The 113052-nt window shown below is 72.9% G+C and carries 101 protein-coding genes and 4 pseudogenes (2 of these 105 running past the window's edge); 56 read left to right on the forward strand and 49 right to left on the reverse strand.

The window, feature by feature from the left end:
- Both AB0N04_RS10690 and AB0N04_RS10695 read right to left on the reverse strand, forming a co-directional pair.
- Nucleotides 1-243, reverse strand: the start of a protein-coding gene (locus AB0N04_RS10690; RefSeq protein ID WP_360220090.1) for a non-oxidative hydroxyarylic acid decarboxylases subunit B. 363 nt of this gene lie to the left of the window's left edge; only the first 243 of its 606 coding nucleotides appear in the window; it begins with the start codon at nt 241-243; its stop codon lies beyond the left edge, outside the window.
- 99 nt (nt 244-342) lie between these two features.
- Nucleotides 343-1566: an alpha/beta fold hydrolase gene (locus tag AB0N04_RS10695; protein WP_360220087.1), complete on the reverse strand. Its 1224-nt coding sequence runs from the start codon at nt 1564-1566 to the stop codon at nt 343-345.
- 237 nt (nt 1567-1803) lie between these two features.
- On the opposite strand from AB0N04_RS10695, the gene AB0N04_RS10700 reads away from it, so the two are divergent.
- The gene (locus tag AB0N04_RS10700) at nt 1804-2310 is read left to right on the forward strand and encodes a DUF664 domain-containing protein (protein WP_360220084.1); all 507 of its coding nucleotides are present in this window, start codon (nt 1804-1806) and stop codon (nt 2308-2310) included.
- A 245-nt stretch (nt 2311-2555) separates the two neighbouring features.
- On the opposite strand, the gene AB0N04_RS10705 is transcribed toward AB0N04_RS10700, so the two are convergent.
- The 3 genes from AB0N04_RS10705 to AB0N04_RS10715 form a co-directional block, all read right to left on the reverse strand.
- The gene (locus AB0N04_RS10705) at nt 2556-3380 is read right to left on the reverse strand and encodes a glycoside hydrolase family protein (protein ID WP_360215299.1); all 825 of its coding nucleotides are present in this window, start codon (nt 3378-3380) and stop codon (nt 2556-2558) included.
- Nucleotides 3381-3448: 68 nt separating this feature from the next.
- A complete protein-coding gene (locus tag AB0N04_RS10710) occupies nt 3449-4243 on the reverse strand; it encodes a thaumatin family protein (RefSeq protein ID WP_360215302.1) in 795 nt (264 codons plus the stop codon).
- A gap of 16 nt (nt 4244-4259) precedes the next feature.
- On the reverse strand, nt 4260-5066 hold the full coding sequence (locus tag AB0N04_RS10715) for a chitinase (RefSeq protein WP_360215305.1): 807 nt from the start codon (nt 5064-5066) through the stop codon (nt 4260-4262).
- Nucleotides 5067-5305: 239 nt separating this feature from the next.
- Between AB0N04_RS10715 and AB0N04_RS10720 the strand changes: the two genes are divergently transcribed.
- The 3 genes from AB0N04_RS10720 to AB0N04_RS10730 all read left to right on the forward strand — a co-directional run bounded on the left by AB0N04_RS10720 (nt 5306) and on the right by AB0N04_RS10730 (nt 11957).
- Nucleotides 5306-8218 (forward strand): AAA family ATPase, encoded by a 2913-nt coding sequence (locus AB0N04_RS10720; RefSeq protein WP_360215308.1) that lies wholly within the window; start codon nt 5306-5308, stop codon nt 8216-8218.
- Nucleotides 8219-8640: 422 nt separating this feature from the next.
- Nucleotides 8641-10323, forward strand: a complete 1683-nt coding sequence (locus tag AB0N04_RS10725; RefSeq protein ID WP_360215311.1) for a hypothetical protein — start codon at nt 8641-8643, stop codon at nt 10321-10323.
- A 128-nt stretch (nt 10324-10451) separates the two neighbouring features.
- On the forward strand, nt 10452-11957 hold the full coding sequence (locus AB0N04_RS10730) for a transglycosylase family protein (RefSeq protein WP_360215314.1): 1506 nt from the start codon (nt 10452-10454) through the stop codon (nt 11955-11957).
- Between the two features lie 329 nt (nt 11958-12286).
- On the opposite strand, the gene AB0N04_RS10735 is transcribed toward AB0N04_RS10730, so the two are convergent.
- Complete coding sequence (locus AB0N04_RS10735; protein ID WP_360215317.1) at nt 12287-12784, reverse strand: phosphoribosyltransferase; 498 nt, start codon at nt 12782-12784, stop codon at nt 12287-12289.
- A gap of 271 nt (nt 12785-13055) precedes the next feature.
- On the reverse strand, nt 13056-13445 hold the full coding sequence (locus AB0N04_RS10740) for a transglycosylase SLT domain-containing protein (RefSeq protein ID WP_360215320.1): 390 nt from the start codon (nt 13443-13445) through the stop codon (nt 13056-13058).
- A gap of 714 nt (nt 13446-14159) precedes the next feature.
- Between AB0N04_RS10740 and AB0N04_RS10745 the strand changes: the two genes are divergently transcribed.
- The 4 genes from AB0N04_RS10745 to AB0N04_RS10760 all read left to right on the forward strand — a co-directional run bounded on the left by AB0N04_RS10745 (nt 14160) and on the right by AB0N04_RS10760 (nt 17945).
- The gene (locus AB0N04_RS10745; RefSeq protein ID WP_360215323.1) at nt 14160-14738 is read left to right on the forward strand and encodes a helix-turn-helix domain-containing protein; all 579 of its coding nucleotides are present in this window, start codon (nt 14160-14162) and stop codon (nt 14736-14738) included.
- A gap of 164 nt (nt 14739-14902) precedes the next feature.
- A complete protein-coding gene (locus AB0N04_RS10750; RefSeq protein ID WP_360215326.1) occupies nt 14903-15778 on the forward strand; it encodes an SDR family NAD(P)-dependent oxidoreductase in 876 nt (291 codons plus the stop codon).
- A gap of 146 nt (nt 15779-15924) precedes the next feature.
- Complete coding sequence (locus tag AB0N04_RS10755) at nt 15925-16329, forward strand: nuclear transport factor 2 family protein (protein ID WP_360215329.1); 405 nt, start codon at nt 15925-15927, stop codon at nt 16327-16329.
- Nucleotides 16330-16439: 110 nt separating this feature from the next.
- Complete coding sequence (locus AB0N04_RS10760) at nt 16440-17945, forward strand: FAD-dependent monooxygenase (RefSeq protein WP_360215332.1); 1506 nt, start codon at nt 16440-16442, stop codon at nt 17943-17945.
- A gap of 102 nt (nt 17946-18047) precedes the next feature.
- Here the strand turns inward: AB0N04_RS10760 and AB0N04_RS10765 are convergent, their stop codons facing one another.
- Nucleotides 18048-18626: a helix-turn-helix domain-containing protein gene (locus AB0N04_RS10765; protein WP_360215335.1), complete on the reverse strand. Its 579-nt coding sequence runs from the start codon at nt 18624-18626 to the stop codon at nt 18048-18050.
- A gap of 105 nt (nt 18627-18731) precedes the next feature.
- Here AB0N04_RS10765 and AB0N04_RS10770 point away from each other — a divergent pair, with 105 nt between their 5' ends.
- From AB0N04_RS10770 to AB0N04_RS10800, 7 genes are all read left to right on the forward strand, one after another.
- On the forward strand, nt 18732-19613 hold the full coding sequence (locus AB0N04_RS10770; RefSeq protein ID WP_360215338.1) for an SDR family oxidoreductase: 882 nt from the start codon (nt 18732-18734) through the stop codon (nt 19611-19613).
- A gap of 66 nt (nt 19614-19679) precedes the next feature.
- Nucleotides 19680-20531, forward strand: coding sequence for an NAD(P)H-binding protein (locus AB0N04_RS10775; RefSeq protein WP_360215341.1), 852 nt, complete (start codon nt 19680-19682; stop codon nt 20529-20531).
- Between the two features lie 128 nt (nt 20532-20659).
- Entirely contained in the window at nt 20660-21169 is a 510-nt protein-coding gene (locus AB0N04_RS10780) for a protease inhibitor I9 family protein (protein ID WP_360215344.1), read from the forward strand.
- A gap of 140 nt (nt 21170-21309) precedes the next feature.
- Entirely contained in the window at nt 21310-21843 is a 534-nt protein-coding gene (locus AB0N04_RS10785; RefSeq protein ID WP_360215347.1) for a hypothetical protein, read from the forward strand.
- A gap of 256 nt (nt 21844-22099) precedes the next feature.
- Nucleotides 22100-22513, forward strand: coding sequence for a DUF2690 domain-containing protein (locus AB0N04_RS10790; RefSeq protein ID WP_360215350.1), 414 nt, complete (start codon nt 22100-22102; stop codon nt 22511-22513).
- 614 nt (nt 22514-23127) lie between these two features.
- Nucleotides 23128-23769: a polysaccharide deacetylase family protein gene (locus tag AB0N04_RS10795; protein ID WP_363363985.1), complete on the forward strand. Its 642-nt coding sequence runs from the start codon at nt 23128-23130 to the stop codon at nt 23767-23769.
- Between the two features lie 55 nt (nt 23770-23824).
- On the forward strand, nt 23825-24952 hold the full coding sequence (locus tag AB0N04_RS10800; RefSeq protein WP_360215356.1) for a glycosyltransferase: 1128 nt from the start codon (nt 23825-23827) through the stop codon (nt 24950-24952).
- Nucleotides 24953-25750: 798 nt separating this feature from the next.
- On the opposite strand, the gene AB0N04_RS10805 is transcribed toward AB0N04_RS10800, so the two are convergent.
- From AB0N04_RS10805 to AB0N04_RS10825, 5 genes and pseudogenes are all read right to left on the reverse strand, one after another.
- Nucleotides 25751-26620 (reverse strand): IS5 family transposase, encoded by an 870-nt coding sequence (locus AB0N04_RS10805; protein ID WP_360215463.1) that lies wholly within the window; start codon nt 26618-26620, stop codon nt 25751-25753.
- 247 nt (nt 26621-26867) lie between these two features.
- A pseudogene (locus AB0N04_RS10810) lies at nt 26868-27680 on the reverse strand (IS5 family transposase).
- 216 nt (nt 27681-27896) lie between these two features.
- A complete protein-coding gene (locus AB0N04_RS10815; RefSeq protein WP_360215359.1) occupies nt 27897-30959 on the reverse strand; it encodes a hypothetical protein in 3063 nt (1020 codons plus the stop codon).
- 587 nt (nt 30960-31546) lie between these two features.
- Nucleotides 31547-32014: a hypothetical protein gene (locus tag AB0N04_RS10820; RefSeq protein WP_360215362.1), complete on the reverse strand. Its 468-nt coding sequence runs from the start codon at nt 32012-32014 to the stop codon at nt 31547-31549.
- 419 nt (nt 32015-32433) lie between these two features.
- Complete coding sequence (locus AB0N04_RS10825; protein ID WP_360215365.1) at nt 32434-33033, reverse strand: ABATE domain-containing protein; 600 nt, start codon at nt 33031-33033, stop codon at nt 32434-32436.
- A gap of 132 nt (nt 33034-33165) precedes the next feature.
- Here AB0N04_RS10825 and AB0N04_RS10830 point away from each other — a divergent pair, with 132 nt between their 5' ends.
- Nucleotides 33166-34233, forward strand: a complete 1068-nt coding sequence (locus AB0N04_RS10830; protein ID WP_360215368.1) for an alcohol dehydrogenase catalytic domain-containing protein — start codon at nt 33166-33168, stop codon at nt 34231-34233.
- Between the two features lie 66 nt (nt 34234-34299).
- The gene (locus tag AB0N04_RS10835; RefSeq protein ID WP_360215371.1) at nt 34300-35280 is read left to right on the forward strand and encodes an alpha/beta hydrolase; all 981 of its coding nucleotides are present in this window, start codon (nt 34300-34302) and stop codon (nt 35278-35280) included.
- Nucleotides 35281-35389: 109 nt separating this feature from the next.
- On the opposite strand, the gene AB0N04_RS10840 is transcribed toward AB0N04_RS10835, so the two are convergent.
- Together AB0N04_RS10840 and AB0N04_RS10845 are read right to left on the reverse strand one after the other, a co-directional pair.
- Nucleotides 35390-36139, reverse strand: a complete 750-nt coding sequence (locus AB0N04_RS10840) for a M48 family metallopeptidase (RefSeq protein WP_360215374.1) — start codon at nt 36137-36139, stop codon at nt 35390-35392.
- A gap of 160 nt (nt 36140-36299) precedes the next feature.
- Nucleotides 36300-37202: a LysR family transcriptional regulator gene (locus AB0N04_RS10845; protein WP_360215377.1), complete on the reverse strand. Its 903-nt coding sequence runs from the start codon at nt 37200-37202 to the stop codon at nt 36300-36302.
- 190 nt (nt 37203-37392) lie between these two features.
- Here AB0N04_RS10845 and AB0N04_RS10850 point away from each other — a divergent pair, with 190 nt between their 5' ends.
- The 4 genes from AB0N04_RS10850 to AB0N04_RS10865 all read left to right on the forward strand — a co-directional run bounded on the left by AB0N04_RS10850 (nt 37393) and on the right by AB0N04_RS10865 (nt 40843).
- Nucleotides 37393-37686 (forward strand): DUF1330 domain-containing protein, encoded by a 294-nt coding sequence (locus AB0N04_RS10850; protein WP_360215380.1) that lies wholly within the window; start codon nt 37393-37395, stop codon nt 37684-37686.
- 875 nt (nt 37687-38561) lie between these two features.
- Complete coding sequence (locus AB0N04_RS10855; RefSeq protein WP_363363992.1) at nt 38562-39263, forward strand: helix-turn-helix transcriptional regulator; 702 nt, start codon at nt 38562-38564, stop codon at nt 39261-39263.
- A gap of 280 nt (nt 39264-39543) precedes the next feature.
- Nucleotides 39544-39927 (forward strand): peptidase inhibitor family I36 protein, encoded by a 384-nt coding sequence (locus tag AB0N04_RS10860; protein WP_360215386.1) that lies wholly within the window; start codon nt 39544-39546, stop codon nt 39925-39927.
- A 7-nt stretch (nt 39928-39934) separates the two neighbouring features.
- Nucleotides 39935-40843: a hypothetical protein gene (locus AB0N04_RS10865; protein ID WP_360215389.1), complete on the forward strand. Its 909-nt coding sequence runs from the start codon at nt 39935-39937 to the stop codon at nt 40841-40843.
- 213 nt (nt 40844-41056) lie between these two features.
- Here AB0N04_RS10865 and AB0N04_RS10870 read toward each other — a convergent pair whose 3' ends face one another.
- Both AB0N04_RS10870 and AB0N04_RS10875 read right to left on the reverse strand, forming a co-directional pair.
- Nucleotides 41057-41626 carry a hypothetical protein gene (locus AB0N04_RS10870; protein WP_360215392.1) on the reverse strand — a complete coding sequence of 190 codons (570 nt, stop codon included), beginning with the start codon at nt 41624-41626 and terminating at the stop codon, nt 41057-41059.
- Nucleotides 41627-41771: 145 nt separating this feature from the next.
- Nucleotides 41772-42755, reverse strand: coding sequence for a hypothetical protein (locus tag AB0N04_RS10875; protein WP_360215395.1), 984 nt, complete (start codon nt 42753-42755; stop codon nt 41772-41774).
- A 292-nt stretch (nt 42756-43047) separates the two neighbouring features.
- Here AB0N04_RS10875 and AB0N04_RS10880 point away from each other — a divergent pair, with 292 nt between their 5' ends.
- Nucleotides 43048-43509: a hypothetical protein gene (locus tag AB0N04_RS10880; RefSeq protein ID WP_360215398.1), complete on the forward strand. Its 462-nt coding sequence runs from the start codon at nt 43048-43050 to the stop codon at nt 43507-43509.
- A 193-nt stretch (nt 43510-43702) separates the two neighbouring features.
- Here AB0N04_RS10880 and AB0N04_RS10885 read toward each other — a convergent pair whose 3' ends face one another.
- Nucleotides 43703-44119 carry a hypothetical protein gene (locus AB0N04_RS10885; RefSeq protein ID WP_360215401.1) on the reverse strand — a complete coding sequence of 139 codons (417 nt, stop codon included), beginning with the start codon at nt 44117-44119 and terminating at the stop codon, nt 43703-43705.
- Between the two features lie 526 nt (nt 44120-44645).
- Between AB0N04_RS10885 and AB0N04_RS10890 the strand changes: the two genes are divergently transcribed.
- Both AB0N04_RS10890 and AB0N04_RS10895 read left to right on the forward strand, forming a co-directional pair.
- The gene (locus AB0N04_RS10890; RefSeq protein WP_354644735.1) at nt 44646-45080 is read left to right on the forward strand and encodes an Hsp20/alpha crystallin family protein; all 435 of its coding nucleotides are present in this window, start codon (nt 44646-44648) and stop codon (nt 45078-45080) included.
- Between the two features lie 264 nt (nt 45081-45344).
- The gene (locus AB0N04_RS10895) at nt 45345-45743 is read left to right on the forward strand and encodes a DUF2267 domain-containing protein (protein ID WP_360215404.1); all 399 of its coding nucleotides are present in this window, start codon (nt 45345-45347) and stop codon (nt 45741-45743) included.
- Nucleotides 45744-45982: 239 nt separating this feature from the next.
- On the opposite strand, the gene AB0N04_RS10900 is transcribed toward AB0N04_RS10895, so the two are convergent.
- Nucleotides 45983-46633 carry a hypothetical protein gene (locus tag AB0N04_RS10900; protein ID WP_360215407.1) on the reverse strand — a complete coding sequence of 217 codons (651 nt, stop codon included), beginning with the start codon at nt 46631-46633 and terminating at the stop codon, nt 45983-45985.
- Nucleotides 46634-46820: 187 nt separating this feature from the next.
- Between AB0N04_RS10900 and AB0N04_RS10905 the strand changes: the two genes are divergently transcribed.
- The 5 genes from AB0N04_RS10905 (at nt 46821) to AB0N04_RS10925 (ending at nt 50956) form a co-directional block, all read left to right on the forward strand.
- Nucleotides 46821-47111, forward strand: coding sequence for a hypothetical protein (locus tag AB0N04_RS10905; RefSeq protein ID WP_360215466.1), 291 nt, complete (start codon nt 46821-46823; stop codon nt 47109-47111).
- Nucleotides 47112-47266: 155 nt separating this feature from the next.
- Nucleotides 47267-49339 (forward strand): SpoIIE family protein phosphatase, encoded by a 2073-nt coding sequence (locus AB0N04_RS10910; RefSeq protein WP_360215409.1) that lies wholly within the window; start codon nt 47267-47269, stop codon nt 49337-49339.
- A gap of 150 nt (nt 49340-49489) precedes the next feature.
- Nucleotides 49490-49996: a hypothetical protein gene (locus tag AB0N04_RS10915; RefSeq protein ID WP_360215412.1), complete on the forward strand. Its 507-nt coding sequence runs from the start codon at nt 49490-49492 to the stop codon at nt 49994-49996.
- Between the two features lie 201 nt (nt 49997-50197).
- Complete coding sequence (locus AB0N04_RS10920; protein ID WP_360215415.1) at nt 50198-50770, forward strand: GNAT family N-acetyltransferase; 573 nt, start codon at nt 50198-50200, stop codon at nt 50768-50770.
- Between the two features lie 48 nt (nt 50771-50818).
- Nucleotides 50819-50956 (forward strand): hypothetical protein, encoded by a 138-nt coding sequence (locus tag AB0N04_RS10925; protein WP_360215418.1) that lies wholly within the window; start codon nt 50819-50821, stop codon nt 50954-50956.
- Between the two features lie 287 nt (nt 50957-51243).
- On the opposite strand, the gene AB0N04_RS10930 is transcribed toward AB0N04_RS10925, so the two are convergent.
- Nucleotides 51244-52092: a YihY/virulence factor BrkB family protein gene (locus AB0N04_RS10930; RefSeq protein ID WP_360215421.1), complete on the reverse strand. Its 849-nt coding sequence runs from the start codon at nt 52090-52092 to the stop codon at nt 51244-51246.
- 1190 nt (nt 52093-53282) lie between these two features.
- On the opposite strand from AB0N04_RS10930, the gene AB0N04_RS10935 reads away from it, so the two are divergent.
- Complete coding sequence (locus AB0N04_RS10935) at nt 53283-53513, forward strand: DUF6296 family protein (RefSeq protein ID WP_360215469.1); 231 nt, start codon at nt 53283-53285, stop codon at nt 53511-53513.
- 389 nt (nt 53514-53902) lie between these two features.
- Here the strand turns inward: AB0N04_RS10935 and AB0N04_RS10940 are convergent, their stop codons facing one another.
- Complete coding sequence (locus tag AB0N04_RS10940) at nt 53903-55000, reverse strand: glutamate--cysteine ligase (protein WP_360215424.1); 1098 nt, start codon at nt 54998-55000, stop codon at nt 53903-53905.
- A gap of 594 nt (nt 55001-55594) precedes the next feature.
- On the opposite strand from AB0N04_RS10940, the pseudogene AB0N04_RS10945 reads away from it, so the two are divergent.
- The 3 genes and pseudogenes from AB0N04_RS10945 to AB0N04_RS10955 all read left to right on the forward strand — a co-directional run.
- Nucleotides 55595-56701, forward strand: a pseudogene (locus AB0N04_RS10945) (molybdopterin cofactor-binding domain-containing protein); the annotation flags it as partial.
- Nucleotides 56702-56863: 162 nt separating this feature from the next.
- Complete coding sequence (locus tag AB0N04_RS10950) at nt 56864-57655, forward strand: ABC transporter ATP-binding protein (RefSeq protein ID WP_360215427.1); 792 nt, start codon at nt 56864-56866, stop codon at nt 57653-57655.
- Complete coding sequence (locus AB0N04_RS10955) at nt 57649-60054, forward strand: FtsX-like permease family protein (protein WP_360215431.1); 2406 nt, start codon at nt 57649-57651, stop codon at nt 60052-60054. Before AB0N04_RS10950 ends, AB0N04_RS10955 begins: the two co-directional genes overlap by 7 nt.
- Nucleotides 60055-60307: 253 nt before the next feature.
- Here AB0N04_RS10955 and AB0N04_RS10960 read toward each other — a convergent pair whose 3' ends face one another.
- On the reverse strand, nt 60308-61372 hold the full coding sequence (locus AB0N04_RS10960; protein ID WP_360215434.1) for an aldo/keto reductase: 1065 nt from the start codon (nt 61370-61372) through the stop codon (nt 60308-60310).
- Nucleotides 61373-61499: 127 nt separating this feature from the next.
- On the opposite strand from AB0N04_RS10960, the gene AB0N04_RS10965 reads away from it, so the two are divergent.
- On the forward strand, nt 61500-62336 hold the full coding sequence (locus tag AB0N04_RS10965) for a helix-turn-helix transcriptional regulator (RefSeq protein ID WP_360215437.1): 837 nt from the start codon (nt 61500-61502) through the stop codon (nt 62334-62336).
- A 277-nt stretch (nt 62337-62613) separates the two neighbouring features.
- On the opposite strand, the gene AB0N04_RS10970 is transcribed toward AB0N04_RS10965, so the two are convergent.
- Genes AB0N04_RS10970 through AB0N04_RS10980 form a run of 3 tightly spaced genes read right to left on the reverse strand, consistent with a single transcriptional unit; the run spans nt 62614 to nt 64415 of the window.
- A complete protein-coding gene (locus AB0N04_RS10970; RefSeq protein ID WP_360215440.1) occupies nt 62614-62928 on the reverse strand; it encodes a hypothetical protein in 315 nt (104 codons plus the stop codon).
- The gene (locus AB0N04_RS10975; protein ID WP_360215443.1) at nt 62925-63911 is read right to left on the reverse strand and encodes a protein kinase; all 987 of its coding nucleotides are present in this window, start codon (nt 63909-63911) and stop codon (nt 62925-62927) included. The genes AB0N04_RS10970 and AB0N04_RS10975 overlap by 4 nt, the downstream gene beginning before the upstream one ends.
- A 36-nt stretch (nt 63912-63947) precedes the next feature.
- Nucleotides 63948-64415 (reverse strand): hypothetical protein, encoded by a 468-nt coding sequence (locus AB0N04_RS10980; protein ID WP_360215446.1) that lies wholly within the window; start codon nt 64413-64415, stop codon nt 63948-63950.
- 578 nt (nt 64416-64993) lie between these two features.
- Here AB0N04_RS10980 and AB0N04_RS10985 point away from each other — a divergent pair.
- The 4 genes from AB0N04_RS10985 (at nt 64994) to AB0N04_RS11000 (ending at nt 67908) form a co-directional block, all read left to right on the forward strand.
- On the forward strand, nt 64994-65818 hold the full coding sequence (locus AB0N04_RS10985) for an inositol monophosphatase family protein (RefSeq protein WP_360215471.1): 825 nt from the start codon (nt 64994-64996) through the stop codon (nt 65816-65818).
- Between the two features lie 95 nt (nt 65819-65913).
- Entirely contained in the window at nt 65914-66510 is a 597-nt protein-coding gene (locus tag AB0N04_RS10990; RefSeq protein ID WP_360215449.1) for an NAD(P)-binding domain-containing protein, read from the forward strand.
- Between the two features lie 242 nt (nt 66511-66752).
- Nucleotides 66753-67136: a hypothetical protein gene (locus AB0N04_RS10995; protein ID WP_360215452.1), complete on the forward strand. Its 384-nt coding sequence runs from the start codon at nt 66753-66755 to the stop codon at nt 67134-67136.
- 211 nt (nt 67137-67347) lie between these two features.
- Nucleotides 67348-67908, forward strand: a complete 561-nt coding sequence (locus AB0N04_RS11000; RefSeq protein ID WP_360215454.1) for a GNAT family protein — start codon at nt 67348-67350, stop codon at nt 67906-67908.
- 15 nt (nt 67909-67923) lie between these two features.
- On the opposite strand, the gene AB0N04_RS11005 is transcribed toward AB0N04_RS11000, so the two are convergent.
- From AB0N04_RS11005 to AB0N04_RS11025, 5 genes are all read right to left on the reverse strand, one after another.
- Nucleotides 67924-68742, reverse strand: coding sequence for a glycine betaine ABC transporter substrate-binding protein (locus AB0N04_RS11005; RefSeq protein WP_360215457.1), 819 nt, complete (start codon nt 68740-68742; stop codon nt 67924-67926).
- A gap of 656 nt (nt 68743-69398) precedes the next feature.
- Nucleotides 69399-69818: a hypothetical protein gene (locus tag AB0N04_RS11010; RefSeq protein WP_360215460.1), complete on the reverse strand. Its 420-nt coding sequence runs from the start codon at nt 69816-69818 to the stop codon at nt 69399-69401.
- Between the two features lie 801 nt (nt 69819-70619).
- The gene (locus AB0N04_RS11015) at nt 70620-71915 is read right to left on the reverse strand and encodes a hypothetical protein (protein ID WP_363364004.1); all 1296 of its coding nucleotides are present in this window, start codon (nt 71913-71915) and stop codon (nt 70620-70622) included.
- A 460-nt stretch (nt 71916-72375) separates the two neighbouring features.
- The gene (locus AB0N04_RS11020) at nt 72376-73740 is read right to left on the reverse strand and encodes a hypothetical protein (RefSeq protein ID WP_360213489.1); all 1365 of its coding nucleotides are present in this window, start codon (nt 73738-73740) and stop codon (nt 72376-72378) included.
- Complete coding sequence (locus AB0N04_RS11025; protein ID WP_360213487.1) at nt 73730-74500, reverse strand: hypothetical protein; 771 nt, start codon at nt 74498-74500, stop codon at nt 73730-73732. The genes AB0N04_RS11020 and AB0N04_RS11025 overlap by 11 nt, the downstream gene beginning before the upstream one ends.
- Nucleotides 74501-74529: 29 nt before the next feature.
- Between AB0N04_RS11025 and AB0N04_RS11030 the strand changes: the two genes are divergently transcribed.
- On the forward strand, nt 74530-75408 hold the full coding sequence (locus AB0N04_RS11030; RefSeq protein ID WP_360213485.1) for a glycosyltransferase family 2 protein: 879 nt from the start codon (nt 74530-74532) through the stop codon (nt 75406-75408).
- Nucleotides 75409-75431: 23 nt separating this feature from the next.
- Here AB0N04_RS11030 and AB0N04_RS11035 read toward each other — a convergent pair whose 3' ends face one another.
- From AB0N04_RS11035 to AB0N04_RS11050, 4 genes and pseudogenes are all read right to left on the reverse strand, one after another.
- Nucleotides 75432-76595 (reverse strand): DegT/DnrJ/EryC1/StrS family aminotransferase, encoded by a 1164-nt coding sequence (locus AB0N04_RS11035; protein WP_360213483.1) that lies wholly within the window; start codon nt 76593-76595, stop codon nt 75432-75434.
- The gene (locus tag AB0N04_RS11040) at nt 76592-77647 is read right to left on the reverse strand and encodes an NAD(P)-dependent oxidoreductase (protein WP_360213497.1); all 1056 of its coding nucleotides are present in this window, start codon (nt 77645-77647) and stop codon (nt 76592-76594) included. Before AB0N04_RS11040 ends, AB0N04_RS11035 begins: the two co-directional genes overlap by 4 nt.
- A 17-nt stretch (nt 77648-77664) precedes the next feature.
- Nucleotides 77665-78234, reverse strand: a complete 570-nt coding sequence (locus AB0N04_RS11045) for an NAD-dependent epimerase/dehydratase family protein (protein WP_360213481.1) — start codon at nt 78232-78234, stop codon at nt 77665-77667.
- Nucleotides 78235-78349: 115 nt separating this feature from the next.
- Nucleotides 78350-78724, reverse strand: a pseudogene (locus AB0N04_RS11050) (NAD-dependent epimerase/dehydratase family protein); the annotation flags it as partial.
- A gap of 127 nt (nt 78725-78851) precedes the next feature.
- Here AB0N04_RS11050 and AB0N04_RS11055 point away from each other — a divergent pair.
- Nucleotides 78852-80213, forward strand: coding sequence for a tetratricopeptide repeat protein (locus AB0N04_RS11055; protein WP_360213479.1), 1362 nt, complete (start codon nt 78852-78854; stop codon nt 80211-80213).
- A 361-nt stretch (nt 80214-80574) separates the two neighbouring features.
- Here the strand turns inward: AB0N04_RS11055 and AB0N04_RS11060 are convergent, their stop codons facing one another.
- On the reverse strand, nt 80575-81555 hold the full coding sequence (locus tag AB0N04_RS11060) for a YafY family protein (RefSeq protein ID WP_360213477.1): 981 nt from the start codon (nt 81553-81555) through the stop codon (nt 80575-80577).
- A gap of 56 nt (nt 81556-81611) precedes the next feature.
- Between AB0N04_RS11060 and AB0N04_RS11065 the strand changes: the two genes are divergently transcribed.
- Together AB0N04_RS11065 and AB0N04_RS11070 are read left to right on the forward strand one after the other, a co-directional pair.
- Nucleotides 81612-82058 carry a hypothetical protein gene (locus tag AB0N04_RS11065; RefSeq protein WP_360213475.1) on the forward strand — a complete coding sequence of 149 codons (447 nt, stop codon included), beginning with the start codon at nt 81612-81614 and terminating at the stop codon, nt 82056-82058.
- A complete protein-coding gene (locus AB0N04_RS11070) occupies nt 82055-82597 on the forward strand; it encodes an NIPSNAP family protein (RefSeq protein ID WP_360213473.1) in 543 nt (180 codons plus the stop codon). The genes AB0N04_RS11065 and AB0N04_RS11070 overlap by 4 nt, the downstream gene beginning before the upstream one ends.
- Before the next feature lie 15 nt (nt 82598-82612).
- Here AB0N04_RS11070 and AB0N04_RS11075 read toward each other — a convergent pair.
- The 6 genes and pseudogenes from AB0N04_RS11075 to AB0N04_RS11100 all read right to left on the reverse strand — a co-directional run.
- Nucleotides 82613-82768: pseudogene (locus AB0N04_RS11075) on the reverse strand (IS5/IS1182 family transposase); the annotation flags it as partial.
- A gap of 351 nt (nt 82769-83119) precedes the next feature.
- Nucleotides 83120-83668, reverse strand: a complete 549-nt coding sequence (locus AB0N04_RS11080) for an RICIN domain-containing protein (protein WP_360213471.1) — start codon at nt 83666-83668, stop codon at nt 83120-83122.
- A gap of 281 nt (nt 83669-83949) precedes the next feature.
- Nucleotides 83950-84567 (reverse strand): hypothetical protein, encoded by a 618-nt coding sequence (locus AB0N04_RS11085; RefSeq protein ID WP_360213469.1) that lies wholly within the window; start codon nt 84565-84567, stop codon nt 83950-83952.
- 117 nt (nt 84568-84684) lie between these two features.
- Nucleotides 84685-85710, reverse strand: a complete 1026-nt coding sequence (locus AB0N04_RS11090; protein ID WP_360213467.1) for a helix-turn-helix domain-containing protein — start codon at nt 85708-85710, stop codon at nt 84685-84687.
- Between the two features lie 234 nt (nt 85711-85944).
- On the reverse strand, nt 85945-86583 hold the full coding sequence (locus AB0N04_RS11095; RefSeq protein WP_360213465.1) for an NAD(P)H-binding protein: 639 nt from the start codon (nt 86581-86583) through the stop codon (nt 85945-85947).
- Nucleotides 86584-86680: 97 nt separating this feature from the next.
- Entirely contained in the window at nt 86681-87634 is a 954-nt protein-coding gene (locus AB0N04_RS11100) for an EamA family transporter (protein ID WP_360213463.1), read from the reverse strand.
- Between the two features lie 98 nt (nt 87635-87732).
- Between AB0N04_RS11100 and AB0N04_RS11105 the strand changes: the two genes are divergently transcribed.
- The 4 genes from AB0N04_RS11105 (at nt 87733) to AB0N04_RS11120 (ending at nt 92432) form a co-directional block, all read left to right on the forward strand.
- Nucleotides 87733-88248: a MarR family transcriptional regulator gene (locus AB0N04_RS11105; RefSeq protein ID WP_360213461.1), complete on the forward strand. Its 516-nt coding sequence runs from the start codon at nt 87733-87735 to the stop codon at nt 88246-88248.
- Nucleotides 88249-88707: 459 nt separating this feature from the next.
- Complete coding sequence (locus AB0N04_RS11110) at nt 88708-89505, forward strand: NAD(P)-dependent oxidoreductase (RefSeq protein ID WP_360213459.1); 798 nt, start codon at nt 88708-88710, stop codon at nt 89503-89505.
- A 424-nt stretch (nt 89506-89929) separates the two neighbouring features.
- Entirely contained in the window at nt 89930-90625 is a 696-nt protein-coding gene (locus tag AB0N04_RS11115; RefSeq protein WP_360213457.1) for a hypothetical protein, read from the forward strand.
- Nucleotides 90626-91052: 427 nt separating this feature from the next.
- Nucleotides 91053-92432: an erythromycin esterase family protein gene (locus AB0N04_RS11120; protein ID WP_360213455.1), complete on the forward strand. Its 1380-nt coding sequence runs from the start codon at nt 91053-91055 to the stop codon at nt 92430-92432.
- A gap of 442 nt (nt 92433-92874) precedes the next feature.
- On the opposite strand, the gene AB0N04_RS11125 is transcribed toward AB0N04_RS11120, so the two are convergent.
- Nucleotides 92875-93570, reverse strand: coding sequence for an SDR family NAD(P)-dependent oxidoreductase (locus AB0N04_RS11125; protein ID WP_360213453.1), 696 nt, complete (start codon nt 93568-93570; stop codon nt 92875-92877).
- 102 nt (nt 93571-93672) lie between these two features.
- Here AB0N04_RS11125 and AB0N04_RS11130 point away from each other — a divergent pair, with 102 nt between their 5' ends.
- The 3 genes from AB0N04_RS11130 (at nt 93673) to AB0N04_RS11140 (ending at nt 96436) form a co-directional block, all read left to right on the forward strand.
- Nucleotides 93673-94551 carry a helix-turn-helix transcriptional regulator gene (locus AB0N04_RS11130; RefSeq protein ID WP_360213451.1) on the forward strand — a complete coding sequence of 293 codons (879 nt, stop codon included), beginning with the start codon at nt 93673-93675 and terminating at the stop codon, nt 94549-94551.
- Nucleotides 94552-94712: 161 nt separating this feature from the next.
- Nucleotides 94713-95132, forward strand: a complete 420-nt coding sequence (locus AB0N04_RS11135; RefSeq protein ID WP_360213449.1) for a YciI family protein — start codon at nt 94713-94715, stop codon at nt 95130-95132.
- A complete protein-coding gene (locus AB0N04_RS11140; RefSeq protein ID WP_360213447.1) occupies nt 95105-96436 on the forward strand; it encodes a DUF6596 domain-containing protein in 1332 nt (443 codons plus the stop codon). The genes AB0N04_RS11135 and AB0N04_RS11140 overlap by 28 nt, the downstream gene beginning before the upstream one ends.
- 151 nt (nt 96437-96587) lie before the next feature.
- Here AB0N04_RS11140 and AB0N04_RS11145 read toward each other — a convergent pair whose 3' ends face one another.
- Both AB0N04_RS11145 and AB0N04_RS11150 read right to left on the reverse strand, forming a co-directional pair.
- Nucleotides 96588-98054: an alpha/beta hydrolase gene (locus AB0N04_RS11145; protein WP_360213445.1), complete on the reverse strand. Its 1467-nt coding sequence runs from the start codon at nt 98052-98054 to the stop codon at nt 96588-96590.
- Nucleotides 98055-98374: 320 nt separating this feature from the next.
- Nucleotides 98375-98752, reverse strand: coding sequence for a nuclear transport factor 2 family protein (locus AB0N04_RS11150; RefSeq protein WP_360213443.1), 378 nt, complete (start codon nt 98750-98752; stop codon nt 98375-98377).
- A gap of 559 nt (nt 98753-99311) precedes the next feature.
- Between AB0N04_RS11150 and AB0N04_RS11155 the strand changes: the two genes are divergently transcribed.
- Complete coding sequence (locus tag AB0N04_RS11155; RefSeq protein WP_360213441.1) at nt 99312-100487, forward strand: macrolide family glycosyltransferase; 1176 nt, start codon at nt 99312-99314, stop codon at nt 100485-100487.
- Nucleotides 100488-100764: 277 nt separating this feature from the next.
- Here AB0N04_RS11155 and AB0N04_RS11160 read toward each other — a convergent pair whose 3' ends face one another.
- A complete protein-coding gene (locus AB0N04_RS11160; protein ID WP_360213439.1) occupies nt 100765-101346 on the reverse strand; it encodes a TetR/AcrR family transcriptional regulator in 582 nt (193 codons plus the stop codon).
- A gap of 240 nt (nt 101347-101586) precedes the next feature.
- Here AB0N04_RS11160 and AB0N04_RS11165 point away from each other — a divergent pair, with 240 nt between their 5' ends.
- Nucleotides 101587-102117, forward strand: a complete 531-nt coding sequence (locus tag AB0N04_RS11165; protein WP_360213437.1) for a peptidoglycan-binding protein — start codon at nt 101587-101589, stop codon at nt 102115-102117.
- Between the two features lie 225 nt (nt 102118-102342).
- Here AB0N04_RS11165 and AB0N04_RS11170 read toward each other — a convergent pair whose 3' ends face one another.
- The gene (locus tag AB0N04_RS11170) at nt 102343-103164 is read right to left on the reverse strand and encodes a sterol carrier family protein (protein ID WP_360213435.1); all 822 of its coding nucleotides are present in this window, start codon (nt 103162-103164) and stop codon (nt 102343-102345) included.
- A gap of 375 nt (nt 103165-103539) precedes the next feature.
- Between AB0N04_RS11170 and AB0N04_RS11175 the strand changes: the two genes are divergently transcribed.
- Genes AB0N04_RS11175 through AB0N04_RS11185 form a run of 3 tightly spaced genes read left to right on the forward strand, consistent with a single transcriptional unit; the run spans nt 103540 to nt 107230 of the window.
- Nucleotides 103540-104916, forward strand: a complete 1377-nt coding sequence (locus tag AB0N04_RS11175) for a discoidin domain-containing protein (RefSeq protein WP_360213433.1) — start codon at nt 103540-103542, stop codon at nt 104914-104916.
- A 2-nt stretch (nt 104917-104918) separates the two neighbouring features.
- Nucleotides 104919-106259 (forward strand): MFS transporter, encoded by a 1341-nt coding sequence (locus AB0N04_RS11180; protein WP_360213495.1) that lies wholly within the window; start codon nt 104919-104921, stop codon nt 106257-106259.
- Entirely contained in the window at nt 106256-107230 is a 975-nt protein-coding gene (locus AB0N04_RS11185; RefSeq protein WP_360213431.1) for a hypothetical protein, read from the forward strand. The genes AB0N04_RS11180 and AB0N04_RS11185 overlap by 4 nt, the downstream gene beginning before the upstream one ends.
- 346 nt (nt 107231-107576) lie before the next feature.
- Here the strand turns inward: AB0N04_RS11185 and AB0N04_RS11190 are convergent, their stop codons facing one another.
- On the reverse strand, nt 107577-108536 hold the full coding sequence (locus AB0N04_RS11190; RefSeq protein ID WP_360213429.1) for a helix-turn-helix domain-containing protein: 960 nt from the start codon (nt 108534-108536) through the stop codon (nt 107577-107579).
- Between the two features lie 135 nt (nt 108537-108671).
- On the opposite strand from AB0N04_RS11190, the gene AB0N04_RS11195 reads away from it, so the two are divergent.
- Both AB0N04_RS11195 and AB0N04_RS11200 read left to right on the forward strand, forming a co-directional pair.
- The gene (locus AB0N04_RS11195; RefSeq protein WP_360213427.1) at nt 108672-109628 is read left to right on the forward strand and encodes a proline dehydrogenase family protein; all 957 of its coding nucleotides are present in this window, start codon (nt 108672-108674) and stop codon (nt 109626-109628) included.
- Nucleotides 109629-109926: 298 nt separating this feature from the next.
- Nucleotides 109927-111201 (forward strand): M23 family metallopeptidase, encoded by a 1275-nt coding sequence (locus AB0N04_RS11200; RefSeq protein ID WP_360213425.1) that lies wholly within the window; start codon nt 109927-109929, stop codon nt 111199-111201.
- A gap of 650 nt (nt 111202-111851) precedes the next feature.
- Here the strand turns inward: AB0N04_RS11200 and AB0N04_RS11205 are convergent.
- Both AB0N04_RS11205 and AB0N04_RS11210 read right to left on the reverse strand, forming a co-directional pair.
- Nucleotides 111852-112295, reverse strand: a complete 444-nt coding sequence (locus tag AB0N04_RS11205; protein WP_360213423.1) for a GNAT family N-acetyltransferase — start codon at nt 112293-112295, stop codon at nt 111852-111854.
- A 277-nt stretch (nt 112296-112572) separates the two neighbouring features.
- A protein-coding gene (locus tag AB0N04_RS11210) for a hypothetical protein (protein ID WP_360213421.1) crosses the window boundary here: on the reverse strand, nt 112573-113052 show its 3' end. The gene runs 3207 nt beyond the window's last position; 480 of the gene's 3687 nt are visible here — the last part of the coding sequence; its start codon lies beyond the right edge, outside the window; the stop codon is at nt 112573-112575.

Consider the following 113052-nt stretch of genomic DNA (forward strand, 5'->3'; position numbering starts at 1 on the left):
CATCCCGTCGGCGGGGAACGAGCCGGAGGCGATGGAGGCCCCCTGGTCGTCCGGGGAGTGGACGACGTCGGCCAGCGCGGCGACGTCGCGGGAGCTCATCCCGGTCTCCAGTTCGAGGGTGGCCCGTGCCCAGCGCGTCAGCACCAGGTGCGTCTCCACCTCGGGGTGCCGGTGCAGTTCCTGGAGGAGCCGGACTCCCAGGACGGAGCCGGTCGCCCCTGTCATTCCTACGATCAGCCGCACGTGTGTCTCCTGGTGCTTCCTCGGTCAATGGGTCTGCAGCCGATGGACGGTCCGCGGGCCGGGCCCGTGGGCCCGGCGCGGTGTCGGACGGTCAGGTCCTCAGGCGGTGGTCGTACCGAGGGTGTCGTCGAGCCAGTCGTAGATGCGGGTTTGGGTGAGGCGCATGGCGCCGGGGTGGCAGTGGGCGCCGGCGCCTTCGTCGTTGGTGAAGTGCATGAGGGTCTTGGGGCAGGTGAGGTGGTGGTAGAGCTGTTCGGGCTGGCCGTGGAAGAACATGTCGTCTTCGGCGTCGCAGACGAGGGTGGGGCACTGGATGCGTTCGGCGATGCCGTTGGCGAGGGTGTAGTCGAGGTAGGAGGCGTTGAAGGCGCGGGGGGTGTCGACGCCCATGACGTACATGCCGTGGTTGATGGCCCAGCGGGCGATGGGGTCGGTGGCCATGAGGTGGTCGAGGGCGGCGTCGAGTTCGGGGGCGGTGTCGGCGCGCAGGAGGTGTTCGGCTTCTTCGCGGGTGCCGGGGATGTTGCGGGTGGTGGTCTGGCCGAGGTCGTAGAGGCCGTCGACGGTGATGAGGGCGGCGAGGCGGTGTTCGAAGGCGGCGGCGCGGGGGGCGAGGATGCCGCCCATGCTGATGCCGAGCAGGGCGATGCGGTCGTTGTCGACGTCGGGCAGGGTCTGGGCGTAGTCGACGACGGGGGTGATGACGTTCTCCCAGTCGGGGCGGAAGGGCAGGTTCTGGTGGTGGCGGGGGCCGGGCATGCCGGGGCCGTCGAAGGTCAGGACGGTGTAGCCGCGCTCGACGCCGGCCATGGCGCCGAAGTAGTGGAGTTCCTCGGCGGTGCCGTCGAAGCCGTTGTGCATGATGAGGGTGGGGCGGGGGGTGGCGGTGTCGTCGACGCGGTAGAGGTAGCCGGGCAGGGTGGTGTCCTCGTAGGGGATCTGGACGGGTTCGATGATCGGGGTGAAGAGGGCGGCGGCGGAGCGGAAGGTGTCGACGCTGCGGTCGTAGGCGTGGTCGTGGCGGGGGTCGCAGGGGTGGCCGTGGAGGAAGAACTCGGCGGAGCGGTAGTAGTTGGAGGCGCGCAGGAAGCCGTCGCGGGCGCTGACCCGGTGGCCGGCGGCCAGGGACTCCTCGGCCTGGCCGGCGACGCGGTCGGCGGTGGCCATCCACTCGGTGTACCAGCTGCCGTAGTCGCCCTCGGTGATGCGGTCGGCGGTGGAGACGACCTCGCCGAAGTCCGCGCCGCCGTAGGCGATGTGGCTCATCGAGCGCAGGGTCTCGTACCAGAACTGGATGTTGTTCGGGAACAGCAGCTGCTTCATCGTCCGCACTCTCCTCGGAATCCGTAAGCACCGATCTGTGCTTACGGGAAGGACTGTAGACCCTTCGGGCGGCGCGAAGCAAGCATCTGTGCTTAGCGGTGGAAGTGTGGTGGGGTCGGGGTGGTGGAACGCCGGGTGGCCGGCGGCCCGGGGGCGGGACACAATCGGCGGGGCGGTGCGGCTCGCCGTGCCGCCGACAAGGACGGCCTACTCGACCGGGAGACGACGGTGACCGGTGTGACCAGCGCGGAGCTTCTCGTGGACGCGTTCGAGCGGATCCGTGCCACGGTCGCCGACGTCGTCGAGGGTCTGACTCCCGACCAGCTGGCGTTCCGGGTGCAGGACTCGGCCAACTCGATCGCCTGGCTGGTCTGGCACCTCACCCGGGTGCAGGACGACCACGTCGCCGACGCGGCCGACCGCGAACAGGTGTGGACCGCCGAGGGCTGGGCGGAGCGGTTCGCCCTGCCCTTCGCCGCGTCGGCCACCGGTTACGGGCACCGGCCCGCGCAGGTCGCCCAGGTCACCGCCACCGCCGACCTGCTGTCGGGCTACCACGACGCCGTCCACGCGCGGACCACGGAGTACGTGCGAGGCCTCGACAACCGCTCCCTCGCCCGGATCGTCGACGAGTCGTGGCAGCCACCGGTCACCCTCGGGGTGCGTCTGATCAGCGTGATCGCCGACGACCTGCAGCACGTCGGCCAGGCGGCCTTCGTGCGCGGTCTGCTGACCGGGCGCTGACGGCGGCCCGCCCGCGTCCGGGTGGCAGGGGCTTCACCACGCGCGGAGCGCACGGGGAACATCCCCGTGCGCTCCGCGCGCGTCCCGCAGGGCGGGCCGTCAGGCCGCAGGAGCCTGGTCCGGCGCCACCCGCATCAGGTTCGGGTCGGAAGCCGGCTGCGGCACGGCCTTCAGGCCCCTTGATCGCCCGCGACCGCGGGCGGTGCGGGTCGGATCGACCCGCACCGCCCGGGCGGGGTCCGTGCTCAGCCGGCCGCGCGGTAGGCCGCGCCCACCTTGTTGGGCGTCGCCCGGTTGTAGAGGCCGCTGCCGCCGCGGTCCGCGGAGAGGGTGAACCAGGCGTAGCGTTCGACGAAGGGCAGGCCCTGGAGCATGGCGGTCGACTTCGTGACGAACGCGGCCTGCTGGTCCTGCGTCGGATACCTCGGGGTGCCGTGGGAGAAGTCGATCAGGGCGTACTCGGTGAGCCAGATCGGCTTCTTGTAGCGGTTGTAGACGGCCTGGAGGTAGCCGCGCAGCTGGCCGGTCGCGGCGTCGGCGCGGAAGTCCGAGCCGTACCAGTGCAGGGGGATGAAGTCGACCTTCTCGTGGCGGGCGGCGGCGCCCTTCATGAACTGGTCGAGCCAGCCGCCCGCGACGTCGCCGCCGCCCGCGACCGCGGGTGCCCCCAGGCGCATCCCGGTCGACTGGAGCCGCGGCCACAGGTCGAGGGCCCTGGCCGGGCTCATGTTCGCCTGCGCCGGCAGGTCGGGTTCGTTGAACCCGAGCAGGGTGCTGCCCTCCTTCCTGGCCGTGTTGAGCTGGGCGTCGGTCACCGAGGCCGCGCCCCAGATCATGGGGACGAACTCGACGCCGGCCGGCGGCCTGATCTGCTGGCGGTCCGAGGCCCAGGTGTAGAACCAGCCGGCCCTGACGTCGGCCAGTGCGCCGGTGACGTCGGGGAAGTTCCAGGCGCTGACGCCCTTCTTCTTCACGGCGGCGGACGCGTCGGCCGGGCCGGCGGCCGTGAGCCCGGTCAGGACCGCGAACAGCACGGGCACGACGGTGAACAGGCGTAGGCGACGGGACACCGTGCTCCTCTCCTCACGTGATCGCGTGGTCGCGGCCGTGGCCGTGGCGGGGCCGCGGGACGGGCGGCTCACGCGGCGGGTCCGAAGGTGACGGTGAAGCCCTTGCAGTGGCTGCACTGCTGCATCACCTTGTTGCCCGGCACCTGGTCCTGCTTGGACCAGGTGTAGGCCTTGGGGCACCTCGCGCTGAGCGCGCGGCTGTAGTCGCTGGGGGTGTCCCGGCTGGGGTTGGTGCACAGCAGCGGCTTGCCGTCCGGCCCGCGCGTCAGGTCGGCGGGCGGGCAGACGGGCAGCAGGTTCGCCGTGCAGCCCCGCGTGTCGCAGCCGCCGCCGGGCGGGACGGTGGCGTTCACCGGGGTGATCGTGACCGGCAGCGAGAAGGCGTTCACGTAGCTCACGTCGTACCAGGGCGCGGCGCCGTCCTTGCTGTCGAAGTTGAACTCGGCCAAGCTGGCGGGCTGTTCGCCCGTCGTGCAGTGGTCGGCGAACGCCCCGCAGTCGCCCACCCGGCAGTGGAAGGTGCTGCCGGGGGCGCCGCCGCACCCCTGCCGGGCGAAGAACTTGCCGCGCCAGTGGAAGGGGGCGGTCGTCTCGGGGATCGTCACCGTCGCCGACTGCCCGGGGGCCAGGACCGGCAGCCGGGCGAACTGCTTGGACCCGTCGGCGTTGACGCCGCTGCCGATCCACAGCGTCTGCGAGGAGTGGTTGACGAACGTCACCGTGTGGTTGACAGCAGCCGTCGCCGCCGTGCCCGCGGCCGCCGTACCCGCGGCCGCCGTGCCCGCGCCCGGGACCACGGCGGTCAGCACGGTGGTCAAGGTGGCGGCCACCGCGACGAGGAGCCTGGTCAGGAACCTGTGCATGGGGTCTCCGCTCTTCTCAGCAGGTCAGGTTGGCGCCGGGGGAGGTGCCGAGGATCTGGGCGAACCGCTGGTAGAGGTTGACCCGGTCCTGCATCTGGGCGGGGTTCCGGCCGTTGCACTCCAGGGCGCCGTTGATGCTGCGGATCGTCTGGCCGAACCCGGCGCTGTTGACCATCGCCTGATGGGGCGTCATGGAGCCGGGACCGGACTGGGTGTTCCAGTACCAGAGCGCGGTCTTCCAGGCGACCTGGGGGTCGGTCTGGACCAGGCCCGGGTTGTGGAGCAGGTCGATGTGCAGGGCGTCCCCGGCCGCCTTGTAGTTGAAGTTCCAGCTGAGCTGGAGCGGACCCCGTCCGTAGTAGGCGGCCCGCCCCGCGGGACAGCCGTAGGACCGGGAAGTGTCGCAGTACGTCGGGTAGTTGGCGGTGTTCTGCTCCACGATGTAGCGCAGGCCGCCGGTCTCGTGGCTGATGTTGGCGAGGAACGCCGCGGCCTCCCGGCGCTTGAGCGCGTCGTCCCCGGTGTGTGCGAAGACGGGGTAGGCGCTCATCGCACCGACCAGTGCCTCGTAGGTGTAGAACTGGTTCTTGCTCGGGAACATCCGGCCGAACTGGGCCTTGCTCACGATGAATCCGGCCTGCACCGCTGCCGCCGCCGGCGCGCCCGCCGCTCCGGTCGCCGACTCGGCGGAGAAGGAGACAGGGGCGGAGGCAGGGGTGGAAGCCGAGGCCGTGGTGGAAGCGGGCAGGGCGATCGCCGAGACGGCCGCCGCTGCCGCGGCGATCCTCAGGGCTGAGCGTCGGGCTGAGCGTCGAAAGGACATGGCTGGCCTTCCTCACGTGGTGACGGGTGTCCGGGTGGGGCGACAGGGGAGCGCCGCTCGTGCGGCGGTGGCCGCGCCGCGGCTGTCGGACGATCCTCCGGCGCAGCATCCCCGCAGACATCCGTGAGCCTCACGGAGATCCCGCAGCACCGTGCGGGGTCGGGACATGGCGCCTCGGCGAGCCGGGCGTGACGCGCGAGACGTTTGGCGCGGCACCCGACCTGGTTAAAGTCATGTACATGCTGATTCGGCAGATGGTTGGCGTGACCGGACGGGACGTCGAACAGGCCCTGCTGGAGGCCCTGGTCACCGATGTCGCGGCCGGCCGCGGGAGCAGCCTGCTGGTCGAGGGCGAACCGGGCATCGGCAAGTCCGCCCTGCTCGCCGCCCCGCTCGCCGCGGCCCGGGCCGCCGGCTGCGCGGTGCTCCTCGGGCACTGCGACGAACTGGCGCAACGGCTTCCGCTCTCGGCCATGACCCGACTCCTCGGCGTGCACCCGCCGTCGGCCGACCCCCGGCACGCGCAGGCCGCACCCGCCCGTCGATGCCCGCAGGCCCGGTCGGGCCGGGACAGGCACGGCCTCGCCACCGATCCCGTGACGGCCGCCACCGAACAACTCCTCACCCGCATCGACCGGTTGTGCACCTCCAGGCCACTCGTCCTGGCCCTGGAGGACCTCCACCGGGCCGACGAGGCCACCCTGCTGCTGTGGCGCCGCCTCTGCCGCACCGCGGCCCACCGGCCGCTGCTGGCCATCGGGACCTGCCGACCGGCCCCGAGCCGACCGGCCCTGGTGCGGCTGCGCCGGGAACTCCCGCCCCACGGCGGGCAGGTGCTCTCCCTCGACCGCCTGAGCGAGGCGAGCGTGACCGAGCTGGCCGGCGCACTGACCGGCGGGACCGCAGGGCCCCGGCTCGCCGCACGCCTCACCTCAGCGGCCGGAAACCCCCTGTACGTCAGGGAGTTGCTGAACGCCCTGGAACGCGCCGGATCCCTGCACCGCGCCGCCGGCACCGTCGAACTGCCCGCCGGCGGCCACCACACGGGGGAGCTCCGGGCGCTCACGGACGTGATCGCCGACCGGCTGGCCTGCCTCTCCGCCGACGCCCGGCAGATGCTGCGCCTCGCGTCCCTGCTCGGGCCCGCGTTCTCGACGGCCGACCTGACGGCAGCGGCGAGGGGCGGTGCCCTCGGCCCGACGGACGCGGCCGGCCGTGGCCGCCTCCTGGCGGCGGTGGACGAGGCACTGAGCGCGGGCGTGCTGGAGCCCGCCGGCACCCGGCTGCGCTTCCGCCACGCCCTGCTGCAGGAAGTCCTCCACGAGGCCATGCCGCCCGCGCTGCGCACCGGGCTCCTGCAGCACGCGGCACAGCAGCTGATCGCCGCCGGGGCGCCGGTGGAACGCGTCGCCGAGCTGATCCTGCCGGCCGTGCGGGACGCCGACGGCTGGGAGTGGAAGCGGGAGTGCGAGTGGCTCGCCGACAACGCGGCGCGACTGGCCGACCGGGCCCCCGGGATCGCCGCCGAGCTGCTCGAACACGCCCTGCGGCAGACGGACGCGCACGGCCCGAGGCACCACGTGCTGGCCGACCAGCTGGCGACGCTCTACTTCCGCACCGGCCCCGTCGAGCGCGCGGAGGAACTGGCCCGGACCATCCTGCTGGAGACCTCCGACCGCGAACTCGCCGGCCGGGCCCGCTGGTTGCTCACCAGCATCGCGCTGCGCGCCGGCCGCTACCAGGACGTGGAGGCGAACTGGCGCGCGGCCCTCGGCGACCCGCGGCTCGCGCCGCGCTGGCGCGCGGGGCTGCTGGCCCTGCTCGCGCTCGCCCGGGGCTTCCAGGGCCGGCTCGGCGGAGGCCGCGCGGCGATGGCCGAAGCACTCGCCGAAGGGGTGCGGCTCAACAACGCCACCACCGTCGGCTACGCCCTGAACGCGGGCGCCCTGATCCGCAGCCGGGAGGGCGACCAGCCCGGCGCCCTGGTCCTGGCCGACCTCGCACTGGCGCAGATCGGCGACGACCCCGAACCCGTCGACCTGCGGCTGATGCTGCTGGGCCACCGGGCCGTGGCACTGGACAGCCTCGGCCGCCCCCGGGAGGCGGAGGAGGCCCTGGCCCGCGCCCGCACCGTCGCCGAACGGACCGGGGCGACGCTGCTCTCCATGAACCTGGTCAGGATCGCCGAGCGGCACTACGAACACGGCCGCTGGGACGACGCGCAGGCGGTCCTGGACGAGGTCACCGACCTCCCGCAGGGCCGCTGGCAACTCGCCCGGCACAGCCTGCACACGCTGATCAGCGCCCGCCGCGACAACCGGCCGCAGACACCCGGGCACCCGGAAGCCGCGGCGACGCCGGACGACGAGGCCGCGCCGCCGACCTGGCCCGTGGCGGCCTCCTACCGGATCGTCGCCCGCAGCCTCGTCCTCGAACGCACCGGCCGGCCCCGCGAGGCCCTCGACGTGCTCGCCGTGCTGCTGGCCCGCGCCCACGAGTACGACGTCCGGAGGCACCCGGAGTGGCTGGTCGCCCTGGTCCGCCTGGCCCTGGCCGTGGACGACCGGGGCACCGCCCGCGCCGCGGCGCTCGAGAGCCGGCGCAACGCCCACATCGAACCGCTGCCCGCCACCCGGGCCGCCGCCGGATGGTGCCAGGCACTGCTGCACGACGACCCGGACCGGCTGCGCGTCGCGATCGACCACCACCGCGCCGCCGACCGGCCCCCCGACCTCGGCAACGCCCTGGAGGACCTCGCCGTGCTCCGGGCCGCCTCCGGGGACCGCGCCGCGGCCCGCGCCGCCTTCGGCGAGGCCCTCGCGCTCTACGCCGGGCTGGGCGCGGTCTGGGACGCCCGCCGCGCCGCCGCCCGCCTGCGCCCCTGGGGAGTGCGCGCCGGCATCCGCGGGCCGCGCTCCCGGCCGGCCTCGGGCCGCGGCGCCCTGACCGCGACGGAACAGCGCGTCGCCGACCTGCTCGCGCAGGGGCTGTCCAACCCCGACATCGCCGCGATGCTGCTGCTCTCGCGCCGCACGGTGGAGACCCACGTCTCCCACATCCTCGGCAAGCTCGGCGTCCGCTCACGCCACGAGGTCGCCGCGGCCACCGCAGAACAGCCACCGGGGCCCAGCCACCGCCCCGCGGCCCGGTGACCACTCGCCGCGGGGTGTCGCCGAGGTCTGCGTACGCCTGGCACGCGACCTGACACAGGGACGGGGCCGGGGACCCGCGTTCGAACTCGTTCTCGGCCCCGCTGGCCGGAAGGGGCCATGGACGATTGCGTCCATCCGAAAGCCCTTCCACCCGCCCTGAGCTGCGACGAAGCTAGTGATCGCCGCCAGGGAGCACCCCTTCCGGGAGGCGGGCCGAACGAAGCGTCACCGCGGGACGCGAGCCGGACCCACATCGCCGATCCCTCGTCGCCCAAACAGGCACGAGGGCCGTACCGCCGCCGTACCGCGCAGGTCTGCCCACAGCCCCCCGACCGCTGCTCCTGCAGGGCAGCCGTCCACGCCCGGCTCGCGGGCGCCCGCCCACCGACCTCACCCCTTCCTCACGCTTGCGGAGTGCACCCATGTCCTCGAAGACCTCGAAGCTGCTGCGCGTCACCCTGGCGGCTGCGATCGCCGTGTCCGGCGCCGTCGTCGCGACGACCGTCACCACCACCACCGCCACCGCCGCGCAGGCTTCCTCGGTCGGCGGCCAGATCACCCGCGCCGAGATCATCGAGCGCGCCCAGTTCTGGTACAACAAGAGCCTCGTCTACAGCCAGGGCGGCTCCGCCCTCGACTCCTCGGGCCGCTCCTACCGCACCGACTGCTCCGGCTACGTCTCCATGGCCTGGCACCTGGGCAGCAGCCCGAACACCCAGGGGCTGGTGGACGGTGGCTTCACCAGGGAGATCAGCCGCAGCGACCTCAAGGCCGGCGACGTCCTCAACTCCTACTACAACCACGTCCTGCTCTTCGAGAAGTGGGACGACGCCGCCCACACCAAGTTCTCCTACTACTCCTTCGGGTCCACCCCGGTGAAGCACATCACCGGCGTCTCGATCGACGCGGCGAGGATCGACGGGCACCCCAACGGCGAGTACAAGGCGCTGCGCTACAAGAACGTCGTCGAGGACTCCACCCCGATCCCCGCTCCCGCTCCGGCGTGGAAGCCGGCCGTGGGTGACGGTGGTTCGGTGACGGGTGCGGACGGTACGGCTTACACGTTCAGCCGGTCGGCGAACGGGCACGTGCAGATGACGGCGCGTCTGGCGGGCGGTGGTTGGACGACGGCGGACCTCACGAACGTGGTGGGAACGCCGGCGGCGGCGGGCGGTTCTCCGGCCGCCTTCGTGCAGACCAACGGGACCGTCGGCGTGGTGACGGCGAACGCGGACAACGGGCACCTGCAGATCACCTACCGCTCGGCGGCCGGCACGTGGGCGACCTCCGACCTGACCGGCACGGCCGGTACTCCGGTGACGGACGGTGCGGTGAGTGCGAGCACCGACCCCGACGGCACCTTGGCGATCTACTCGCGCGGCTCGGCCAACGGTGGTCACCTGAGCCTGACGGCGCTGCAGCCCAGCGGTGCCTGGGCCACCGTCGACCTCACCGACGTGGTCGGCACGCCGATCTCGGCGGGCGGTGCGCCGTCGACGTTCACGCAGACCAACGGGACGGTCGGCGTGGCCACCGCCAATGCGGACAACGGGCACCTGCAGATCACCTACAAGTCCGCCGCCGGCACGTGGGCGACCTCCGACCTGACCGGCACGGCCGGTACTCCGGTGACGGACGGTGCGGTCAGTGCGAGCACCGACCCCGACGGCACTCTGGCGATCTACTCGCGCGGGTCCATGAACGGCAACCACCTGAGCCTGACGGCGCTGCAGCCCAACGGTGCGTGGGCGACCGTGGACCTCACCAACACCGTCGGTACCCCCGCGTCCGCGGGCGGTGCGCCGTCGACGTTCACGCAGACCAACGGGACGGTCGGCGTGGCCACCGCCAATGCGGACAACGGGCACCTGCAGATCACCTACAAGTCCGCCGCCGGCACGTGGGCGACCACCGACCTGAACACCCTCGTCGGCACCCCGGCCACCGACGGCGCGGTCAGCGCGAGCACCGACCCCGACGGCACCCTCGCCCTCTACACCCGCGGCTCCCTCAACGGCGGACACCTGAACCTCACCGCGCTGCAGCCCAACGGTGCGTGGGCCACCGTCGACCTCACCAACACCGTCGGCACCCCCGCCAGCTGACCACCGGCGTGCCCCCGTGCTGTGCGCGGGCCCGGCTGCGACACCCGGCCCGGCCCGCGCACAGCACGCCCACCCGCCCTCCGTTCTCTTCGCTCGAACACGCTGCCGCCAAGCCCATGGAGCCCGCCGTGACCGCCCCCGCACGTCGTACCGCCCTCGCCTCCCTCCTCGCTGCAGGCCTCCTCGCCTCTGCGGCGGGCACGCTCGCCGCGGGCGAGGCCTCCGCCGCCTCCCTCTCGACCTGGGACAAGGTCGCCGCCTGTGAAAGCGGGGGGAACTGGAGCATCGTCAGCAGCAACGGCCTCTACTACGGCGGCCTGCAGTTCAGCCGCAGCACCTGGCTGGCCTATGGCGGCGGTGCGTACGCCCCTTACGCGAACCAGGCGAGCAAGCAGCAGCAGATCCTGGTCGCCGAGAAGGTCCTCGCGGGCCAGGGCCAGGGGGCCTGGCCGCGCTGCGGGCCGGCGGCGAGCCTGGGAGCCGACCACGCCGACCCCTACCCGTCCACCACCACACCGCCGCCCGCTCCGGCGTGGAAGCCGGCCGTGGGTGACGGTGGTTCGGTGACGGGTGCGGACGGTACGGCTTACACGTTCAGCCGGTCCGCGAACGGGCACGTGCAGATGACGGCGCGTCTGGCGGGCGGTGGTTGGACGACGGCGGACCTCACGAACGTGGTGGGAACGCCGGCGGCGGCGGGCGGTTCTCCGGCCGCCTTCGTGCAGACCAACGGGACCGTCGGCGTGGCCACCGCCAATGCGGACAACGGGCACCTGCAGATCACCTACCGCTCGGCGGCCGGCACCTGGGCCACCAGTGACCTCACCAACACCGTCGGCACCCCCACCACCGGCGGTGCGGTCAGCGCGAGCACCGACCCCGACGGCACCTTGGCGATCTACTCGCGGGGCTCGGTCAACGGCAACCACCTGAGCCTGACGGCGCTGCAGCCCAACGGTGCGTGGGCGACCGTGGATCTCACCAACACCGTCGGTACTCCTGCTTCTGCGGGCGGTGCGCCGTCGACGTTCACGCAGACCAACGGGACGGTCGGTGTGGCCACCGCCAATGCGGACAACGGGCACCTGCAGATCACCTACAAGTCCGCCGCGGGCACGTGGGCGACCTCCGACCTGACCGGTACGGCCGGTACTCCGGTGACGGACGGTGCGGTCAGTGCGAGCACCGACCCCGACGGCACCTTGGCGATCTACTCGCGCGGGTCCGTGAACGGCAACCACCTGAGCCTGACGGCGTTGCAGCCCAGCGGTGCGTGGGCGACCGTGGACCTCACCAACACCGTCGGTACTCCTGCTTCTGCGGGCGGTGCGCCGTCGACGTTCACGCAGACCAACGGGACGGTCGGTGTGGCCACCGCGAACGCGGACAACGGGCACCTGCAGATCACCTACAAGTCCGCCGCCGGCACGTGGGCGACCACCGACCTGAACACCCTCGTCGGCACCCCGGCCACCGACGGTGCGGTCAGCGCGAGCACCGACCCCGACGGCACCCTGGCGATCTACTCGCGCGGCTCCCTCAACGGCGGACACCTGAACCTCACCGCGCTGCAGCCCAACGGTGCGTGGGCCACCGTCGACCTCACCAACACCGTCGGCACCCCCGCCAGCTGATCACGGCCACCAAGCGGCGTCCGGAACACTACCCGGGCGCCGCCCCGGCCCGAGGCCGGAACCCGTCCGGAAGCGCTTCGACAGCTGGTCCCGCCCGTGTCCTTCCCCACGCCCGGCCACCGACGGAAACTCGCCGGCCCCGCCATCGCCACGGCCGCCGCGGTACGCGAAGCAGCCGACAGCCCGGCCGCCCCTTCGGGCGTCCGGTGACGGGCGGCCCCCTCGGCCGACCGGTGATCCGCCCGGCCGGTCGGCGCTGGGGGTCGGTGGTGTCACGTGAAGCCGGCGAGCGCCCCCTTCCCGTTGTCGAAGGGCCGGCGAGCCGGCGGTCAGGCGTCGAGCACCTGGCCGTCGCGCCGGACGACCGGGCCCTCCGCCGACCACGGGAACTCGATCCAGTCGTCGGTCCTCTTCCACACGTACTCGCACTTCACCAGGGAGTGCGACTTCTCGTAGATGACGGCGGAGCGGACCTCGGCGACGTGGTCGAGGCAGAAGTCGTGCACCAGCCTCAGCGTCTTGCCGGTGTCGGCGACGTCGTCGGTGATCAGGACCTTCTTCTCGGTGAAGTCGATCGCCGCGGGGACGGGAGCCAACATGACGGGCATGTCGAGGGTGGTGCCCACGCCCGTGTAGAACTCGACGTTCACCAGGTGGATGTTCTTGCAGTCCAGCGCGTACGCGAGACCGCCCGCCACGAACACGCCGCCGCGGGCGATGCTCAGGACGAGATCGGGCACGTAGCCGTCGTCGGCGATCGTCTGCGCGAGTTCGCGCACCGCCCGGCCGAAGGTCTGGTAATCCAGGATCTCGCGCACATCAGTCATGGCGTTCAGTGTCCTGGACGGCGGGCCGGGCGGCGAGCGTCGGCACGCTGAGGGCCGGGAGCGGCCGGGAGCGGCCGGGACCGGCCGGGGCGGATCGTGCCCGGCCGTGCGCGCGGCCGGGCACGGACACGCCGAGGGGCCCGGTGCGCGGGGTGTGCGCACCGGGCCCCTCGGCCGTGGTCCTGTTCGGCCCCGGGTCGGTTCGTGGCGTCGGCGGGGCGTGCAGTCGTGCAGTCGTGCCGGCGGGTGACCGGCGGGCCGCTGCGACCGGTCAGTAGTTGTGGTGGATCTGCCAGTAGGCCCAGGCCTGGTTCGGGCTGCCGTAGCGGCCGTTCATGTAGTCGTAGGCCCACTTGATCTGGGTGGCGGCGTTGGTCTTCCAGTCGGCGCCGGCGGAGGCCATCTTGTTGCCGGGCAGGGCCTGGCCGAGGCCGTAGGCGCCGGAGGAGGCGTTGGTCGCGGTGACGTTCCAGCCGCTCTCGTGGGAGATGATCTGGTTGAAGGAGGCGAGCTGGTCGGCGGGGACGATGCTCGCGGCCAGCGCCTGCGGCGTGGTGGCCGAGGCGGCGGTCGGGACGACGGCGGCGCCGATCGCGGTGATGCCGACGGCGGCGGTGAGCAGGGCGGCGGACTTGCGCATGCGGGTGGAGATCACGGGCATGTGGGAGTTCGACCTCAATCGTGGGGGTGCCTCGTCCTGCGGCTCGGCAGGCCCAACAGGGCCGGCGGGCGGGAGTCGGCACCGGGGCGGTCACGGGTGGTGACCACCTGGCGGGAGTTGCGGCAGCGGATCGAACCGCCGCCGCAGCTGGCGACTGAGCCATTGTTAGCGGGGTCGGAGGCCGGGTCCAAGGGGTGCCCGCTACGACGCGGCGTCGTAGCGGATCCGGGCGAACACGCGCGTCGGACGCGGGCCGCTACCCGTCGCCTCGATGGCCAAACCAGGACAGATCCGAACTTTTGCGGTGATTTTCACCGGTCTGAGCTGGGAAAACAGCGGAGGCCCGGCCGCAGACACGGAATGGTGGCGGTGACGGCGGCCGCCCGGGCCGGGGCCGGCTGCGGAGTGGAGGGGCGGTCCACTAGGAAGGGTAGGAGGTGCGTGGAGCGCGTGAGAACCGTCACGGGCCCCCGCGCCCAGGCACTCGCCCCCAAGGGATCCAGCTCACACCGCTGTGACTGTCGGTGACGAACCGGTGGCGCGGGCCGGGTGCCGTGGTGGCTGTTCAGGCTGAGGCGCACCTTCGAGTGCGATTCCTTGTGGATCAGGGGGCCGGTGGGGGTGCCGGAGATCGTGTCGTCGCTGTCGAGCGTCCACTTCTCGATGGGGTCGGTGTCCGGGGGGAAGCCGAGCCGGCCCGCCTATGCTGACCGGGTGAGATCGACGGGTGAGCAGGGGCCGGGGCTGCGGGCGGATGCCGTGCGCAACCGTGCCCGGGTGCTGCAGGTGGCGCGGGAACAGGTGGCGGCGGGGGACGACTCGCTGCAGCTGAACGCCATCGCGCGGCTGGCCGGGGTCGGCGTGGGGACGGTGTACCGGCACTTCCCGAACCGGCACGCGCTGTGGGAGGCGCTGCTCGTCGAACGCTTCCGGGAGCTGGTCGAGGAGGCCCGGGCCGCGGCTGCGGACGAGGATCCGCTCGCGGGCCTGCAGAGGCTGCTGCGGTTCACGCTGGCGCGGGCCCTGGAGGACTCCGGGTTCGCCGCCGTGCTGGAGTCGGCCGCCGACACGGACGCCCGGACCGTCGAGCTGAAGCGTGAACTGGACGGTGCCACGGCCCAGTTGCTCGACCGCGCGCGCCTGGCCGGCGCGATCCGCCGGGACGTCGGGCCCGGTGACGTGCGCCGGCTGCTCTGCGGGGTCGAGCACGCGCTGCGCTCCGGTGAGCACGGGCCCGAGCGGACCGAGGTGTATCTCGGTGTCCTCGTCGAAGGCCTGCGTCCTCCGCGCTGACCACCCGCGCTGACCTCCGCGCTGACCACCTCCTCCGGGCAGTCCGGGGCTGCTTCGGCCCCAGAAAACGGATAGCTATCCGAATCATGTGCTAGCGTCCCCGCTTGAAAACGGATACCAATCCGTTTCGAGGGGCTGAACGCACGGAATCGGAGGGCGGGCCCATGGAACAGCGGGCTGTGGTGACGGCGGGGACCGGGGGCATCGGACTGGAGACCGCGGTGGGGCTGGCGGCGCGGGGGCTCGCCGTCACCGTCGTCGGGCGGGACCCGGAGCGCGGCGCTCGCGCGGTCGAGCGCATCGCCGCCGCCGCGACCGGCGGCAGGCCGCGCTTCCTGGCCGCCGACCTCGCCTCACTCGGCGAGGTGCGCGCCCTCGCGGCCCGCCTGGCCGCCGAGGGGCCGCTGAAGCTCCTGGTCAACAACGTCGGCGCGATGTTCGCGCAGCGGCAGCGGACCGTCGACGGGATCGAGGCCACCTTCGCCGTCAACCACCTCTCGCCGTACCTGCTGACCGAGCTGCTGCTCGACTCCCTCCGGGACGGCGGACCGAGCCGGATCGTGAACGTCAGCTCGTCGGCGATCGGCCTCGCCAGGCGCACCTTCGCCGCCGTCGAACCGCCGGGCGGCTACTACGGGTTCCACTGGTACGGCCGGGCCAAGCTCGCCAACCTCGTCTACGCCCTGGACCTCGCCGAACGCCTGCGCGGCAGCGGGGTCGCCGTCCTTGCGGCCGACCCGGGCGGCGCCGCGACGACCATGACCGACGGCACCATGACCTCGCCCGCGATCGTCTCCCCGCCGCTGCGCCTGCTGTGGCCGCTGGTCCGCCGACGGTTCGAGCGCTCCACCGCCGGCCCGGCCTCGCTGGCCGCACGTTCCTCGATCGCCGCCGCGACCGCCCCCGCCCTCGAGGGTCGCACCGGACTGCTCATCGGTCCCGAGGCCCACCCCGTCCCGCTCTTCCGCGGCAGCACCGCCCCGCGCACGGCCGCCGACGTCCTGCGCCTCAGCCGCCGGCTGGCACCGACGGGAGGCTGACGGCCGGCGGGCCGTCTCGCGCGGCAGCGGGTGGCCGCGATCCCCTCCCGGATGAGCGTGCGCGACGCACGCAATCTGTAGTACGGTGCATATGCGTGCTCGAAGCACGCACTTTCAAGCCGCACAAGAATCCCAAGGGGACCGCCATGACCACCGCCAGCACCCGCGCCGACGCCCGCACCGCCCTCACCGACCTCCTCCTCACCCCGGGCCTGGACCTCGACGAGGCCGCCGACCGGCACTTCGCCCCCGACTACCGCCAGCGCACCGACGGCGAGTGGGCCGACCGCACCGAGTTCCTCGCCCACATCGCCCACCTGCGCACGGTCGTCGCCGGCGGCTCCGTCGAGGTCCACGACGAACTCTTCTCCGGCGACCTCTATGCCGACCGCCACACCATGACCATCACCAAGACCGACGGCTCCACCGTCCGCATCGAGGTCTACCTCTTCGCCGAGTACGCCCCCGACGGCCGCTTCCGCCGCATCGAGGAGACCACCCTCATGCTCGAAGGCGCCGACCACGACCGGAACCTCGGCAGCGCCCGCTGAACGGCCCTCGCCCACCCGGCGCCCCGACGACGGCGCGCCCCGCCCTGCCCCGCGCACGGGCGCGCCGCCGCCGGGCCGCACCGACCCACCAGTGAGAGGAAGACGTTGTCATGCTCGACGTACTCGTCGCCGGGGCCGGCCCGGTAGGGCTCTGGCTCGCCGCGGAGCTGCGCCTGCACGGCGTGGAGGTGACCGTCGTGGAACGCCGGACGGCACCGGACGGGCGCTCGCGCGCCGTCGGCATGCAGGCCGGCACGCTGGACACCTTCGCCACCCGCGGCCTCGCGGAGCGCTTCATCGAGCGCGGCACCCCGGTGCCGACCGGCCACTTCGGCGCGGCCACCACCCGGCTGGACTTCTCCACCGTCGGCGCGGTGCACCCGTTCATGCTGGGGCTCGGCCAGTCCGTCACCGAACGGCTCCTGGAGGAACACGCCGTCGCCGTGGGCGCCCGGGTGCTGCGCGGACAGGAGGTCGTCTCGCTCACCCAGGGGCCGGACGCCGTCGAGGTGGTGCTGCGCGCCGACGGCGCCCACCGGACCGTGCGGGCCCGCTGGGTGGTCGGCTGTGACGGCACCCGCAGCGCGGTGCGCCAGGCGGCCGGCATCGACTTCCCCGGCCAGGACACCACCATGACCGGATGGCTCGCCGACGTCGAACTCGCCGCCGGACCCGCCGCCGGACCCGACGGTCCGCCCACCGCACCGCCCACCGCACCGCTCGCCGCCACCGGGCCGGCCGGTTCGTTCCTGGCCGTCCCGATCGGCGACGGCGTCCACCGGCTGGCGGGACTGTCCACGGCCACCATGCACCGCGGCACCGGCGAACCCCTGACCCTGGAGGAGGTGCGCGAGCAGACCCGCGCCCTGCTGGGGCGGGACCTGGCCGTCCGCAACCCCCGGTGGCTCTCGCGCTACGGCAACGCCACCCGCCAGGCCGCGCACTACCGGGCCGGACGGGTCCTGCTCGCCGGGGACGCGGCGCACATGTTCTTCCCCGCCGGCGGGCAGGGCATGAACCTCGGCATCCAGGACGCCGCCAACCTGGGCTGGAAACTGGCCGCCGTCCTCCAGGGCCGGGCACCCGACGCCCTGCTCGACAGCTACGAGGCCGAGCGGCGGCCGGCCGCCCGTGCTGTCATCGACAACACCCGCGCGCAACTGGCCCTGTTCGCGGCGGCGAGCCCGGAGCAGATCGCGCTGCGCGAGGTCTGGTCCGAGGCGCTGGCCGACCCGCGGACCAACCGCCGGTGGGCCCGCCGGATCGCCGGCTTCGACGACCCGCTGCCCGCCACCGCACCCGGCGCACACCCGCTGACCGGCACCCGGCTGGCGGGCCTCGCCCTGGCGGCGGCCGACGCGCCCACGCCCCACCCGCTGATGCACCACGGCCGGCCGCTGCTGCTGGACCTCGCCGGGACGCGGACGCCGTGTCCCGCGCCCGGGCCGGACCGGCGGACGGTGGCCGTCAACGCCGGGGAATCGCACCCGCTCTGGCGGGACGTCACCGCCGTCCTGATCCGGCCGGACGCCCGGATCGCCTGGGCCAGTACCGAGGCCGACCCGCAGCGCCGGGCCGCGGACTGCCTCACCGCCCTGCGCGGCCTGTGCCGCTGAACGCGGCGGGGTGAGCCCACTGCCGTCCCCGCTCCGTCGGTGTCAGGGGCTCGGCGGGGGAGGGCGGCGGGCGCGAAGAGCCGTGGGGTCCTGCCCGTCCGGTCAGCCCAGCGACGCGCTCGCCGCCCGCAGTTCGTCCAGGGCCGCCAGGGCGCACCCGGCGAGCCCGTCCTCGGCGCCGCGGTCGTCCTCGGCCCACTCGGCGTACCCCCGCTTGAACGCGAGGACGCCCAGCTCTCCCGCGAGGGCCGCCGTCGGGCCGGGCACGCCACGGGCGAGCAGGGCGGTCGTCATCGCGGCCGCGAGACTGACGGTCTTGAGGGCGTCGCGCTCCTGGAGCTCGGTGCTGGCGGCGACGGCCGCCTTCAGGCGGGGGGCGAGTTCGCGGCTGCCGGGGCCCATGGCGGTCGAGGCGCGCTGGAGACCGGCGGCGACGGCCTCGAGCGGGCTGGCGGTGCAGGGCGCGTCGGCGATGCCCTCGGCCAGCAGCCGGCTCAGCGTCTCCTGCCCGGCGACCAGCAGTTCGCGCTTGTCGGGGAAGTGCCGGAAGAAGGTGCTCTTGGTGACGCCGGCGCGCTCGGCGATCTGCGCGACCGTCGTGGCGTCGTACCCCTGCTCCGTGAACAGGTCGACCGCGGCCACGACGAGGCGTTCACGCGCACCTGGTTCCCATCGACCCATGGGCTCAGCATAGGCGACGGGACCCTTGTCCCGTTGTGATGGGACTCTTGTCCCGTCACTGCTACAGTGACGGGACAAGAGTCCCATCACTTGTGGAGGGTTTCCATGCGCGTCTTCGTCACCGGCGGCACCGGTCTGATCGGGTCCGCCGTCGTCGCCGAACTCCTCGGCCACGGCCACACCGTCCTCGCGCTCGCCCGCTCCGAGGCCTCCGCACAGGCCGCCGGGGCGGCCGGCGCCGAACCGCTGCGGGGAGGCCTCGCCGACCTGGACGTCCTGCGCTCCGGCGCCGCCCAGGCCGACGGCGTGATCCACCTGGCCTTCGGCAACGACTTCAGCAGCCCCGAGGCCCTCGCCCGCAACATCGCCGAAGAGGCCGCCGCCCTCACCGCCCTCGGTGAGGAGCTCGTCGGCACCGGCCGCCCCCTGGTCACCGCCTCGGGTACGCCCTGGGTGCCCGGCCGGGCCTCCACCGAGGCCGACCCGGTGCCGACCGACGGGCCGGTCGGCGGCCGCGGCCGCACCGTCACCGCGATCCTGGGCCTGGCCTCCCGCGGGGTCCGGAGCACGGCCGTCCGCCTGCCGCGCACGGTCCACAACGAGGGCGCGGGCGGGTTCGCCGGTCTGCTGACCGACATCGCACGCCGGAGCGGAATCTCCGGCTACACCGGCGACGGCACCCAGCGCTGGCCCGCCGTCCACGCGCTCGACGCGGCCGTCCTCTTCCGGCTCGCCCTGGAGCGGGCGGATGCCGGCACCGCCTGGCACGCCGTCGCCGACGAGGGGGACGGCATGCGGGACATCGCGGCCGTCATCGGCCGACGGCTGGGCCTGCCGGTCGAGTCGGTGCCGGAGGAGACCTACGGCCCGCTCGGCCCGATCTTCAAGGCCGACCAGCCCTCGTCCAGCGCCCGCACCCGCCAGGCGCTCGGCTGGGAGCCGAAGCACCCGGGCCTCCTGGAGGACCTGGAGAACGTCCAGCCCTGACCGGCGACTGGCAACCACCCGTGCCCATAGGGCACTTCACGTCCACGACACGCAGGAGGCCCCACCATGCCGACAGTCGTCTTCGGCGCCCGCGGCAACGTCGCCCGTCACGTGGTCGACGGTCTGCTGGCCGCCGGCGAGCAGGTCAGAACAGTCAGCAGGAACCCGGCCGCGGGGGTGCGGCCCGGGTGCGAAGCGGTCGTCGCCGACCTGGGGCGTCCCGAGACGCTGCCCGCAGCGTTCGACGGCGCCGACAAGGTGTTCCTCTACGGGATGCTCGACCCCCAGCAGCCCTACGACATCGACGAGGTCGTCGCGGCGGCCGCAGCCGCGGGGATCCGGCAGGTCGTCCTGCTCTCGTCGGTGGCGGTCGTCCTTGACCCCGACGCCGGCCACCCCGTCGCCCGCCTGAACCGCAGCATCGAGCAGGCCGTCCAACGCTCCGGCCTGGACTGGACCTTCCTCCGGCCGGGGACGTTCGCGGCCAACACCCGTACCTGGTGGGCCGATTCGATCCGCACCGACGGCGTCGTCCGGCTGCCCTACCCGCGCGCACAGTCGGCACCGGTGCACGAGAAGGACATCGCGGCGCTGGCGGTGACCGCCCTGACCGAGCCGGGCCACTCGCACCAGGCCTACACCGTCCACGGGGCCGAGTCCCTGACCCTGCAACGCCAGGTCGAGCACATCGGCGAGGCCATCGGCCGCCGCATCCGGGTGGAACACGTCACCGAGGAGCAGGCCCGCGCGGATGTCGCCAGAACCATGCACCCGGTCGTGGCCGGGGCGATCGTGAGCCAGTGGGCCGCCGCCGACGGCGTCGCGGCCGTGACCTCCGCCATCGCGGAGAAGGTCACCGGCGCCCCGGCCCACACCTACGCCCAGTGGGCCGCCGACCACGCGGACGACTTCCGCTGAGCCCTCCGCGGGACCACGGGAAGAGGGCCGGAGCGGCCGGAGCCGCTCCGGCCCTCTTCCCGTCGCGCCGGGCGCCGTAGGAGACTCCCGTACGCGATACCGATCCCGTGTGTGCGTGTGGGGGAACCGTGGACCGTGTGCCGGGCGCGTACGAGGCGCCGCTGTTCTCGGCGGGGCAGCCGCAGTCGGAACGCGGTTTCCTGATCCACCCCGGGTACTGGCCGCACGCCGAGCCGGCCTTCCCGTCCGTCCTGGACATCCTGACCCGACACGGGGTCGACCCCGGCGCCGCCCGCACACGACACGGCCTGGTCGTGGGAGCGGACCTGACCGCGGATCAGCTCGCCGCAGTCCGGGCCGACCGCCAGGTCGAGTACGTCGAGCGCGACTGCGTCGGCGGCGTCGCCCGCTACCAGCGCGTCCCCGCCTCGGCGCGTGTCGTGGGCCAGTACTCCGTTGCCGTGGCCGACGACTGCGACCTGGGCGCACTGCTCGCCCGACTGGACGGCACCCTGCTGCACGCGTACGACGAGATCCACACGTTCGCCGCCCGGCTGACCGACCGCCAGCGCGACCTGCTCCGCCGCGACCCCGAGGTCTTCTCCGTCGGCGACGACCAGTGGGACTCCGCCGACTGACCCCGACACCCCCGACCACTCGCGCCACGATTCCCCTGCTGGTGGGACACGGTTCGATCACATGCCCTCGCCGCCGCTCACGGATGCGCAAGGGTGGCGCCGGCTGTCCGCGCACCACCACCAGAGGAAGAACGTCCTTCATGAGCAACCCCGTTCAGAACGACTCCAAGCGCCCCGTCTACCGCAGGGTCCGCTTCGTCGCCCCCGCCGCCCTGATCGTCGGCATCGCCGTCGGCGCGGCGGGAGGCGCAGACAAGAAGAACAGCACCCCGGCGGCCACGCCCACCGCCACCGCCACCGTCACCCTTCCCGCTGCGGCGGCCAAGGCTCCCGCCCCGCTTCCCGCCGCCACCGTCACCGCCACCATGACCGTGACCGCCGAGGCCCCTGCGGCCCCCGTGGCGCCGAGCACGCCGGACAAGCCCAAGGGCGACACGATCGGTGGCGACGGCAGCTACGAGGTCGGCGTCGACGTCCAGCCCGGCACCTACAAGAGCAAGGGCCCCAAGGCCGGCGGCATCGGGATCTGCTACTGGGAGCGCAACAACGGCGGCGACGGCGTCGGCTCCATCATCGCCAACGACAACGTGCAGGGCCCCGCCACCATCACCATCAAGTCCGGCGACAAGATCTTCAAGACGACCGCCTGCCAGGACTGGGTCAAGACCGGCTGACCCGAGAACCAGGCCCCCTTCCGCCGGATCCGGCGGCGGCACAGGCCTGCGCTCGGCCCGCCTGTGGCAGGGCCCCGAACGCCGCCGGGTCCTGGCCCCGGAGCCCGGACCGCCCTCCCGACCGCCCGCGGGAGCCGGCCCGCTTCCCGGGACGAGCGGGAACGTCCCTGGGACGCCGGGACGGTGGAGGGACGGTGCGGCGGGGCCCCAGAGTGGGGGCACATCCATTGATCACGCACCAGTCCGGAGAACCCCCATGCGTTCCGTCACCCGCAAGGCCGCCACGATCGGCGCCACCCTGGCCCTGGCACTGTCGGGCGCGGTCCTCGCGGCCGCCCCGGCCTCCGCCGCCACCAGCTGCTACGCCAGCAGCTGCACCGGCCTGGACCCGGCCAACACCACCTGCGCCAACGACGCCATCACCGTCTCCACCGACGGCCCGCTGGAACTGCGCTACAGCCCGTCCTGCCGGGCCGCGTGGGCGCGGGACAGGAACGCGGTCGTCGGTGAGTCCGTGGCGGTCCAGAACCACCCGGGCCAGGCCAGCGACTACTCCACCACCACGTACTCGGGCGGCGCCATCTGGAGCGCGATGGTCAACGACAAGGACATCCAGTCGCAGGCCAGCTCCACCTCCACCAAGGGCTGGTACCGGACCGGCTGGTACTGATCGGCCGTACCCGCCGCCGCCCCCGCCGCCGCCCCCGCCCCCGTCGGGCGAGGCGCGGGGGCGACGGGGTTTCCCACCGACCTCGACGACAATCCGTTCGAGGACACTGCGGTCGGGCTCCGGAACCCGCCGTCCACCGACCGACCAGGCGGTCGGACTCCTGATGCCCCGCCGCGATGCTGCGCCCGTGCCGAACGTGCACGGGCGCAGCATCGCGGTATTTGCGGCGGTACGGGCGGTAGGTGCTGGCGGTAGGTGCTGGCGGCCCACCTCACCGACCCCCACGTCGACGCCCGCCCGCACCGGCGGCCCGCCGTTCCGGCCCCGCCCGCGCCCGGCACAGGCTGCCGGCGCCCCGCGTCCCGACCTGCCGGAGGAGCACGACGGATCCGACCGGGCGGCCCCGGTCCGGGCCGTGTCCCGGGCAGGGAGCGGTCGTTGGACGCTGCGGCGTCTGCGGCTGTCGCAGAGTACGGCGACGGAGGGCATGCGCAGGCCCGCCCACCCGCGGCGCACCGCCCATTCCCTGCCTACACGAAATGATGATCGACATGCCGAGGCTGCCCTGGATCCTCATGTACCACTCCATCGATACAGCAAGATCCGACCCTCACATGATCTGCGTCTCCCCGGCGCAGTTCTCGGTGCAGATGGAATGGCTCTCCCGGCAGGGCTTCCGGGGGGTCAGCATGGCCGAGTTGATGCGGTCCAGGGATCCTGCCGCAGAGAAACTGGTCGGGCTGACCTTCGACGACGGCTTCGAGGACTTCCTGGACAACGCCCTGCCCGTCCTCGACAGGCATGGCTTCACGGCCACCGCCTTCGTCATCGCCGAGCGGCTCGGCGGCTACAACGACTGGGACTTCTCCAGCGGCGCCGACAAGCGGAAGATCATGTCGGTCGAGCAGGTGAGGGAACTGGCCTCCACCACCATCGAAGTGGGCTCGCACAGCCTCACGCACCGGCACCTGCCGGAGCTCTCCGACAGCGAGGCGGAGGCCGAGATCGCGGGGAGCCGGATGGCCCTCGAGCGGATCATCGACAAGCCGGTCCTCGGCTTCTGCTATCCGTACGGCTCGGTCGACGCCAGGATCTCCGCGATGACCCAGCAGGCCGGGTACCGGTACGCCTGTGCCACCAAGGCGACGATCCGGCCTTCGGGCCATTCGATTCCACGCTGCTTCGTCGGCGAGCGCGACACGCCCCTGCGGCTCGCGCTCAAGCGGGTTCGCCACCTCGCCATCGCCCCGCGATGAACCAGAAGAACAGTATCCGCATCCGAACCAGCCCCGCCATGGAGCAAGAAGAATAATGAGGATCCTGCACATCATCACCGGTCTGGCCGCAGGCGGAGCAGAACAACAACTACGGCTCCTGCTGCGGAACATGCCGGCCGAATACCACTGCGAGGTCGTCACCCTGGAGAACCCGGGGGCGGTGGCGGAGGGGATCCGACAGGACGGCACCCCGGTCACCCACCTGGCGATGCGAGGGAACCGGGACATCGCCGCACTGTTCAAACTGACCAAATTCATCCGCCGAGGACGCTTCGACATCGTCCACACCCACCTGTACCGCTCCTGTGTCTACGGCCGACTGGCAGCCCGGCTCGCCGGGATCCCGACGATCGTGGCGACCGAGCACTCACTCCTGAAGGACACGATCGAAGGGCGCAACACGACCGCCGGAGTCAGGCTCCTGTACACCGCGACGGAGCGGCTCGGAACCTGCACCGTGGCCGTTTCCAGTGCGGTCTCGGACTGCCTGGGCAACTGGGGGGTCCCGTCCCAGCGGATCCGGCAGATCGCCAACGGGATCGATGCGGCCGCCTTCGCGACCACACCCGACGAACACGCGAAGTCCCGGCGGGAGGTGCGCGCGCGCCTGCGGATCCCGGCCGACTCCTTCGTGATCGGCGGGGTCGGCCGGCTGGTTCCGGGCAAACGGTTCGACGTCCTCGTCGACGCACTGGCCGCCATGCCGGACGTGCTGCCGGACGGCCGGGTGCCGTGGCTGCTCCTAGTGGGCGCGGGACAGCAGCTCGACGCCCTGACCCGCCAGGCCCACGACGCGCAGCTGGCGCACCGCACCCTGTTCCTCGGCGAGCGCGACGACGTGTCGCAGCTCCTGACCGCCATGGACGTCCTCGCGGCCCCGTCCATCGTCGAGACCTTCGGACTGTCCCTCCTGGAAGGCCTGGCGGCCGGCCTCCCCCTCGTCTACACGAGCGGGCCGTCACTGGCCGAACTCCCCCCTCACCAGACGGGACACGCCTACTACTCGCCTTCGGACGGCCGCAGCTTCGCCTCCCGCCTGTGCACGGTCGCCGCGGACTGCGCACCCCCCCTGGCACCACCGCCGGTCGTGGGCATGTACGACATCTCCCAGGTCGCCGACGAGCTCACCAGCCTCTACACCGACCTCGCCGCGCGCCGCTGATCCCCCGGTGGGTCGTACCCGACGGCAAGTTCGGCACCCTGGAGGCGTACCCGCTGTTCGACCACTTCACCTTCGACGTCTACGACACCTCGGCCGGGGACCGCTACGTCGGCGGTGGCGATGCCTACCACCCGGTAGGCTTCTGCTACAACCACTGGGCGAAATAGGAGAGTTCAGCGCATGCGGCGATCGGGCCGGCTCGCGGGTACGGTACTCCTCCTCACTGCGGGCCTTGCGACCGCGTGTACCAGTGGTGGCGACGCTGCGCCCAGAAGCGGAGACGGGCCGTGGGTGCTGGACGGACTCGCCGCAACGCAGGCCGGCGTGCCCATCCAGCGCAGCATCGACCTCCTGCCCTCCGAAGGGGCCGCGAAGATCCTCGGGGTGGCCGAGATCTCGGGCACCGACGTGGTCCTGTGGGTGCGGGGCGGAGTCTGCCAGGTGGCGCTCCTGCCGGACTCGCTGACCGAGCCGACCGCGACGGCCCCGACGGCTGTCGGGGCGCCGCGGCCTGCCGGTCACGCGGGTTCGTCGGACGCCCACCAAGAATTCCCCGGGACCGTCCTCGACGGGAAGTACACCGCGGCGTCCGCCCAGTTGCAACCCTTCCGATTCGCGACCGTCGGATGCTCAGAAAAGGCGATGTCGGTCAAAATAGAAGGGGTTGGAAAATCCCTTCCGGCGAAGAAGTCCGGTGATTCACTGCAGCTCTGGCGAGAGGGTCAGAACGCGGTGCTCGCTGTCGGCCTTCCCGAGGCAATTCACGGGCCGGCTAAGAGGTCGTTTTCGTCAGATGTTTCATCCCGGAATCAGCCGTTTGGTCTGTGGTGTCGGGTCACGCCAGGAGATGGTGTTCTCGCTGGTGAGGCGGCGGGCCATGAGGTCGGTCATGGCAAGGTGAATCATGGCTTCGGAGCGGGTAGGGAGGGCTTCGTAGTCGCGGGCGAGGCGGCGATGGAGCATGAGCCAGCCATAGGTCCGCTCGACCGTCCACCGTTTCGGAATCGGGGTGAATCCCCTGGTGCCGGGCTTGCGGGCGGTGATCTCCATGTCGATGCCCAGGGTGGCGGCGTGCTCGACGAGGTGCGGGCGGTAGCCGCCGTCGACCCAGGCCTTGCGGATGCCGGGGTGTTCGACGGCGACCTTGTCGAGGAGTCGGGCGCCGGCGACGGAGTCCTGCACGCTCGCTGCCGTGACCAGCACCGCGAGCAGGAGACCGAGTGTGTCGGTGACGATGCTCCGTTTCCTGCCCACGATCTTCTTTCCGGCGTCGATGCCCTGGCCGGCGGCGGGGACGCTGGTGGAGGTCTTCACGCTCTGGGCGTCGATCACGCAGGCCGAGGGTTCGCCGTCCCGCCCTTCTTTCTGTCGAAGCAGTTGTCTGAGTAGGCCGTTGAGCTGGGTGAACACGCCGTCCTGCTGCCACTTGGCGAAGTAGCCGTAGACCGTGTTCCAGTTCGGGAAGTCGTGCGGGAGGTAGCGCCACTGGACTCCGGTGCGGTCCACGTACAAGATCGCGTCCATGATGTCGCGCAGGTCGTGCTCGGGCGGCCGGCCGAAGTCCAGGGCCCTGCCGCGGCGCTCGAAGCGCCAGGCCGACAGAACCGGCTCGATCAACTCCCAGCGGGCATCGGACAGATCACTCGGATAAGGACGTCGCGTCGGCATACTTCCGAAGTACCGCAGCAGACCGAGTGCGCCCAGGCGCACGACACCGGCGCCGGGAAGCAGACAGCCGCGAAGACCGGACATCCTGGGATGAGACAGGTACAAACCGCACCCCGCCCCACCTGCACCCCCGTCCGACCTGCAGACCTCAGCCGCATCTACAGTCGCTTCCGCACCATGCCCGCGCACTTCGAGAATCGCCCTGTATCCGGGCCAAAAAGATGAAAACGACCTCTAACTGACCGTTTCAGAATGCCGCTCGGAGCCGTCGGAGGCAGATGATGCTGCAGGCGAGTTCGAGCAGGCCCTGATGGAGGTCGGCGCGTTGTTCGTAGCGGGTGCGGAGTCGCTTGAACTGGTGCAGCCAGGCAAATGCACGCTCTACCACCCACCGGGTCTTGCCCAACCCGGAACCGTGGGCGACGCCGCGTCGGGCGATCAATGGTTTGATGCCGCGCTTCCACAGCAGGCGACGGTACTTGTCGAAATCGTAGCCTCGGTCGGCGTACAGGCGCCGGGGCTTGTGTCGGGGGCGTACCGCGCAGGCCCCGGATCGGTGGGACGGCGTTCAACAACGGGAGAAGCTGGGTGACGTCGTGGCGGTTGCCGCCGGTGAGCGTGACGGCGAGCGGGGTTCCGTGGCGGTCGACGATCAGGTGGTGCTTGGAGCCGGGGCGGGCGCGGTCGACCGGCGAAGGGCCGACATGGTCTCCCCCTTTGAGGGGGCCCGGACGTGTGAGGCATCCACGGCGCAGTCGTCCAGGTTCAGTGAGCCCGCGCGGCGCAGTTCGGTCAGCAAGGCGTTGTGCAGGCGAGGCCAGACGCCGGCCTCCGTCCAGTCCCGCAGACGGCGCCAGGCCGTGACTCCGGAGCAGCCCACGGTCTCGGCGGGGACGTCGCGCCAGGCAACGCCGGTCCGCAGCACATACATGATGGCGGCGAGGACCGCCCTGTCCGGGACACGGAGTCGCCCTGGATGGCGGCGGCGGCGCGCGGGAGTGGGTGGCAGTAGCGGAGCCACCCACTCCCACAGGCCGTCCGGAACAAGATCGGCACGCACCCGGGACACCCTGCCGACCAAGATCGCCGATCGCAAGACCCGCAGCACAACTCGTTCCGGAACGACAGAGCTGGAAGAGGATGTGCGAGCCGTGGATCTCCGGCATGCCCACGTGATGGGTGTTGCTGTTCGGATCACGGGCGGGTCCGGGTGGCAGCCCGGACCCGCGCGGTGCGGTGATCGGGCTTTCACTGCGGACCCGCCGTTGCACGGTCCCTAGGACTTGGCGTCCGAGCCGGCCTTGGTCTCCGAGCCGCCCTTGGCGTCCGAGCCGGCCTTGTCGCCCTGGTTCAGCATGCCGCCGAGGGCGCTCAGGTTGCCGCCGCCCGCGGCCGGTGCTGCCTTGCCGGCGGCGTCGACGGCGATCTGGGCCATCTTCTGCAGGTGTTCGGTGGCGGTCTTCAGGGCCTCCTGGGCGCGTTCGCCGGCGGCCTTGTCGTTGCCGGCGGCGGCTTCGATGCCCTTGGTGAGCACCTGGCTCATGGTGCTGAGACCGCTCATGTCGCGGAACAGGTTCGCGGTGGTCATGGTCTCCACCGCCTTCAGGCCGACCGGGTCGGGCATGGCCGACAGCTGCGAGTACTTCGCCTGGCTGGCGCCCAGAGCGGCCACCGTGGTGTCGAGGTCCTTCGCGCGCGTTCCGGTGGCGACCGGCGCGATGTCGGCCGGTGTGATCTGGATGGGCGAGTCCTTCCAGTTCCAGAAACGGGTGAGGTCGATCTTCTCGGCCGAGTTGGCCCGGCCGAGCACGGCCTCGGCGAAGACGCCCTTGGTGGCGATGGCGATCGTGTTGGTCACCGGCGCCCCGAACGTGGCGTCGCCGGGCTGGCGGGCCTTCGTCCACGCCTCTCGTTCCTGCTCGCTGCCGAAGTTCCACCGGAAGCCGAGGTAGTTGCCGGTGGCGGCGATCGGCTTCGGGTCCAGCAAGGTGCCGAGCAGGACCGGTGCGGCGTTCGAACCCGCCGGCGTGTAAGAGTAGTTGGCGAGGATGCGGCTGAGCGTCAGCTCGTCCGCGTTGGCCCAGACGGCCTGGCTGTAGTGGCGGCGGTTGTCGTTCAGGTGGTCCAGGACCGTCTGCGGCACGTTCCCGCCGCGCACGTGGAAGCCGAGCGACGCGATGTAGGTGCGGGTGCCGGACCTCACCGTCGAACCGAACAGCCCGCAGATGGCCGCACCGCCGGCGTCCTCGGTCATGTCGGGCGCGGCGGTGGTGGTCGAGGCGATCCCGAAGTTGGCCACGCCCGAGTCCATCGTCAGGCGCAGCCCGGCGAGGCTGCCACGGGCGGCCGTGCCGAACCAGGCGTCGACGGAGAGCAGCTTGTCGGCGCCTCCGAAGGTGTAGGACGCGCGTTGCTGCACGCCGGAGCCGCGGGTGTCGCCGCAGCGGAAGACCTGGCCCTGGAAGACCACCTGGATGGTGCGGATTCCGGCCTCGTCGTACCAGACGTCGATCTTGGACGCGTAGGGGGAGTCGGCCTTCGGCGGGGCGTCGAAGGCTATCGGCGCGTCTCGCTCCACGGTGAGGAGCCGGAGAATGAGCCCGCTGTTCAGAAGTGCCCAGTGGTCCCCGCTGGTGGATGTGACGAAGTCCGTCACCGACGAGAGGTCGGCAAGGATCTGGTGCTTGGGAGGGGTCCAGGTCGTCGCGCCGGCCTCGACCACCACGGCCTTGCCGTTGGCGGTGATGCCCCAGAGCGAGCCGTCCGGGCCGGCGGACAGGCGCTTCACGTTGGGCGCCGGGGTCCGTTCCGTCCAGGTGGTGCCGGTGCGCTCCCAGGTCCGCCCCTCCCGGCAGTACCACACCTTGTCCTTGCCGACGACGGCGACGTCGTCCGCCGTGATTTGCAGGTTCAGCGATGTGCCGTTCAGGTCGCGCCGGTAGATCGAACTGTCCATGCCGATGAGGTAGAGCGTGCCGTCCGGACCGCATGCGAGGCTCCGGCCCGCCCAGCCGTTCGGGTCACGCCGCCAGGCCGTCCCGTCGAAGTGCACGACCTCGTTGTCGGCCCTGATCGCCCACACGATGCTCTTGCCCGGTGCGATGCGGATCAGCTCACCGTCCAGCCCGGTGGTGGGCAGCGGGTTCCACTGCCGGGCCACCGGATCGAACCGGACCGGGGTGCCGTCGAACCTGCGCACCCCGTACACGCCCATGGCCGAAGCGGCGATGTCGGCCAGCTCCACCCCGTCGAAGACGGCGCCCCCCGGTGTCTCCGGCGCCGTGCACGCGTCGAGCTTGCGCACGGTGGTGTCGAACGGGTTGGCGGCCCGGATCTTCGCCGCCCAGTCGGTCGGCGCCACCGACGCGAGCACCTCCTTGTACCGTTGCAGGCTGGTGTAGTTGAAGGTGAGCTCCTGCAGCGGGATGAACAGACAGCGCTCCAGCTTCGTCGGCTTGGTCGTCACGTTGTAGACCTGGACGACCTCGTAGTACTGCACCGACATCGCGTGCATGTGGTTGTAGTTGGTGACGACCCGGGTGACGACCTGGTCCTTCTCCGACTGCGTCGTCTCGCGCACGACCGTCATGTTCCGGCTGCGGGCCGCGGTCGCCACCTGCTGGGTCCGCTCGCTGATGCGCTGCGTCGCCTCGGCCGCGACCGACTTCACGCCGGTCGAGCGCGACACCGAGGTCGCGAAGCCCGAGTTCGACGAATCACTCCAGTTGCCGCCGGCGCCGAGGCCGAAGAACGCGATTCCGGCGCTGCCACCGGAGCTGGACGACCTGCTCGACTGCGACGACCTGGACGTGCCGAACTGCTCCTCACGAGAGATCGCGTTCGCGACCTCGCTGATCGACCGGTTCTGGTCGCTGGTGCCGGACAGCGTGTCGTTCTCGGCGGTCGTCTCGGTGCCGGTGGCCTTGGTGCTGCGCTGCCAGTCGACGACGGCGACCTTGGTGCTTTCGCCGGGCGCGAGCGCGAGGCTGTGCAGTAACCGCCCGAGCGTGACGCCCTGGGCCGACCAGGTCTGCTCCGTCGTGACGATCATGCCCTCGGCCGGGCGGTCGTAGAACGGCAGGTTCTCCTCCCCGAGGTCGATGGCACCGGTCAGCTTGCGCGCCGGCTTCGCCCCGGGGATGTCGGTGAGCACCACCGAGCGGTATCTGACGATCTCCACCGGGTAGTTGCCCGTGGTCGGAAGCAGGTCCTTCGGCGTCGCGCCGTCGAGCATCGCCTTGTCGATCTCGTACCCGGGCGACGTACCGGCGGGGGTCGTCGTGCTCGCCGGGGGCGTCGCCGGTGTGGTGGCAGGTGTTCCGGTGCTCGGGGTGGTCATCACGATTCCCGTCTGCGAAGAAGATGAGGGAGATGCCGGTAGGGCCGCCAGGACGTGGAGCACCTGACCCCTAGGCGAAATGACACCTTCCGGACCGCTCGAAACTACACAGCCCGATCACAACAGCGGCACACTTCAACGAACTTGGCCAGAATCGGCGCCCGACTCAACGGCCCTCCGGCAGCGCCCGCCGCATGAACTGTTCACCCGCGTACCCGGGTGCCGGACCTCAGCCGCGAGCACCACATGCCCGCTGACCACGAAGCGCAGCGCCTACACCCGGCGAGGCCGGAGAACATGCGGCCTGGTGCCCTCCAGAACGAACGGGGTCACAAAGTGTCACCAGTCACCACGCCTTGTCATCCGCAACGGAGACCAGCGCGGCCACCAGCTCCCGTTCGGCCGAGGTCAGCAACACCTGCCTTCAGAATCTCCGAATCTCATTCTGAAACGATCAGTAAGTGACAAGTCACCTCCCGATGACGCGTGAGGGTGCCCGCCGGCGGGCACCCTCACGCCGTCTGGAGGCCAGGGACAGCTTGGCTGACCACCATCTGCGGCGCTGAGCCCGGCGCCCTGGGGCCGGGTCAGTGGGAGGGGCGGATCTGGAGGGCGTTGATGCCCCAGTGGATCGACGGGTCCGAGGTGTGCACGGTGAACTGGAAGTCCCGGCCGGGACGGGCGGGGATCTCCACCGAGCCGACGCCGACGGAGTCCACCGGGCACTGCACCGTGAAGTCGGCCGGGGCCGCACCGCCGACGTGCACCTGGACCGAACCGCCGCCCTGGCAGCCGACGGTGACGGAGATCGGCAGCGTCTCGATCGCCGAGGCCGTCACCGCGCTGCCGTTCCCGACCCAGTCGGGGATCGAGAACATGGTGTCCTCGTCCGGGGTCGGCGGCAGGATCCGGCCCGTCCCCGCGTGACCGAAGGGCTCGTCCGAGGCCGGTGCCGGGTCGGCGGGCTGCGCCGATGCCGTCCCGGCGAACGCCAGCGCCACCCCCAGTGCCCCGGCCGCCGTGGTGAGCGTGCCCGTCTTCTTCGTCCGCTTCATCGTGGTCCCCCCTGCTGTGTTCAGGTGTCGTACCGGTGTTCGGCACACGAAGTTGATCGTAGAACGCGGCACTGTCACCGGGGCGACAGCGACGACGTGTGTTGCACCTGCCGTGTCACACCCGCTGTTCGGTCCGACGGCCGCCGCGCCTCCCGCCGCGGCGGCTCGGCCGTCCTGCCGTCGGTGGCCCGGTGGCCGGGTGTGTGTCGGTGGGGGCTTCTAGGGTGCGGTGTGGGTGGGGCGGGTACCGGAGTGTCCAGCACTGGAGACGGAACGGCAGACCTCCCGGTCTGCGCGGGGGTGGTTACGGCCCAACCGGCGTCCGGGGCGAAAGGGCCTGGGGACGGCTCGTCAGCACCGGCCCCACCCGTCGAGCCGGCGCCGAGTGCACGGGGCGTCGACCGTTCCCCGGGGCGGGGTCAGGAGCTGCTCTGCGACCTCGCCCGGTAGGTGCGCTTCTTGGCGAGGGCGCCGCAGGTCTTCATCGAGCACCAACGGCGGGCGCCCGCGCGGGAGGTGTCGACGAAGGGCGTGCCGCACGCGGGGTTCCCGCAGATGCGGACGCGGGTGCGGTAGTCCGAGCCGCAGAGTTCGATCAGGTCCCGCGCGACCATGGAGAGCACCGCCGCGACCGTGTCCCCGTGCCAGCGCACCGAGGCCGCGTCGGCGGAGAGTTCGGGCACGGACGTGGGCTCGGCGGCCGCGCTGTTGATCAGCGCGATGTCCTCGGGGGCGGGTGCGGCTTCGTCCGCCAGGGCCTGGCCGGTCCGCTGGATCGCCTCCCGCAGCCGTCTGGCGTGGCCCAGGTCGGCTTCGTCGCAGGCCGGCGCCACCGTGGTGCAGCCGCTCTCCACGCTCCAGCGGCCCAGGTCCTCCGGCCGGGCCAGCCGTTCGAAGGGCGTGTCCGTGCCGCGATCGGCCAGGGTGCCGGCGAGGGCGAAGCAGAGCCGCGCGTCGTCGAAGCGGAAGTCGGCCTTGGCGCGCTGGCGCCCTTCGTGTCGACCGCCCTCGTCATCCATGTCCACCACTTTATGTGGTTGACATTGCGTCGAGCAAACGCCTAGCTTTCGAGTCCACCGCTTCAACCGGTGGACATTGAGGGCCTCAGCGTCTTCCCCCGTCGCATCACGAGCCACAAGGAGGCCGCGTCCATGCGCGCCGCAGTCATCGAAGAACTCAGCAAGCCGCTGGTCGTCCGCGACGTGCCCGACCCCGTCTGCCCACCGGACGGCGCGATCCTGCGCGTCGGCGCCAACGGGATCTGCCGCACCGACTGGGCCCTGTGGGCCGGGAACTTCTGGACCGGCGGGCCGAGCGTCAAGCCCCCGTTCGTCCTCGGCCACGAGTTCGCCGGCACCGTCGTGGACGTCGGCCGGGACGTCCGGGACTGGCGGGAGGGCGACCGCGTCATCTTCCCGATGAACCCCGGCGAGGGCTCCTGCGAGATGTGCCGCAGCGGCCACCAGCAGGTGTGCGAGCACGTGGACTCGCTCGTCCCCGGGGTGTCCTACTGGGGCGCCTTCGCCGAGTACGTCATGGTCCGCTTCGCCGACGTCAACCTGGTCCGGGTACCGGAGTCCGTCGGCTTCACGGACGTCGCCGCCCTCGCCTGCCGCTACATGACCGCCTTCCACGGCGTCGTCGACCAGGCGAAGGTCCGCGGCGGGGAATGGGTCGCGGTGTACGGGGCCGGCGGCGGCATGGGCCTGTCCACGGTGGAGATCGCCGCGGCGACGGGTGCCAACGTCATCGCGATCGACATCACGGACGAGAAGCTGGAGGCCGCGCGGGCCCTGGGCGCGGTCCACACCGTCAACGCCGCCACGGACGACCCGGCCGAGGCGGTGAAGACCCTCACCGGGGGAGGAGCGCACGTCTCCGTCGACTCGGTGGGAATCGCCGAGGCCTGCCGCAACTCCGTCCTGTCCCTGCGCACGCGCGGCCGCCACCTCCAACTCGGGCACACCACCGCCGCGGAGAAGGGGGACGTCGCGCTGCCGATCGACGTGATGATGGTCAAGGAGCTGGAGTTCCTGAGCGCCTTCGGCATGCAGGGCCAGCGGTTCGGCACCATGCTGAACATGATCGCCGCCGGCCGCCTCGACCCCGGCCGGATCGTGACCCGCACCGTCGGCCTCCACGAGGCGAGCGGGGTGCTGGAGTCCCTGGAGACCTACGGGACGACCGGCGTGGTCGTCATCGACGAGTTCCGGGCCTGAGCCGACCCACCCGGCACAGCCCCCGCGGCACCCGCGATGGAAAGACACAAGAAAGTAGGCACGACCATGCCCGCCTCCCGTCTGCTGATGGACCGGGAACTGAGCCAGGCACTCGACGGCGTCCCCATGACGCCCAACGGCGCGTTCGACCTCACCGACATCCCCGCGACGCGCGCGGCGTTCCGCGCACAGGCCGAGTCGATCGCCGAACGCGAGCCCGACGACCCGTCGGTCACGACGGAGGAGCACCGCATCGGACGGGCGGACGGCCCCGACGTGCCGGTCCGCCTGCTGCGGCCCGCGACCGCGCAGGGGCCGCTGCCGGTGATGCTCTGGTTCCACGGCGGCGGTCAGGTGCTCGGCTTCGCCGCCCAGGACGACCCCTGGCTCAAGCGGGTGTGCTCACGGCTCGGCTGCGCCGTCGCCGTGGTCGACTACCGGCTCGCCCCGGAGACACCCGCCCCCGGCGCCGCCGAGGACGGCTTCACCGCCTACCGGTGGCTCGTCCGCGAGGCGCAGGCTCTGGGACTGGACGGTGCCCGGATCGGCATCGCGGGCCAGAGCGGTGGCGGAGGCATCGCGGCGGCCACCGCCCTGCTGGTCCGGGACCGCGGCGGCGCGGCACCGCTGTTCCAGTCGCTGACGTACCCGATGCTGGACGACCGCAACCTGACCGCGTCGAGCCACGAGATCACCGACATCGGCATCTGGGACCGCTCCACGAACATCCTGGCCTGGCAGGCGATCCTGGGGGACCGCACCGGAACCGACGACGTCTCCCCCTACGCGGCCCCCTCCCGCGCGCAGGACCTCGGCGCGCTGCCGCCGACCTTCATCGCGGTCGGCGAACTCGACTGCTTCCGGGACGAGGACCTCGACTACGCCGCCCGCCTGCGCGCCCACGGCGTCCCGGTCGAACTGCACCTCTACCCGGGCGCCTACCACGCCTTCGACCTGTTCGCCCCGCAGTCGCAGCTCGCGGCCGCCTTCCAGCAGACCTGGCTCAACTACCTCGCCCGCCGGTTCCGGGACACGTCCACCCCGTGACGTACGCAGACCGGCTCGCATGCCGGCGCAGGCCCCGACGACGTCGCTGCGGTGCGGGCGGTGCGGGCGGTGCGGGCGGCGTGGGCGGTGCGGGCGGTGTGCCGGTGGGTCAGCCGGCGAGGTAGGTGCGGGCGATCCGGGCGCGGTGGGGCGCGAGTTCGGCGTGGACGGCGGCGGACTCGGCAGCGTCGGCGGTGACCGCGGCCGGGACGGCGGGGCCGCGGTCGAGCAGGGCGATCCGCTGCTGGTCGTCGAGCACCTCCCAGAGCGGCAGGCCGACGGTGAGGACGGAGGTGCGGCGCAGGCCGACCACGGCCATGCTCGCGTTGAAGTCGTCGCCCACCACGATGACGTCGACCTTCCGGGCCCCGAGCTGCTCGGCGATCCGGTCCGCCAGCGCGTACAGGGCCGGTGCCTCGGCCCGGGTGAGCACCCCGGTGCCGCGCGGTGCCCGGCCGAGCCGGGGGCGCAGCAGGAACACGACGGCGAGGACGGCGGCGCCGACCCAGCGCAGCGGCGTGTTCCCGGTGACGAGCAGCCAGATCCCCGTGCCGGCGAGCGTGGCGGTGAGGAGGTGGACCAGGGTCGCGACGGCGGTCGCGGCGAGCCAGTCGCGGCGGCTGGTGTCGGCGCGGCCGGCCATGACGTCCTGGAACACCTGCTCGGTCCGCTCGGCGGCGGACCGTTCGCGGGCGGCCGCCCTGGCGTCCTTGGCCGCCTCCTCGGCGGCCTCCTGCTCGGTGACGACGTTCCACTCGCAGGCCGGGCACCAGGTGGTGAAGCGGGGGTCGGCGTCGATGGGCCGGGTGCAGTCCGGGCAGGTCTGCGGGCGCGCGGGGGCGACGGTGGGATTCGGCACGACGGGTGATCATGCCATGTGGCGCTGACACGACAAACCGGTATTCGGCACCCCGGACATCCGGCAGGACCGCCGTCGTCGTCATCACCGCGACGTCCGCCGGGCGAGGGGTCTTCGGCTCCGCCATCGCAGGCGTTGGTCCCGCTCGACCTCGTGCGCGTCAGTGCGGCAGCCAGTGCAGCTCGTGCGCCAGGGTCCTGGCGACGGCACGGATGCGGCGGTGCAGCGGCGACTGCTCGCGGGGGAGGACCAGGTGGATCGTCATGCCGGGCGCGCCCCGCAGCGGCCGCCAGGTGAGTCCGGCCGGCGATGTCGTGGCCGCGGTCTCTCCGGCCGGGGCGAGGGTGACCCCGTCGCGCAGGTCACGCTGGGACATGTCGAAGGCGACTGCGGGCGTGTGGAACCGGGGGTGCGGCCGGGCGCCTCGGAACAGGGCGGACAGCTGATCGTGGATCACGGGGTTGGTCGCTCGGTCCGGGATGCGCAGCGGATACGCGGCCGCGTCGGCGATCTCGATCTCGGCGTGTTCGGCGAGCGGATGGTGCTGCGCCAGCTGGACCCCGATGCGTGCACGCCGCAGCAGGCACCGGCGCACGCCACGGCCCGGTTGTTCACCGCGGGTGATCCCGGCGTCGATGCGGCCGTCGGCGACCGCGGGGGAGATCTCCGGCGTCGCCATCGGAACCGCGTGGACCTCGAGTCCGCTGGTGCCGCGCATCAGCCGGTCCACCAGGGCCGGTGTCGTCTCGGCCCCGGTGCTGAGGCTGTATCCGATGCGCAGTGTGCCCAGTTCACCGGCAGCGGCGCTGCGGGCGGTGTCCCAGGCCCGGTCCAGCGCCGCCAGTGCGGCCGGTGCGGACTCCGCCAAGGCCGCGCCGGCCGTGGTCAGTTCGACGCTACGGGTGCTGCGCACCAGCAGGGCCGTGCCGAGGTCCGCCTCCAGCCGGCGGATCCGGGCGCTGAGCGCGGGCTGGGCGATGCCGATCCGTGCGGCCGCCCGGGTGAAGTTCAACTCCTGTGCCAGCACCAGGAAGTACCGCAGGCTCACGGTGTCCGGCGCCACGTGCCCTCCCCGGCCGATTGATAACGATCCGTTCTGAGCCTATCCCGCATCGGTCTTTCCCCCGGCCGCACATCGAGTCCTAACCTGCGGATACGGCGATTCCACCGACCGCGGTAGCCGTCGCGGGAATCGATCGAGCCGAGTGTCCATCCGACGTCGGACGTGTCCGACCGAACGCAGGAGTGTGTCCATGGCCAAGGGCTACTGGGTCAGTGTCTACCCCGCCGTTTCCGACCTCGAGGGGCTGGCCGTCTACGACGGACTGGCCGGTCCGGCCGTCCGGGCCGCGGGCGGGCGCGTCCTGTCCCGTGGTGCTCGCGTCGTCGCCCGCGAGGCCGGACTCACGCAACGCGTCGTCCTGGTCGAGTTCGACAGCCTTGAGCAGGCCGTCGCGGCGTACGAGAGCGAGGCGTACCAGAAGGCGCTGGCGGCCTTCCCCGAAGGGGTCGAGCGCGACTTCCGCATCACCGAAGGCGTCGACTGACCGGCGGAGCGGTTCGAACGCCCTGGCCGTGCCGCGCTGCCCGGTCCTCGGCGGCACGGGGCGGCCCCGGGGGTGGTGCTTCCGGCCCGCCCCGGGTGGCGGGGGAGGGGAGCCCTTGGCGAGCGGCCCCTTGGCCGTCCGATTGGCCCACGGGATCGGCGCCCGATTGGATACCCGCCGGGGGCATGCCTGCTGCCTAGTCTCGGAGCACACGCTGCGTCGCCGGTGCGGCGCGCGCCAACGGGAGGAAACAGCATGCGCAGGACCATTACCGGACTGGCCGTCAGATCGCCGTCACCTCATGCCGATTCGCGATCGATGCCGCCCGGCCGGAGGTGTCAGTGACCACGGTCGACCTGTCCGTCGGAGTCGGGCACGCCGTCCCCGGGGAGCCGGTAACCCAGAGGGCCGCGGCCCGGAGCCGGCCCGCTGTCCGCAGCGGCCGGGCCAAGGCCCTTCGGCGGAGCCGCGGTTGCGGTTGCCCCACCGGGGCCGCGGCGGCCTCGGGCCCCTGCCGGATCGCGTCCCACACCGCGGCCGGGCGGCGGGGGGCGGACCGGGGTCACCGGGTGGGGCGGGGCGGGGGTGCTCGTCCTCGTGGGCTCCGGGCATCGTTGCGGACGGCGGATCACCCGCTCCCGGCACGCTCGCCGAGGCGAGTCCGACCGCGACCTCCGGCACCGCGTCCGCAGCGGCGGACGTTCCCCGTGTTGGTCCTGGGGCGACGGGCAACGAGGCCACCTGCCAGAGGCATTCGGCCCCGCGCCGGGATCCGATCAGTCCAGCTGCCCGTGTCGGGTACGGGCGTCGGCACCGCGGACGGCGTGGCCCCGCCGTCGACGCACGGTGTCGCCGGCCCGGACAGCCGGGTCTCGATGACGTGGAACGGCGAAGCACGCAACTACGTCCTCACCGTTCCGGACTGGGCCGTCGCGCAGGCCCTGGAGCCACGCACGGGAAGGCCGTCCACCGCCTCGGGGCGCTTCGACCCGGTACTCGACGAGCAGGACCCGCTGGTCAGCGCCTGGATCGAACTCGTCCGGGGATTCGACGAGTTCCTCGCCTCGCCGTCGAGCCGCCACTCTCCGCGGGGAGCGCGGCACCGCGAGCAGCGGAACCTCGAACAGCGGCACCTCGAACAGCTCCCGACCGACGGCCTGCCGGACGCCCGACGCCACTCCCGGAGCGGCACCCCGACGGGCAGCGGCCCGGCCGTCCTGCCACCCGCCGTACGCCGGGCCAAGGCGTTCTGCGAGGAGCACGTGCACGAGTCCGTCTCGGTGGCGGACATCGCCCTCGCCGCGCGCACCAGTCTGCCGAACCTGAGGCAGGGGTTCCGGGCCCACCTGAACACCACGCCCCGGGCGTACCTGCGCCGGCTGCGCCTCGACCACGCCCACCGCGACCTCCTCGCCATCGCCGACGGCCGGGCGCAGGGCACGGTGACCGACGTGGCCTGCCGCTGGGGCTTCACCCACCTCGGCCGCTTCAGCGCGGAGTACCGCAAGTCCTTCGGACAGCCGCCGTCCGAGACGCTGCGCCGAAGCCGTCGAGAGACCCAGCGGCCGGGCGCCTAGCGACCCAGCGTCCGGGCGCCTAGCGACCGAACGACCGAACGGCCGCGCAGCCGCCCGCCCGGATGCGTGAAGAGCTTCCGCGCCGCTCCGCCATCCGCAGGTCCGCCCTGCTCCGCTATCCGAAATGCGGGAACTCCCGCCGCCACGAAAGCGGATAGCGGCGTGATCACGATCCGGAGAGGCTCTTCCCCGGAACGCGGCCGGAAGCAGTCCACCGGCCGTCGGCACCACCGCACGAAATCCGAGCCAACGTCCACAGCACCCTCGAAGGGACACCTCCGTGACCATCAAGTCGCGCATCGCCAAGGCCGCCGCCGCGACCGCCGTCGCCGGCGCCGCCCTCTTCACCCTGGTCGGCACCGCCCCCGCCGCCCAGGCCGCACCGTCCGGCTGCAACGCAGGCGGCCTCTGCGTGTACTGGAACGCCAACTACGGCGGCGGCGTCCAGACCGTCTACCAGGACAACAACGACCTCAGCCAGTACACCAACTTCGCCCACAGCCAGGGCGGTTCGGCGTTCAACAACGGCAACAGCTGCAACGTCGTCGTCTACGCGGACAAGAACGCCCAGGGCCAGGGCTGGATCCTCTACCGCGGCCAGGGCTGGACCCTGATCGGGGACAACCTGCCCACGATCTACTCCAACCGCTGGTGCACGGTCTGATCCAGCGATGAAGACCAGGACCACCCTCGCCCTCGCGGCGGTCCTCCTGGGCCTCGGTGCCGCCGGATGCTCCACATCCGGCGGCACCACCCCGCCCGGGGCCCCGCCGCGTCCCTTCGGCGGCGTCACCCACTACGACGAGCAGCAGCGCGCCGCCCTGCACGACGCCGAAGAAGTCCTCGTCACCGGATGCATGCGCGAGCGCGGCTTCGACTACCGCCCCCAGGGCCTCGTCACCGGCGACCACCGCGTCGACGCCAACCCGTACGGGCTGCTCGGAGCCGACCAGGCCGCCGCCGACGGCTTCGGCGTGATCAGCACGGTGCTGCACCTGAAGCAGGCCGCCGACCCCAACCAGGAGCACGACGCCGACCAGGCGTGGAAGGCTGCCCTCCTGGGGACGGACGCGCACCGGGTCACCGTCGACCTGCCCGGCCAGCAGCAGTTCTACTACAACGGCGACTCCTGCCTCACCCGGGCCCGCGACACCCTCTACGGCCCCGACTACTTCCGGCTGTTCAACACCTTCCAGGTGCTCAGCGGCGATGTCGTCGCCGGAGTCCAGGCCGACGGCCGGTACGCCGCCGCCGAGGGCCGGTGGCGGGACTGCATGTCCTCGGCCCACCAGAGCGCCACCCACCTGGCAGACCCGGTGGCCGTGATCGACCAGCGGGTGAAACAGGAGGGCGGAGATCCGGCGAAGACCCACGACCTCATCGGCGGCGAGCTCTCCCTCGCCAGGACCTCGGCCCGCTGCCAGGACCAGGCCGGCTTCGCCGCCACCGTGGAACGGATCCAGGCCGACGTCGAGAAGACCGTGCTCGGGGCCGACCAGCCCCTCCTCGACCAGCTCCGCGGCCTGCGGCAGCAGGCCCTCGCCCGCGCGAGCCACCCGGCCCCGACCGCCACCCACTGACGGCACGACCCCCGGCCGCCCCGCCGCCACCCGGCCGTCGCAACCCGCGACAGCGGACCACCCGGCGCCCCCACCGGCCACTCCGCGCCCGAGAGGCGAGTCCGGCGGCGGCCCAGCCCCGCAGCCCGGGTCGCCGCCGGATTCCGACAACCTCTTCTCCCGTCCTTCTCGTTGCACCCGTGGCTGGACCGAGTGCGTCTGGATGCGGTCGTCTCAGTTGCACTGCCCACAGAAGCAGGGGGTCCGTTCGAGCCGTTTCGCCAGCCACCTGCTGGCGCGTATCCGTGCAACCGGATTCCTGGCCATACCGCAAAGGCGCAGCAGCTCCCACTCGTCCCGACGAAGCTTGCGCAGGTGCCGTGCGCCGAAGTACATGGCCATGTCGGTCTTCAGTCGTGTCCGCAGGACGGACAACTGTCTGGCCCGGATGCAGGTGATCCTCAGACCGGCGGTCGGCCCCTCGACTCCTGCAGGAGCAGTTCGTACAGACGCAGGCTGGAGGTTCTGGACGGGTGCCACCAAGTTGCCGCGTACGGTGAAGAAGAGCGCACGCGTCTTGGGTGACATCAGCATGCCGTTACCGTTCGCGTAGTACCAGGTCATCATCTCCTCCGCGAGCTGACGGCTCTCCTCGTCGGTCATCGGCGGTTCACGGTTGAGATCGGATACCGCAGTCAGTTCCCAGAGCTCCAGGTAGGCAGCCAGCATGCGTTCAGTGAGCTTGCCTTTGAGCTGGCGCCGGTAGTTGTGGGCCAGCCACAACCCGGCGGCCGCCACTGCCATGGTCAGGAGCGTCTGCATCCCGTCGTGCACTGCGTCCCCCCGCAGGACTCGTCAGAAGGTGAAACGCCGAGGCAGCCCCCGCGGTTCACGACCTCCTTGCAAGGTCCCTGATGACACGTCAAGTCGCAAGGCCGTCGACGGCCGGTCAGCCGCAGGTCTTGTCCGGGTGGTCGTGGGTGATGGCGCAGATCATCGCCTTCGCCCGGCCGTTGTTCGGGTACCGGCGCTGGAGCTCGCCCTTGAAGTCGTTCCACTGGCGGGTGATGTCCTTGACGGCCATGTCGTAGGCGCGGTCGAAGTTGTGGCCGGCGGCCGAACGCGGGCTGTCCGCGGTGTCCTTGTTGAGCACCCCGTCGTGGGTGACGCGGTTCGCGCAGTCGGACACCGTCCCGGTGTGGTCGCGGTCCGGGTAGCAGCCGGTGGCCAGGTCGTGGGGGATGTGGCCGGTGGCGTCCTTGGCCCAGTCGGTGCGGCTCATGGCGCTGTAGCGGGCGATGGAGAAGAACGCGGGCAGGTCGGTCCTGCCCAGGCCCGGGGGGTTCCTGACGCCGACGGCTCCCGGGCCGGCCTGGTCGCCCCAGTTGCTGTGGGCGTAGAAGTCCTCGATCTGGTGCCAGCCGCGGCCCAGGTCCTCCAGCACCTCGCACTTCGCCCGCCCCGGCTGGTCGTTCCACGTGCAGGCGGGGGAGAGGGAGGTCTGGGCGGCGAGGACGTGCCCGTTCGCGTCGACCAGCCGGTCCGCGGCGGCGACGGCCCGCTTGAAGTTGTGGACGGAACCGTCGATGCAGTCGATGATCTCGGCGTCGGCCTGCTGGCGGCTGCGGGGGTAGCGGCCGTCGTACCGGGGGTCGAGGTAGTCGGCGTTGTCGCAGTGCAGCTTGCCGATGCCGAAGTACTCGCCGTGGTCGTTGGCGACGATGGCGCCCGAGTTCCCGTCCGCCATCGCCGTCAGCGAGTTCGGGTGCCAGCCCCCGGCCCCCAGCGCGGCCCGGGTGATCCTCTCGTGGTTCCCCCCGCTGAAGGCCTGCGCCGGTGTCGCGGCACCGAGGGCGGTGGAGCACAGCAGGGCGAGGCAGGCGGCGCCGGGGGCGAGCAGGCGCCGCCTGCGGGAGGCGGTGGCGGGATTCACGGGGTCTCCAGGGGTGCGGTGGACGTCTTCGGACGGGCGGCGCGCGACCGGGTGCGGTGTCCCGCCCCGTCCCGCCCGCCGAATTAAGCATGTCCATGCCATATCAGCCTGAACCGCCACGGAGCCTGAGGCCCGTGTGCCGGTGCCGGGCGCCTCCGCCCGCCCCGGCCGGCAGGCCTCCGCGCGGCCCTGCCCGTCGCCCGGTGGCCTCTTCGTGTACGCCTGCGTTTGCTACCATCGCGGCTCGCGCGGACGCCCGGGGGCCGCGCACGGGGGAGACGGAGCCGGATCCATGAGCGTGCCCACTGGAGTCTCACAGTTCCGCCTGGGCCACCGGGCGAGCATGACCCGCACCGAGGGGGTGCGGAGCACGACCTACCGGTCGCAGTGGCACCTGTTCCCGCTCGGCGCGAGCCGGCGCCCGGAGTCGGGGGCCGTCGTCCTCGACGTGTTCTGCGGCGACTGCCGCCTCCCCGTCAGGGTGGTGCTGGAATCCGGGCCGACCGCCGCGCAGAAGCAGCGCACCCGCAGCACGTTCGGCTGGCTCCTGCTCGCGGCGGGGATCGTCCTCGTCGTCATCGCCTGCCTCATCGGCGGCGGCGGCGCCGTCGCCGGCCTGTCGGGCGTGAGCGGCCTGCTGGCCGTGGCCACCAGCTTCGGGGTGCGCAGCGCCGCAAAGACGTACCCGGGCGTCCACGTGGAGCGCAAGCAGATCGCCACCTCGGACGCCCCGCACCGGATCTTCGTCAGCTGACACCGCCCGACGGTGACGGGCTCCGGTGAGTCCGGCCGGTCCCGGCCGCGGTCGAAACCCCGTACGCGATGACGTCGGCGCGTCGCGCGTCAGGCCGGGCCCCGGTTCCGTGCTGCGCCCCCGTGTGCCCGTTCGCCCGCGTGTGCCCCCTTGCCCCCTGTGTGTCCGCTCGCCTGCGGGGCCGAGTGGCCGGTCAGCTGCGGCCGGTGCGGGTGAGTATGGCGGCGACGGTGCGGATGGCGGCTTCGGCGTCGGCGAGTTCGTCGTCGGTGGGCGGGACGGCGCCGAAGGCACGGCCGCCGGGGGCGTCCAGAGCGCGCCAGTGGAGGACCGGTGTGAGGTGGCTGCTGGCGTCGGCGAGGAACCAGGCGAGGTGGCCGTGGGTGCGTGCGACGGTCGTGGCGAGGGCGGCGAGGGCCTCGCGCAGCGCGGCGAGCCGCTCGATCCTCGGCAGCGCCTCCTGGACGTCGGCGGGGCCGACGGCGCCCGCGAGGGCCTCGGCGGTCTGCCGGGCCAGCGCCGAGTCGGGCGTGCTGAGCTCCCACGTCCCGTCGGTGAGCTGGAGTTGCGCCTCGTGAACGACCTGCTCGACCGCTTTGGACATGCTCATGGCGGCACCCTATCCGCCGAACGGATCTTCTCGTCTCCGAGGGTCCGTCCCCGGGGGCGGGTCGCCGTACGGCCCGGCGGAGCCTGGCCGGTGGAGGCCCGGCAGCAGGCCCGGTCGCTCGCTCCGGTCGGTCCCCGGCCCGCGACTCGGGCTGAGGCGGCGGTGCCGGTCATGCCGGCATCCGCCCGCTCCGGACCGTTCCCGGCGGGCGGCCGTCCGGGGTGTGCGAGGCGTCCGGGTCCCACGGCGGGCCCGTCGCGTCGGTCGGGGCGCAGGGCGTCGAGGTGCGCCAGGTGGGTGTCGACGGCGTCGAGGGCTGCGGCGGACGTCCGGTGGATCCGCTGGCTGCCAGGAACGAGGCGGGCTCGACCGGCCGGGGAGGTGTCGGCGGCGGCTCTGCGGGACTTCTCGCTCATGAAGTCACTCTATAGGCGACACGCCGACTTGTCATCGGATGGATGACCGCGCTACAAAGGTGTCAGGTGAAGCGCACTGGCACCCATTCGATCTGTGGAGGTGTTTCGCGATGCTGCTGCGCACTGACCCGTTCCGCGAGCTGGACCGGCTGACCCAGCAGTTCCTGGGCAACACGGGGACTTGGTCGCGTCCGGCGCCGATGCCGCTGGACGCCTACCGGGCCGGCGACGAGTACGTGATCTGCTTCGACCTGCCGGGGGTGGACCCGGAGGCGATCGACATCGACGTCGAGCGGAACATGGTGACCGTCAAGGCCGAGCGCCGCCCGCGCCAGGAGGGCGAGGGCGTGAAGTGGGAGCTGTCCGAGCGCCCGCTCGGTGTGTTCTCCCGCCAGGTCATGCTCTCCGACACCCTCGACCCCGCCGGGATCACCGCCGACTACGACGCCGGCGTGCTGACGCTGAAGATCCCGGTCGCCGAGAAGGCCAAGCCCCGCAAGGTCGCCATCAGCCACAGCGGCGACCGCAAGCAGATCCGGGCCTGACCCGTCCCCGACCGTTCCGGCCGCCCCCGATCTCTCCCCCTCGATCGAAGGGGCGGCCGGAACACCCCCAGTCGGTCGCTTCCCGAGGCCGCCCGGACGGGCAGCGCCCCGGACGCCCGGAGCGCTGCGCCAGGCCCGGGGGCCGCAAGATCCGGCTGCTGAACCTCACCGGTCTACACCGGCGCCGGGCACTCGGACTCCGACCGACCACCCTCACGCCGCCGCCGACCCGCGGCCGGCCGGCCCCCGGAAGGCTCCACAGCCATGACCCGCTACCGCCACCTGATCCAGCAGGTCCGCACCCTCGGCCGCTACGCCGGCGACGAGGAAGCCGAACGCGTCCTCACCGCCGTCCTGGCCGTCCTCGGCTCCCAGCTCACCGGCGAGGAGCGCTGCGACCTCGCCGCGGCCCTGCCCGACCGCGCCCGCGCCGTCTTCGCCTCGCAGATCCCCCTCCCCGCCCCGGTCGCAGCCCCCGTCTTCGTCGAAGCGGTCGCCCGCAACCTGGGCACCAGCCTCACCGCGGCCCGCTGGGACACCTCCTCCGTCCTCGCCGCCGTCACCGACCTCGCCGGCGACGACCTCAGTGACCGCATCCTCGCCCAGCTGCCCCGCGGCTACGCCCTGCTGTTCGGCCGCGCCGACCTGACGGTCGCCGCCTGAACAGACCCGGAGGGGGAACCCGGGAGACCCCGGCCCGGGCGTTCCACCTCCCGTGGGCCGGACGTCCGTCCCGCCACCGCCGACGCCGGCTCCCTGGCCACGAACACACTGATCGAGCCCGTCCGGGACCACCTTGCCCCGGCGCCGCCGACCGCTCCCGGGCCGGACCCTCCGCTCCTGCACCGACGGCGCGCCGCCGCGGGCCCGGGCCGCTCGTGCGGAGACCGCCCGGCAGGTCGTCACTCGGTCTCGAACTGTACGAGGTGGGCGACCTCTCGCCCTTGCGCGTCGAGACAGGGGTAGATGCCGCCGTTCTCGCCGTGGTCCAGCAGCGCGATGACCGTCGACCCGGTCCGTTCGTCCGACAGGACGTGCCATCCGGCACGGAACGTGTCAGGCGAGGATTCCTCGGGCGGCTGCAGGGCGTCGGGACCGTACTGCCGACACGCCCCCTCGAACGCCGGCAGCAGACCTCGGTCCCGGCCGTTCGCCGCACGGCGCCGGATCTCCTGCCCGGCCAGCCTCATCAGCCCGCTCACCAGGGCACCGTCGTCGTCCCGCCGATCGCCGAGGCACACGACGCCGCAGTGCGTCATCACGCCCACGCCCGAGTACTCACCGAGTTCCACCGGCGGTGCCTCGTCGAACCACAGCAGCAACCCGAGCGTCATCGGCGCCTCTCCCGGCGCCGCATCCATCACCGCGTACACCCGATGGCTGCCCGCAGGCACCTCCAGGCCGTCGGCCTCACCCGACGTGGGGTCGAACACGAGGGCCATGTCCGAGGAGACCGGGAGCGTACCCACGGGGTGGATCCACCACGAATCGCGCGGCCCGCTGGTCTGCGGTGCCTCCGCGAGGTGGGCGAACAGGGTCTTGGCGAAATCCATCTGACGTCTCCTCACTGCCAGGGCAGAGCGGGGCCGCCCTCCTCCAGGCCCGCATCCTCTCAGCAGCCCCTGACAACGAAGGCCTTCAGGAGCAGCGGAACCCTCCCGGCCGCCGTCCAAGCCGGGGTGCCGACCATGCCCACGCTGTTCATCGCGTTCGACCTGCTGCACGCCCACGGCCGCCCCCCTGCTCGCCGAGCCGTACGCACGACGACGGGACCTGCTCGAGAATCCGGAACCGGGGCAGCCGGGTCTGCGCGTCCCGCCGACCGGGGACTCGGTGGCCGAGGCCTACGGGTGGACACGCGAACACCGGCTCGAAGGCGTCATCGCCAGACACGGCGACTCCCGCTACCTCCCGGGGGCACGCTCCCGGGACTGGATCAAGATCGAACACCTCCGGGCGGCCGACGTCGTGATCGGAGGCCGGCTGCCCGCGGGCCCCGGCGCAGCCTCGGTACGCGCCGTCCTGACCTGAGTGGGCGGCGACGGGACACCGGGAGCCCGGCGTCCCGCTTTTCGCGCGGGGCCGAGGCCCGGGCCGCCGGTCACGTCCGCGGCATCGGGCAGACGATGGAATGACACGGGATCCTGGTGCGGTGGCCGGGCGAGCGGGCGAGGAGGTGGTGCACGGTGGCGGAGCGGTTGGGGCCGGCCGATGCGGCACTGGCGGCGGGCGGCCTGCTGGACGTCCTCGGCGTGGCGGCCGTCGTGGTGGACGCGCAGGGGCGGATCTCGCTGTGGAGCCCGCAGGCACAGGCGCTGTTCGGCTACCGGGGCGAGGAGGCGCTCGGCCGCGCGGCGATCGACCTGCTGGTCTCGCCGGACCGGCGGCAGACGGTGCTGGAGGCGTTCGAGCGGGTGATGGCCGGCGAGGGCACCTGGGCGGGGGCGTTCCCGGCCCGGCACAAGGACGGGCGCACGGTGCTGGTGGAGATGCGCAACATGCGCCTGCAGGCCGCGTCCGGCACCTGGTACGCGCTGTGCATCGTGTCGTCCCGGGAGACCCTGCAGCGGGTCGAGCGGGATCTGGCGCTGTCGGCGCGGATGGTCGACCAGGCACCGATAGGCCTCGCGGTCCTGGACGAGGACCTGCGCTACGAGCTGGTGAACCCGGCGCTGGAGCGGATCAACGGGGTGCCGGCCGCCGAGCACCTGGGCCGCACCCCGCACGAGGTCCTGCCGCACCTGGACGTCGCGGCGATCGAGGACCGGATGCGCGGGGTGCTGGTCACCGGCCGGCCGGTGCTGGAGGAGTTCACCGTCGGGCACATGCCGTACGACGACCGCACCCACGCGTGGACGTCGTCGTTCTACCGGCTGGAGGACCAGGCACACCGGGTGATGGGGCTGGCGATCTCCGTCATCGACGTCACGAACCCCTACGAGCAGTCCCTCACCGCGGCCCGCGCCCGGCGGCGCCTGTCGCTGATCGCCGACGCGTCGATCCGGGTCGGCACCACGCTGGACCTGCCCACCACGGCCCGGGAGCTGGCGGAGGTGACCGTGCCGGAGGTCGCCGACATCGCCGCCGTCGACCTGCTGGACGCCGCCCTGCCCGGGGCGACGGGCCGCGCCGACGACGGGCCCGCCCGCTTCCGCGCGATGGCGATCAAAGCCGCCCAGCCCACGCCCGCGACCCTGGCCGCGGACCCGGTCGGCGAGGTCACCCGCTACCACCCCCGCCGCCTGGTCACCCAGGCCGCCGTCGGCGGCCACCCCGTCCTCGTCGCCCACGTGAGCGCCGCCGACCTGCCCCGGATCGCCCGCGACGAGACCGCCGCCCGCCTCCTCGCCGAGGCCGGCGTCCACTCCTACCTGGCGGTGCCGCTCATCGCCCGCGGACGGGTCCTCGGCGCCCTCGACCTCAAACGCACCCGCAACCCCGACCCGTTCGACCAGGACGACGTCCTGCTCGCCACCGAACTCGCCGCCCGCGCCGCCGTCGCCATCGACAACGCCCGCTGGTACCAGCACCAGCGCCAGGCCACCATCGCCCTCCAGCGCCACCTCCTGCCACCCCAGCACGCCCCCGACCCGCCCGGCCTGGCCATCGCCCACCGCTACCAGCCCGCCAGCGCCACCGACGACACCGGCGGCGACTGGTTCGACACCATCCCCCTGGCCGGCCACCGCACCGCCCTGGTCGTCGGCGACGTCATGGGCTCCGGGATCAACGCCGCCGCCACCATGGGCCAGCTGCGCACCACCACCCGCGCCCTGGCCCGGCTCACCACCGACCCGGCCGACCTCCTCACCCACCTCGACGCCACCACCCGAGACCTCGGCGACGCCATGGCCACCTGCCTGATCGCCCTGTTCGACCCGGCCACCGGGCTCCTGCGCATCGCCTCCGCCGGCCACCCCCCGCCCGTCCTCGCCCGCCCCGGCGACACCCCGCACCCGGTCCGGATCGACCCCGGCCCGCCGCTGGGCGTCGGCGGCCTGCCGTTCCCCACCCGCGACCTCACCCTGCGCCCGGGCGACGACCTCGTCCTCTACACCGACGGCCTCGTCGAAGTCCGCGACCAGGACATCGACCGCCGTCTGCAGACCCTCGCCGACCTCCTCGCCGGCCCCCGCCGCCCCCTGGACGACACGTGCGACCTGCTCCTCACCGCCCTGCGCCGCCCCGACACCCCGGACGACGTCGCCCTCCTCATCGCCCGCGTCCTGCCCGCCGGCCCGGACACCCCCGACCCGTGAACCGGCAGTGCTCCCGGCCCGGCCCCGCCGATCGCCGCCGCCCGGCTCGGCCGGAGGCCGGGCCCCGGGCCCGTGCGACCGGCTGTCAGCGGTGGCTGGCAGGGTGTGCGTGACACGTACGTACGGTCACGTGAAGATCGGAGCCTGACGATGCTGCCCGCCATTGCCGAGCGCGACGAGTTCGCCGCACTGGTCATCAGAACCGACTTCAGCGACGACCGGGCCTGGCAGTCCGTGCTGGCAGAGCTGTCGAAGCCGTGGGAGTTCGACGGAAGCGACGATGTCGACCCCCACCTCCACGTGGTGGACGATCCGGCCTGGTCGGGTGCGACGCCCGATGCCGTGATCGCCGCGCTCTCGGGCGATCCGGAACTGAGCGTCGTCTACCTGGCGGACGGCGTCGCCATGGAAGGGCGCGAGCACACCCTGCTGGTGGTGTCCGTGCCGACCCGCGAGGAGTGCGCGAGCGACGAGGAGTACACGAGCGACGAGGAGCACGCGAGCGACGAGGAGTTCGAGGCGGACGGCGGCACCGTCCGGACCGTTCCCGCCGGCATCGGTGACATCCACGCGAACCTGTCGATCGCCAATCTCGCCTTCGCGGACATCGTCGAAGCCGCCCGGAACGACCCCTCCGGCATCTTCCGGTCCTTCTGAGAACCCGCCGTGTGAGCTGGTCGAACTCCGGGGGCCCGTCCAACTCGCCACGGGGCCCGCCCGTTGAACGGCGCGACCCGGTCGGGCTGAGGCGGCGGCCGGCGGAGAGCCGCCCAGAGCACCAACCGGGGCGACCGCCGTGCCCGGCGGGACCGCAAAAGCGGTGGACAGCCTTCCGGCCGCCGGGCGAGCATCTCCGCGATGAACAGCGAACCCCACCCCACCAGCCCCCAGCGCGTCCGTTTCGTCGAGCTCGGTGCGAAGGCGCTGAGGGCGCTCGCCGACGGCGACCTCGCCGGCGCCAGCGCCGAGGCGGGCGTGGCCCTGGACCCGCACTTCGTCGGCGACCGGGCCCGCTGGATCTTCGGCTACCGCGCCGACCAGCTCGCACGGGAGCCGGAGGCCGCGCCGTGGATCACGCGGGCCGTGGTGTCCGAGCCGGACGGGGTCGTGGTCGGCGACGCCGGGTTCCACGGGCCGCCGGACGAGGACGGCACGGTCGAGGTCGGCTTCACCGTCGTGCCCGGGCACCGCCGCCAGGGCTACGCCCGCGCCATGCTGGAGGCGCTGCTCCGCAGGGCCGCCGCCGAACCCGGCGTCAGGACCGTGCGGGCCAGGGTCAGTGCCGACAACACCGCCTCCCTGGCCACCGTCGCGGGCTCCGGGTTCACGCGCGTCGGCGAGCAGGGAGACGAACACGACGGGCTCGTGATCGTCTTCGAGGTCCAGGCGGACGCGATCCGGACCGGGCACCCCACGGCTCCGCGGCCATGACGTCCGTCCCGGTCGAGCCCTGACCGAGTCGTGGGACATGGCGGCAGGGTGGCCGGGTCAGAAACTCCCGACCCGGCCACCCGCCCGAAGTGGGCCGCTCCCGCCGTGCCGTCCTCCGGGCTCCACCGCGGGACCCTGACGGCACTCATCGACCACGGCTTCCGCTGGTTCCGCTTCGACGGCTGAAGCCTGGCCGACGCGCTCGGGCAACCGGCCGATCCGCCCGCCCCGACGGCTGCCGGGTCACTGCGGCCTGCCGGTCACGCCAGGCACGCCCGTTCGGACCGTTGCCGGTCCTGTGACCAGCAGCGGAAGGACCGGGGAGCCCAAGTGCAGCCGGAGGCCGCCCGTGCCGCCGACGCCGCGCTGCGCCCGTGCCGGCGAGGACCACCGGCGGTCGTGGAGCGCCGGTGCGGTGGCGCTCGACGAACACGAAGCTCAGGAGGAACGGCCCGGCACCTCGTGGAGCAGCTTCAGCCTTCGGCCGGTCGGGGGCTGCTGACGGGTGGCTGAACCGTGGCTCCGGATACGCCGGCCGGCCCGGCGGCGTCGCGGCGTAGTTCCGCTGCGAACTGTGCACCCGCCAGCAGCGCCAGGTTGGAGAGCCACAGCCAGATCAGGAACAGCACCGTCCCCGCAAGCGAGCCGTACAGGCGGCTGTAGGTGCCCAGGGCGCTGGTGTACAGCGTGAAGCCGGCCGAGAAGGCCAGCCAGAGCGCCGCCGCCAGGGCTCCGCCGGGCAGGCTGGTGTGCCGCCGCCGCGCCGGTTCGGGGCCGGTCCGGAAGACGACCAGCACCAGTACCGCCACCACCAGCAGCAGAACGGGCCAGCGGACGAGCGACCACACCAGCGGTACCGTCCCGCCCAGGTGCAGAGCCCGGCCCACGCCCTCGGCGACAGGACCGCTCAGGATCAGGGCCAGGGCGCTCACCGCCAGCAGTACCAGCAGCACCGCCGCCGTCGCCACGATCCGCGGGGCCTTGCGCAGCGGGGAGCGCCGGTCGCTGGTGCCGTGCATCCGGTGGAGCGCCCGCCGGAACACCGCCAGATAGCTGCAGCACGACCACAGCGCGCTGCCGGCGCCCGCTGCCAGCAGTGTCCAGCCGGTCGAACCACCGCCCAGTGCCTGGGACAGCACTCCGCCCAGCTGCGCGCCGGCCTGGCCCGGCACCAGCCCGGCCAGGTGCGCCGCCGCGTCCCGGGCCACCGCCGGGCTGATCAGTGCGAAGCCGACCACCGTGGCCAGCAGTGCCGGCAGGACCGCCAGGATCGCGTAGTACGTCAGGGCTGCGGCGAAGTCGGTGACGTCGTCGTTCCACATCGTCAGCGGCGTGCGCCGCAGGGCCCGCCACCACCGTCCGTCGCCACCCGACGACCGAGCCACCGCACACCCCCAACTGCCCAGGAGACCGAAGGCGTCCGATCGGACGCCTCGGCCGCCTGCCCGCTCCCTACGATGCGAAACGCCTCATCCGCATGACGTCCGTATGACGGCTGTCGTGCCAGTCGGTGAGCCGGACTGACCGGGTTCTGCAGCAGGGCCACCAGGGCACGGGGCGTGGCTCCGGCAGGGCCGCGGGGGAGCGGCGCACGTCGTGCGCGCCGTCTCCGTCCAGGGCCCGGGCCGCCCGCTCGTCGAACGTCCCGGGTGGGCCTCGAAGCGCACCCGGTTCTGTGCGTGTCCCCCTTCCGAGGAGCCACCGCAGTGCCAGCCGTCGGACGCGTGCACGGACCACCCGGGGGTTGTGCTGTCGGCGGGCACCGTTGGCGGCGGCTCCTCTGTCAGGGCCTCGAGCCGAGGCTTGCCGGACGGCTGCCCGTCCCTGGCAGGCGGGAAACGACCGTGCCGCCGCCAACGGAATGGACCTGGTGGGCGTCGCCGCGCGGCTGGGGTCGAGGAGGGCGGCGACGCCCTGTCGGGCGCCTGGGCAGCGGGTGCCGGTCCAACCCCCTTGGCCGCGTCGACGGCGGCCGGCAGACGGGGGAGGAGGCGTCCTTCCGGGCTGTGGGGTGGCGCAGTAGCCTGAAAGATTCACCCGCATGCGAAGGGGTTCTCTGCTGATGCGTCCGAACTGGGACCCGGCGTCGGTCGGCGAGATTCTCGAACCAGCCGGTTCGGTACCGGAATCGGTCCTGTGCCGGGCGCGCAGGACGATAGCCGCTCACGCGCTCGACCGCGAAGACTGCAGGCGGCTTCTGGAGGCGTTGGGCCTCGCGGAGGACGAGCCGTCGGCGACCCCGGGACATCAGTGACCGGACCGAAGCCGCTGTGGTTCCCGCGAGCCAGTGCCGCAGGCGCTTGCTCGAGGAGACCTGAGCGGGTGAGGGCTGGTCACTGACCACCTTCGGACTGGTCGGGTTCCTGCGGGCCGACACCTGTTCGGGCCTTCTGGGAGTAGCCTCCGGCCGGACGGCGGGACGGGCCCTTGGTCCCCTGGTCACGCCGGTGCTTCGAGGGGCCCTGCTCCTCGCCGCGCGGGCTTCGCTCTCCACGCTCTGCCCTGGCACCCCCTGCTCCTCCTCTTTCGAGGGTTCGCGCCCCCGGGCCGGGTCGGACACGCCCGTCCCAAGGTGCTGCTGGTGCATCTGAGCGACGACGTGGCTCCCGGTGGCGGCCACGTGTGGAAGGACCCCGCCGGGCTGTGGCGGCTGCGGATCGAGGGGGAGGCGGCGACCGTGCTGTCCGCGCCCGACGACTACGCCGACGGCCATCCGGTTCTGCACGCCGTCGCGATGCCCTGAGGACCGGTCGACGCCTGCCTGCCCGCGTTGTCCGGGTCTCAGAGGGCGGTGGTCCCACCGGCACCACCACGGGCCGTCGGCGGGGCCGGTCAGGCTCACGGGGCTCCTGCGGCGCATGTCCACGCCCTGGCATGCTGCCACGCCGGGGCGGTCGGCCCCGCCAGGGCGGTGGAGACGGGGACGGGGAACGACGGGGACGCGCCCGACGGGATGCGCTCGGTCCCGGGGAGACGGCGGTGGCCCTCGGGCCGATGACGGTCTAGGCAGCGCCGGCCGTCCCGGAGCCCGCCCTCGACGGGGCCGCCGGGACGGCCCCGGGCCACGGGCGCCGGGCACACCGCCGACCAGGCCCGGGCTGCGGGGAGGTCGGCTCCGGGGAGCGGGGGAGCTCAGTGGCCGGTGGTCTGGTCGGTGAGCATCGCCACGAGGCCGGTCCGGCCTTCGGTGCGCAGTCGGCGCAGCTGGCGTCGGGCGCCGTTGCCCTCCCGCAGCAGGCGTTCCAGCGCGGGGGCGATGTGGCGCCCGTCCCCGGTGCCGTCGATCACCGGGCCGGTGTGGTCGAGCAGGGCGGCCACGGCATCGGCAACGGGGGCCAGACGGTCGGAGGTCGGGTCGAACACGGTGCCCGTGCAGCCGTGCCGTGCACTGTGCCACATCGCGGCCGCCAGGAGTTCCGGTTCGACGGGCGGGGGCCGGTGTCCGGATCGCGCGTCGGTGAGGGCTCGGGTGGCCAGGGCCCTCACGATTCCCGCGAGCATCACCGCTTCGTCGGGCCGTACCTGGACGTCCATGGCCCGGATCTCGACGGTGGGGAAGTGCTCGGAGAGGCGGATGTGCCAGTAGATCTGCCCGAGGTCGCCTATCAGCCCGCGTCCGACCAGGCCCGTGGTGCGCCGGTCGTAGTCGTGCGCGCCGTCGAACACCGGCGGCGGTCCGCTGACGGGCCAGCGGCCGAAGACGAGGGTGCGCCAGCTCGCGAACCCGGTGTCGGTGTTGTGCCACAGCGGCGAGTTCGCGGCGAGCGCGACCAACAGGGGCAGCCAGCGCCGCAACCCGTTCATCACCGTGACCCCGGCCGCACGGTCGGGAATGCCCAGGTGGACGTGCATGCCGCAGATCATCTGCTCATCGGTGAGCATCCGGGCGTCGGCGTGCATGGCCTGGTAGCGGGCGGTGTCGGTCACCGGCACGGGCACCCGGTCGGCGAAGGGCGCCGCACCAGATGCGACCAGGCGGCAGCCCTCCTGCCGGGCGGCTTCGCCCAGGGCCAGGCGCATGCGCAGCAGATGGCCGCCGGCTTCCTCCAGGCCGTGGCAGACGGGGGTGGCGACTTCCAGCTGGGCCTGGAGGAGTTCGTGCTGGACCTCGTCGCGTTCCAGGGCGGGCTGGAGACGGGCGGCGCGGCGTACCTGGGCGGCGCGGGCCACCGGGAGGCCGGTGGCCGGGTGGAGCAGGAGGTACTCCTCCTCGATGCCGAGGGTCAGCATGCCGGGCGGGTACCCGTGCGCCGGGCGCGTATGCGCCCGCGGTCCGCCCGTGGCCGCGGGCGTTCCTGGGGTCCGTGAACGGTGAGGCGCAGCACGCGGTCGCCGTGGCTGTCAGGTCCGGGCGGCTCTCAGGTCAGTGCGCCGGGCCAGGCCCGGGTGGCGTCCCGCTCGGGTGGTGCCCGCGTCGGCGGGCTCGGTGGCACAGCCCGGGGGAGGGGGCAGGTCGGGCAGGAGCGGTGCCGGCCGGCGAGGCGGCCGGCGGGGCAGTGGCGGCGCCGGGGGTAGCGGCGCGGTCGGTGCGGCGATGGCGGTCATGGTCTCGACCCCTCTTCTTCCTCGGCCCGGCCCCTGACAGCGGGCGCCTACCCGTGCCGGGTGCCCCCACGCCCGGTTCCGCCGTCGGGCGGTCCTCCGGCCGCCGCCGGCCGTCCGGACAGGGGACCGCAGCGGCAGGCTGCGGCATGCGGGTGGTCTGCCCGGCGCGCCCGCGCGGGTGCCCGGAAGCCGGGTGCCAGTGCGTCCGGCGCCGACTTCCACCCCACCGAAAGGACCGTGCATGGACGCGATCGTGCTGCTGAGGGAAGACCACAAGAGCGGCTCGCCGCGCTCGACGTGCCGGTGCCGTCCTGGATGCGCGCTCCCGGCGAGTGTCCCGGCATGTTCGGCCCGGAGGTGGCGATGGACGAGCTGGCCGAGCGGCTGGGCGTGGACCCGGTCGAGTTGCGGGTGCGCAACGAGCCCGCGGTCGAGCCCGGCTCGGGCAGGCCGTTCTCCAGCCGCAACCTGGTGGGCTGCCTGCGGGAGGGGGCGGCGCGGTTCGACTGGCCGCGGCGCGACCCGCGGCCCGGGGTGCGCCGGCGCGGCGACTGGCTGGTCGGTACGGGCGTCGCGGCCTCCACCTATCCGGTCAGCCGCATGTCGAAGTCGACGGCGGTGATCCGGTGGGAGGGCGGGCGCTTCGTCGTCGAGATCGGCGCGGCCGACCTCGGCACCGGGACGTGGACGACGCTGGCGCAGATCGCCGCGGACGCCCTCGGGGCGCCGGTGGGGGAGGTGGAGGTGCGCATCGGTGACACCGACTACCCGGTGGCGTCGGTGGCCGGAGGCTCCTCGGGCATGACGACGTGGGGCTCGGCCGTGGTCGAGGCCGCGCGTGCCTTCCTGGCCCGGTACGGGGCCGAGCCGCCGGAGGGGGCCGAGGCGCTCGGCTCCGTCGGGCCGGCCGACGACCGCTACGCGATGCACGCCTTCGGGGCGCGGTTCGCCGAGGCGCACGTCCACGCGGACACCGGTGAGGTGCGGGTGCCGCGGCTGCTGGGCGTGTTCGCCGCGGGTCGGATCATCAACCCGCGCACGGCGCGCTCGCAGTTCGTCGGCGGGATGACGATGGGGCTGTCGATGGCGCTGCACGAGAGCGGGGTGCTCGACCCCCGTACCGGGCACGTCGTCAACCACGACCTCGCGGACTACCACGTGGCGGCCAACGCGGACGTCGTCGGGATCGAGGCGCACTGGCTCGCCGAGCAGGATCCGCACGTCAACGCCGTGGGGTCCAAGGGCATCGGGGAGATCGGCATCGTCGGCACGGCCGCCGCGGTGTCGAACGCGGTGTGGCACGCCTGCGGCGTGCGGGTGCGGGACCTGCCGATCACGCTGGACAAGGTGCTGCCGGCGCTGGAGCGCCCGGCCCCGCCCGGGTGAGGGGCGCGGCGGCCGTCGTCCCCCGGCCCGCTGCCCCCGGCCCGCCGCGCGTCCGCCACGGCCTGACAGGCCGGACGTGCCCGAACTCAGCCCTCGATCGGCTCCCAAGCTGGTATGACTGTCACCTCTTTCAATGATCATTCAGCTCGGGGGCAGTTCAGCATGGTGCAAGACAGCGCGGTCGTCGCGCTGACCGGAGTCCGGCGGGTGTACGGCAGCGGTGAGAGCCGGGTCGCGGCCCTGGACGGGGTGACCCTGGAGTTCCCGGCCGGCTCCTTCACCGCGGTGATGGGGCCGTCCGGCTCCGGAAAGTCGACCCTGCTCCAGTGCGCGGCGGGGCTCGACCAGGTGGACGAGGGCCGGGTCCGCCTCGCCGGAGTGGACCCGCGCGGCATGTCGGAGACGGCCCTGACCAGGCTGCGCCGTGAGCGGATCGGCTTCGTCTTCCAGTCCTTCAACCTGCTGCCCACGCTGACCGCCCGGCAGAACGTCGAGCTGCCGCTCCAGCTGGCCAAGAAGCCGCCCCGGCCCGCCGACGTCGACCGGGTACTGTCCGAACTGGGCCTGGCCGCGCGAGCCGCGCACCTGCCGAGCGAGCTCTCGGGCGGCCAGCAGCAGCGCGTGGCCATCGCCCGCGCCCTGGTCACCCGCCCTCAGGTGCTCTTCGCCGACGAGCCGACCGGGGCCCTGGACTCCCGCACCTCCCGGGAGGTGCTGGCGCTGTTGCGCCGGATCGTCGCCGAGCACGGGCAGACGATCATCATGGTGACCCACGACCCGGTGGCCGCCTCGTACGCCGGGCGGGTGGTCTTCCTCGCCGACGGCCGGGTGGTGGACGAGCTGGCGGACCCGACGGCCGAGGCGGTCGCCGCCCGGATGGCCGCGCTGGAGCCGGCCGACGACGAACCCGGCGGCGCCGGCCGCGACCACCTCGAGGAGGCCGCGGCGTGCTGAAGCTGGCCATGGCCAACCTGCGCAGCCGCTGGACCGCCTTCGCCGGGGTGTTCGCCGCCCTCGTCCTGGGCACCGGGCTGATCTCGATGATGTCGCTCGTCCTGGCCGCGACCGCCGGTACGCCCCACCCCGCGCCCCAGCGGTTCGCGGCCGCCACGGCCGTGGCCGTGCCCGCCGACGCGCGCGGCGAGGCGGCCCGGCTTCCCACCGGGCTGCCGGCCACCGTGGCGGGCGGTGCGCCGGCCGGGGTCGTCGCCGACCGCACCTTTGCGGCCCGCCACCCGGGCGGCCCGTCCGACGCCGTCGGACACGGCTGGTCATCGGCAGCCTTGACGCCGTACCACCTGACGACCGGCCGGGCGCCGGTGGCGGACGACGAGATCGTGCTGACCGGCGGCGCCGAGCTGGTCGGCCACCGGATCCCACTCGCGACCGCGGCCGGACGCTCCGCCTACACCGTCGTCGGCGCCACCGAGCAGCGCTGGTTCGAACACGCCGCCTTCTTCACCGACGCCGCCGCCGCGCGGATCTCGCCACCCGTCAACGCACTGGCGACCACCGGCCCGGCAGCCGCCCTGCCGACAGCCGACGGCGTGCTGCTGCTCACCGGGCAGGACCGCCGCCAGGCCGATCCCGACCCGTCCGGCGGTGCGGACCAGCTGCTGAACGCGCAGGCCATGGCCGCCACCACCAGTGGAATCGCGGTCTCGGTCGCGGTCTTCATCGTGATCGCGACCTTCGCCTTCTCGATCGAGCAGCGCGGCCGCGAGCTTGCGCTGCTCCGGCTGACCGGGGCCACCCCGTGCCAGGTGGCCGGCCTGGTCCTGGCCGAGGCCGGACTGGTCGGCACGGCCGGGTCGCTGCTCGGGTCGCTGCTCGGGGTGGCGGGCGCCGGCGTGCTGCGCGGGTGGATGGTCCACCACGGTGTCGCACCCGGATGGTTCGACGTCGGCGCCGATCCGCTCGCGCTGCTGCTCGCCGCTCTCCTGGGCGTCGCCGCCGCGCTGTCGGGCGCCGCCGCCGTCGCCGTCCGGGCCGCCCGGGTACGCCCGGTCGCGGCGCTGCGGGACTCCGCCGCGAACAGCCGGGCGATGACCCCGCTGCGCTGGGTACTGGCCCTGGGCCTGTTCGCCGGCGCCGTCGCGACCGGCTGGACGATCACTGCGACCTCACCCGAGTACGCGGTGAACGCCCGCAAGTACGGCGCCGTGCCGCTGCTCTTCGTCGGCGGTCTTGCCCTGCTCGCGCCCGTGCTGCTGCGGCCCGTCGCCCGGCTGGCCACCTGGCCGCTGGCCCGGCTCGGCGCGGGTCCGCTGATCGTCCGCCAGAACACGCTCAACGCCGGGCGCCGGACCGCCGCCACGGTCACCCCCGTGGTGGTGGCCGTGGGGTTGGTCGCGGCCATGATGAGCATGCAGGGCGCCGGCGACGGGGCCCGCGCCGATCTCGCGCGAAGCCAGACCCGTGCCGCCGCCGTGGTGCTGCCCCTGGACGGCGGGCTGCTGGACCGTCCGACGGCCGCCGCGCTCGCGAACCTGCGGGCCACCACGGTCACCCCCACCCGGCTGGAGATCAGCGGCGCCGACGGCACCGTCCTGGACTCGCTCAGCGGAAAGGCCGTCCGGCCCGACGCACTCGGCTCGGTGCTGAAGCCGACCGTGGTCGCCGGCTCACTGACCGGGCTCGGCGACGACTTCCTGGTGGTCGACGAGCACACCGCCCGCAGTGACGACCTGTCACCGGGGCAGACCGTCACCTGCTGGCTCCCGGACGGGTCACGGACCGCACTGCGCATCGCGGCGGTGGTCCGGACCGGTCTCAACGGCGACGACACCTACCTCTCGGCGGCACACACGGCGGGCGCACTGCCCGCGCTGGCCTGGCTCGACACGCCCGCCGACGCGGCAACGGCCCGGACGGCGCTCGACGGCCTGGACGCCGCGGTCGGACCAGCCGACCTCTACTTCGACCGCTCGGCGGCCAAGCAGCGCGCGCAGTCGCGGAACGCGAGCGTGGTCGTGCTCGGGATCTCGGTCGGCTACTCGCTGCTCTCGGTAGCCAACACCCTGGTCATGGCCGCGGCCGGCCGGCGGCGCGAACTCGCGGCACTCAACCTCGCCGGGGCGACCAGGGCCCAGACCCTGCGGCTGATCGCGGCGGAGTCCCTGCTCGCCGTGCTGGTGGGCACCCTGCTCGCCGCCGTGGCCGGCGCGGCGGTCGCGGCCACCCAGGCGACCGCGCTGCACCGCCTGGTGGGCGGGTTCGCGGCCACCGTCCCGTGGGCACCGCTCGCGCAGGTGGTGGTCCTGTGCGCCGCGGTCGCGGTGACCGCGGCCGTGCTCGCCGCCTGGCGCGTCACCCGCGGGCGGTCGATCGAGGCGGCGGGGGCGCGGGAGTAGTGGGGCTTGACGTGGAGGCCGAGCGCCACCCGGCACAGGCCGGCGGCTCCGCCGGCCCGTGCCGGGTACGGGTCACGCGCGAACCCGACGATGACGATGTGGTCGGCAGGCCCCTTCGACGGAGTCCGACGACGGAAGCCAGCCGGACGCGGTTCGCCCGGACGGTGAACCGACGGCTGCTCCCGACCGCGGGCCCGGCCCCGGTCCCTGACCGCGGATCCGGACCCCGGTTCCCGCAGCTGACGGCCGGCCGTCAGCTGCGGGTCTCGATCCGCAGGTCGCCGGTGGTCACCCGGCGGATGGGCTCGCTCGTCAGCAGCTCGTGCGGCTGGCCGAGGGCGATCGCGCCCGCCGCGTCGAGCCGGCCCAGCTGGGCGTCCGTCAGCTCGACCGCCAGGGCGCCCAGGTTGTCCTCCAGCTGGGCGGGGGTGCGTGCGCCGAGCAGCGTGCTCGTCACGCCCGGCTTCCGCAGCGTCCAGGCCAGCGCCACCTGGGCCGGGGTGCGCCCCAGCTCGCCGGCCACCTCCCGGACCACCTCGGCCACGCCGAGGCTGCGTTCGGTGAGGGTGCCCAGGGCTAGGTTGTGGCTCCGGCGGGTGCTCCCGTCGGGGCCGGCACCCGTCGCGCCCACGTCCTCCCGACCGTATTTGCCGCTGAGCACCCCGCCGCCGAGCGGTGAGTACGGGACCACGCCCAGGCCCAGCTCCCGGGCCATCGGGATCAGGTCGCGCTCCGCGGTGCGTTCGATCAGGCTGTACTCGACCTGCAGCGCGACCAGTGGCGACCAGCCGCGCAGGTCGGCGATCGCCTGCATCCGGGACACCTGCCAGGCCGGGGTGTTGGAGATCGCCACGTACAGCACCTTGCCCTGCCGGACCAGGTCGTCCAGGCCGCGCAGCACCTCCTCCACCGAGGTCCGGAAGTCCCAGACGTGCAGGTACAGCAGGTCGAGGTAGTCGGTGCCGAGCCGCCGCAGGCTGCCCTCCACCGAGCCGGACAGCGCCTTGCGGTGCCCGCCCCCGGAGTTGGGGTCGCCGGGGCGGCGCAGGGTCGAGTACTTGGTCGCCAGCACCAGGCGTTCGCGCTCCTCGCGGGCGAACTCGCCCAGCAGGCGCTCGGAGCTTCCGTCGGTGTAGGTGTCGGCGGTGTCGAGGAGGTTGCCGCCGAGCCCGACGTAGCGGTCGAACAGCTTGCGGGCCTCGGCCCGTTCGGCGCCCCACCCCCATTCGGTGCCGAAGGTCGCGGTGCCCAGGGCCAGCGGTGAGACCCGCAGTCCCGAGCGGCCCAGCAGTCGGTAGTCGTCCAGGGCCAGTGCCATCAGGCTCTCCTGTGCTCGCGTGTGTTCGTGTTCCGTTGCCGGGACCGAGTCTGCGGCGGCGGCCGACCCCTGATAAGGGAGGGACGTTCCTGGGAAGGCCGGTCCCACCCTGGCGGTTGGACCGGTCATGACGACACGCACCGTGGACACCACCGTCGAACTGGCGGCCTTCCTGCGAAGCAGGCGCGAACGGCTGGACCCGGAGCGGCTGGGCCTGCCCTCGCACCGGCGGGCCCGGCGCACGCCCGGACTGCGCCGGGAGGAGGTCGCCGAACTGGCCGGGGTCAGTACCGACTACGTGGTCCGGCTGGAGCAGGGCCGCGGGCTGCGGCCCTCGGCAGAGGTTCTGGCGGCGCTGGCCCGGGCCCTGTGCCTGGACCCGGGCGAACGCGACTACCTGTTCGACCTGGCCGGACGCCGCCGTCCCGGCACCACCGGCGGTCCGGACGCCGGTGTGGCCCCGTCGCTGGCCCGCCTGGTCGGCGACCTCTCGCCGCTGCCGGCCATGCTGCTGGACTACCGCTACGACATCCTCGCCTGGAACCCCGAAATGGCCCGCCTGCTACCGGGCTTCGAGGCCGTGCCGCCCGCACGGCGCAACGCGATGTGGCTGTGCCTGCTGCACCCGGAGATGCGCGGCTTCTACACCGACCGGGAGCAGGTGCTGCGGGACGGGATCGCCCACCTGCGCGCGGCATGGGCCGCGCACCCGCAGGACCGGGAACTGTCCGGCCTCATCGCCGAGTTCGCCGCACAGGACGAGGGCTTCGCCCGCTTGTGGGCCGAGCGGGAGGTCAGCGTCAACGGACGCGGCCGGAAGTCGCTGCGGCATCCGGTCGTCGGTGCGATCACCGTCGACTTCGACGTCCTGCTGCCGCTCCAGGACCCGGAACTGCGCCTGCTGGTCTACCGAGCCGCGGACGAGGAGAGCCGCGAGGCCCTTGACCGGCTCTGCGTGCGGTGACGGCCGCCCGGGAGCCCGGCCACCTGGGGGGCTCGGCCTCGCCGCGCGGACTGGGTGGCCGTCGCCCGAAACGGTGGGCCCGACCCGACAGCGGGGGCGAAGCGTCCGGCTCCCGGTCCGGTGACGTGCACCCCGTGGACTGGGAGAATCGAGGCTCCGGAACACCGGGACCAGCGGGACTGCGTGGAGACCATGAACGTGCTCTCTGAAGCGCGCGAGGTCGTGAGGGCGTACAGCACCACTTCTTCTCCCTCCAGGGGCGGGAAGGACTGCCGGACTAGGGCTCCTCGACGACGACGACGATCTCCTCGGAGCTGGAGGAACTGCTGGACGAGGAATGGTCGATGATGACGATCTCCTCGGAGCTGGAGGAGCTGCTGGACGAGTCGTCCTCGAGCGTGACACCCCGGTGCGGATCGGGGTGCCCGTCGCCCTCCGTGCGGGCGCGTTCGTCGTTCGTGCCCCCTGTGCCCGCTGCCCCGCTTCGGGCGCCCGTCCCCGTCGTGGTGGCCGCGGCGGCGGCGGTGGAGGCGGGAGCGAGGAGCAGTGCCGCGGTGGCGAGGAGGAAGGATCGGCGGGCTGGCTGGTTCATGGGTGTTCTCCGGGAAGGGTGAGGGTCAGGGCGCGGCGTAGGCGGTCGGTGAAGTGGCCGGTGGTGGGGTGGCGGGCGTCGGGGTCGGGGGCGAGGGCCTGCCGGAGGGTTTCCCGGAGGCCGGGCCAGACGGTGTCGGGCCAGCCGGTGAGGGGCCGGACGGGACGGGTGAGCCGGTGCTCCCGGGTGCGGGCCCGGCTGTCGGCGGCGGGCTGGTGGGGGTGTTGCCGGAGGACGCGGTGGAGGATCGCGGCCGCGCTGTACTGGTCGGCGGCCCTGGTGGGCGCGGGGCGCGGGCGGGGCGCGAGGCACTCGGGTGCGGCGTAGGCGGTGGTGGCACAGCGGTTCAGCGCGGCGCCGGCGGGGTCGCCGTCGCGTACGCAGCTGTCGAGGTCGATGAGCGTGAGGGTGCGGCCGTGGTCGAGGACGATGTTGCGGGGGCTGAGGTCGGCGTGGACGACGCCGTGGTGGTGGAGTCCTTCGACGGCGTGGCCCAGGGCCAGGGCGAGGTGGGTGAACAGCTCGGCGCTGTCGGCGGACCACGCGGCCATGGAGCGGTCGAGGTGGGGCAGCAGTTGGTGGAGGGTCAGCCCCCTCTGCCAGGTGGAGGCGAGGTAGTGCAGGTCGTGGTGGACGCCTTCGCCGAGGAGGCCGGCGGTGTCCGGGTGCGCGGCGGCGGCCCGCAGGCCGTGGACCTCGTTGCGGGCGCGGGCGAGTACGTCGGCCGGGGCGTCGCGGCAGGTGGTCTTGAGCGCGACGTCCCCGCCGTCGGGGGCCGTGGCCCGGAAGACGTTCTGGCAGCCCCGGCGGCGCAGCAGCCGCAGCGGCTCGTACCCGGCGACGCTGTCGCCCAGCAGGTGGGCGGGCTCGCGGCCGTGCGGGCAGCGGGCCGCGGGCCGGCGCGGTGGCGGCGGGCAGGCCCCGGACGCCTCCTGCCGGCCGGTCGGCGCCGCGGCGGCCCGTGGCGGGGTCGGCGGGGTCACCGGTGGCACCGCGCCGTCGCTGGCGGACGGGCCGGATCAGACACGGCTGACGGTGAACGGGATGCGCTTGGTGACGTCCTGGACGCGGACCTCGCCGCTGATCTTCGTGACGCGGGTCCCGCCGTCCGCGCAGACGACGCTGTCGCCGATCGCGTGACCGGCGTAGGAGACGAAGCGGATCTGGCCGCGGCCGCTCGTGTCGACCCTGATCTCGAAGGAGCCGATGGCGTACCGGGAGTCGCTGGGGCCGGTGGCGATCTCGGTCTTGAAGGTGTTGGCACCCGCGACGACCGGGGTGACGGTCATGGTGCGGTCGTTGCCGTTGGCGGAGGCGGCACCGGTGAACGGTGCGTCGAGGCCGGCCGCGCCGACGTAGTCGCCGACGGAACCCCCGCACGTGTCGACGGTGGCGGCGCCCGCCGCCGGCGCGGTGGTCAGCACGGCGGTCAGGGCGGTGGTCAGGGCGAACGCGGCGGCGGCTGCCGATCCGGGTCCTCTTCGCATTGCACGGGTCCTTTCCGGTGGACGGATCCCGGTCAGTATGCGAATCGTCCGGCCGTGGCGGGGGAGGCGCCGTCGTGCCGGGTGTCAGGATCACCGCAGCGGCGTAGTGCGTCCGGTCCGGCCCGGTCCGGTCCGGCCCGGCCCGGCCGACGGCAGCGGGTGTGGGCGCGGGCCGGGCGTCCCCGACACCGGTGCCGGGCAAGGGTGTTCGCGGGTGTTCGCGGGTGGGCGGTGCCGCGGCGCCCGGTCGTTGCGGGAGGCGGCGGCGCTGGCGACCGACCCCGCGACCCGCGGGATCGGCCAGTGGCGTCCGGCTGGAAGCGAGCCGACCCGCCTACGCCCACGCCGGGCTCGGCGAGCGGCGCGAGCCGATCCGCCGGGAGGGGGCGAGGAGCGGTCGAGGGCGGCGAGCAGTGCCCGTTCAGTTGCATGGGAGTCATCCTTCCCGTGCTTGACATGCACTTGAAGGTAACGTCGGGCCTGGATACCTTCGTCACCAGAGCGCAGGACGCACCGCACGACGCGGCTGGACCGGCCTCAACCACCCCTTCTCGCACGGGAGTACCGCCATGTCCGCAATGCCTCAGGCCACCGCCGCCGACCTCTCCGGCGCCACGCTCTCCGCCGCCGATCTGCTCGCCCGGACCACGGACGCGGTGCGCGCGGCCGGTGCGGCGCTGCGCGAGCGCTTCGGCGACGTGGTCCCCTACCGGACCCGCGAGGAGCTGATGGCCGCACTCGCCGCCAACGACGACGCGGCCCTCGCCATCCTGCGCCCCGCCCTCACCGAACTGCGCCCGGGCGCGGGCTGGGTGGAGGACGAGCTGGACGGCGGGGCGCTGCCGGCCGGCGAGTGGTGGGTGGTGGACCCGGCCGAGGGCAACGTCAACCACCTGCACGCCCTGCCGGAGTGGGCGGTCACCGCCACCCTGGTGCACGACAACCAGCCGGTGCTCACCGTCGTCCACCTCCCGCTGACCGGCGAGACCTACACCGCGCTCGCCGGCGCGGGCGCCCACCTCGACGGGCGGCCGCTGCGCGTCTCCCCGACCGAGGACCTGGGCCTGGGCATCGTGGCCACCAGCCAGGCCCGACCGGACGAGGACGAGGCGGTCGTGCGCCGGGTCGGCTCCTCGATCACCGCGATGCTCTCCGACGCGCTCGTGGTGCGCACCGCCGTGCCCGCGACGCTGCACCTGGTGAACGTGGCCGCCGGCCGGATGGACGCCTTCTGGCAGTTCGCCGGCGCCCGCGCGGACCTGCTGCCCGGCGCGCTGCTCGTCACCGAGGCCGGCGGGACGGTCTCCGACGCCCAGGGCCGCCCCTGGACCCCGCAGAGCGCGAGCTTCCTGGCCGCCACGCCCGGTGTCCACGCCGCGGCCGTCGCCACGCTCTCCCGCTGACCGCACATCACCACCCGCGGCCACAACCCACTGCCACCGCTCACGGCCACGACCCGCGGCCACAACCCATCCGCAACGAAAAGGACCTGACCACCATGACCACGATCGCAGTCCTCGGGAACGGCCGCGTCGGCGGCAACCTGGCCGCCGCCCTCACCCGGGCGGGGCACGAGGTGAGCGCGGTGGACCGCGCACCGGGCGCCGCCGCCGCTGCCGCCCGGACGGCCGAGGTCGTCATCAACGCCACCCCGGGCGCCGGCTCGCTGGAACGGCTCGCCGCCCTGCGCGAAGAGCTGCGCGGCAAGATCCTCGTCGACGTCTCCAACGCCACCGTCGACGGACCGGACGGACTGCCCGCCGACCTGATCTACCCCGGCTCCAGCCTGGCCGAGCAACTCCAGGAGGCTCTCCCGCAGACGCGCGTCGTCAAGACCCTCAACACCATGCTCTTCCCGGTGATGACCGCGCCGGCCACCCTCACCGAGCCGCCGACCGCGTTCCTGTCCGGCGAGGACCCGCAGGCCAAGCAGACCGTCCGCGACCTGCTCGCCGACCTCGGCTGGCACGAGGAGTGGATCACCGATCTCGGCGGCATCCACACCGCCCGCGCCACGGAAGCCGCGATCCTGTTCGTGCCGCACGTCATCCGCGCCAGCGGGTTCACGCCCTTCGCGATCTCGATCGCCCGCTGACCAGCCACCGCGCGACGGCCTCCGGACCACCTCAAGACCCGGCAGCCCAAGGCCGTCGACGAGGCCGGCAACCGGCTTCCGGCGCCCCCTCGGGACCAGCGCACCACGCCGCCGCCCGCGGCCACCCCGGCGGCGAGCGTCCGACACCGCCTGCCCCACCGCCCGGATGCACCCGGTCGTACGGAGTGGTCGACTCGAAACGACGGGAAGTCTCGGGGGCCGTCACGGAGAGGAGTCGAGCGATGCCGAAGGTATCCAAGCAGTCCGCGACGAACGTCCAGGAGTTCGGTCCGGTGACCGACCGCCGCGAGGAGATGAACGGCTACACCGTCGAATTCGTCTCCTTCGCGGCGGACGCGGACCTGGACGGGCCGCTTCAGTCGCTGCCCGACGGGCAGTGCCACTGCCCGCACTGGGGCTACGTCATCGCCGGGCGCATGCGCTTCGTCTTCACCGACCACGAGGAGGTGTACGAGGCCGGCGACGCGTTCTACCAGCCGCCGGGCCACCGGCCGTACGTCGACGCGGGGACGGAGCTGCTGCAGTTCAGCCCCACCGACGCGCTCGCCCGCACCGAGCAGGCCATCATCGACTGGATGGGCCGCCAGCAGGGCGGCACGCCTTAACTGCCCGGGTGGCACGGCTGCCTCGCCTCCGTGTGAGGGCCGGCGGTTCCGGGGCCGAAGGTGGACTCGAGGGTGCGGGCGGACTTCGGGGGCCGTGGTCCCCGACCGGGACGATCGCCCTGTCCACCGGCGTCGTAAAGCAGTGGACAGGCCTTCATCCGTTGGACGGGCATCTCCGCGGTGAACAGCGAATCCCGTCCCGTCCCCAGGCGTGTCCTTCGTCGAACTCGGTGCGAAGGCGCTGCGGGCGCTCGCCGACGGCGACCTCGCGGGCGGCAGTGCCGAGGCCGGTGTCGCCCTCGATCCGCATTTCGTCGGTGACCGGGCTCGTTGGATCTTCGGCTACCGTGCCTCCCAGCTCGCCCGGGAGCCGTCGGCCGCGCCCTGGATCACGCGGGCCGTCGTGTCCGAGCCGGACGGGGTCGTGGTCGGCGACGCCGGGTTCCACAGGCCGCCGGACGAGGACGGCACGGTCGAGGTCGGCTTCACCGTCGTACCGGCGCACCGCCGCCAGGGCTACGCCCGCGCCATGCTGGCGGCGCTGCTCCTCAGGGCCGCCGCCGAACCCGGCATCAGGACCGTACGGGCCAGGATCAGCCCTGACAACACCGCCTCCCTGGCCACCGTCGCGGGCTTCGGGTTCACACGCGTCGGCGAACAGGGGAACGAACGCGACGGACTCGTGATCGTCTTCGAGCTCCCGGCGGACGCGATTCGGACCGGGCACCTCACCGCCCAGGCAGACACCGAGATCGTCCTGGTCAAGCCCTGACTTTCGCCTCGGCTGTCAGTCGCCCGGGTGGATGCGGGGAAGCAGGTGCGGACGGCCCGCGAGGTAGCGGTCGGCTGCCTGCAGCGGCGTGAGGCCGGCGACGTTGATCAGGACGTCCAGTTCTTCGACACCCTCGTTGCCCGGCTCGAGTGCCGCGAGCCGGGCGAGTGCCTCCGGGCGGATCCGCTCGATCGCCTCGTTCCGAACCACCGGACTGGCCGCGTCGACGGTGCCCAGCAGGCCCTTCGGCTCCGTCAGCGGCCGCAGCCCGTGGAGGCGGTTGAGGTACTGGGGCCGCCAGAGCGGGATGACGAACCATTCGTGCCGGGCGAGCCCGCGTTCGACCCTGGCGACGAAGCCCGCTTCGTCGCCGGGGGTGAAGCGGTAACCGGCCCGGTCGAGGCCGTAGTCCGCCACCATGCGGGCCGAGAAGCGGCTGATGCCGGCTCCCGGGTTGACGCCGTCGATCACGCGTGTCATCCGCTCGGCCACCTCGGGGCGGGCGAGGTCGCCGACCTCTGCGACCTCGGCGGCGGGGACGTAGGGGGGTACCGCCCAGAGGCAGTACGGCTCGTAGTGCGGGGCGAGCACGGTGACCTCGTCCCGGTGTCCTGCCAGGTACTCATCGTGGCTCGACGGCAGCCAGGCGGACACCAGGATGTCGATCTCTCCGGCGGACTGACGGCGGAAGAGCTCCTCATGGGGCGCCTCCACCACCGAGACCGGGTGTCCGTGCGCTTCCAGGACCCGGCGGACGAGTGCCGCGGTGCCCCGGTGGAACGACAGGGCGATCGAGCCGACGGTCAAGGGACACGGGCGCGTTCGGCCGGACATGGCAAGAGTTCCTTCCGCAGGCTGACTGCCGGCCGACCTGGACCGCTCCGGCGTGTTGGGCACGACGGACGCTATGGGAGAGGTCGTGGTTACCCGCAAGGGCCATTGCTACCTTTTGGGTACTGTCGGCCGGCGGCCACGAGTGCGGAGCCGGGGCGTCGGCGCCGACCAGCACCGGGGCTCCCCTGAGCTGCGTCGGGCGCGCTGGGTCGCCTCGGGCGGTCCGGAAGCCGGGTCGCCCGCGGTCGGCGGAGCGGGCGCGCCCCGGGCCACTGGCGTGCTTGCGCCGGGCGTTCAGGTGAGTTCGCCGGGCTGGAGGTTGGGCAGACCGATGTGTCGGGCGACTCCTTCGAGTGCGACCCAGTGTGGAGGTGGCGCACGATGGCCCTGGCACACGACCGGGCGCCCTGGGAGGCCGGGAGCGGTGGCCCGCCGGATCGGAGCGTCCTGACCCTCGTCCCCCTCGTCGCCGGCACGATGCGGAGTACACGCTCGCCAGGCTCTCCGGTCGAGACGACCCTGGGCGTCGGCCTCGGCCTGCAGGGAGGTCAGGATCCCCTCCCGGATACCGTCAGAGCGGCTCCCACCGTCCTTGCTCAGATCTCCCCGCCCCATGACCAGTACAACGAGCTGCGACGTTCACAAGAACCGCGGTACTAGCCGTTCGGAGGCTTCGGGACCCTCGGGTCGAAGGGTGCGGTGTCGAGGGGCGGGGCCGCCGGAGGGTTCGGGGCGCTCCGAAGGCCCGGTGGTGTCCTCCGGTGCGCGGAGCCGCTCCGCAGGAGCAGCTTGCCGACCGTCTCGGCGACACCGGCGGCCAGGGCCGCCGCACCCACGATGATCACCAGGATCACCAGGACGTTCCGGTGCTCGCGTGCATCGGGGCACTCCACCGGCTCCGGCGTGCTGGTGATGGTCATGCTGTTCTCGCCCCTGGTCATGATCGTGTGGATCCTGCTGTGGGACCAGAGCGACCCGCAGTCCCCGCCCCTCGCCTCGACCGGCATGGCGCCCCAGAGCAGGCCCCCCAGGAGCAGGACCGCCCCCATCACCGTCAACCGCACTGCACCCGCCATCGTTCTTCCCCCCGACGTGTCCCCGTAGCGCTCTGTAGGGGCATACCGCACGGGCCGGGCGCTGTCAGCACCACGGGAGAGAGCTCCGGCGAAACTCGTCCATCTGCGGGTCCGGACGTCGACGCGCCCGTTCGGCGCCCCTGGGCCCAGCTGTCGGACCCTGCCTACCGGCCCACTGCATGTTCAACGGTCGTCGCAGGCACGGGGGGAGTCCGATGCGCGGGGCGGAGACGTACGGGAGGCCTGGGGCCGGATGGTCGCGTTGCTCGAACGGTACGACATCAGGCGCTTCGCCGCCGGTGGTCCGGCGAACCGGGAGGCCATCGGCCGGGCCGAGCGGCACCGTCCTGGTGTCGTGGGCCTGCGCGGCCCACGAGCCGTCGAGGGCGACCACCCGGAGCGCAGATTGACGGACCGGAACCGCCGTTTGACGCCCCGTCGTGCGGCAGGCCCAGCGGGGCACCGGTATGTCCTTGCCGCCGCCCCGCTGGCGTTGCCGGCCAGCCACGCCCGCCGATTCCGGCCCGCTGCGCCAGCGGCGCCCCTTGTCGTCAACGTCTGCTCCCGCAGCGGCTACCCCGTCGGCGCCCGCTCGCGAGCGGCTGCACGACCTCGTCGACCAGCGCCTCGCCCAGCAACAGACTGTGTTCCGGCTCCGCCCGGATCGCTGCAACCCACCGAAGCCTGCGCTCCGGCCGCCGATTCGCCCTCCTGCAGTCTTGCCTCGACGACCCCGCCCCGTCGCTTCCCCCGGGCGAGGCCGGGGGAAGCGACGGGGCGGGCGGCTCCCGGCGCTGTGGTTCAGGTCCGGCGGCGCAGCCGGCGGCCGAGCAGGACGGCGCCGGCACCGAGCGTCGCGAGCCCCGCGGCGAGGGCCGCCGGGAGGACGCCGGTCCCGGCTTCGCTCCCGGTGGCGGCGAGCTCCGCTGCGACGGGCGTGGCCGGCGCAGTCGGGGCGGGCGCGGTGGCGGGGGCGACCGGAGCGGTGTCGGTGGCGGGCGCGGCGACGGGCGCGGTGTCCGTGGCCGGCTTGGCGGCCGCGCCGGCCGCGGTGCCGGAGGTGCTGCCGGCACCCTGCTTGGTACCGCTGCCCGAGGCACCCGTCGTGCCCGGGGTCGCGGAGCCCTTGGCCGGGGCGATGACCGTGACGGTGCCGCCCTGGGCGCACATGGTGGTCCCGTGGAACGGGGTGCTCTCGTTGACGAAGACGCACGGGTTGATCTTGGTCGCCCCGAGCGGCGTGGTGGCGTCGTAGGACACCCGGACCCGGGTCACCGTGGTCTTGTGGGCGCCGATCGAGGAGTCGCGGCCCTGCAGGTAGACGCCGGGCTTGCCGTCCGGGTCGGCGTCGGAGACCTTCTTCAGCGTGGTCCAGCGGCCGTCCGCGGTGCGCACCTGGACGGTGGCGTGCGGGTCGGTGAAGAGCACGTTGCCGAGGTTGGCGTAGGCGGACGGGGTGGGGTTGGTCAGCACGGCGTCGAACTCGATCGGCTCGCCGCCGGCGACCGCCGTGGCGGGCAGGTGCGCCAGCGAGGTGCTGACGGAGTCGACGCCGATCTTCGCGAACCGCTCGTCCAGCCTGGGCCACGATCCCGGCTCGGTGAGGCGCGAGCCCAGGGTGATGGAGCGGAATCCGCCGTTGCCGGCGCCGTCGTGCGGCATGCCCATCGGGGCGCCGATGCGCATGTCCAGCTTCACGCTCCTTCCGGGCGCGACCGTGATGCCGTTGATCGTGCCGTTGTAGGTGACGTCGGTCTCCCCGTCGTAGAAGTCCAGCGGCACCGACTTCCAGGTGCCGTTCGCCGGGTCCTCGTAGTCGATCGTGATGGCGTGCTGGCGCGGCGTGCCCGGCTCGGTCTCGGTCTGCAGGACGAGCGTGTAGGTGGTGGTCTCGGTGCCGGTGTTGGTCACGGTCTCGGTGAACGCGACCGGCTGCCCGGCGAGGCCGACCGTGGCCGGTGCCTGGACGGCCAGGGTTCCGTGGGGCGCGCCCTGGGCGGAGGCGGCCTGGGCGGGGACGGCGAGCGAGCCGCCGAGTGCGGCGACCCCCAGCGCGGCGGCGGCGACGAGACGCCGGGAGCGGGTGTTGGCGGACATGGTTCCCCCCCCTGGGAAATGTGATGTGGGCATGCCAGGTACAGCGGGCGGCGTCCGGAGCGGATGCGCGTACGACTGCGACCGGGACGGCGAGTGGAGCGAAGCGGGCGAGGGGCGGCAACGGCCCGTGCGCCTGTCGGCCCACGGAGACCGGCTCGCGGTCGGACGAGGTCCGCCGCCTCCGGAAGGTGGCCCCCTTCCGTGCCTCTCACTGATACAGACGCGCGGCCCCCGCCGGGGTTGCAGACGGATCCGAAGAATTTTTCCCGGCCGTCTCCACGCCCTCCCGGAGCGGCTCCGTCAGTGCCCCTGCCACCGGGGGTGCGTGATCAACGATCTCGACGACATCTGACTGGTCCTCGATGGGGGACAGCACGGCCTCCGGGGTTGCGCAGCTGGCCCTCAGGTCGACGTCCTCCCTGAAGCGGAGTCACCCGTAGGACAATCAGGGCTGGGCCGCTTACGCCTGAGCCGACGACCGGTTGTTCCACCGCCCCTCCTCCGTCCTGTCGCGCAGGTGGGCGACGAGCCAGGGGACCAGCCGCGGGGCCGGCACGGCTGCCACCTGTTCGGTGGGGTGGAGGAGGCCGTGGGGGCACTGCTCGGCCGTCCAGACAGTCACCTGGGCCAGCGGGGCGGCGGGGTTCACGCCGACCTCTCCTTTCGGCCCGCAGGAGCTGTTGAAGGGCACGGCGATGCCCTGGTGGTTCCAGTACGTCCACGCCTCCGCTGCCTTCTGCTGTTCGAAGAGGTGGTACAGCTGCGGGTACCGGTCCAGGAGGCGGACCTCGCGGAACAGGAGCTGGCCGAGCAGCGGGGTGGCCGACGCCCGCAGCTCGTCGGCGCTCGCCGCGGTGAAGGAGAACGCGGAGGCGTCAGCGGTCGGTGCGAAGGCGGTGGCTGTGAAGCGGTGGGAGAGGCGGTCGCGGATGAAGCCGGCGGCGGCCTCGGACAGCCCCGGCTCGATGCTGTCGACGAGCTGGAGCAGCCGACGGTGGCCGGGGTGGAAGCGGCCGAGGTCGAAGAGGGTGCCCATGCCGTCGACGGCGGTGAGGGCGAGCTGCTTGTAGAGGTGGTTGTTCATCTCGCCCAGTTCGGCGTAGGCCTTCGTCGTGGTGCTGGTGGAGTGGAGCATCAGGTACTCGGCGACGGTTTCGAAGTAGAGGTAGCCGAGGTAGGACATCACCGGTACGGCGGAAGCCAGCCGGTCGAGGAGGTGCCCGGCTTCCGGGCGGGTGCGGCCGGTGGCGAGGTCGAGCAGCAGGTCGAGTAGCGGCGCGGCTGCGCGTACCCGGTCGGCCACCGACCGGGCCACCTGTTCGTCCTCGGCGGGGGTCAGAGCGTGGCGGTGGCGGTCGAAGGCCCGCAGGTGCACGGTGCCCAGGCGCAGGTAGTCCAGGCCTGCGGTTTCGGTCGGGCGGTCGGGGATGATCTCGATGACCAGGGGGGTGCTGTCGCGCCTGCTGTCCAGCTCGGGCCGGGTGTCGAGGAGGTGGGTGCCGAGGTTGTGCGGGCGCAGCGCGCCGCCGGACAGCGGGGTGAGGGGGGAGCCGTAGATCGCGCCGACGAGGCAGCCGGTGGAGGCGAGCAGGTGGCCGCTGGTGCGGATGACGTCCAGGGAGCGGGTCAGGTGCAGCAGGTGCAGGGGGCGGCCGGAGGCGAGGGTGGTGAGCATGGCGTTGCCGTCGGGCCGTAGGAGGTGCCCGTTGGGGGTGAGCTGGAGGCGCTGGCGCCAGTGGTTCGCGGCGGTGGCGAGGCCGGGGGGCAGGTGGGCGCCGGCGGGGGAGTCGAGGTCGGTGTGGGCGAGGTCCCAGTCAGCGTGCACGGGGCGTCTCCTCTTCGGTCGACAGGGCGCGGAGCGCCAGGTGGACGGCGTGGGTATCGGTGGCACCGTCGAGGCGGGCCTGTTCGGTGAGCACCACCAGCTCGTGGGCGAGGACGGGTGCCCAGGCGGGGGCCTGGAGGCGCAACTGGTGGAGGGCGGGCCACCAGCGGGTGGCGGGGAGGCGGTAGCGGTCGAGGGCATCGGCAGCCTTGAGCAGGTCGACGGCCAGCCGGTGGCGTCGGTAGGCGGTCTGCTGCCTGGGGGTGAACGTGTGATGGGGGAGGTCGTGGAGGGCGACGGTGGTGATCGCCTCAGGACTGGCGGTGTGGCCGAACGCGGTGTGGAGGCTGGCGGCGTGCTGGGTGAGCCAGTCGGCGGCGCGCCGGCCGTGGCCGGGGTCGGTGCGGTCGTTGAGGCGGCGGCAGTCGTGGCAGGCTGCTGCCGCGGCGAGCGCGAGCACGCGGCCGGATGCGAGGCGGTGGCCAGCGGCGAGCAGCTGGACAAGGACGGCGACTCGGGCACCGTGCAGGATGCCGTGGATGGAGGTGGCGGTCTCCGTGCGGGCGAACCAGGACCGATCGGGTACCAGGACTGTCGCGGGGTGTGGCAGTCTGGGCCGCGCACCCGGACCGGCCGGCCGCTGGCTGGCGATCCACGCCAGCGTCGGCCGGTCCATCACCTGGTGGTCGGGCAAGTGGCCCGCGGCCGCCAGCTCGTGCAGCGGCCGACGGGGGGCGGCGGTGGGTGTCGGAGAGTTCATCGAGTCCTCGAAGGGTCAGGTCGGTTCGCATGGGCGTCACGCTGGGCGTGGTGGTGTTGACGATGGGCAACCGGCCCGCCGAGCTGGCGGCGCTGCTGGAGTCGGTGCAGGCCCAGGACGGCGCTGACACCGGGGTACGCACGGTGGTGCTCGGGCAGGGCATCAAGCTGCCCGAACTGCCCCAGTGGGTGGACGCGGTGGAGCTGCCGGAGAACCAGGGCATCCCTGGAGGTCGCAACGCCGGCGTGGAGCGGCTGCGCGAACTCGGCGGCACGGACGTGCTGGTGGTGCTGGACGACGACGGGCTCCTGCCCCGCACCGACACCTTCCGCCTGATCCGGGAGGCCTTCGAGCAGGACCCCAAGCTGGGCATCGTCTCCTTCCGGATCGCCGACGAGACCGGATTCACCCAGCGCCGCCACGTGCCCCGCCTCGGCGCCTCGGACCCGATGCAGTCCGGGCCGGTCACGACCTTCCTCGGCGGCGGCCACGCCATCCGCATGTCCGTCATCGACCAGGTCGGGCTGTTCCCCGCGCCCTTCTTCTACGCCCACGAGGAGACCGACTTCGCCTGGCGCGCCCTGGACGCCGGCTGGGGCATCGACTACCGTGCCGACATGGTGCTCCAGCACCCCCGCACCGACCCCGCCCGCCATGCCGCCTACTACCGCATGACCGCCCGCAACCGCGTCTGGCTCGCCAAGCGCCACCTTCCCGCCCCGCTCGTGCCCATCTACCTCGCCTCCTGGATCGGCTACACCCTGCTGCGCCGCCCACCGATGGAGGGCCTGAAGGCGTGGTGGGGCGGCTTCTTCGAGGGGGTGCGGGTGGCGTGCCCGCCGCGGCGGCCGATGCGTTGGAGCACGGTACGCCGGATGGCCCAGCTGGGCCGGCCGCCGATCTTCTGACTGCCGGCCCGCGGAGGGGGTGGTCAGGCCCAGATGGCGTGCATCGCGTCGATGACCCGTTGCACGTCCGCGGCGGTCATCGCCGGGTAGCACGGCAGGGACAGCTGCCGGGCGGCCACCTGTTCGGTGATTGGCAGATGGGCCTCCACATGCCGGTATGCCGCGAGCCGGTGCACAGGCGCGAAGTGCACGCTGGTGCCGATCCCGTACACCTCCCGTAGGAGCTCGGCCACCGTGTCCCGGGAACGGCCGAAGGCCGGGTCGATCAGCACCGGGTACAGGAACCAGCCGTGCCGCACGGTGTTGAGGACGGTCGGCAGGCGCAGTCCCGGAAGGCCGGTCAGGGACCGGTCGTAGGCGGCGGCGATCCGGGCCCGGGCTGCGGTGAAGTCCGCCAGCTTCTCCCACTGCCGGATGCCGACCGCCGCCGTGATGTCCGGCATCACGCTCTTCAGGCCGGGGACGGTGACCTCGTAGTCGGCGGTGCGCCGCTTGCCGTGCCGCCGCCAGGCGGAGGAGTCGATGCCGTGCCGGCCCAGCAGCCGCGCCTTCCGGACGAGGTCGCTGCGTCCAGCGAGCATGCCGCCTTCGCCGGTGGTGATGACCTTGTTGGCGTAGAAGGAGAAGACGGCCAGATCGCCGACGGAGCCGGCCCGTGCACCGTCGCGCCAGGCGTGCAGCGCATGGGCGGCGTCCTCGATCAGCAACAGCGCGTGGTCGTCGGCCAGCCTGCGGAACGCGGCCATGTCGCAGGGCTGGCCGCCGTAGTGCATGACGGCGATCGCCTTCGTCCTCGAGGTGATCGCCGCCTCGGCCGCCTCGGGGCCGAGGTTGAAGGTCACCGGGTCGACGTCGGCGAACACCGGGGCGGCTCCGCACTGGACGACGGTGTTTGGCACCGCGCAGAACGTCAGGCTCGGCGTGATCACCTCGTCCCCGGGCCCGATCCCGGCCGCGAGCAGCGCCAGGTGCACGGCCGCGGTGCAGGAGGAGACCGCGAACGCGTCCTCGGCGCCGAGCGCCTTCCGCACCGTTTCCTCGAAGCGGGCTGCCTTCGGCCCGTGGGTCAGCCAGCCCGAGCGCAGCGCGTCCAGGACCTCCGCTTCCTCCTCCGCGCCGATCAAGGGCCGGTTCCACGGCAGGAACGGCCTGCTGGTGGCCGACTTGGCCGGCACGGCGATGGTCATGACGCCCCCCACGCACTGGTGTACTTGGCGCCGTAGCGACGGCAGCCGGCGCTGTCCAGGCGGCCGACCTTCCCGGACGTGACGGCGGCGATCAGCCCGCGGTGGTTGTCGTACTGCGCCTGCCCGGGGTCGGTGACGGCACCGGTCAGCACCAGGTCGGCGATCTCCCGCACCCCGTCCTTGAGCGTCGTGGCGCACGCGCCGGGCAGCGCCCGCTCGATCCGGGCGAAGCTCACCCGGTAGTCGCGGGCATCGGCTTCGTTCCGCTCAGGTCCCCGGTCGATCACCGCGCCGGGCACGACCTCGGCCACCGCGGCGGCGATGTCGCCGATGGTGTGGTTCTCCGGGTCGCTGCCCAGGTTCCAGGCACCGGTCAGCCGCTGCTCCAGTACCCCGGCCAGGACCCGCGCCACGTCGCCGACGTGTACGAGCGGCCGGCACTGGGAACCGCCGTTGAGAGGGATACGGCCGGTGGAGGCAGCGTGGGCCGCCATCTTGTTGACCACCGAGTCCAGCCGCTGGCGAGGCGAGGCGCCGTGCACCGTGGCCAGGCGAAGGCTCGTCAGCGCGGTCTTGCTGCCCAGCACATCGGGGAGGTGCCGCTCGGCCAGCACCTTCGTACGGGCGTAGATGCCCAGCGGGTTCGGTTCGGTGCCCTCGTCCACGGTGCCCTCGTGCAGCCCGTAGACACTGCACGAGGAGAAGAACACAAAGTGCCCGACCCCGGCCGCGGTGGCGGCCTCGGCGGCGATCATCGGGGAGGCGTAGTTGAGCTCGACCGCCAGCCGCTCGTCCAGCTGGCTGGCCGGCTCGCCGACGATCCCGCCCAGGTGCACCACGGCGTCCGCATCCGCGCTCACTCGGGAGAGAACGCCGGCGTCGCGCAGGTCCCCGTGCACGAAGCGGGCGGTGCGGGGCAGCAGTACGGCGTGGTCGTTACCGCGGTGGTAAATCAGCCCGTCCACCACGGTGACGTCGTGACCTAGCGCGGCCAGGTGGTGGGAGGCGGCGGTGCCCAGGTAGCCGGCTCCGCCGAGCAATACGACGCGCATCAGGATGATCCCTTCGTTCAGGCGGCCAGCGCGGCCGAGACAGGGGCGGGGATGGTGAACCAGTCCGGGACGGCCCCGGGAGTGGCCTTCAGCCAGGCCACGTAGCGGCTGATGCCGTTGGCCAGGTAGATCGAGGGCTGCCAGCCGAGCAGATCGGCGGCGCGGCGGGTGTCGGCGTAGCCGCCGCGTGGGTCTCCCGCGGGCATCGGCGTCGTGACGAACTCCGTGCCGGGGTAGTGGTCGGCGATCAGCTCGGCGATCTCCCGGACCGACGTGGGCACGCCGGTGCCCACGTTGACCGTCCGGCCGGTCATCCGGTCGGTGACGAGGGTGAGGATGGTGGCGCGGGCGATGTCTTCGACGTGCACCATGTCGCGCACCTGACGGCCACCGCCGTTGAGCCGGATCGGTCGGCCGGTGTGGGCGGACATGGCCATCCACGGCACCATCCACGAGTGCGAGTGCGGCTTGGGCACCTGCGGGTCGCCGTAGACGGAGAAGTACCGCACGATCGCATGCTCCGTCCCGGTGCCGGAGAGCAGCAGCCGCACCTGGTGCTCCGCCCAGACCTTGGTGTTGGCGTACACGGAGATCGGCTCGAGCGGTTGGTCCTCGCTGAACCGGGACGGGCCGCCCCCCCTCCGGGACGCCGTTGCCGTACACGGAGGCGGACGAGACGAGAACCAGACGCTTCACCCCGGCCCCGGCGACGGCGTCCAGCAGGACCTGCGTGCCGTGCACGTTGGAAGCGAACGCGATGTCGGGCCTGCGGGTGCACGCCGCGACGTCCGCGTACGCCGCCGCGTGGACCACGAAGTCCGCCCGCCGGGCCAGCCAGTTCACGGTGGCCCGCTCCCGCACGTCACCGAGGACGACCTCGGCCGCATGCCGGTCCACCTCGAACCGGTCCCGCACCGGGTGCGGGTAGGCATCGAAACGGTCGAGCACAAGCGAGCTGGCCCCGGCGGCGGCGAGCTGCGCGACGATGCGGCTGCCGACCAGGCCGCCGCCACCGGTGACCAGCACCGTGGCGCCGTCCAGCTGCCGCAACCGCGGATCGGAGGACACGTCAGCCATGAGGAATGAACCTCCTGAGGGGGTGTGGTTGGGTTCCGCCAGTGAAACGCCGGATCACCCGGCAGCGGTACGGTGGCGGCTCACCGACCCCGTTCAATCTGTTCAAGATCGTTCTAGGGAGGTTGAATTGACTGAACGACAGCAGCGCAACCAGCAACTTGCCGCAGTCATCCAAGAGTCCGGGTGCACGTACGAAGCGCTCGCCAAGGCGATCCGCACGGTCGCGGCCGAAGCGGGAGAGCCGCTGCGCACCTCCCGTTCGGCCGTCCACTACTGGGTGGCCGGCGGCACGCCGACCGGCCGGACGCCGGGCTACCTCGCCGAAGCCCTCAGCCGAAAGCTCCAGCGCAAGGTGACGCCGGCCGAACTCGCCCTAGGCTGCGACCCGGTCGAGGACGCCATGTACCCCGACCCGCTGGCCGTCGCCGCCGACCTCAGGAGGCTCATCGTGCACCGTCGCCGGGACTTCCTCGCGCTCGCGTTCTCCACCGCCGCCGTCGCGCTCCCGCTCACCTACGACCACCAGGCCGCCGCAGCGGTCCTTCGCGCCGTCGCCACCGGCCGACGGATCGGCGCCGGCGAACTCGAGACCGTACGACAGTTCACCGAGATGTTCCGCACCGCCGATGAGCGGCACGGCGGCGGCCACGGCCTGGCCGCCATCACCACTTACCTCGACGACGTCGTCACCCCCATGCTCCACGCTGGCGCCTTCCGCAACGAAGAGACCCGCAAGAGCGCCTTCGGTGCGGCTGCAGAGCTGGCCACCCTGATCGGCTGGAAGTGCCACGATGGCGGGTGGGAAGGAGCCGCGCAGAAGTTCTACCTGCTCGCCTACCAGTTCGCCTGCGAAGGCGACCCCACCGGACACGTGGCATGGACGATGCGTGCCCTCGTCCACCAGGCCCTCGACCTGAAACAGCCTGCCGGCTGCGTTGACCTGGCCCAGGCGGCGGTGGAGCGGGCGCGCGGCAAGGTCGACCGGCAAACCGAGGCGCTGCTACTGATCACGGCGGCCCGCGCCCACGGGGCGAACAGCGACGGTGCGACCGCCGCCAAACTCATCCTCGCGTCCGAAGACGCCATGGTCGCGGGCGGCGCCGACACCATCCCCACCTACGCTGCAGCCGCCGGCCCTGCCGCTGCCACCGTCGCGTCCCACACCGGCCGCACCCTGACCGAAATGAAGGACAACAAGTCCGCCGAACGCCACTACCGCACGGCCCTCGACAATCGCCGCCCCGACACCTACCACCGCCTCCGCGGCACCACCCTCGCCAACATCGCCAAGGCCGTCGCAGCCCAAGGACGCTACGAAGAAGCAACCAGCCTGTGGGGCCAGAGCCTCGACCTCATGGACGGCGTCGCTTCCCGCCGCAACCAGACAGAGCTGGACACCCTGCACTCCGCCCTCGGCCTCTACACCAGGCGGGGAGTTCACGGAGCTGCCGAACTCGCCCGCCGAGTTGTGCAACTACGCGAAGACTGACACCTGCACTCACAGCACGGCTCGACAACACAGCGGCGGGACACGGCTACGGGGACCTGATCGGTGAGGAAGCCGAACCAGCGCTCCACCTGGTTCATCCACACGACCCGGTCGAGGTGAAGTGCATGCGGAACCTGGGATGCTGAGCCAGCCCGGCACAGATTGCCGGGGTCGAGTGGGTGCCGTAGCTGTCACAGACCTGCCGGCAGGGGACCTGGGCGTCTGCTTCAACACCGGCCCCCGCTGCGCACGGAGTTCACACAGGAGTTCGGTGGGGGACCGGTGTGAGGTGCCCGCCGGTGTCGGCGAGAAGGCGGGCGAGGCGGCCGTGGGTTCTCGGCCTGTGGCGCGCGACGGGGCGTCAGTCGCCCTGCGCGCCGGGTGTGCCGAGGTAGCGGGCGGCGAGTTCGCGGACGGTGGCGGCGATCGAATCCCTCAGTTCCGGCGGGGCGAGGACTTCGAGGTCGGCGCCCAGCTTGAGGAACTGGTCGTGGGCGTGGGCCAGGGACTCGATGGGGAGGCGCGCCGTGGTCCAGCCGTCGGGGTCGAGGGTGCCGGTCTCGGTGGCGGCCCGGTGCTCGGCGGGGCCGAGGTGCTCGCGGATCCGGCCGAGGCCGCGGGGGGAGAGGCGGACGGTGGCGTGCGCGGTGTGGCGGCGGGCGTGGAAGTCGGCGACCTGCGCCTGCCAGTGGGCGGCCAGGCGGAAGCCGGCTGGGGGAGTGAACTGCTCTGCCAGGGCGGTGAGTTCGAGGATCTGGTCGACCCGGTAGGTGCGTGGGGCGGCGCCCTCGCCGGGGGAGGCGACGAGGTACCAGCGGCCGGCCTTGAGGACCAGGCCGTACGGTTCGAGGCGGCGTTCGACCGTCCCCTCCCAGCGGCAGTAGCGCACCAGGATCGCGTACCGCTCCCGGACGGCGTCCGCGACGGCGGCCAGGTGCGGGGTCTCGTCGGCGCGGCCGTACCAGCCGGGGGCGTCGAGGTGGAACCGGTCCTCGACCCAGCCGGCCGGGGTGGGCAGCGCGGCGCGCAGCTTGAGCTGCGCGGTGGACAGGGCCTCGCCGAGGCCGAGCTGGGCGGCCGGGCCGGGGAGGGCGGCGAGGAAGGCGGCCTGGGCCTCGCTGGTGGTGAGGCCGGTCAGGCGGGTGCGGAAGCCGTCCAGGAGCTGGTAGCCGCCCGCGTGCCCGGCCTCGCCGTAGAGCGGGATGCCGGCCGCGGCGAGCGCCTCCACGTCGCGGTAGACGGTGCGGACGGAGACCTCCAGCTCCTCGGCCAGCTGGGCGGCGGTCAGCCGGCCGCGGTTCTGCAGGAGCAGCAGGAGGGAGAGCAGTCGGGAAGCGCGCACACCCGGAAGTATCCACTGACAGGAGGTGTCAGTGGACCGGCCGTAGCGTCCCTCCCATGAACGACTTCGACTTCTTCACCGGCACCTGGCAGGTCACCAACCGCAAGCTCACCGCTCCGCTCACCGGCAGCGACGACTGGGAGGAGTTCCCCGGGACCAGCGTCGCCCGGCCGCTCTTCGGCGGCACGGGCAACTTCGACGAGATCACCTTCCCGACCCTGGGCCGCCAGGGGGCGACCCTGCGGCTGTACGACCAGGACAGCAAGCAGTGGTCGCTCCACTGGGCCGACAGCCGCACCGGCCGGCTCGAGCCGCCGGTGGTCGGCGGCTTCGACGGCGACCGGGGGGACTTCTTCGGCGAGGACAGCTACCAGGGCCGCCCGATCCGGGTGCAGTACACCTGGTACCGGCTCGGCCCGGACGCGGCCCGCTGGGAGCAGCGGTTCTCGGCCGACGGCGGGGCGAGCTGGGAGCTCAACTGGGTGATGGAGTTCACGCGTTGATCGTCGAGCTGCGGCAGTACACCCTGCGTCCCGGGATGCGGGAGACGCTGATCGAGCTGTTCGAGCGGGAGTTCGTGACGGCGCAGGAGGCCGTGGGGATCACGCTCGGCGGGCGGTTCCGCGACGTGGACGACCCGGACCGGTTCGTCTGGGTGCGGGCCTTCCCGGACATGGCGCAGCGCAAGCGGGCGCTCGAAGCGTTCTACTACGGGCCGCTGTGGCGGGAGCACCGGGAGGCGGCGAACGCGACCATGCTCGACTCGGACGACGTGCTGCTGCTGCGCGGCCCCGGCTACCGTCCGCCCGCGTACACGCCGCTGGTGACGGTGACGATCTGCCACCTGGAGCCCGGCGGGAGCGGGCCCGCGGCGGGCCCGGCGGCGCACCGCACCGAGCACGCGGCCAACACCTTCCCCGCGCTGCCCGTCCGCGAGGAGGCCGACGTGCTGCTCTGGTTCACCGAGGGCGCGGCCACCCGGCCGCACTGGCCCGGCCGGGTGGAACAACTGCGGCTGGCGCCGGTCGGGCCGCAGGACTAGGTTCTTTCCTTTGGATCAGCGGGCGGACCAGGTGACGATGCCTGCAATGTGGAGTCCGGCCTGGAAGACGGTGGCGGTCTTCCCGTAGCGGGTGGCCAGTTCGCGCCAGTTCTTCAGGCGGTTGATGCACCGTTCGACGGTGTTGCGCTGTTTCTGGGCCTCGCGGTCGAAGCCGGGCGGACGGCCTCCGCCGGCGGCTGGGGCCCTCGATGCGGGAGCATCTGACGGAAGCCCAAGCCGGCCAGGCAGCGGAGCTACTGAAGAGGGCAAGGCAGGGGCTGTTTTGCTTTCGACAGGCGACCGGGAACTGGTGAGTTTACCACCAGCACCCCCGAGGAGACACGCCGGATACGCCGGATGTGAGCGGCCAAGCGCGCCGCCTTCTCCAGGAAGACGACTGAGCAAGACCGCCCCGTCCCTCTGTCCACGCTTGTGGGCAGAGGGGCCGGGGCTTGCTGGTGCCTGGACTGGAAACGCCCTCGCTGCGGGAAGCAGCGAGGGCGAACATGCGACGCGGGTCGGCTAGTTACCGGTCCACGACCACTGCTGCTCGGCGGGAGGGTTGCTTGCGCACGTCCAGAGCGTGACCCAGACACCGTTGGCCTGCGAGCCGCCGTAGTTGGTCAGGCACTTGTCCCTGGCGTTTGAGGGCCTGATGGTGGTCTGGGACCCGCGAACCTGGTCGAAGTTCTGAACAGAGGAGCCGGTGCACGTCCACAGGGTCAGCACGGCGCCGTTGGCGGTGCTGTTGCCGCGAGGGGTCAGGCACTTGCCGCTGGCGCTGTGCACCAGGGCGTCCCCCCTCCAGTAGAACATCTGGAGATCGTTGCCGTTGCACGTCCACAGGGTGATGACCGTGCCGTTGGCGGTGCTGTTGCCCTCAGGCGTCGCACAGAAATTGCTGGGCCTGGCGGAGTTGGCCAGAGGGTACCCGGCTGCGTCCGCATGGGCGGGTGATGCGACGAAAAGGACCGCGAAAAACGCCGCGAAGGTCGCTGCGGCTCGACGAACGATGTTGATGATGTCCCCCCAAAGTTGATCTTGCTTGGTTGGTGAGAAGGATAAACACACTTGACTATTCCTTGGCCATGGTTTTCTTCCGCCCGCAGACCCACATCCATCGCCGTCTTCTTCATCTGGTCGGCGAGATGATCTGAAAGAAGCGGCCTAGCCGTTGATCTGCCCACCGTCGCCCTGTTCACCTCCAGCGACCTCGACGCCCTGCTCACCGCCCGCCGCCCTGGCCTTCCACGGCTGTCTGGATTTTGATCATCGAGGGTGCACGCATCCGTCTTCGGGGTGCGGGGCCTGTCGTTCACCGGTGCCCGCTCAGGAGCACGGCGGGCAGCCGGTCAGTGCCATGCGTCGCAGGCGACGAGGTGGTCGTCCATGTTGTAGATGCAGGCACGGACCCAGTTGCCGGGGCCGTCGTAGATGCTGTCGCCCCAGGCGGCGGTGTTCACCACCGTGCTGAGGATGCCGTCCCAGGTGCTGCCGCCGTCGTAGGACCGGTCCATGTAGGTGTCGAAGTTGTGGTTGGGGGAGTACCCCTGCTGGGTCGCCCACTCGTGGTGGTTCTTGTCCAGGGTGGTGGCGAGGGTCCACCAGCCCCAGCCGGCGCTGTCGCACTGGGACCAGTACACGCCGACGACGCAGTTGTGGTCGGTGGCGGGCTGCGGGCTGACGTTGAGCCGGGTGCCCTCCTCGCGGCTCTTGGCCTCGGCGGCGAGTGCGATCTTCGCCTGGTCCGTGGCCGCGCGCTGCGCCGGGGTGAGAACGGCGAGTTCCTGGTTGCCGCCGATGATGACCGGGTTGTCGATCGATCCGAGCGGCGCCTGCGGGTTGTAGCTGTGGTGGCCGGCCGCGGCCTTGACGGGGGAGGCGGCGTTCGCCGGGGCGGCGAGGGTGCCGAGTGCGGTGGTGGCGGCGACGGCCGCGAGAACGGTGGCGAGCTTGAGGCGGATGGTCACGGACTGTTCCTCTTCTTCGGGCGGACGGCGATGGTGGCGCGGGGGTGAGGGGCACGACCGCGCCCCGGCCGCCGTGATCCCACGGCGGACCGTCAACTCCCCACCCGTGAACACCGCTTACGTCGGCCTGTGGTCTCCGGCGCCATGAAATCTAGGCCGGGTCGGCGCGCTGTGGTGCACATGCCGTGCAGGGCCTCCCGACCCTGCGTGCAGTGCGGTCCGGAGGGCGTTCGCGCGGTGCTCGGTCGGCGTGATGCCGTACGCCTCGCGGAACGCGCGGCTGAAGACGGTGGCGTTCGGGAAGCCCCAGCGGCCCGCGATCGCCTGGACGGAGTGGTTCCTCAGCTCGTGGCGCGCGAGGTCGGCGTGACAGCGTTCGAGCCGGCTTCGGCGGATGGAGGCCGCGACGCTGACGGGTTGCCCCTCGAAGAGCGTGTAGAGGCCGCGCAGGGAGATGTGGTGCCGGTCGGCGATGGTCCGGGGCGTCAGGTCCGGGTCGCCGAGGTTGTGCTCGATGAAGCCGGCGATCCGCTGCCGCATGGCCCGGGCGCGGGCCTCGGCCGGTGCCTCGGCCGGTGCCTCGCCGAGGGCTCCGAGGTGCTGGGCCAGGCAGGCGGTGGCCAGGTCGACGGCGATGGATCCCAGGCGTCCGGTTTCCTCGGCCCGGCAGTCCGGGCCGTGCGTGACGAGTGCGGTCAGGAAGTCGGCGAGGATCGCTCCCGTTCCCCCGGACACGGGGATGGGCCGGGCGAGTAGGCGGTCGGTCCGGCTCGGCTGCAGTGGCAGGACGGACCGGGGCATCTGCAGCACGATCGCCTGCACGAGCCCGCCGTCGGAGGTCGTCCCGGTGTCCTCCGGGGCAGGTGAGGTGCCCGGCCGTAACGGGTCCTCCGCGATCACCGCCTCGGGGCGGGGCCGGGGCACCCGGAGGGCGCGTGGCGTCGTCAGCACCAGCTGGTACTGCTCGGGGTCACCCCGCGGGACACGGAACGGGGTGCGGTGCGACCGGACCGGCGAGACGGCGAAGGTCGACACCTGTACGGGCCCCAGCCCCAGGTTCGTGATCCCGGTACGGAAGCCGGCCAGGTGTTCCGTGGCGAGCGCGACGAGCATCAGCTCACCGGACACCGCGTCACCGGACATCGCGTCACCGGACCCCGGCTCACTCGGCGCCGCGTCGCTCGGTACCGCCTCGCTCGGCGCCGCCTCACCGGACCGGGTGAACCTGTCCGCCGACGGTACGGCGGCTGCCGGTGCACTGCACGATCCCACGAAACCCTCCAGATGCTCACGGTGTGACAGGAACCCGGTCCTTGCGTCGGCGGAGATCACGCCCCGCCGGCGATCGGACCGGTCGACAGCCCGGCCGGGTCCGCCTCAGTACGCGACGGTGAAGCGCGTGCGCTGGTGGGCGGGCCGCTCGGCCTCGTCGAGCAGGGCGACGGCGAGGTCCTCCATCGAGACGGCGGAGACACCGTCGGCGTCGACCAGCAGTTCGTCCTTGCCGAGCCGGTAGCGGCCGGTGCGCTCACCCGGTGCGAGGAGGGCGGCGGGGCTGAGGTAGGCCCAGTCGACCTCGGTGTCCGCGCGGCACAGGGCGAGCTGCTCGCCACAGGCCCGGGCGATGGGCAGCCAGGAGGGCGGGAAGGCGGGGTCGTCGACGACGGTGGCGCCGTCGCCGCCCGGCAGGGTGAGGCTGCCGGCGCCGCCGACGAGCAGCAGGCGCACGCCCGTCCCGGCCAGGCCGGCCAGCAGGCCCTTGGTGGCGGTGGCGAGTTCGGGCTCGCTGCCGGGCGCCGGGCGGGTGGCGCCGATCACCACGTCCTGGCCGGTGGCCAGCCGGGCGACGTCCTCGGGGATGCGGGCGTCGCCGGTGGCGACGGTGACGGCGCCGGGCAGGCCGTGCGGCCGGGCGGGGTCGCGCAGGACGGCGGTGACCTGGTGGCCGCGGGCGACGGCCTCGGCCACCACCCGGCTGCCGACGTTGCCGGTGGCGCCGAAGACGGTGATGCGCATGGGGTTCTCCGGTTCAGGAAGGGGACGTACGGGGGACGAACGGGTTTCGGGCGAGGCAGGCGCTCGGGCGCCGTGGACGGTCGGAGGGTGCTCGGGCTCAGCGGGTGCGCCCGTGGACGGGCTGCCGCGTCGCGGCGGCCGTGGCCGGCGCGGGCTGCGCGGCGGGGGAGACCGGGCCCTGCGGGGCGGCGGGGCCGGTCCGCCGCTGCGTCTGCGCCGCGACCAGCGAGCCGAGCACGATCACCGCCCCGAGCGCCTGGACGGGGCTAAGGTCCTGCCCGAGGGCGAGCCAGCCGAGCGCGGTGGCGACCACCGGGCTGAGCAGCCCGAGGAAGGTGACGGAGGTCGGCGGCAGCGCGCGGATCCCGCGGAACCACAGCGCGTACGCCACGGCCGCGCCGATCACGCTGAGGTAGCCGTAGCCGAGCAGGTTGCCGCCCGTCAGGTGGGTCGGCGGCGCGCCCTCCACCAGGAGCGCGACCGGGAGCAGCAGCAGACCGCCCGCGGTGAGCTGCCAGCCGGTGGTGGCGAGCAGCGGGGCCGGTGAGGTCCACCGCTTGGAGAGGACGACGCCGGTGGCCATCACGACCGCGCCGCCGAGTGCGGCGGCCACCCCGAGGGCGTCGAGCTGCGCACCGGCGCGCAGGACCATCAGGCTGACGCCGGCCACGCCGGCGATGCCGGACAGCACGGTGCGCAGGGAGAGCCGATCGCCCAGGAGCCCGGCGGAGAGTCCGGCGGCGATCAGCGGCTGGACCGAGCCGAGGGTGGCCGCGACCCCGCCGGGCAGCCGGTAGGCGGCGATGAAGAGGAGCGCGAAGAACGCGCCGATGTTGAGCGCGCCCAGCACCAGCGAGCGCCACCACCAACTGCCCTTCGGCAGGCGGCGGGTGACGGCGATGAGGAGCAGGCCGGCCGGCAGGGCGCGGATCACCCCGGCAAGCAGCGGCCGGTCGGGCGGGAGCAGTTCGGTGGTGACGAGGTAGGTCGAGCCCCAGATGGCGGGGGCGAGGGCGGTCAGCAGCACGATGGCGAGTCGATTACTTAGCACTAAGCCAATGTATCTCAGCGCTAAGGCATCTGGATGCGGCCCCGGGTGATCGCCGATGTGAGGTACCTCACCGCTAAGACATCGCCTACCCTGGACCCGTGGCAGATCACGTGGACCGGGTGGTGCGGCAGTGGGGCACGGAACGCCCCGACCTCGACGTCTCCCCGATGGAGGTCTTCGGCCGGCTCACACGCCTCAGCCGCCTCGTCGACACCGAACTGAAGCGGAACTTCGCCGAACACGACCTGGACGCCGCCTCCTTCGACGTCCTCGCCACCCTGCGCCGCAGCGGCCCGCCCCACCTCCACACCCCCACCGGCCTGATGCGGTCGTCGATGGTCACCTCCGGGGCGATCAGCCAGCGCCTCGACCGGCTGGAAGCCCGCGGCCTGGTCATCCGCACACCCAGCGGGACTGACCGCCGCAGCCGCCGCGTGGCCCTCACCCCCGAGGGCCGCGCCCTGGTCGACCGCGCCCTCCCCACCCACCTCGCCGTCGAACGGCGCGTCCTCTCCGGCCTCGACGCACCGCAGACCGAGGCCCTGGTGGCGGCCCTGCGCACCGTGCTCACCGCGCTGGGCGACGACACCTTGGGCGACGGCGAGGCCGGATGACGGCCGCATCTGCTGCTCGGCCGACGCGTCGGACCGGACGGACTCGACCACGGCGACGAAGGCGCGACGGACCGGCGCCGGGCGGCTGTCGTCCGGGCGCCCCGCGCCGACCAGTGGGGATCGGGCCGTGTGCCGACTTCGCCGTCGGCCCGCCTCCGTTCCCGCCGACGAGCTGCGAGCGCGCCCTGCGCAGGTCGATGATCCGACCCGCGGCGAGCCCCGTTTCCCCGGGGCGGTGGCGGTCCGGTCACGGGCTTCGCCGAGCGCGACCGCACAGTCGGGGGCGGGCGGGGGTGGCGGTGCGTGGTGTCCGGGGGGTAACCCACGCACCGCCGACCCGCCCGCGACCGCCGTCTACCCCCGTTTCCCCGGCCCATGCCCGCGGGCGGACCACCCGTCAGGACGGCCCGGCGGCGGGTACCGTCAGGTGACCGCAGAACAACCCGGGAGGCACGGACCATGGTCGACCAGCCCCGTCACGTCCTCCTCACCGGCGCCGCCGGCCGCATCGGCAGCTGTCTGCGGGAGCTGCTGCCGGCCTACGGCTACCGGCTGCGCTGCTTCGACCGGCTCCCGGTGCCCGGCGAACCGGACGCGATCACCGCCGACCTGGGGGACGCCGAGGCGCTGGCGGCGGCCACGCACGGCGTCGACGCCGTGGTGCACCTGGCGGGCATCCCGGGCGAGGCCCCGTTCGCCGACATCCTGGCCGCCAACATCGACGGCACCCACCGGCTCTACGAGGCCGCCAGGGCGGCGGGCGTGCGGCGGATCGTCTACGCCAGCAGCAACCACGCGGTGGGCTTCACCGAACGGCCCGCCGACGGCGCCACCGTGCCGGTGGACACCCCGCAGCGGCCCGACACCTACTACGGCCTCTCCAAGTGCTTCGGCGAGAACCTCGCCTCGCTGTACGCCGACCGGCACGGGACCGAGACGGTCTCGCTGCGGATCGGCTCCTTCGCGGACGAGCCGCACAGCATCCGGATGCTCGCCACCTGGCTCAGCCCGGGCGACTGCGCCCGCCTGGTGCACGCCGCGCTCACCGGGCCGGTGGCCGGGCACGTCGTGGCCTACGGCATCTCCGCCAACACCCGGGCCTGGTGGGATCTCGCCTCCGCCCGGGCACTCGGCTACCGGCCGCAGGACGACGCCGAGTCCTTCGCCGCCGACCTGATCGCGAAACACGGCGAACTGCCCCCCGACGAGCCGGAGTTCCGCTACCTCGGCGGCCACTTCACCCAGACCGGCCCCTGACGGCCGGCTCGCCCCCTGGCGCCGTCGGCCGGGCCGAGCGGCGGGCGCGCTCACACGAGCGCGGCGACCAACTGGACCAACACGGTGACGACGACCGCCACCCACAGGTAGGGAAGGCGGTCCCGGCGGCCCAGCTGCTCCCGCCAGTTCACCGGGGCGATCTTCGGCGTCAGTACGCCGCCTGAAAGTTGGTCGGGACGAGGGGGACGTGAGCCGCCGGGAAGGGGCCGGGCCCTTCCCGACCGCCGCCGCCCGGCGGTACACGCCGTCCCGGCGCCGCCGCGGCGCAGGCGAAGGCCGCCCTCCGGTGGGGCAGACGGTGATGGGTGCCGGTAACGCTTCCGTCACGGCTTGTCACTGCGGGCGTGGGGGGACTCGGGGGACCGCTAGTACTGGTGACTTCTCATCACGGGACGGAGGCCTGATGAGCTACCCACCGACACCACCGCCGCCGTCTTCCCCGCCGTCGGGCGGGGCGGGCACCGCTGTGCCGCCTTCGTTCTCGCCGCCACCGGGCGGGGCGGGAGCCGTTCAGCCGCCGCGCCGCCGGGTCGAGACGGTCACGGCGGTGATCGGCGCGTTCACCGGCGTCGGCGGCCTCGTGGTGGGCTTTCTCGCCTTGCCCGCCGCAGGCCTGCAGTCCCCGGCGGGAACGCCGGAGACCCGGACGGTCACCGCGACCGTGACCACGACGGTCACTGCCGCCGCAGTGTCGGCGCCGGCCGGTGCTGCGAGCGGCAGCCCTTCGGCCACGGCCAAGGCCGACAGTGTGTACTGGAGCGGTTCCCTGCTGATCTCCGCCCAGGAGAGCGTGGCTCTCGGGTACGGTCTCGACACAAACCCGCCGAGGAAGACCGCTGACGGGATCGATCTCCAGGCCTCTCCCGACAGCACGGGGACCGTGCTGGTCATCCGCGATGCCGCCCGGGTGCCCATTGGTCAGACGCCGACCAAGGCTGCCTGTTCGGACCTCGCACAGACGCACCGGGAACCCAACGCGGAGGTCACCGTCGGCCAGTCGGCGTGTTTGGTCACCCATCGCGGGAAACTGGCCGTGGTGAAGCTCACCAGCACTTCGACCAACCCGAGGGCGGAAGTCGCCGTCACCGTGTGGAACTAGTCTCCGGCGCCGGGGAGTTTCGGCACCCTCGCTGACCTGCGGTGGTGAGTTTCGCCCCGAGGCGGCTGGTGAGTCTGCCGGCCTGGCCAGGCCTGGGCTCGGTCGTTCGAGCAAGCAGCGGGGTTCGGCGGGGCAGACGGCGATACAGAGCCTGCGACCTGACGGCGCCCCGGATCGGGTGCCGCCCGCGCCGCCGTCCGGCAGGTTCCCAGCGCCTGCGGTCAGCGTCTGGGATGACCCCGCCACCTGGCGACCGCCGCGCACCCCACCGCGCGCCGGCGGGTGCCGGCCGGTGGATCCGTGCGGGGGATTACCCCCGGTGATGATGGCGGTGCTCCCCAGTGCGCGGCGGGCCCTGCCCACACGAAGATCAACTCATCGAACGCCGAGGTCATCGGCGTCCCGTCGAGTTGAGGTGGTCGAAACGATGGCAGACGACAAGCGGATCGCACGGCGTGGACTCCTGGCGGCGGTGGTCGCCGCGGCGGTGCTCGTCCCGGTGGCGGCGGTCGCCGCGCCGGTGTCCCCGGGCGGCACGGGCACGGGAACCGCCACGGGCGCGGCGGTGCAACGCTCCGCCGTGGTGAGCGCGTTGGAGAGCGTCGCCCGGCCGCTGCGGACGACCGAACCCGGCGGCGGCAACGCCGACCTGCGCGCCATGGGCTCGATGATCGGCGACGCCGAGGTCGTCGGCCTCGGCGAGGCCACCCACGGCTCGCACGAGTTCTTCGCGATGAAGCAGCGGCTGTTCCGCTACCTCGTCGAGGAGAAGGGCTTCACCACCTTCGCCCTGGAGACGAGCTGGAGCAGCGGCCTGCAGATCGACGAGTACGTCCAGGGCGGTCCGGGCGACGCGCGGCAGATCGTCAAGGAGGCCCTGGGCGGCAGTCCGTGGGACCGCGAGGAGTTCGCCGACCTGATCGCCTGGATGCGCGCCCACAACCGGAGCCACCCGCGGAACCCGGTCCACTTCGTCGGCGACGACCTCGGCCTCCCCAGGCTCGGCGACCGGATGTTCGAACGGGTCACGTCCTACGTGCGCGGCGCCCGCCCCGACCTCCTCCCGCAGCTCGAAGGGCTCTACAAGGACCTGAGGCCGTTCGACGACACCTTCGCCTACCTGCGCAAGCCGGCCGCCGAGCGCCGCGACGACGCCGCCAAGGCCCAGCAGGCGCTCGACCTCGTCATCGCCAGCGGCGCCGGCGCCCCCGACGACGACGCCCACGCCTGGGCCGTGCAGCACGCCCGGAACATCGCCCAGACCTTCGCCTTCACCACCCTGGACATCACCGACCCGGCCTCGGTGGCCGCCTCGGAACAGCTGCGCGACCGCGCGATGGCGGACAACACCGCCTGGTGGCAGCGCCGCACCGGCGGCAAGGTCCTGCTGTCGGCCCACAACGGACACGTCGGCTACCTGGCCACCGACACCTTCCTGTACCCCAAGCCGCAGGGCTCCCACCTGCGCGACACCTACGGCCGCGACTACGTGGCCATCGGCTTCACCTTCGACAGCGGCTCCTTCCTCACCAACGGCGCTGTCCTGACCGATGACTGGAAGACCGTCACCGTCCCGGCGGCCACGCCGGACATGAACGAGTACACCCTCGACCAGGTCCGCCACCGGGACTACTACGTCGACCTGCGCACCGCGCCCCGGGCGGCCCGCGACTGGCTGGCCGTCAGCCGCCCCAGCTACGACGCGGGCTCGATCTACGTCAGCGACCCGATGCCGCGCCTCGCGATCGGCCAGGCCTACGACATCCTCATCCACCTCAACCAGGTCACCCAGGCCCGCAAGTTCTGACCCCGCGCCCTCCCCTCCCGGCCCGGACACGGGGCGGGGGAGGGGCATCCGCCTTCGCGAGGAACCGACACCGGCCCCGCTCCGAACGGATCCCGGAGCGGGGCGGCACCGCGCGGCGCCGCACGGACTGCTCTCGTAGGACGGCCGCGCTCCCGCACCCGACGGGGCGGGCGATCTCCTCGACGGCGAGGTCTGTGCTCTCCAGGAGCCCCTCTTGGCGCGGGCGGTGCCGAGGCCGCGGCGCAGGGCGTCCACGAGATCGATGACGTTGGTGGCCTCGGGCACGGGTCCGGCGGAGACGGCGATCCGGCGGCCGGCGAGCCACCGGGCGCATCGATGTGCCCGGCCTGCTCGAACAGACCTCCCGGCCGGTCGGCCACGCGGGCGCCACCGTCGGGGAGGCGGGACGGACCGGCCGTGTTCCCGGGACTGCCCGAGGGCTTCACCAGGCCATCGCGCCGTGCCGGTCACGGAAGGTCCCGGTCGGTCCGTCCGTTCCGAGGGTGGCGAGTTCGACGATCGCGTCGGTCCCCTCGGTCACCGTCTGCGGGCCGCTGTGACCGTTGAAGTCGGTCGCCGTGTAGCCCGGGTCGGCCGCGTTCACCTTCACGTCCGGCCAGGACTTCGCGTACTGCGTGGTCAGCATGGTCACCGCGGCCTTCGACGCCGTATAGAGCGGCGCGACGAACCGGCCCTCGACACGCTCGGTGTCATGGGTGGCCGCGAAGGAGCCCATGCCGCTCGACACGTTGACGATGACCGGGTTCGCGGACATCCGCAGGAGGGGCAGGAACGCGTGGGTGACGCGGACGATCCCCACGACATTGACCTCGAACACCGCGCTGGCGTCCGCGGCCGTGATCTGGTCGGCGGCGTTGGAGGTGCCGAGGATTCCCGCGTTGTTGATCAGGACGTCGATGCTTCCCTCGTGAGCCCTGACGTCGGCGACGGCCGCGGCCACGGACGCGTCGTCGGTCACGTCGATCTGCACGAACCGGGCACCGAGCGCGTCGGCGGCCGCCCGGCCGCGCCGGGGATCGCGCGCACCGACGATGACGGTGTGGCCCGCTTCGACCAGTCGGCGGGCGGTCTCGTACCCGAGGGACTTGTTGGCACCTGTGATGAATGTGGTCGTCATGCGTCCACTCTCGGCCGACGGCGGGAGGAGAGCCAGTGCCCTCCGCGACAGTAGGACTGCCGGTACCAGGCACAGGGGCCGGCCGGCGGACACAATGGCCGGGTGGACGAGACACTTGGCACGGCACTGCGCCGCTGGCGCGACCGCCTTTCTCCCGTGGACATCGGGCGGACCGCGCGGCCCGGACGGCGCGCGGCGGGGCTGCGGCGCGAGGAGCTGGCCGAGCTCGCCGGGCTCTCGGTCGACTACGTGGTGCGCCTGGAACAGGGGCGCGCCACGAACCCTTCGGCGCAGGTCGTCGCAAGCCTGGCCAGGGCCCTGCAGTTGGAACCCGAGGAGCGCGATCACGCCTACCGGCTGGCCGGCCTCCTGCCCCCGCACGAGGGGACGATCTCCACGCACGTCCCGGCGGGGGTCCAGCGGATGCTGGCCCGCCTCGGGGAGTTCCCCGTGGGGGTGTTCAGCGCCGACTGGACCCTGCTGTCCTGGACTCCCGCATGGGCGGCGCTGTTGGGCGACCCCAGCGGACGGACGCACACCGAGCGGAACCTGGTGCGGGCGGTCTTCGCGTCGGGGCCCGGAAGGCTCGCCGCCTGGCCCGTGCAGCAGGACGGCGACACCCTGCGCTCCGCCCTCGTCGCCGATCTGCGTGCGGCCCTGGTCACGTATCCCCACAGCCGTGGACTGGTCGACCTCGTGGAGGAACTGCGTTCCACCAGTGCGGAGTTCGCCCGCCTGTGGGACGAGGGCGCGGTCGGTCGGCACATCTCGGCCCGCAAGACCGTCGTGCACCCCCAGGTCGGCGACGTGACGTGCGACTGCGACGTGCTCACCGTCCCGGGCAGCGACGTCCGTCTCGTCGTCTACACCGTGGCCGCGGGTTCCGCCGACGCGGAGAAGCTGGAGTTCCTGCGGGTCACGAGCGGCGTTCGCGTCGGCGGCTCCCCGCCTCCGGGGCCCGGACTGATCTCGGCACCGTGACGACCGGACCGATCGGACGAAGCCGAGCGGTAGGCGAGCCGCCCGGCCCGCACCCGGTGCGGCCTGAAAAGATTTCCCTCCGCCGCGTCGATCGGCGGCCGCGCCGTTCGACCTAGGACTGAGAGGGTCGAGGAGACGACCCCTGACCAAGGAGATGGACGATGGCGAAGTACATGCTGATCATGCGGGGCACGGACGAGTCCGTCGCGAAGATGATGACCACGCCGTTCGAGGAGATGCTGGAGACGGTCGGCCGCTTCAACGAGGAGCTGATCCGGGCGGGGGTCCTCGTCGCCGCGGAAGGACTCGACGACCCCTCCCAGGGAGTGGTCGTCGACTACAGCGGCGAGACCCCCGTCGTCACCGACGGCCCGTACGGCGAGACCAAGGAGCTCTTCGGCGGCTTCTACCTGATCGACGTCGCCTCGAAGGAGGAAGCGGTCGAGTGGGCCAAGCGCCTCCCGGCCGTCGCCGGCTCCAAGTGCGAGGTGCGCCGCGTGCCGGGCATCGACGAGTTCCCGCAGGACAACGAGTGGATCGTCAAGGAGCGGGCGTGGCGCGAGCGGACCGGCCAGCTGTGACGACCCCGGCCCCCGACGGCCCGCCGAGCCCCGAGTCGGCTCGGCGGGCCGTCGAGGCCGTCTGGCGGATCGAGTCCGCGCGGATCGTCGGCGCCCTGGCCCGCTACACCGGGGACTTCGCGCTCGCCGAGGACGTCGCGCAGGAGGCTCTGGCCGAGGCACTCGTCTCCTGGTCGGCAAACGGTGCGCCGGCCAGCCCGGTGGGCTGGCTCCTCGCGACCGCCCGGCGGCGGGCCATCGACGCCTTCCGCCGCGGATCGGCACTCGAGGAACGGTACGCCCTGCTCGCAGGGCCACTGGCCGAGGGCGAGTTCAGCTCCGGCGCGCAGACCGCACCCGGTCGGCCGGACGACCCGCCCTGGGACCCCGACCGCGTCGACGACGACGTCCTCGCCCTCATGTTCACCGCCTGCCACCCGGTGCTCTCGCCCGAGGCCCGGGTGGCCCTCACGCTCCGCGTGGTGGGCGGCCTGTCCAGCGAGGAGATCGCCCGCGCGTTCCTCCTGCCCACCCCGACCGTCCAGGCCAGGATCACCCGCGCGAAGAAGACGATCGCCGCCGCCCACGTGCCGTTCGAACTCCCGCCGCCCGAGGAACGACCGGCACGCCTCGGCGCGGTCCTCAGCGTCCTGTACGTGATCTTCACCGAAGGCTCCACGGCGACCGCCGGAGACCACCTGCTGCGCCCGGACCTCGCGTACGAGGCCGTGCGGTTGGCCCGGACGCTGGCCGCCCTGCTGCCGGGCGAGCCGGAGGTGCACGGCCAGCTCGCGCTGTTCGAGCTCACCGCCGCGCGCTTCCCGGCGCGCACCGGGCCCGACGGCGAGGCGGTACTGCTGGAGGACCAGGACCGCCGCCGGTGGGACCGCTCCGCCATCCGTCGCGGCCTGGCCGTGCTCGGCCGGGCCTCCACCCTGGGGCGGGGCCTCGGACCGTACGGTCTGCAGGCGGCCATCGCCGCGTGCCACGCGACGGCGCCCTCGGTGCAGGAGACCGACTGGGAACGCATCGTCCTCCTGTACGAGGCGCTCGGCCGCGTGGCCCCGTCACCCGTCGTCGAGCTCAACCGGGCCGTGGCCGTCGCGATGGCGAGCGGACCGGACGAGGCACTGTCCCTGGTCGACGACCTGCTCGCCTCCGGCCGTCTGGCAGGCTCGCACCTGCTCCCGAGCGTGCGCGGCGAGCTGCTGGTCCGCCTCGGCCGCACCTCCGAGGCCCGGGCCGAACTGGAACTCGCCGCCCGTCTGTGCCGCAACGCCCGCGAGCGGGCGGTGCTGCTGCGCAAGGCGGCCGCCCTGCACTGACGCCCGTCCGAGCCGTGCAGCCGTCCCGCTCGCGCACCGGCCGGTCAGCCGGGCGACCGACGCCGCGGCGGCCGCCCTGGGGTCAACTCAGCCGGCGTCAGGCGAGGCGCTCAGGACGGCCACGCATGGCCACGGACCGGGCGACTTCGTTTCAGGGGGTGAAGGGCTGGCGCAGGTCGGTGCAGGTGGTGCCGTCGTCGGGCGGGGTGGTGCTGAGGAGGTAGGTGGTGATGTGGCCGGTGACGCAGGCGCTCTCCGCAGGGGAGACGGAGCCGTGTCCGAATGCGTCGACAGTGAGCAGGCGGGCGGCGGGACCGAGTTCGCGGACCGCGGCCTGCGCGTAGGAGTACGGGGTGGCGGGGTCGTGGAGGGCGTTGACCAGCAGGATCGGTGCGGCGCCGGTGTAGCGGTCCCAGGGACCGCGGAAGACGTCGTCGCCCTCGCCGGGTGTGTAGGGCCAGGTGGAGCACTGGTTGAGGCCGTTGAAGACCTGGGGGCGGCCGAAGGTCGGGGCCTCCTGCTCCCACTGCGAGGCCAGGTCGGGGAGACGCTCCACGTCGCGGGGATAGGGCATGTCGCTGCAGTTGACCGCGGGGTTGGCGTTGTTGCCGGTGAACGGGGTGTCGGCGGTGCGCGGGCGGGCGGGGCCGGCACCGCCGCCGGCGGGTAGGGCGTCGTAGAGGGACTGCCAGCGCTTGGCGAGCGCACCGTAGCTGCCGGCGTCGGGCAGGCTCGCGTAGAGGTCGTTGACGAAGGAGTTGAGCGTCACGCTCAGGCCGTCGGCGGTCGTGACGGCCGACTCGGCGTGGCTGCGCAGGTAGTCGCGGATCGCGTCGAACTTGCCCCGGGGATCCCCGTCCCCGAAGGGGCAGGCCGACGAGCTGGCGTCCTTGCAGCGCTGGAGCACCGCGCCCAGCACCTCCTCGTAGTTGAGCGCGCGGTCGTGCTCGTAGCGCGTTCCGTCCGAGGAGCGCAGGGCGGGGTCGGCGTTGCCTGTGTTGACGATCGCGCGGACCCTGTCCGGGAACATGTTCGCGTAGGTGTCGCCGAGGAACGTCCCGTAGGAGACTCCGAAGTAGGTCAGCTTCTCGTCGCCGACCGCCTGGCGCAGCAGGTCCAGGTCCCGCGCCACGACGGCCGTGGACATGTGGGAGAGCAGCGGCCCGGCGTTGTCGCGGCACAGCTCGCCCTGGGTGCGCAGGGCGTCGGCCTCGTCCGTGAGCTGCTGCGGGGTGACCGGGTCGCGCATCAGCTTGGCGTCGACCGCGTCGAACTGCTGCTGGGAGGTGTAGCAGCGCAGCGGCATGCTGCGGCCGACCCCGCGCGGGTCGAACGCCACCATGTCGAAGCGCTCCAGGACGGCGGGGGAGAGGAAGAACTCCGCGACGACGGGAGCGCCCCAGCCGGCGGCGCCCGGACCGCCGAAGTTCGTGAGGATCGAACCGATCCGCTTCCCCGGATCGCTGGCGCTGCGCTTCATCAGGGCCAATGGCACCGTGTCGCCTTCGGGGTGAGCGTGGTCCAGCGGGACGGCGTAGGTCGCGCAGCGCATCAGAGCGGGGTCGACGTCCTTCGGCAGGCCCGTGAGGGCGTCCTGTGGGCAGTCTTCCCATACCACCGGCGGGACTTGCTGGGCCGGGGCCGGGGCGGCAGCCGTGATGCCAGGACACCCGGCCCAGAGCGCCAGGGCGGTGAACGCCACGGTGATGCGCTGCGTTGGCTGCCGTGTGGCGAAGACGGACCCCATGCTGATGCCCTCCGACCGTTGTGCCCGCGCGCTGCCCGCGCCTGAGCCCTTGTCGAGCCCTACCCTCATGCGGCAGTTCGCGTGACGTGCCCGGTGACAGTTCCTCTGGATGGAGGTGTGCAGTCGGCCAGGCCCGTGGTGGTGGGGTGTCGCGGCCGCCGTCCCGTGGGGGACGGCGGCCGGGGGACGACTCAGGGGGTGGCGGGCTCGAGCTCGCCCGCGAAGACGATGATCTGGTCGATGAGGCTGCGCCGGAGATGGACGACGTCCGTTCCCGCCAGGCGGGGGCCTCCGTCCGGCGTGGTGAAGACCCACCGGTACCGGGCCCACTCGTCCGGCATGTCCACCGCCGAGCAGCGTGCCATCGTGCCGGTCCCCGCCGGGTGGCGCCGGATGTCCAGCACGAACCGCTCCACCGCCGCGATCCCTTCACTGCGACCCAACGGCCCCCAGAAGACCACGTCCGAGGTCAGGGCCTGGGAGAGCAGGGCCGTCACATAGTCGTCGTTCGAGGCGTTGAACGCGGAGATGAACGTGTCGATCGCGGATCGTGCCGTCTCTTCCTGCATGCCTCAGTCATACCAGCCGTTGCGCGTGCGCCCGTCCCGCGGGCCGCTTTCCGGTCACGCTGGACCACGGGGCGCGACGCGGTGCCGCGGTGGGGGCAACGGCGGCGCCGCGTTGCGGATCTGACCAGACGTCGGTCTCCGGGCAGTTCCACGCGCACAGCTGCCCGCCGCCGAGGCCCGCCCCCGGCACCAACCGCGCGAGGACCGGACGAAGCGGCCTCGCGGCAGCCGCCCTCCTCACCACCACCGCCCATCGCACCACCGCCCACCTCGCGGGGCACTGGACACCGGCGGGGCACTGGACACCGGCGGGGGACTGAGTGCCCCCGGCCCGCTGTGGACCGCGACAACGGACGCCCCAGGCAGCACCCGCGAAGGATTCGAGGCCGCCGGCAAACCGCGGGATCGAGCCGGTCAGCGAGACCACGGCGTACGTACGGTCACCCACTGGCCTGAAGGTTCGCCCTCCACCCTTCATATTTCACCGCACAAGGTAATTTGACGAAGAATCAGATCAGTTCGTGTAGCACCCTCGATGGCATACGACGAGAGGCCTGACATGTCCCGCCCAGCACACATCGCCATGGTGAACGTCCCGGCGCACGGCCACGTGAACCCCAGCCTGGAGGTGATCCGGGAGCTGGTCGCCCGCGGCCACCGGGTCAGTTACGTCAACGATCCGTCGTTCGCCGAACAGATCGAGTCGACGGGTGCTCGATTCGTCCCCCACGAGACGGGCATGACCGCGCTCCAGGGGGCGGTCGACCCCGCCATCCAGGACCGCGTGCACGGCATGATCTTCGGGGAGGCACAGGCGATGCTGCCCCGGATGCGGGAGGCGTTCCACGACGACCGGCCCGACCTCGTCCTGTACGACTTCATGGCGTACGCGGGACGGGCCCTGGCCGACGGCTGGGGCGTTCCGTCGATGCTGATCTCACCGTCCAGGGTCGCCCCCGGGGGCGAACCGGCGGAGCCGTTCCGGGCGGCCGCGGAAGTCATCAAGGCCGAGGGCATCCCGGAGCGGTTCACCCGGTGGCTGGCCGACAACGGGGTGCCGCCCCGCGACCTGTTCTCCTTCATGCTCAAGCCGGACCGCGCCCTCGTCCTCGTCCCCCAGGCCCTCCAGCCGAGCATCGAGCAGATCGATCCCGAGGTCTACTCGTTCGCCGGCCCCTGCCTCGACGACCGCGCACAGCAGGGGGGTTGGACCCGCCCGGAGGGCGCCGAGAAGGTGCTGCTGGTCTCCCTCGGCTCCGCCTTCACGCACCAACCCGAGTTCTACCGCGCCTGCGTGGAGGCCTTCGGCGGCCTGCCCGGCTGGCACGTCGTGCTCCAGGTCGGCAAGGCGACCGACCCGGCGGAGCTGGGGCCGATTCCGGCCAACGTCGAGGTCCACCCGTGGGTGCCGCAGTTCGCGGTGCTGCAGCAGGCCGACGCGTTCGTCACCCACGCCGGGATGGGCGGATGCAGCGAGGGCCTCTACTGCGGGGTGCCCATGATCGCGGTGCCGCAGGCCGCGGACCAGTTCGAGAACGCCGACCGACTGGTCGAACTCGGCGTCGCCCGCCGCCTGGACACCGCCGACGCCACACCCGCCGCGCTGCGCGCCGCCGTGCTGGAGCTGACCGCCGACCAGAAGGTGGCGGACCGCCTGGCGGAGCTCTCCGCGCAGGTCCGTGCGGGTGGCGGCGCAGCCAGGGCGGCCGACCTGGTCGAGGCCGCGCTGGCCTGACCCGGCCACGGCCCGAGCGGCCCGTGACCCGCCCGGTCCTGCGTCACTTCGGGTGCCGGTCGTAGCACCGGCACCCGTCCTCCTGCCCGAACGACTCCGAGGGGGATCGGACCAGGAGGGCGGCCGGCGGCCCGACCGCGGGTGTGCGTGGGCCGTCGGAGGACGGTGAGGACCCGGTCCGTGTCGGGGCGGGGGTCGGGGTCGGTGAAGAAGGCGACCCCTGAGGCAGGCAGGTCGTCACTGGTGAGGGAGCCGTCGCCGTTGCCCTGTTCCCGTGTCAGCGCTGCCTGAGGCCGTTGAGGAGGTAGTCGATGCGGGCGGCGGTGTCGTCCGGGTCGAGTGGGCCGGTGCCGAGCAGGAGGCGGTAGTAGACGGGGCCGAAGAGGAGTTCGACCATGGTTCGGGTCGGGACGTCGGTGCGTAGTTCGCCGGCTGTGACGGCTTGGTCGAGGCGGTCCTGCCAGGCCTTGTTGCGGGGTTCGAGGAAGTCGGTGAGGAGGTCTTCGGCGAGTCGGGGGTCGCTCTGGGCGTCGGCGACCAGGCCGCGCCAGATGACTCCGAGTTCGGTGCCGAGGGCCTGGATGACTCCTTGTGCGGCGGCGGTGATGTCGGCGGTGATGTCGCCGGTGTCCGGGACGCCGGAGAAGGGCCCGGTGCGGTCGTTGAGGGCTTCGAGGACGACGGCGGCCCTGCTGGGCCACCAGCGGTAGATGGTCTGTTTCCCGACTCCGGCGGTGTGGGCGATGCCCTCGACGGTGACCCGGGCGTAGCCGTCGCGGACGGCGATCTCGAGGGCGGCGTCGAGGATGGCGCGGTGGGCGCGCTGGTTGCGGAGGTCCGGATTCGGGGCTGGTGGCATGGTCCGGATTATTCCACGAGACGTCACGTACCGTCTTGACGTGATCGTCTCGCTCGAGGAACATGGTCCGCGAGGCGAGACGAGACGGTGCGTCACGAGGCGAGACGGTGCGGGTTGCCGTACGGGGGAACGCCGTTTCCGTCACGGGGGATCGCCTCGACAACTCACCGGCGGGGGCCGTCCATCGGCGCATCCGCCGTCGACGCCAGACGGACTGACACCGAGAGGGCCGAGAAGGTCATGAAGGGGTTCAAGCGCAAGGCGGTGGCGGTCGCTGCTGCCGCGCTGGTGCTGGGAAGCATCGTCACGACCACCACGACCGCGCGAGCCGCCACCACTCAGGGCTACATCAACGGCTTCGGAGACGTCACCGACGACTGGTCCGACGAAGGTCTCCTCTCCATGAGCCAGCACGCCAACAGCGGTGCGACGGGCATCTGGCAGGCCGTGCTCTACATGGACGGGTTCCTCGACGAGTCGGACATCGACTGCAGGTTCGGGCCCAAGACGGCGGAGGCAACCCGGCAGTGGCAGACGAAGTATCTGGGAGCGTCGGAGGCTGACGGTGTCGTCGGTAACAAGACGTTCGGCAAGGCCTCCACTTGGCTCTCCTCCGTCGAGGACACCGGGCCCTGGGCGTACTTCGTCCGGTACAACGGCGACGCCAGGACGTCCTCGGTCTTCCATCGCGACACGACGTCCGGCCTCTACGGGATCTATGTGAACGGGAAGTACATCGAGGGGTACTACAACTCGATGAGCGGCTGCTGAGGGCAGGCCGACCGGATCTGCTCCGGAGCGTAGGGCGACCTGTCGCCGGTGGGCCCGGCACGATGCGGAGTCCACGCCGGCCGGCCCACCGGCCGGTGCAGCTCAGGGGTGCAACGCATCGCGTCGCACTCCCACCCGCAACCTTGTGGGCTCAGCGCGGCCTGCCGGCGCGCCGTGGGCGGCACCCGTCCGCCAAGGCGGCCACCGCCGTCCGCTCCAGGGTGTTCATCCGAGCAGCGGCAGGTACGCCGCCAGGTCGCTGCGCTCCCCGCTCGCCCGGACCGTCGCGGCTTCGACGGCCGAGGCCCAGTCGGTCCGGCCGGTCGCCAGGCGGATCCAGGTCAGCGGGTCGGTCTCCACCACGTGCGGCGCCGCCCCACGGGTGTGCCTCGGCCCCGGCACGGCCTGCACCACGGCGTACGGCGGGATCCGCAACTCCACCGAGCTGCCCGGCACCTGCGCCGCGAAGGCGTCGGCCAGCAGGCCCACCACCGCGGCCACCGCCTGCCGCCCGTGCGGCAGGTCCAGCCCGAGCGCCACCGCCAGGTCGTCGCCGTGCACGACGGTCTCCACCAGTCGGGTCACCAGGAAGTCGCTCAACAGCATCGGGCCGAACCGCATGGCGAACAGCCGCTTCGGCTCGCCGGGTTCCGGCCGATCCAGGGCGGCCAGCAGCGCGTCGGCCGCCCGGTCGAAGGCGCTCGCCACCTCCTGCGGGGTGCCGGCGAACGCGCCCGCGGCGTGCTCGCGCGCCACCGTGTCGACGGTGGCGCTCAACCGCCGCGTCCCTTCGGTCCACTCCACCAGGCTCACCGGCCGGCCCTCCGGCACCGGCTGGTCCAGGTGCTGTGGCAGCCACTCCAGCACGATCGCGAGGTGCGCCACCAACTCCCGTACCGTCCAGCCCCCCAGCCGGGTCGGCCCGGCGAGCGCTCGCTCCGCACCGGGCGCCGCGCACAACGCGCGCACCGTGTCGCGCAGCAGCTCGGTCTGCCCGGCCAGCGCTGCCCGGACCTCGGCGGGATCGTACGTTCGCGGCTCGGCCATGACGGCAGCGTATCCGCCCTCCCCGGCCGACGGGACAGGTCGGGCCGCGGGTGCGCCGGTCGACCTCGTGCATCTGTCGCCACTGTACCCCTGGGGGTATTTACGGGTCGCCGCCCCGGGATGCCCGTAGGCCGGTGCCCGTCGATCCGCGCGGGATTCGGCACCCCCGGACTATTGTCAGGAAACTTTACTTTTTACTAGGCTCTCGGCGGCGGCTTGGCGCGGCGCCCCCTCGATCGGGGCGTGACGCGCTCAGCGAGAGCTCTGACCCGGCCGCCGCGGTGGTGAGGGAACCACCGCTCGACCGGCGGGGATCGCGTGCGGGCCCCGCCGGAGTCCAGCTCTCGCCGTCGTTCGAGGTCAGGGAGTTCAGGGATGCGTCCCCAAGTCTCGGTAAGGCCTGTTCACATCGGAGTCTTCGCCGCGGTGCTCGTGCTGGTCGGCGGACTGTTGCTCGGCTGGTCCGGGCGGGCGGGAGCGGCGGCCGATCCGCTGCTCTCGCGGGGCAAGGCAGCCACGGCCTCGTCCACGGAGGGCTCGTCCTACGCGGCGGGCAAGGCGTTCGACGGGGACACCGGTACCCGGTGGGCGAGCGCGGAGGGGAAGGACCCGCAGTGGCTGCGGGTCGACCTCGGGGCGAACGCCACCGTCTCGCGGATCAAGCTCTCCTGGGAGGCCGCGTACGCGAAGGCGTACCGGCTGGAGGTGTCGGCGGACGGGGCGGCCTGGACCGCCGTCGCCGAGGAGGCGGCCGGCAACGGCGGCACGGACGACTGGACCGGGCTGACCGGCAAGGGCCGGTACGTCCGGATGTACGGCACGGCCCGCGGCACGTCCTACGGGTACTCGCTGTTCGAGCTGGAGGTCTACGGCGTCACGGGCACCACGCCCTCGCCGACCGCCACGCCGTCACCGACCGCCACGCCGTCGCCGACCGGGACGGCCCCGGGCGGGGCGTTCACCGTCGTCGCGGCCGGTGACATCGCGGCGCAGTGCACCGCCTCGGACAGCGCCTGCGCGCACCCGAAGACCGCCGCCCTCGCCCGGAAGATCGACCCGAAGTTCTACCTGACGATGGGTGACAACCAGTACGACGACGCCCGGCTGTCGGACTTCCGCGCCTACTACGACAAGAGCTGGGGCGCGTTCAAGGCGAAGACCCACCCCGTCCCCGGCAACCACGAGACCTACGACCCGGCCGGCTCGCTCTCCGGGTACAAGGCGTACTTCGGCAGCATCGCCTACCCGCAGGGCAAGAGCTGGTACAGCTTCGACGAGGGGAACTGGCACTTCGTCGCCCTCGACTCCAACGCCTTCGACCAGAGCGCCCAGATCGACTGGCTCAAGGCCGACCTCGCGGCCAACACCCGCAAGTGCGTCGCCGCCTACTGGCACCACCCGCTGTACTCCTCCGGCGGGCACGGCAACGACCCGGTCTCCCGGCCGGTGTGGCGGATCCTCTACGACGCCCGGGCGGACCTGGTGCTCAACGGGCACGACCACCACTACGAGCGGTTCGCCCCGCAGGACCCGGACGGGAAGGCCACCGCCGACGGGATCGTCGAGATCGTCGGCGGGATGGGCGGCGCCGAGCCGTACCCGATCGAACAGGTCCAGCCGAACAGCCAGAAGCGGATCAGCGGCGACTACGGCGTGCTGAAGCTGGACCTCACCGACTCCGGGTACGGCTGGAGCTTCGTCGGGACGGACGGCAAGGCCAAGGACACCAGCCCGACCTACAGCTGTCACTGATGATGTACCTGGCCACCACGGGCCGTCGTCCGGACGCGCCGCCCCGCCCGGCCGGGGTGGGGCGGCGCATCCCGGGCACGGTCGTCGCGCTCGGTGCGGTCAGCCTGGTCACGGACGTCTCCTCGGAGATGGTCACCGCCGTGCTGCCGCTCTACCTGGTCCTGGGCCTCGGCCTCTCACCCCTCCAGTTCGGCTTCCTCGACGGACTGTTCAACGGAGCCACGGCACTGGTCCGGCTCCTCGGCGGGCGGCTCGCCGATCGCGGCTCCGGCCGGCACCGGACCGTCGCCGGGGCCGGCTACCTGCTGTCGGCACTCTCCCGGCTGGGGCTGCTGATGGCCGGCGGGGCCGCCGGCGGCATCGCCGCCGCGCTGGCCGCGGACCGGCTCGGCAAGGGTGTGCGCACCGCACCCCGGGACGCGATGATCACGCTCAGCGCACCGCCGGAGACCCTCGGCCGGGCGTTCGGCGTGCACCGGGCGATGGACACGACCGGGGCACTGCTCGGCCCGCTGGTCGCCTTCGTGGTGCTGTGGGCGACCGCGGACGCGTACGACGCGGTGTTCGTGGTCAGCTTCGCCACCGGCCTGCTCGGTGTCGTGGTGCTGGGCCTCTTCGTCCCGGCCGACCCCTCGGCGCCGCCGCCACGGGCCGCATCGACCCGCCCGGTCCCGTCCCCGCTCCCGGCCGCGGGGCCGAAGGCCGCACCCGGCCCGAACGCCGGACCCGGCCCGACCGGCCCGAACGCCGCACCCGGTCCGACCGGCACGGCCGCCCGGCCGACTGCAGACCCCGCCTTCCGGCGGGTGGTCGCGGCCGCCGCGCTGCTGGGCGCCGCGACCGTCGGCGACTCCTTCCTCTACCTCCTGCTCCAACGCGGCCTCGACCTGTCGGCCGCGCTCTTCCCCCTGCTGCCCCTCGGCGCGGCGGCCTGCTACCTGCTGCTCGCCGTCCCCGCCGGGCGGATCGCGGACCGCGCCGGACGCCGGATCCCGTTCCTCCTCGGCCACGGCGCGCTGCTCGCCGCCTACCTGACGCTCCTGGCCCCGTCGGGCCTGCCGGCCGCCGTGCTGGTCCTGGTCCTCCTCGGCGTCTTCTACGCCGCCACCGACGGCGTGCTGATGGCGCTGGCGGCGCCCGCGCTCCCGGCTGCCGGGCGGGCGAGCGGCCTCGCCGTCCTGCAGACCGGACAGGCCCTGGCCCGCCTGGTCGGCGCGGCCGGGTTCGGCGCGGCCTGGACGTGGTGGGGGCCGCGCCCGGCCCTCGTCGCGGCCGCCCTCGCCCTGGCCACCGCACTCACCGCCGCCTGGCGGATCCTCCCGGGAAGGAAGGCGCGCCGATGAAGTCGCGAACGGTCCTGCTCGTCCTCGCCGCCCTCGTCCTCCTGGGCGGCTCCCTCGGCTACGTGGTGCACGCCCGCCAACGCGACGGCGTACCACAACTCGCGGCCGCGGACGCCTCGTTCACGCTCGATCAGCCCGGTCTCTACTACCGTGACACCGCCACCGGCCGCGTCGCCCGCAGCCCGGGCGGCGAGCCCGGCGGCCCGTCCTGCGCCCGCTTCTACGCCGCGGGGGACCGCGCCCTGTGCCTGCGTGCCCTCCCGGGCACCCCCGCCCGGACCCAGGCGGTGGTCTACGACCGGCGGTTCACCGAGCTCCGGTCGGTGATCGTCCCCGGGATCCCCAACCGGGCCCGGGTCTCGCCCTCCGGCCAGGTGCTCTCCTGGACCACCTTCGCCGTCGGCGACTCCTACGCGGCGGACCGCTTCTCCACCCGCACGTCGATCCTCGACCTGCGCACCGGCTACCTGATCAAGTCCGTCGAGGAGATCCCGCTGACGATCGGTGGCACCCGCCACCACGCCGCCGACGTCAACTACTGGGGCGTCAACTTCGCCGCCGACGACAACCGCTTCTACGCCACCGTCTCCACCGCCGGCCGCACCCACCTGGTCGAGGGCGACCTCAAGGCCTGGTCGGCCCGCACCCTGCGGGAGAACGTGGAATGCCCCTCGCTCTCCCCGGACGGCACCCGGATCGCCTTCAAGAAGAAGGTCTCCGCCGATCCCGCCGCGCCCTGGCGCCTCCACGTCCTCGACCTGGCCGACCTCCACGAACACCCGCTGGCCGAGACCCGCAGCGTCGACGACCAGGCCGCCTGGCTCGACGACGCCACCCTCGCCTACGCCCTCCCGGCCCGGGCGGGCAAGGCCACCGACGTCTGGGCCACCCCCGCCGACGGCACCGGCACGCCCCGCCTCCTCCTCCCCGGCGCCTTCTCCCCGGTCGCCGTCCCGCCCCCGCCGGCCTGACGCCCGCCGTCCCGCCGCCCGCCGCACCGGCCCGGGACGGTGGGCCGCGCCGCCCGTGGACGTGGATGTGGACGAGGGCGAGGGGGTCTCCGCGATGGCGCAGGATCACCCGGAAGATGCTCGGCTCGGTGGCCCGGCGGCGCTAAGCGGCCCGCGACGCCGGAGCCGGCCAGGCCGAGCAGGAGCGGTGTCCCACCCGCCGCCCTGCCCGCGGGGGCGAACGCCGAACAGCCGTCTCCCGGCCGCGACACCCCGCGCACCGCGCCGGCGACAGTACTCCGGCACCCCGCGCACCGCGCTGGCGACAGCACTCCGCGGCCCCTGTGGAGCCGTGGACCCGGGTGGGTCATCCGCTGCCGGGCGGGCCTCCGAAGGTGCGCCGGTAGGCCTGCGGCGTCGTGCCGAGGCGGCGGGCGAAATGGTGGCGGAGGTTGTCGACGCTGCCGAAGCCCGTGCGGTGGGCGACGACGGCCACCGGCTCGTCCGTGGTCTCCAGGCGGTGCCGGGCGAGCAGGACGCGCTGCCCGGTGAGCCATTGCAGCGGGGTCGTCCCGGTCTCCCGTTGGAAGTGCCGGGCGAAGGTCCGCGGGGAGAGATGGGCGTGGCGGGCCATGGCCTCGACCGTCAGGTCCTGGTCGAGGTTGGCTTCGATCCAGGTCAGGACGGGGGCGAGGGATCCGGTCCCGTCCTGGGGGAGGGGGCGTTCGCGGTACTGGCGCTGGCCGCCGTCGCGGTGCGGGGGCGCGACCATGCGGCGGGCGATCGCGTTGGCGACGGTGCTGCCGTGTTCCTTGCGGACGAGGTGGAGGCAGGTGTCGACGCCGGCGGCGGTGCCGGCACCGGTGATGACCGGGTCCTCGTCGACGTAGAGCACGTCCGACTCGACCCGGGCGCGCGGGTGGCGGCGGGCGAGTTCGTCGGCGTACCGCCAGTGGGTGGTGCAGCGCCGCCCGTCCAGCAGCCCGGCATCGCCGAGCAGGAAGGCCCCGGTGCAGATGCTCAGGACGCGGGCGCCGCGCTCCACGGCGGCCCGCAGTTCCTCGACCAGGTCGTCCGGTTGCCGCACGTGCGGGTCGTAGGCCGGAACGCAGATGAGGTCCGCCGAGGCCAGCCGTTCCAGGCCGTGCCGGGTCCGCACCTCGAAGCCGTGCCGCGTCGGCACGCTGTTGCCGGTTCCCGAGACGAGGGCGAAGTCGTAGACGGGGAGCGCATCGTCGCTGCGGTCGATGCCGAAGACCTCGCAGAACACGCCCAGCTCGAAGGCGTGGGCGCCCTGGAGGGCCAGGACGGCGACATCGCGGAGCATCGGCTCCCGTTCTCCCCTCACGACGGTGGCAGGAATTTCAGCCTACCCGTCGTTTCTGCCACTGCCGGCGGGTGCTCCGTCCTGGAAGGCTCGCAGACGTTCCCCCCTCCAACCGCGCGAACAGCGAGGCACCCCATGACCACGCACACCCCCGCCTCAGGCGCCGCCCTCTCGTCGCAGGCGGCGCAGGTCCTGCGCGCACTCGCGCTCGACGAGGACCTGAAGTGGCGCATCCCCGGCGACCCCGTGCTGGGCTCCTTGGCCCGCAAGGTCGCCCGGCGGTACGTGGCCGGCGAAACCCTCGCCGACGCCCTGGAGCGCGCGCAGCTGATCCTGACCGCCGGCCACCGGGTGAACGTCGAGTACATGGGCGAGAGCTGCCGCGACCCGCAGCGCGCCGTCGAGGAGACCGACACGTTCCTCGCCGCCGCCCGGCTGCTGCCGCCCGAGTGCTCGATCTCCCTCGACCTGTCGCACATCGGCCTCGCCGTCGACGCGGAGCTCGCCCTGGCCAACGCCTCCCTGATCGCCCGGGCCACCGCCGCCACCGGGCGCGAGATGATGATCTCGGCCGAAGGCTCCGACCGCACCGACGCGGTGCTGGCCCTGCACCGCGAGCTGTGCGAGCAGTTCGACCACGTGGGCATCACCGTCCAGGCGCGCCTGCACCGCACCGCGGACGACCTGCCGGAACTGCTCACCCGTCCCGGCCGCATCCGCCTGGTCAAGGGCGCCTTCCTCGAACCCGGGACCATCGCCCACCCGCGTGAGGCCCCGGCCCTGACCACCGCCTACCTGGAGTACGCGCAACAGCTGGCCGACTCGGGCCACCTGTGCTCCTTCGCCACCCACGACCGGGAGCTGATCGACCGCATCGACCACCACCTCGGCGGGAAGGGCCACGACTGCGCCCCCTGGGAGTTCGAAACCCTCCTCGGCCTCGGGCCCGACCGCCTCGACGCCATGGCCGAGCGTGGCCATCCCACCCGCGAGTACGTCGTCTTCGGCACGGAATGGTGGCTCTACGTCTGCAACCGACTCGCCGAGGACCCCCAGCGCCTGCTCCAGGCCCTCCTCGACGCGGCCGGATGACCCCACCCCGCGCCGGTTCCGGCCCCACTCGTGCGGGTTCGGCCGGCCCGCCTGCGTTCCGGGTCTTTCGGGCCCGCCCGTGCCCATGGTTCCGACACGACGTCAGATGGCGCAGTGGCGGGCGCCTTCGGTCCGGTCGGCGGCGCAAACCCGCGTGCGGCTGGACGGGTGTAGTTCGACACCTGGCTCCGGTGGCCTCCGCCCGAAGCGGTGCGCCTCCGGGTTGCATGGGCCTGCGCCTCGGCGCGGGGCGTGCCGGGGCCTTCACGGCCCCGGACCCGACGAATGAAAGAGCACGATGGCAGAGCACGACCCTCGTCGCCGCACCGGTCGCGGCCCTCTACTGCGCGGGCTCGCCGCAGCCGTGCTCGCGGGCGGCATGCTGGTGGCCTCGGCGGGACCAGGACACGGGGCCGGCGCGGCCGCTCTGGCGCCCGGCACGCAGTTCACGCCGCTGACGGCGGCAGTGATGACCGAACCGGCGCCGTTCGACGCCACGGACGGCAAGACGCACCTCTCGTACGAACTGCTCACCACGAGCGCACTGTCCAGCAGCGCGCCGGTGCGGCTCGACCGTGTCGACGTCAAGGACGCCCGCACCCAGCAGGTCATCGGCTCGCTGAGCGGGCAGGCGCTGGCCGAGGCCGCCAATCCGGTGGGTGACCCCCTGCCCGGTGCGGACGCGTACACCCCGCCGCCCCCGGCGCCGACGCCGACCGTCATCCAGGGCTCCCAGCAGTGGATCATCTGGCTCGACCTGACCCTCGACCACGGCCGGGCGGTACCCGAGGTCCTCGAACACCATCTCTCGGGTGCCATCCTGACCGCCTCCGGCCCCTCCGCTTTCGAGGAGACGGTGCAGGCCACCCCGACCGCCCGCACCGCGCCCTTGGACCTGAACCCGCCGGTCCTCCCCGGCACCTGGTACGCGAGCGAGTCGTGCTGTGGCAACACCCACCACCGGCGCGGCCTCGCCCCGATCAACGGCCGCTTCGACGTGCCGCAGCGCTTCGCGATCGACTGGTACCGGGTCGGCGAGCAGGGGCAGGCCTGGGAGGGCGACCCGGCCCAGCTCACCAGCTACCTGAGCTACCGCCAGCCGGTCGCGGCCGCGGCCCGCGGCCGGGTCGTGGAGGTCCAGGACGGAATCCCGGACAACCCGCCGCCCCACACGCCGCCCATCCCACCGATCGAGGACACCGTCGGCAACCACATCACCCTGGAAGTCGCACCGGGCCGCTACCTGCTCTACGGCCACCTGGAGCCCGGCTCGCTCAACGTCCGGGAGGGCGACTGCGTCGAACCCGGCCAGGTCCTCGCGCTGATCGGCAACAGCGGCAACTCCACCACCCCGCACCTGCACTTCCAGGTGATGACCACGGCCGAGTTCTTCCCGACCGACAGCCCGCCGTTCACCTTCCGGCGGTTCCGCGTCCTCGGACAGGTCGAACCCCGGATCTGGGACGACAACCTGGGCCTGCAACCGACCGGCGTCCTGCCGATCACGCCCTCGCCGTACGACGGCCCCCACCGAGCGCAGTACCCGCTCGACCGCGAGGTGCTGGAGTTCTGACCCGACTCCGGCACGTCCCCCGGGCGGGCGCCGACGACACGGCGCCCGCCCGGACGCATCCGGTCGGGACGCATCCGGGTCGGGACGCATCCTGTCGGGACGCATCGGGGCGGGCGCTCGCAGGCGCCCTCGACCGGCCGGCACGATCGGACCGGCGACACCCCCTGATCCCCGGCACCGTTCTGGCCGGCCGGGGCCGCCGGCCGGCAACGGAGGAAGTTCGTTCCCGAAGGGGACTTGGCGTTGCTGCGGATGGAATCCGGCGACGGCCGGATCCCGTGCCGACACACCGCCGCACCCCGCACCGTCACGCGAAGGCGGCCGAACCCGGCGCCGCCCGGTGCACCACGACCTGGCCGCCGGGCTGCTGCTCGGCCGGTGCCCGCTCCGGCGCCGCGCTGCCCTCGCCGTTCCGTCCTGGCCGCCGCGCTGGACGGCCTCGCCGAGCCCGACCCCGTGGCGGCCGGGGCCGGGCCACCGCCCACGGCCCGGCCCACCGGGGGACCACCACGGCGCCCGCCCAGGCCGCCCGCGCTCCGGGGCGTGCCGTGGCCGCCGTCCAAGGGATGGAAGCGGGAGCTCGCCGACCGTCGGCAGGCCGAGCAGGAATCCGCCGACTGGTCACCCGGGCCGCTGCTCTGCCGGCTTCTTCAGGTGAGGCGCAGGTCGACGTAGGCGATGGTGTCGCCCGGGAGGACGTAGCGGTCGATCTCGCCGAAGCCGTGAGCCTCGGCGAACCGCAGGCCGTCCTCGTTGGAGGCCAGGACGACGGTTTCGATGGTGGTGGCGCCCAGAGCGCGGGCATGCTCCAGTGCGCGCTGGTAGAGCTGCTCGCCGAAGCCCTGGCGGCGGTGTCCGGGGAGGACCCGGGCAATGACGGTGGCGGTGGACGGGCTGTCGCCGGCGGGTGGGCGTACGGTCGTGCAGCCCACCGGCTCGCCGTCGAGGTACGCGACCTCCAAGTGGTTGCGCCCGGCCCGCTCGCGCACCTCGTCGAGTGACAGGACGTCGGTCGGGATGATCACGTTATGGACGCGTTGCCAGTCGGCGAGCATGGCGTCGCCTACCGGTTCTGTGAAGCTGAGCTGAGGCATTGAAGCAGGAGAGCCGTTCACCCCGCGAGGCGTCAACTGGATAACCCAGTCACAGGAGCAGACCGGGTGGGGCCTGATCCAGACAGTGCCCGGCCGGCCGGCGACCCGCTCGACGGCCTCCTGCTGGACGTCGCCGACTGGAACGTCGAGCAGCTCGTCGACGACGCTGCGCGCGGTCGCCGACCTCGGCGGGCGTGGGACATGGCCGCCGGGTTCGATCGGGTACCGGTGGCAGGGAAGGGTGGTGTGAGCGGGCTGTCCTTCCCGAACGCCGAGGTCATCGCCCCTCCTCGATCCCGGGTACCGGTGCGACCGGCGGGGGGCAGATGGCCGGCACCGGGGTGAGCGGCGAGGTGCGCAGGACCCGGACGCTTCCCAACCCCTGCGAAAGCGGCGGAAGTTCGTTCCGCCCGCCTGGTTCCGGGAGGGCCTCGACGGCGACCACGCTGAGCGAGGCGTCCAGGGGCAGGCCGAGGAAGGCGAGCTTGGCGAGGATCTCGCCGTTCGGGAAGGACAGCACGCTCGACGGGACCTGGGGATCGAACGGTTCGTGCTTCCAGGCCGGAGGGCCGCCGGCGTGCGGGCGGGAGTCCAGCAGCACGTTGCGCCAGTCCCGGCCATCGGCCTGCTGCACCTGGGCGTAGAGCAGCGCGCTGATCGTGGTGGCCGGCGGGTACGGGCGCACTCCGGTGCCGTCGGCCACCGAGGCTGCGTGCAGGGCGGTGACGGTGACCTCCTCGTCGGTGCGGGTGACCGT

It is taken from the genome of Kitasatospora sp. NPDC051702 (assembly GCF_040681575.1).
Classification (GTDB): domain Bacteria; phylum Actinomycetota; class Actinomycetes; order Streptomycetales; family Streptomycetaceae; genus Kitasatospora.

Coding starts and splice junctions, on each gene's coding strand:
- AB0N04_RS10695 (WP_360220087.1), bottom strand. CDS start 1,566: ATGAAGCAGCTGCTGTTCCCGAACAACATCCAGTTCTGGTACGAGACC.
- AB0N04_RS10710 (WP_360215302.1), bottom strand. CDS start 4,243: ATGCACAGGTTCCTGACCAGGCTCCTCGTCGCGGTGGCCGCCACCTTG.
- AB0N04_RS10715 (WP_360215305.1), bottom strand. CDS start 5,066: ATGTCCTTTCGACGCTCAGCCCGACGCTCAGCCCTGAGGATCGCCGCG.
- AB0N04_RS10720 (WP_360215308.1), top strand. CDS start 5,306: ATGCTGATTCGGCAGATGGTTGGCGTGACCGGACGGGACGTCGAACAG.
- AB0N04_RS10725 (WP_360215311.1), top strand. CDS start 8,641: ATGTCCTCGAAGACCTCGAAGCTGCTGCGCGTCACCCTGGCGGCTGCG.
- AB0N04_RS10735 (WP_360215317.1), bottom strand. CDS start 12,784: ATGACTGATGTGCGCGAGATCCTGGATTACCAGACCTTCGGCCGGGCG.
- AB0N04_RS10740 (WP_360215320.1), bottom strand. CDS start 13,445: ATGCCCGTGATCTCCACCCGCATGCGCAAGTCCGCCGCCCTGCTCACC.
- AB0N04_RS10750 (WP_360215326.1), top strand. CDS start 14,903: ATGGAACAGCGGGCTGTGGTGACGGCGGGGACCGGGGGCATCGGACTG.
- AB0N04_RS10755 (WP_360215329.1), top strand. CDS start 15,925: ATGACCACCGCCAGCACCCGCGCCGACGCCCGCACCGCCCTCACCGAC.
- AB0N04_RS10760 (WP_360215332.1), top strand. CDS start 16,440: ATGCTCGACGTACTCGTCGCCGGGGCCGGCCCGGTAGGGCTCTGGCTC.
- AB0N04_RS10765 (WP_360215335.1), bottom strand. CDS start 18,626: ATGGGTCGATGGGAACCAGGTGCGCGTGAACGCCTCGTCGTGGCCGCG.
- AB0N04_RS10770 (WP_360215338.1), top strand. CDS start 18,732: ATGCGCGTCTTCGTCACCGGCGGCACCGGTCTGATCGGGTCCGCCGTC.
- AB0N04_RS10775 (WP_360215341.1), top strand. CDS start 19,680: ATGCCGACAGTCGTCTTCGGCGCCCGCGGCAACGTCGCCCGTCACGTG.
- AB0N04_RS10785 (WP_360215347.1), top strand. CDS start 21,310: ATGAGCAACCCCGTTCAGAACGACTCCAAGCGCCCCGTCTACCGCAGG.
- AB0N04_RS10790 (WP_360215350.1), top strand. CDS start 22,100: ATGCGTTCCGTCACCCGCAAGGCCGCCACGATCGGCGCCACCCTGGCC.
- AB0N04_RS10795 (WP_363363985.1), top strand. CDS start 23,128: ATGATCTGCGTCTCCCCGGCGCAGTTCTCGGTGCAGATGGAATGGCTC.
- AB0N04_RS10800 (WP_360215356.1), top strand. CDS start 23,825: ATGAGGATCCTGCACATCATCACCGGTCTGGCCGCAGGCGGAGCAGAA.
- AB0N04_RS10805 (WP_360215463.1), bottom strand. CDS start 26,620: ATGCCGACGCGACGTCCTTATCCGAGTGATCTGTCCGATGCCCGCTGG.
- AB0N04_RS10815 (WP_360215359.1), bottom strand. CDS start 30,959: ATGACCACCCCGAGCACCGGAACACCTGCCACCACACCGGCGACGCCC.
- AB0N04_RS10820 (WP_360215362.1), bottom strand. CDS start 32,014: ATGAAGCGGACGAAGAAGACGGGCACGCTCACCACGGCGGCCGGGGCA.
- AB0N04_RS10825 (WP_360215365.1), bottom strand. CDS start 33,033: ATGGATGACGAGGGCGGTCGACACGAAGGGCGCCAGCGCGCCAAGGCC.
- AB0N04_RS10830 (WP_360215368.1), top strand. CDS start 33,166: ATGCGCGCCGCAGTCATCGAAGAACTCAGCAAGCCGCTGGTCGTCCGC.
- AB0N04_RS10835 (WP_360215371.1), top strand. CDS start 34,300: ATGCCCGCCTCCCGTCTGCTGATGGACCGGGAACTGAGCCAGGCACTC.
- AB0N04_RS10850 (WP_360215380.1), top strand. CDS start 37,393: ATGGCCAAGGGCTACTGGGTCAGTGTCTACCCCGCCGTTTCCGACCTC.
- AB0N04_RS10855 (WP_363363992.1), top strand. CDS start 38,562: ATGACGTGGAACGGCGAAGCACGCAACTACGTCCTCACCGTTCCGGAC.
- AB0N04_RS10865 (WP_360215389.1), top strand. CDS start 39,935: ATGAAGACCAGGACCACCCTCGCCCTCGCGGCGGTCCTCCTGGGCCTC.
- AB0N04_RS10870 (WP_360215392.1), bottom strand. CDS start 41,626: ATGGCAGTGGCGGCCGCCGGGTTGTGGCTGGCCCACAACTACCGGCGC.
- AB0N04_RS10880 (WP_360215398.1), top strand. CDS start 43,048: ATGAGCGTGCCCACTGGAGTCTCACAGTTCCGCCTGGGCCACCGGGCG.
- AB0N04_RS10885 (WP_360215401.1), bottom strand. CDS start 44,119: ATGAGCATGTCCAAAGCGGTCGAGCAGGTCGTTCACGAGGCGCAACTC.
- AB0N04_RS10890 (WP_354644735.1), top strand. CDS start 44,646: ATGCTGCTGCGCACTGACCCGTTCCGCGAGCTGGACCGGCTGACCCAG.
- AB0N04_RS10895 (WP_360215404.1), top strand. CDS start 45,345: ATGACCCGCTACCGCCACCTGATCCAGCAGGTCCGCACCCTCGGCCGC.
- AB0N04_RS10900 (WP_360215407.1), bottom strand. CDS start 46,633: ATGGATTTCGCCAAGACCCTGTTCGCCCACCTCGCGGAGGCACCGCAG.
- AB0N04_RS10915 (WP_360215412.1), top strand. CDS start 49,490: ATGCTGCCCGCCATTGCCGAGCGCGACGAGTTCGCCGCACTGGTCATC.
- AB0N04_RS10920 (WP_360215415.1), top strand. CDS start 50,198: ATGAACAGCGAACCCCACCCCACCAGCCCCCAGCGCGTCCGTTTCGTC.
- AB0N04_RS10930 (WP_360215421.1), bottom strand. CDS start 52,092: ATGTGGAACGACGACGTCACCGACTTCGCCGCAGCCCTGACGTACTAC.
- AB0N04_RS10940 (WP_360215424.1), bottom strand. CDS start 55,000: ATGCTGACCCTCGGCATCGAGGAGGAGTACCTCCTGCTCCACCCGGCC.
- AB0N04_RS10950 (WP_360215427.1), top strand. CDS start 56,864: ATGGTGCAAGACAGCGCGGTCGTCGCGCTGACCGGAGTCCGGCGGGTG.
- AB0N04_RS10960 (WP_360215434.1), bottom strand. CDS start 61,372: ATGGCACTGGCCCTGGACGACTACCGACTGCTGGGCCGCTCGGGACTG.
- AB0N04_RS10965 (WP_360215437.1), top strand. CDS start 61,500: ATGACGACACGCACCGTGGACACCACCGTCGAACTGGCGGCCTTCCTG.
- AB0N04_RS10970 (WP_360215440.1), bottom strand. CDS start 62,928: ATGAACCAGCCAGCCCGCCGATCCTTCCTCCTCGCCACCGCGGCACTG.
- AB0N04_RS10980 (WP_360215446.1), bottom strand. CDS start 64,415: ATGCGAAGAGGACCCGGATCGGCAGCCGCCGCCGCGTTCGCCCTGACC.
- AB0N04_RS10985 (WP_360215471.1), top strand. CDS start 64,994: ATGCCTCAGGCCACCGCCGCCGACCTCTCCGGCGCCACGCTCTCCGCC.
- AB0N04_RS10990 (WP_360215449.1), top strand. CDS start 65,914: ATGACCACGATCGCAGTCCTCGGGAACGGCCGCGTCGGCGGCAACCTG.
- AB0N04_RS10995 (WP_360215452.1), top strand. CDS start 66,753: ATGCCGAAGGTATCCAAGCAGTCCGCGACGAACGTCCAGGAGTTCGGT.
- AB0N04_RS11005 (WP_360215457.1), bottom strand. CDS start 68,742: ATGTCCGGCCGAACGCGCCCGTGTCCCTTGACCGTCGGCTCGATCGCC.
- AB0N04_RS11010 (WP_360215460.1), bottom strand. CDS start 69,818: ATGGCGGGTGCAGTGCGGTTGACGGTGATGGGGGCGGTCCTGCTCCTG.
- AB0N04_RS11015 (WP_363364004.1), bottom strand. CDS start 71,915: ATGTCCGCCAACACCCGCTCCCGGCGTCTCGTCGCCGCCGCCGCGCTG.
- AB0N04_RS11025 (WP_360213487.1), bottom strand. CDS start 74,500: ATGAACTCTCCGACACCCACCGCCGCCCCCCGTCGGCCGCTGCACGAG.
- AB0N04_RS11030 (WP_360213485.1), top strand. CDS start 74,530: ATGGGCGTCACGCTGGGCGTGGTGGTGTTGACGATGGGCAACCGGCCC.
- AB0N04_RS11035 (WP_360213483.1), bottom strand. CDS start 76,595: ATGACCATCGCCGTGCCGGCCAAGTCGGCCACCAGCAGGCCGTTCCTG.
- AB0N04_RS11040 (WP_360213497.1), bottom strand. CDS start 77,647: ATGCGCGTCGTATTGCTCGGCGGAGCCGGCTACCTGGGCACCGCCGCC.
- AB0N04_RS11065 (WP_360213475.1), top strand. CDS start 81,612: ATGAACGACTTCGACTTCTTCACCGGCACCTGGCAGGTCACCAACCGC.
- AB0N04_RS11090 (WP_360213467.1), bottom strand. CDS start 85,710: ATGTCCGGTGACGCGGTGTCCGGTGAGCTGATGCTCGTCGCGCTCGCC.
- AB0N04_RS11095 (WP_360213465.1), bottom strand. CDS start 86,583: ATGCGCATCACCGTCTTCGGCGCCACCGGCAACGTCGGCAGCCGGGTG.
- AB0N04_RS11110 (WP_360213459.1), top strand. CDS start 88,708: ATGGTCGACCAGCCCCGTCACGTCCTCCTCACCGGCGCCGCCGGCCGC.
- AB0N04_RS11115 (WP_360213457.1), top strand. CDS start 89,930: ATGAGCTACCCACCGACACCACCGCCGCCGTCTTCCCCGCCGTCGGGC.
- AB0N04_RS11120 (WP_360213455.1), top strand. CDS start 91,053: ATGGCAGACGACAAGCGGATCGCACGGCGTGGACTCCTGGCGGCGGTG.
- AB0N04_RS11125 (WP_360213453.1), bottom strand. CDS start 93,570: ATGACGACCACATTCATCACAGGTGCCAACAAGTCCCTCGGGTACGAG.
- AB0N04_RS11135 (WP_360213449.1), top strand. CDS start 94,713: ATGGCGAAGTACATGCTGATCATGCGGGGCACGGACGAGTCCGTCGCG.
- AB0N04_RS11150 (WP_360213443.1), bottom strand. CDS start 98,752: ATGCAGGAAGAGACGGCACGATCCGCGATCGACACGTTCATCTCCGCG.
- AB0N04_RS11155 (WP_360213441.1), top strand. CDS start 99,312: ATGTCCCGCCCAGCACACATCGCCATGGTGAACGTCCCGGCGCACGGC.
- AB0N04_RS11160 (WP_360213439.1), bottom strand. CDS start 101,346: ATGCCACCAGCCCCGAATCCGGACCTCCGCAACCAGCGCGCCCACCGC.
- AB0N04_RS11165 (WP_360213437.1), top strand. CDS start 101,587: ATGAAGGGGTTCAAGCGCAAGGCGGTGGCGGTCGCTGCTGCCGCGCTG.
- AB0N04_RS11170 (WP_360213435.1), bottom strand. CDS start 103,164: ATGGCCGAGCCGCGAACGTACGATCCCGCCGAGGTCCGGGCAGCGCTG.
- AB0N04_RS11175 (WP_360213433.1), top strand. CDS start 103,540: ATGCGTCCCCAAGTCTCGGTAAGGCCTGTTCACATCGGAGTCTTCGCC.
- AB0N04_RS11180 (WP_360213495.1), top strand. CDS start 104,919: ATGTACCTGGCCACCACGGGCCGTCGTCCGGACGCGCCGCCCCGCCCG.
- AB0N04_RS11185 (WP_360213431.1), top strand. CDS start 106,256: ATGAAGTCGCGAACGGTCCTGCTCGTCCTCGCCGCCCTCGTCCTCCTG.
- AB0N04_RS11190 (WP_360213429.1), bottom strand. CDS start 108,536: ATGCTCCGCGATGTCGCCGTCCTGGCCCTCCAGGGCGCCCACGCCTTC.
- AB0N04_RS11195 (WP_360213427.1), top strand. CDS start 108,672: ATGACCACGCACACCCCCGCCTCAGGCGCCGCCCTCTCGTCGCAGGCG.
- AB0N04_RS11200 (WP_360213425.1), top strand. CDS start 109,927: ATGGCAGAGCACGACCCTCGTCGCCGCACCGGTCGCGGCCCTCTACTG.
- AB0N04_RS11205 (WP_360213423.1), bottom strand. CDS start 112,295: ATGCCTCAGCTCAGCTTCACAGAACCGGTAGGCGACGCCATGCTCGCC.